The sequence below is a fragment of the Nostoc sp. genome, assembly GCF_036916735.1.
Lineage (GTDB): Bacteria > Cyanobacteriota > Cyanobacteriia > Cyanobacteriales > Nostocaceae > Nostoc.
In genome coordinates, this window is sequence record NZ_JBALFV010000108.1 from 173,015 (window position 1) to 268,792 (window position 95,778).

Genomic DNA, 95,778 nt, shown 5'->3' on the forward strand with positions numbered 1-95,778 from the left:
GAACTCCGAAATAACAAATGCGAACTCCAAAGTAACAAATGCGAACTCCGAAATAACAAATGCGAACTCCGAAGTAACAAATGCGATCACTCTACTGTTGCAAAACCCAACGGCAAAACAGTTTTACCATAATCCGCCAGCTTCCCTGAGTTCCCTCAATTTTCTTTTGTTTTTGCAAAACAAGTAGTTAATGCTAGTTCGTCAACATTGTGCCATATCTGCCCCTACTCGACTTCGCCTACAGTATCCATTGCTACTAATGGATGAGATCCCATTGTAAATTCACATTAAATACTTCGCAAAAGTTCATGTACGCTGGTCTCCCAAGTGCTCCAGTGTTTGCATCTAGGCAGTATCCTGTGGTTGCGGTTGAATATTGGAAAGCACCAACAATCAAATAGTGATACTGCCACTTCACGTTGGGATTTGAAGATTCACATTTATTGAGATAAACCTGCCTTCCCACCTGTCCTGTATTAGCATCTAAACATAATCCAGTGGTTCTAGTTTTTATAAAAAAAGGGAAGAACCATCATTAGCAGGAACAAAATCCCACAGTAGATTAGTATTCTTGTGATTGTCACAAGGGCGCATGTACGCTGGTCTCCCAAGTGCTCCGGTATTTGCATCTAAACAGTTGTTTCCAGTTCTTGACTTCAATTGTACGTTAGTATTGTCTGCCTTTGCTGGTAATACTGGGACTGAAACTAAGCACAGCCCGGCGATTGTAGCGAAAATGCTAAGTTTATGCAATCGCATCATTTAGACTCCTTAAATCCCCTTAATTAAAAATTGAATTGAGTATTTTGTGATACTTGCAAACAGCTACACCAATAGCATTTTTGAAAAAAGTTTAGATTTGTTTATCCAGTATCATTTTAATAGTAATCAGTAATCGGTCAGGGGGTGGTATTATCAAAATGTCAAACAACTTAATATCGAATTCGAGGATCTACATAAGCATTTAAAATATCAATCAAAATGCTGGCACTGACAACGATCGCACCAAAAAAGACTAGCACTCCCTGGACTGTGGGATAATCGCGATCGGCGATCGCTTGATACAGTCGATTAGCTAACCCAGGCCAAGAAAATGTTACCTCTGTCAAAATCGCTCCACCCAATAGAGAAGCAAAGGTTAATCCCAAGACTGTAATTACCGGAATTAACGCATTTTTTAAAGCATGGGAGGCTAAAATCTTATTTTCACCAATACCTCTGGCTCTAGCGGCTTCTACATAATCTGCTTGCAAGGTTTGCTTTAAATTCACTCGCACAATTCGCTCAAAAATCCCACTGAGCAAAAGTCCTAGTGTGAGACTCGGTAGGGCAAGATGGTGCAAAGATGTGAAAAATTGAGTGAAATTTCCACTAAGTAAGCTATCAATTGTATACAATCCAGTGACAGTAGTGGGAGCTGAAAGATTGGGCGGAAAACGGTTGGAATTGGGAAACCAGCCCAGTTGGACTGAGAAAATTAACTGTAAAAGCATTCCCGCCCAAAACATGGGGAGTGCGTAGGTGATGATCCCAAACAAGCGCCCACCGACATCGAAATATGTTCCAGGACGAGAAGCCGAAAGAGTCCCAACCGCAATTCCAACGATGAGTGCAACTGCCATACTAAATACTGCTAACTCCATCGTCGCTGGGAAATATTGTCCAATGATGTCCCAAACATTCTCTCCCCGACTCAACAAAGAACTTCCTAAATCAAAGCGCAATATGCTTCCCAAATAATTTAGGTATTGTAGCCACAGGGGAAGGTTTAAACCTAGTTGTTTTCGCAATTCTTCTTTAGCAGCTTCTGGCGCACGTCCGCCGAGAATCGCATCTGCTGGATCTCCCGGCGTTGCTCTTAGTAAAAGAAATACAATGGTGATAATCGTTAATAGCTGAAGTGGCGCGAGAAGCAACCGGGAAACTATGTAATATTGTAAAGCTTTAGAACGAGACATATTTATGTAGGACTTAAGAGTTAAAAGTACAGACGTGATTAATCGCATCTGTACAAGAGTTAAGAGTTAGGAGTCGATAATTTGCAGTTAGAAATTATGAATTAAGATAGACAGCTAGCTTGCAAAAGTTCTTTGATTACTATATTTAGTAAAGTTGAACATCTTTATTTTGCTCAGAATCACATTTATGATTTTTTGACTTTTGCAATAAGTCTAATTAAAAATTCCTAACTTGTGTACACACGCGATTAATCGCGTCTCTACTCCTAACTACTTTTTAATTGTCTGGTAAACGAGAATTTGGGTAGGGTTAAGTTCTACGCTGCTCAGACCTTTTTGGGCAAATACATAATCTTTGCTTTGCCATAAAGGAACATAAGGCACATCAGTAGCAACTTGCGTTTGAATTTCTGTAAAAATTTTCTGACGCGCTTCGGGATTTAGTTCTTTGCGTTGCTGATCAATCAGTTTATTGATGGCTTCACTATAGTAAAACGAACCCTGAGTTTGACTACCTCCATCTTCGCATCCTTTAGCAACTGAACCTTTGTCACAAGCCAAAAACGGCTGGACGTAATTATCTGGATCTAAAAAGTCTGGATACCAATCAAGTAAAGCTGCCGGATACAAACCCTTGGCAATATCTTTAAAGAAAGCAGCCGCTTCCGCTTGGGTAACTTCAAATTGCAGTATTCCATCCATTTTGACATCAACAAGGGATTTGAGCGTCTGTGCTGCCAAACTACGAGTAGGTGAACTAGAAGGATACCAAATTTGTACTTTTGCCGGATTCTCTTTAGAAAAACCAGCAGTAGCTAACAATTTTTTAGCTTGCTCAAAGTTAGCATCACCATATTTTTCTTTAAATAATGGCACAGAAACTTTCAACGTTGTCGGAATCATGCTGTAGAGCGGATCTGCTTGACCAAGTAACGCCCGTTCATTTAACAGTGGACGGTCAATTATTGACGCGATCGCTTGTCTTACCTCTAATTTATCTAAAGGTTTTTGATTCCGGTTTAATACCAGATAACTTACTACACTACCCTCAGCTGCGATCGCTTGCCAATCGCCTTTTTTACCACCTTCTGACAAGCTACGATTTTGATCTGGCTGTAGCGACAGATAAGCTACATCGATTGCGCCTGTACGGAAAGCATTAAACAAATTAACCGAACTAGTTTGAATTTGCAGGTTAACACCTTTGTTAACTGGTTTTTCTCCCCAATACTTATTAAATGCATCAAATCGAATTGAATCAGTACCATATTGGCCTAACTTATAAGGGCCAGTCCCCACAAAAATATTCGGCTTGAATTTACCAGCACCAAGTTCGTAAGCTTTTGGCGAAACTGCACACACCCCAGGAAACGCCAGCAATGAAGGAAACGCTGCAAAGGGCTTTTTCAACTTGATGGTTAACTCATACTCGCCTGTAGTTTTTACAGAATCTACTACATCAGCTAGTAAGAATGAAGGTTTCCCTTTATTTTGAATAAAGCGGTTAATGGTAAACGCCATTGCTTGAGCATTGAAGGGAGTCCCATCGTGAAAAACTACTCCCTGACGTAAGGGAATGGTATAAGTTAAGGCATCTTGGCTAACTTTGGGTAATGCTGTAGCTAGCTGGGGCTTAATTTCGGTGCTTCCTGGTTCGTAAGTGTAGAGGCGATCGCTCATATTAAAGACCAAACCTAAGGCTGCTAACTCATAAGTATCAGCCGGATCAAGGGTTCTCGGCTTTGCTGTTGTACCTATAGTAATACGACCATCACCTGTAGGGCTATTCACAGAACCCGATGGTGGGGTAGTTACCTGTGGACGAGGAGCGCAACTAACAACTAAAAATAAACATAAACAGAATAAAGATACGAATTGTGTAATTCGACCCCACCGTTTCACAGACAAGGAAAACCAGGTCATACAGTTAAATTTTTTATAGTGAGCGGTGAGTTATTATACAATATATTTGCTATTTTTATAGCATTTTTTACAATTATTTACTACTTTATCCATCTACATACTCTAGATTAAAAGAAGTTTTGCCTAAAGAAAAATGGATTGTAACAAAGGCCATAATGAATGATGATAAATGCACAAAATTTATAATCAACAGAAGTACCCTATCCAAAAAATAAATGGATACAAATAGAAAAATGCGAAGCTTTCTTCAATAAATTACTTCTAAAAGTATAGAACATCACCTCATGAACATTGATTATTTCTATAAAATAATTCAATTTTTTAAAACTAACTGTTTAGAATTTTGATAAGATTTTCTGTTTTTATTAACTACAAGCACATAAATATTTATTGTCAAATGGTAGGAAAATAAAATTTTAGCTTATAATAAAATATTGTAATATTATTTAATGAAATAAATGATATAAATAAATATTTTTCCTATTAAAAAGTAGAAAATAATCATTTAATTAACTTAATTTAAAATATCATGAGTGATACATTATTAACAAATAATATACGATATTGTAAACAGCAGATTGAAAGTCTAATAGTGAGACTAAGAGCGTGAAGTATTTCTTTCTATCTGAGGGATGGGCAGTTGCTAGAGTCTGGGCATCTGATGGACTCTGGCAAATAACCGCATGGCGACGCCAACCAGATATTCAGCGAATGAATATTTGTTTAGTAGAACAAAATGAATTGCTATGGCTTTATCGAGTTGAAGAAGCCGTTTTAACCGTAGAAGTCAAGCCAACAACAGCAGTAATTGCCAATCAGACCATAGGCCAAGTAGTACTCAAGCGTCTGATCAGTGCTGAACAGGTAATTGAACGCCTGGGTACGGCTGAGACGAAATGTCAACTGCAAAACATCCAATTGGTGGTTCAGTAGATAGTAAGGCATGGGGCATGGGGAAAGAGGAGGCAGTTCTTGTTGAAGGCAGAAGTTCTTTAATGCGTGAATTTTGAATTGATTTCTCCCCCTACTCCCCATTCCTCTCGTAAAGAAAAGATAAGCAAATTTAATCCCGGACAGCGATTGGTAGCGAAAAAACTTGGACATGCTACGCGATCGCATCAATTTACACGCTTGCAAACAATTCCATCAATAGTTACACTTTTTAAAACATTCTCATTTTTGCTTAGTGATGGCTACCCTACAGGGTAAATCTCAAGGGAGCGAGTAAGCATTGCCAAAGCACCCACACTGTCTAACTTATAGGACTAAGCTGTGGTAAGGTTCTGGCTGTGGCAATAACAAAAAACAACAAAGAGTTTTCTGAGTGGCGATTTTCGTTTATTCAGAATCTTAGTAAGAAAATTGCTTTGTAAACTAACTCATTGAGGAGGAGCGTAGTCGATGGGACTACCCTGGTACCGAGTACATACAGTCGTTCTGAATGATCCAGGGCGGCTGATTTCTGTACACCTAATGCACACAGCCTTAGTAGCAGGCTGGGCTGGTTCGATGGCACTCTACGAACTGGCTATTTTTGACCCTAGCGATCCTGTTCTCAATCCGATGTGGCGTCAAGGGATGTTTGTCCTACCCTTTATGTCACGTTTGGGCGTTACCCAATCTTGGGGTGGTTGGAACGTTACTGGTGGGCCAGCAACCGATCCTGGCTTCTGGTCATTTGAAGGCGTTGCTGCGGCTCACATCGTTCTTTCCGGTCTTTTGTTCTTAGCTGCCGTTTGGCACTGGGTTTACTGGGATTTGGAACTCTTTAGAGATCCCCGCACTGGTGAACCAGCCTTAGACTTGCCAAAAATGTTTGGCATTCACCTGTTCTTATCTGGTCTACTTTGTTTTGGATTTGGTGCTTTTCACCTCACTGGACTATTTGGCCCAGGCATGTGGGTTTCTGACCCCTACGGTATAACTGGAGCCGCGCAAGCAGTCGCACCAGAATGGGGCCCAGATGGTTTTAACCCATATAATCCAGGTGGCATTGTGGCTCACCACATTGCTGCTGGCGTTGTTGGTATTATTGCAGGCTTATTCCACCTCACAGTAAGACCCCCCGAACGGCTATACAAAGCCCTACGGATGGGGAACATTGAAACAGTACTTTCTAGCAGTATTGCAGCAGTTTTCTTTGCTGCTTTCGTTGTTGCTGGTACTATGTGGTACGGTAACGCTGCCACTCCCATCGAATTGTTTGGTCCAACCCGCTATCAATGGGATCAGAGCTACTTCCGTCAAGAAATTCAGCGTCGCGTCCAAACAAACGTTGCCCAAGGTGCAACCCTTGAGCAAGCTTGGTCGCAGATTCCTGAAAAATTAGCTTTCTATGATTATGTCGGTAATAGCCCTGCTAAAGGCGGTCTATTCCGTACAGGGCCGATGGTCAAGGGTGATGGTATTGCTCAGTCTTGGCAAGGTCACGCCGTATTCAAAGATTCTGAAGGCCGGGAATTGACCGTGCGTCGTCTCCCCAACTTCTTCGAAACCTTCCCAGTGATTTTGACCGATGCAGATGGAATTGTCCGCGCTGACATTCCCTTCCGTCGGGCAGAATCTAAGTATAGCTTCGAGCAATCTGGTGTCACCGTCAGCTTCTATGGTGGCAATCTGAATGGTCAGACCTTTACAGAACCAGCTGATGTGAAGAAGTATGCCCGAAAAGCTCAAGGTGGTGAAATCTTTGAATTTGACCGAGAAACTTTGAATTCTGATGGTGTATTCCGCACCAGTCCTAGAGGTTGGTTTACCTTCGGACATGCAGTATTTGCTCTCTTGTTCTTCTTTGGTCACCTCTGGCATGGCGCTCGGACAATTTACCGAGACGTATTTGCTGGTGTTGATGCTGATCTAGAAGAGCAAGTTGAGTGGGGTCTATTCCAGAAAGTGGGTGACAAGTCAACCCGCCGCAAGGAAGCTCTCTAATTTCAGTGCTGAGTTATGAGTGCTGAGTTCCAGGTTAAGGCTTTAACTCACCACTCAAGCGACTTGGCACCAAAAACTTTCATTACTGGCTCGATAGGCAGGAAATCGTAATATGGAAAGCGTTGCGTACATCTTGATTTTTACTTTGTGTATAGGTACTCTCTTCTTTGCGATCGCATTTCGCGAACCCCCTCGCTTTGAGAAACCAAAAGATAAGTAGCTCCTATATACCAGACCTTTAAGCGGATTTAATGTTAGTATCCGTTGCTACAGTTATTAGTAGCAACGGATATTATTGTATTTGTCCTTTATCCTTCGTCTCGTTTCTCACTATTGACCAATGACTAATGACTATTTGTTGTGATATAATTTCCAATCTTGGGAGTAGATATGTGTTAATACTAGCTTTTGTGCGCTAGGATGAGAATGGATGTTAATGTAAGCTGCCATAAAACTGTTTGCATAACACATCACGCTTGTCGCACAACCTTTACGGAGACTAAAACCAGGAACAAATCAGCATGGTCAATCAGAATTTAACCGCTACAGAAATTGGATTCACTCACGAAGATTTCGCTGCTCTACTTGACAAATACGACTATCATTTTAGCCCTGGTGATGTTGTCCCAGGAACAGTTTTCAGTATAGAGCCGCGCGGCGCTCTGATTGACATTGGTGCTAAAACCGCAGCATATATTCCTATACAAGAAATGTCTATTAACCGGGTAGATAGCCCGGAAGAAGTCTTACAGTCAAACGAAACGCGGGAATTTTTCATCCTTACCGATGAAAACGAAGATGGTCAATTAACCCTTTCTATTCGCCGTATTGAGTATATGCGGGCTTGGGAGCGCGTGCGACAGCTACAAGCAGAAGATGCTACTGTTCGTTCTGGCGTATTTGCAACCAATCGCGGTGGAGCATTGGTACGGATTGAGGGATTACGTGGGTTTATCCCAGGTTCCCATATCAGTACCCGCAAACCTAAAGAAGAATTGGTAGGCGAAGATTTGCCATTGAAATTCCTAGAGGTGGATGAAGAACGTAACCGCTTAGTTCTATCTCATCGGCGGGCGCTGGTTGAACGTAAGATGAACCGCCTAGAAGTCGGCGAAGTAGTAATTGGTACAGTTCGTGGCATCAAACCTTACGGTGCTTTCATTGACATTGGCGGCGTCAGTGGTCTACTACACATTTCTGAAATTTCCCACGAACATATTGATACACCTCATAGCGTGTTCAATGTCAATGATGAAGTGAAAGTTATGATCATTGACTTGGATGCAGAGAGGGGTCGAATTTCTCTATCTACCAAGCAGCTAGAACCTGAACCCGGAGACATGATTAAAAACCGGGATTTGGTCTACGATAAAGCAGAAGAAATGGCTGCTAAGTATCGCGAACAGCTCTTAGCCAAGCAACAAGGTGCTACTGCGGCTCCAGCAGCAGAACTTGAAGAAGATATTCCACCAGCAACGGAAACTGAAGAAGATATTCCACCAGCAACAGAAACTGAAGAAGATATTCCACCAGCGACGGAAACTGAAGAGGGAATTCCAGCAGCTATTGAAGAATAATACATTTATAGTTTTACTTATTTTTAAGTAAGAGTATTAAATCATTGTATAAAGAGGGTTTTCCCCTCTTTTTTTATGTAGAGAATTGCTAACAGTTAGGAGTTATGCATAAAAACTTATAACTTTGCACTTTGAACTAAATTTTAATTAAATAAATGGAATGAAATATTATGGCAACTATTAAATGTAGAAACATCACTTTTGATAATATCCAGGCAATTTTGTTTGACAAAAACGGTACTCTAGAAGATTCAGAAACGTATTTGCGATCGCTTGCACAAAGAGCAGCCAGGTTGATAGACGCTCAAATTCCCGGTATTGGGGAACCGCTATTAATGGCATTTGGCATCAATGGGAATATCCTAGATCCAGCCGGTTTGATATCAGTCGCGAGTCGCGGTGAAACAGAAGTTGCGGCTGCGGCATATATTGCTGAAACAGGAAGAGGATGGTTTCAATCCTTAAAAATAGCCCGTCAAGCTTTGGATGAAGCGGAAAAATACATTGAAAAAACTCCTTCACCCCTGTTTGTAGGTAGCTTAGATTTATTGAAATACCTACGAAAAGAGGGTTTGAAACTCGGTATCCTCTCAGCTGCAACAGGCGAAGAAGTACATAACTTTGTAAAAAATCACCAATTAAATGATTATATCGAGTTAGAAATGGGAGTAGATGAGGGGCCAAGTAAACCAGACCCAGTGCTATTTTTGCAAGCTTGCCAAGCTATGGGAGTCCAACCAGGCGTTACATTGATGGTGGGTGATTCTGTTGGTGATATGCAAATGGCGCGTGATGCTAAAGCCGCAGGTTGTATTGGTATCACTTGGGTAGGCAAGTCGGATAACGTCCGAGGTGCAGATGTAGTGATTAATCAACTTGATGAAATCCAGATTTTAAAAGATTAGTTTACTTTTAGCAATGCCAAATAGCTGTTGAGAGTATCTTGGCTAACAGCGATGTCTAATGACAAGCACCGATGCTCGTAAGCTTTGCGTTAGCAACGTAAGAGCGTCTGCTCGCTACCGAGTTCGCAGTTGCCTGACGCCACTTCTACAACGAGGGCAACCTCTAGAACCTCCTGCCTTCTCCACTTGGGTTCTCCGTAAGTGAAGTAAGTGGAGCAAGTAGCTCTTGAAGGAAGCCCTAGCAAGAGCACTATCTCACCGCTACCTACCTACGTACTTTCCCGTAATAATTTGTGATAATTTACATTATCTATGTCTTTAGATAGATATAAAATATTTTTCAGATGACTTATTATTTCTTTCGAGGCTTGTTGAAAGGGCAATTCTCAATAAAAAATTCAGAAATCAGAATTCAGGAGTCAAAATGAATTAGTGGGAGATTGAGACCCGCATATTTGTAGTTAACCACTAAATTTTCTCCTTTGGAGACTCTACGTGAGCAATCTAGTCGCCGTCTTAAACCATTTATTCATCTGCTCGTAGTAGACTCACCCTAAGCGTTCGCGTAGCGTCTCGTAGAGAAGCCATGGGGTTGGCGAAGCCTCTCTTAGAGAAGACTTTACGCCGCGCTATACGCCAGCTGTACAGAATTAAATTCTCAATTTTTTTAACTCCTGAATTCTTGTCTGATAACTAAAATAAGCTGAGAAATAATTTCACAGCTAGAAATTGATTGTTTTAGCCTATTTCTGTGTGCCTTAACAGACCGTATTGCACGCATTTAAGAACTGCTAAAAATTCCCAAACCCTAAACAGGCTGCTGGGTAAAGTTCCTTTGTGTACTTGTGTAGAAGTATCTTAGGAGTTTTAAGTTGCAGCTAATGTCCACAGGAAATTACACATTTTTGCGGAGTCCAAAAATTATGAAAATTTTAACTGGTCTGATTTCCACCTTGACGCTAGTAAGTTTAAATGTTGTAGGTTTATCTCAGGTACAGGCTCAAACACCAACAGGATTTACATTTCAAAAAGTTCCAGTAACTCTTTTTGGAAATGGTTGTCCACAGGGAACAGCAGAAGGAATTTTGAATGGAGATACTCTTTCAATAACATTTTCAGAATTTGAAGCTAAAGCTGAACCTCCTAAGGTTGTATCAGCATCTTGTAATCTGCGGATCGGTCTGAATGTGCCTTCTGGAATAAACGTTCAGCCGATTAACGTCAAGTATCTTGGCTTTGCAGATGTGCCTACAGGAGGCAGTGCAAACCTGAATGTTAGAATACTATTTCAAGGTCAAATAGTTTCAACTACCAGTAATCCAAACGCAACATTTAACGCTGGCTTCTCAGATGTTTGGAACAAAGATGTAGGTATTACATTAGGCACAATAAATGCATGCAAGAATCCAGTGAGTTCGATTTTTGGTATCAATACAAATCTGACGGCAAGAGCTACAAATGTATCAACTAAACCTAAAGGTCTAGAAACCCAAGTCCGAATTGATACAATCGACACAACAATCGGCCCTGTATTATTCCAAATCAAATTTGGTTTTACTCCTTGTTAGGTTTTTTAAATGCATAATCTGCATCTAATTTTTTACAAAAGCTGATGCCTCTAAGAGGATGTTTTAAAAGTCCCGGAAGGTATAATTTTACTATTCTGGCTTAGGTCAACTGAGACAAAAAAATAAGGTTTCAGCCATGTACTAAGATAATTCACCGTGCTTTATCATGAGAGCAAAACACCCTTTTAAAACATCCTCTCAAGTTGCTTTACTAAACTTATCCAAAGATTTCTTCCAATCGCTTTAAAGGAATCTTTGGCTATCTGTTTTGAAAAATAGTGTTGGCAACAAAATGGCAATTATTAAGTAAATGAAATACGCTGATAAATAATTTCAAAGGCAGAAATTGATTGTTTTATCCTATTTCTGTCTGCTTGAGCCAGAGCGTATTGCAGACAATTAAGGGCTACTATAAGTCCCCAAACACCAAAGAGGCTGGTGGTTAAAATTGTTTTGTGTAGAAGGATCTTAGGTAATTTTAAGTTGCAGCTAATTTGTACAGAAAATTACACGTTTTCGCGGAGTCTAACAATATGAAAATTTTAACTGGCATTATTTCTAGCTTGACCCTACTGAGTTTAAATGTTGTGGGTTTATCTCAGGTACAGGCTCAAACAGAAGGATTTACGTTTCAAAATGTTCCAGTAAGTCTTTCGGGAAATGGTTGCCCAAAGGGAACAGCACAGGGAGTTTTGAATGGAGACACCCTTTCAATAACATTTTCTGAATTTGAAGCTTTAGCTTCACGTCCTAATGTTGTATCAAAATCTTGCAATCTGCGGATCGGTCTGAATGTACCTTCTGGATTTAACGTTCAGCCGATTAACGTCAAGTATCTTGGTTTTGCAGATGTGCCTACAGGAGGCAGTGCTGACCTGAACGTGAAACTACTTTTTCAAGGTCAAATAATTCCAACCGACGATAATCCAAACCGAACGTTTCCGGCTAGCTTCTCAGATGTTTGGAACAAAGATGTAGGTGTTACATTAGGCACAATAAATGCATGTAATAACCCAGTGAGTTCAGTTTTTGGTATTAATTCAACTCTGACGGCAAGAGCTTCAGGTGTACCAAGTAAACCTAAAGGTCTAGAAACCCAAATCCGAATTGATACAATCGACACAACAATTGGGCCTGTATTGTTCCAAATCAAGTTTGCTTTTAATCCTTGTTAGGTTTTTAAATGCATAGTTAGTTTTGCATTTAATTTTCCTAAAAGCTACTCACTCTAAAGCTGCTTTACCAATTTCTCGAAAGATTTATTCTAATCTCTCTGAATAAATCTTTGACTCTCTGTCTTAATAGATAGTTAAGTCAAGTCAAAGTAGCTGATAAATCTAACTAAATCACAATTTGCAAAACATCTGTCTTTGGATAGGTAAAATATATTTGTCTGTGATTTATATTGTTCTCAAAACTTATCGTAAGGGCAATTCTCAATTGAAGAAGAATTCAGAAGTAAGAATTCAGAAGTAAGAATTCAGGAGTCAGAATCAATCAGTGGGAGGTTCAGTCCCATTATTATATTCTTGAACACTAAATCGAACGCGAGTGCATTTAAAAAGGAGAAGATTCAGTGGGGGTCTTAAACCAATTTATTCATCCCCTTGTAGACTCGCTACCGTTGCGCTATCCGCTAGTCGTACAGAATTCAATTCTGAATTCTAAGTCCTGACTCCTAAATTATTTTCTGATAAGTGAAATCCTCTGATAAATAAATTCTGAGTCAGAAGTTGATTGTTTTATCCTATTTCTGTCTCCCTGAACCAGAGCGTATTACATACATTTTATGGCTGCTATAAATCCCCAAACCCCAAAAAGGCTGCCTGGTAAAATTTTTTTGTCTAGAAGTATTTTAGGAGTTTTACATTCCATGTAATATTTATAGGAGATAGAAGTTCCAATTATTGATAATCCAAACGCAACGTTTGGGCCTGGATTCTCAGCTACTTCGCTCAAAGATGTAAGTATTGTATTAGGCAGAATAAATGCATGTGAAAACCCAGTAAGTTCGATTTTTGGTATCAATACAAATCTGACAACAATAGCTAAAGGTATACCTGCAAATCAAGAAACCAAAATTCGAATTGATAAAATCAACACAGCAATCGGTCCTGTATTGTTCCAAATAAAGTTTGCTTTTAATAGTTGTTAGGTTTTTTAAATGCATATTCAGTTTTGCATTTAATTTTCCACAAAAACTGAACTCTCTAAAGCTGCTTTATCAAGTTATAGAAATATTTCTTCCAATCGCTCTGAAGAATTTTTTACTCTGTGTCTTGAGACATAAGTATTGACAACAAACCTGATAAGCTCTCCTTATTTGAGATGAAAGATATGAAAGTTTTAACTGCTCTTATTTCCAGTTTGACGCTAATGAGTTTAAATATTGTGGGTTTATCTCAGGCACAGGCTCAAACACAAGGATTTAAGTTTGAAAGCGTTCCAGTAACTGTTTTCGGAAATGGCTGCCCGTCGGGAAATGCCCAAGTAAGTTTGGTAGGAAATACTCTGTCTGTAACTTTCCCTCGATTCCAGGCTGTAGCTGTATCTCCTAAAGTTGTATCACAATCTTGCAGTCTCAGAATTGGGCTTAATGTGCCTACTAAAGGCTACAAAATTACACCTATTAACCTCAGGTATTCTGGTTTTGCAAATGTGCCTCAGGGGGGTAGTGCTGGTCTAAGGGTTATACCAGTGTTTCAAGGGAAAGTAATTTCATCTAATGATTTAAACGCAAACTTTGGGGCTGGCTTTTCAAATGGATGGCTAAAAGATGTAGCTATTACAGGAGATACAATAAATACGTGTGCTAACCCAGTGAATTCAGTTTTCGGCATCAACACAACTTTGATAGCGCGTGCTACAAATGTAGCTGCGGGGCAACAAACTCAAATTGGATTCAATGGGATTTATAGAATTAGGTTTAATTTGACTCCTTGTTAGTAGGGCACATATAGCTGTGCTATGTATAAGTCGAATGTTAGAGGATTAATTTAATCCTCTAAATCAGTGAAAAGCCAGCGCACCAGCTTCAATATGATACTGATCTGGTACTTTTCTTTTATATATCTTTGTGTAATCAGAGATAGATTACACAAAGATATAAAGCAGTAAGTATAAATATTTCTACATTGCCAACTAAATTGAATAAGACAAAGGAAAGGACTTGGCATCCTTTGGCTTCACATACACTCGCTCTTGAGGTTCTAACTCTAATTGGTTAAAGCGATCGCGTGTTAAATGTGCTGTCAATACTTGCCCATCATCGAAAGTTAATTCCACCTGAATTTCCCAACCCAAATGTATCAAACGGCTTACTGTTGCAGGTGTAGTAGCACCGTTAGCAACCTTTTCTAAAATCACATCTTGCGGACGCAAAAACACTTGTGGGTGTGGCGCATCAAATCCACTACTTTGAAAAATCTTTGAGGTGCTAGGTAACACATTTACTGGACCAATAAAGCTCATTACAAATGCAGTGGCAGGATTATCGTAAATTTCTGCTGGTGTCCCTACCTGTTCTACACGCCCTTTATTCATGACCACAACTTCATCGGAGACTTCCATTGCTTCTTCTTGGTCGTGGGTAACAAAAACTGTAGTAACATGAACTTCATCATGGAGGCGGCGTAACCATGCCCGTAAGTCTTTACGGACTTTCGCATCGAGTGCGCCAAAGGGTTCATCTAGCAGTAATACTTCGGGTTCTACTGCCAGTGCCCTTGCTAATGCTACCCGTTGTCTTTGACCACCAGAAAGTTGTGATGGATAGCGATCGCCTAATCCACTCAATTGCACCAATTCGAGTAACTGTTCTACTCGCCCCTTAATTTTCTTTGGCTGTGCCTTACGAATTTCTAAACCAAAGGCAATATTCTGCCTGACAGTCAGATGCTTAAATAGGGCATAGTGCTGAAACACAAAACCAATATTGCGCTGTTGCACGCTTTGGTATGTAGCATCCTTACCGATAAGCAGGATTTTGCCGCTATCTGGCATTTCTAAACCTGAAATTAACCGTAGTAGCGTAGATTTACCCGATCCCGATGGGCCGAGCAACGCAACTAGCGAACCACTCTTAATTTCCAGGCTGACCTGATCGACTGCCTTGAAACTCCCGAATTGTTTGGAGACGTTCTCAACTACTATACCCACTGCTGCTATACCTCTGCAACTAATCTACAGTTCCCTGCTAGGATTACCGTGTCTTATATATACCATACATAGTTATTTTTAAATGAATAAGATTTAGCTACTACAACTGGCTTAATCAAGGAAGCTACAATCAGAAGCAAAGTGTGAGGAACTTTGGGGTTGAAGATATTCCCTAACCTGTTTCTCAAAGACTCGCCAAGAATCATCCAAAGATCGCGGCTTGTTCTTAAGCAAGGAAAATGGCAAGAGGTTAGATACCAATACGCTTGGGTTAAGGCTAAAACTCTGTTACAAAGTCAACAGTTCGACTTCTCTACGAGACGCTACGCGAACGCTCACTGTTGACCCTGAGCCACTTGTGCCAAGCGTTGCCAAGGTAAGCCGAAGGGTCAATTTTTTTACGTAGACGCTGCATCGGTGAAGCAGCGCGGTCTTCTCCCAAGGGGAGACGCCAAAGGCGATGGGGGTTTCCCCCATGAGCGACTGCACCAAGCCCTCCGGCTTGGTGCAGGCTACCGCCAAGGCGCAGAGGACGCAGAGAGAAGAAAGAAATGCTTAACCCAAGCGTATTGGGTTAGATACAAAAGCGAATAACGCACTGCATCAGGAGTCTATAATTTTACTGTCATTCTAGAAGGAATAGTGTTTATTAGTAGAGCCAGCGCTAGGGTTGCAGATAGAGCATTTGGTCATATAGATTTACCAAAGCGAGAGGATGTAAAATACGTTGGTCGGCTTTACTTTTCAGGACGCACTAATAGAGGTATCCTCCGCAAGTGGACTAATAAATCTGGACATTATCGACCTGACGCTGAATCCATGAGTAACGCAGATTTTGCATAAGGAAAAACAGATGTTAGGTGAAGAGTACAAAGCTGTTAAGACTTCAGGGCAAGTTTACAAGTTAATTTTAATAATCAAGAGTACAGGTGAATATGCAGTTTTTGGTGGATATCAATTGGGTAGTCATGGTTCTAAAATAATTGTTGAAATTCTCAATCCAAAAGACTTATTTCCAACTGGTGGATTAAGGGAAATACCACCTGGTGATATAGAGATTCTCGATCCACAACCTTACAACGATTAATATTTTGGGTGGTAATTGAGTTGGTTTACAAAAATTATACATTAACCAAGTTCCTAATTTTCAATCTCGTTTTTGTATCGAAACATTAAGGAATATTGCATTTAAGCAGAAACCTGAAGGTAAAGCGCCAAATCATTAGAAAGACCGTGGTAGTATGCTCTCGGTAAATGTGAAGATTGGGAGAAAGACCTTTGACACTACGGGTTGCTGTTATTGGGTCAGGCCCTGCTGGTTCATCTGCCGCAGAAACACTGGCAGCCTCTGGGATTGAAACCTACCTGTTTGAGCGGAAGCTAGACAATGCAAAGCCTTGTGGGGGTGCAATTCCTCTATGTATGGTGAGTGAATTTGATTTACCACCAGAGATTATCGATCGCCGGGTACGGAAGATGAAAATGATTTCGCCTTCCAATCGTGAGGTTGATATTAATCTGATAAATGAAGATGAATATATAGGAATGTGCCGCCGGGAAGTGCTGGATGGGTTTTTGCGCGATCGCGCGGCAAAACTAGGCGCAAATTTAATTAATGCCACTGTTCATAAAATTGATATACCAGGAAACAATACCGATCCCTATACCATTCATTACGTTGACCATACAGAAGGGATATCACAGGGTATTGCCAAAACTCTGAAAGTGGATCTAATTATTGGGGCGGATGGAGCTAATTCTCGCGTTGCCAAAGAAATGGACGCTGGGGATTACAATTATGCGATCGCTTTCCAAGAGCGAATTCGCTTACCCGAAGACAAAATGGCCTACTATAACGACCTCGCCGAAATGTATGTTGGTGATGACGTTTCTACCGATTTCTACGCTTGGGTTTTCCCCAAATATGACCACGTAGCTGTCGGTACTGGTACGATGCAAATCAATAAAGCCAGCATCAAACAGTTACAAGCTGGTATCCGCGCCCGTGCTTCCGAGAAATTGGCAGGCGGTAAAATCATCAAAGTCGAAGCCCACCCCATTCCCGAACATCCCCGTCCCCGTCGTGTTGTCGGTCGCATCGCTTTGGTGGGAGATGCTGCTGGTTACGTTACCAAGTCTTCTGGTGAAGGTATTTATTTTGCGGCTAAATCTGGGCGGATGTGTGCGGAAACTATTGTAGAAGCATCTAATAATGGTAGCCGTATTCCGACAGAAGGCGACCTGAAGGTTTACCTGAAGCGTTGGGATAAAAGATACGGACTCACTTACAAGGTGTTGGACATTCTGCAAACCGTATTCTATCGTTCCGACGCCACCCGCGAAGCGTTTGTGGAAATGTGCGATGACCTCGATGTACAACGGCTAACATTCGATAGCTATTTGTATAAGACGGTTGTCCCAGCTAATCCCATCACCCAACTGAAAATTACTGCCAAAACTATTGGTAGTCTAATTCGGGGTAATGCCCTTGCACCTTAATTGCGTGCAAAGGACTGGAAATTACAAAAAATACATTACTCAATTTTGTGGGGTGGACATCCTGCACGCTCATGAATCAGGGCGCGTAAGATGCCTACCCCACAATGTATATAGCAGGGGGCAGGGGCCAGTAGGAGGTAGAACTATTACTATTTTTAATATTCACGCTTGTCATTATGTCCTAATCTATTTGACTACGGCTATATCAAGAGTTACAGTGTCCAAAAATTGCATGTAGGCGCGATAGCTTAATACAGCTTTGCGTAAAATCGTAGCGTTTTTAATGCAAGGGGATACATTGGCATTGTTAGTCGATGCATTGGCATTGTCAGCCGATGCATTGGCATTGTCAGTCGATGCATTGGCATTGTCAGCTGATGCGTTGGCATTGCTGGGTATTGCCTTTCTTTAATTTGCGACGAATTAATGAAATGCTGTACTTAGTAAATAAAGTCAGGTGAGCAACAGGTCTGGCGTTGGCATAGCCCGCACTTCGGCAAGCTCAGTGACCATCGTAGACATCGCTCTCAGAACAATTTAGGTATGCTGTATTCTTAACTTCAGCGATAAATTGCTTTTTGAATAAATGCTTAATCTTATTTCCTATTTGTTTTTGGCTCAAGCATTGCCTTCTCCTCCACCTCCACCACAGGAAATCTTCGTTCCCCAACAAACAAGACCTTTAACAGGACATCTTGACGAAGTACCAGTATTTAACAGTAATAACCCAGAAGTAGTTAAGAGTGAAGGAATTCTGCTGTCTACATTTCCTCCTCAAGGCAAAAGAGTGCCCAGCGCCCACCTGAACTTTCCATTTCAGGGACGATTTGATTTATTTTCTCACCATATTGCTAGAGCGATTGAGACTCCAAATGATTTACGGACTCTTTATTTGGGGGTAATTGTTTACAATCCCAGCGATCGCCCTGCAACTGTCAATATATTGCAAGCAGCTAGTTATCTTAGTCAACCTGATGCACCTTTTATCAAACTTCCCGCCATGCAGTCAAATAATTCGGGAAATATTTATGCTGGGCCGGGCGATCGCGTGATGAATGATGTGCTGCGAGTCAGACGGCAGTTAGGATGGCCAGCGCAGTTGGTAATTCCACCAAAACAAAGCCGGATGTTAATGAATCATCCCATTCCAGTGCGGACTTTAACACCGCCATTGAATGGACGTTCTACTCTGTTGCATTTATATAGTGATAGTCCAGTTTATCTAGCGAACTTGGCCATGTTTGCCAAACCCAATCCCGATGGTAGTGAACGAGCGCCCACTTTAGAAGAATGGGAGAACTTGTTAGAAAATGGTGATTTTGCAGGACCCCGTGAACGTGCCCCCAGTCCTCCAGATAAGCTTGCAGGGGCAGCAGAAATTTACGGACGGGTAGCAGGGGTAGCTATTGGCTCTCGTTGGCAAGCACAAGTTACCGACTCTAATAGTTCATACTTGACAATTCCCGAATCAGGACAAGCTTTTTCCTACGGTTTAAGTACCCTTTTGGCAGGCAAAATGGGTACTGGACAAAACCAAACTGCTAAACTAGTAGCGCGTTATCCTGGTACTGCTTACGAAGCTCACGGTAACTACGGCATTGAATACAACATTTCTCTACCATTATTCAACAATACGGATAAGCCGCAAACTATAAAGGTGCTTTTCCAAACGCCGATCAAAGAAGATGAGTTAATTAAACCAGGGCTGCGCTTTTTTTCACCACCCCAACCATCTGTCTTTTTTCGAGGTACAGTTCGTATTCGCTACAATGACGATAATGGCTTACCCAGAACCCAATATTGGCATTTAGTTCAACAACGGGGACAGATGGGAGAACCGCTTGCTCAATTAAAAATGCTACCCGGCCAGCGACAACTGGTAGAAGTGGATTTTCTCTACCCACCTGATGCTACGCCTCCTCAAATGCTGACAATTCAAACTGTAGGCCAAACTTAACAATTCAAAATTCAAAATTAAAGACATTACATAAGAGGATTTAAACCTCGACTGAAACTGCTATATGTAACGCTTCTCAGTCCTATGGAATACAGGTCTTTGGTTTAGTGCAATTTCTGATAAAACAGATGTTGAACTGAATCTGCTGGGGCAAAATAGAAAACATGACAATTGAATCCAATTCCTCTAATCTACCAACCCCAGAACCAGCACCCGAAAACGATTTGCAACCGGATGACTTTGACGGGAGTCCAACTGAGAAAAACCTAAGCTCAGAAGTACTAGCTACACAACAAGCTCTAGCGGCGATCGCATCTTTGAAATCTCCGCAATATACCACTGCTCTACAACAAACCCGTTCTGATCTCAACCAACCTATTACTAAGGAATTTATAGTTAAGCCGAGAGCATTGTTAATTACTTTAATCGCGATCGCCATCACCTTCACTGGAGTTATTCTCAATAACTGGATTATCGGCATTATCGGAACGTTGATAACCTTGCTCTTATCCCTAGCGATATTATTACCTTGGTTCCAAGAAGTTTTAGACAAGTGGTTTTCACCCCAAGAACGCACGCTGTTTGTGGCATTTTTAGGATTACTAGTAGCTATTGTCGGCTTGATTCGGTTTACAGGTGTAGGCGATCGCTTGCTTGTTTTAGGACACCAGATTGACTGGGACATTGCTGGAACCCTAGCAGACTGGTTTGGCGCTTTGGGGCAAATTTTGATCGCTGTCATCGCCGTTTACGTGGCGTGGCGACAATATGTCATTTCCAAAGACTTGACAATTCAGCAAAACCTGCTCACAGTTCAGCAAAACATTATTACCCAGCAACAGACAATTGATTCCTATTTTCAAGGCGTTTCAGACTTAGTATTAGATCAAGAAGGATTATTAGAAGATTGGCCCCAAGAAAGAGCGATCGCCGAAGGACGTACTGCGGCAATTTTAAGTAGTGTAGATGGCAGTGGTAAAGCGAAAATTCTTCGCTTTCTCTCACGTTCCAAGTTACTCTCACCCTTACAACGCGATCGGCTATTAGGTCGAGCCATTCTCGACGGAAGTGGCGGATATGCAGAAGACCGCCTAGAAGGTGTGCGTGTCATCGATTTAGGCGTAACCCTAGCAGGAGCAGACCTTTCTGGTACTGATTTACGTTGGACTGATTTGAGCGAAGCTAATCTTGTCCGCGCTAATCTGAGCGGTTGTGATTTAGTCAAAGCCAACCTCTCCCGCACAATTTTATATAGTGCTAATCTCAGTGGTGCCGACATCAACGGGATTCGCCTATTCTATGGTGTAGTGGATAAAGCATCACCCCGTAGTCGTACTCAACCACCAAATTATCAAACTGGCGAACACACTGGCGCTGTGGTGGAAAATGCCGATTTCACCAATGCACAGCGCATGTCTGAGTCTGCACGTAACTACTGTTGCACTTGGGGTGGTGAAAAAACTAGAGGTACTATCCCTAGTGGTTGTGAAGGCATTCCCAATAAGTTGGGAAGATAATTACTCCCGGTTCGCCCATTTTTTCTGAAGTTAGAAGAATTTTACTCAAGGGTTAAAGATTGACCATCAAGTTAACGTGAGTTCGACGAATAGAAAAGCCCAAAAAGCCTGTTAGATATGAATTTGCTTAACTGGACAGACACAAGTGATTGCTAAGATTAACCTGAGTTCGACGGCGATCGCAGAACCAAAAAGCTTGCCATGAAAGGAACAAAAACAATTGGGTACAACGATGACAAAGAATTATTGAGAATAGACTCTAACTGAGTCGCTTCTATATTTGGCGTTACTGAATTGAAGTATGAAGCCGGATGTAGAGACGTAGCAGTGCTACGTCTCTACACTGCTACGTCTCTACAAGGATTTTGGTATTATGCAAAATCATTTTCATACATGGAATCAGCAACCTCTCTTCTTCAACCTCTCACATTTGAATTTTGAATTTTTCAATCCAAAATTTAAAATTTAAAATCTAAAATTCGAGGATTGAATAGCATTAATACTGCTTACAAATTTGCTTTCGAGATTTTTTCAATTTGCCCAGCAAAGTATGCTTCCTCATATTTGAGTTGTTGCGCTAATTCTAACCCTTTTTGAAAAGCTGTTAGTGCTTGAGGAAAATCTTTGCGTTCTAGATACAATTGCCCAATTTGGTCATAAGCTTGCATCAGCCCGTAAAAATTGGCGGCTTGCGTCTGTGTCTCCACAAGAATTTGGCTAGCCTGCAAAGCCTCGTTTGTTTGTCCTTGAGAACGGTACAGCGCAATTAACTTCTGCAAAGCTTCACCAGCACGAACGTATTCCTTTAATTGCCAAGCAGTGGTATAAGCTTCTTGATAATTTTTAAAAGCTTCTAGTAGTAAGTTAGGATCTTTCTTTGCTAGAGATTCGTAATGCGGCGCGATCGCTAGCTTTAATTCTGGTATTTTAGTAAGATTATTTTCACTAAGGTAAATTTCTACTAGCTTATTAAGTACATTCAATGACTGCTGCGGTTTGTTTGTTTGGTCGTAAATTTCAGCCAGTTGTTGCAGATATGTTACCTGGTTTACACGTTCTCCTTGGGAAGTAGCTAAACTCAACAATTCCTCGTAGATTGGCGCAGCTTTGGCATAATCAAACCAACTCAAATGCACTTCTCCAATTGTCTTGAGGGTTTCTACTAGTGCTGTTGTATTTTTTTGCTGTCGCACCACTAACAAAACTTGGTTGTAAGCTTCCACAGCAAGTTTAGGCGATCGCACATTTTGATCAGCTTGACCCAGCGATCGCCACAATTCTAGATCAATTGGGGCAGTTGTTTTCTGAGATTGCGCCTGTTTTTGAATTGCTTGCAATCGCTGTGTAATATATTGTACTTCCTGCCCATCATTTTGCTTCCAAGCGATCGCTCCAACTCGTGATAGTGCTTGCACCTCTGCTAATAAACCTAAAAAGCGCCGCAAACGAAGTTCCCGGTTCCAAATTTCAAACGCCGCTACCTGATCTCCTGCTTGCAGTTTCGCTGCTGCTTCTTGATTTAACGCATCCAATGCTAGTTCTAACTTTTGCTGTTCTTGGAGAGTTAACGGCTGTTTATCCTTGGGTAAATGTGGTAGCAGTGGATCGGGCGTGGTAATTTCTAGAGGATTAGGGGGAAATTTATCCGGTGGTTTGGGATTTTTAGTCTGTGCCAGCGTCAAAGAACTGCTAAAAAGTATCGCAGCAGTAACAATCACAATTAAGCGCCTGACCATGTGTACTTTACCTTGCCTTGAGTTAGTTGCATGAGTTAATTATCCCCATGCCCTATTATTTTGACTTTATTTCAGCAATTGCGAAGCGTCACTGACATTGCTTTATGTCTCTATCTAATCTACGTATTTAATTAATCAAGCTAATATCAAGCTAATTTTAACTAAACTTTTTAAGTGTAATTGCTGAATTTAATTACCATATTTATATAATTTTTACAAGCGAGAATCTCTTGAAAATGGCTGTGGGATCTAATGAATAATTTAAAAAAATTTATTATTTGTTTTCCTAATGAGTCAGGAAATATACGCTCCCAATAATTAATTAATATAGATATCCTTTATTAAAGCTATTAAAGCTAATTTGCTCTAGAAGTTAAGAAAATTGGTATCATTTAGCACAATTATGACGAATAGTACTGTGAAAAACTTTTGGCATTACTGATTTAGAGTATGAATCAAGAGTTAGAGACGCGATATATCGCGTCTCTATATCGGTTTTCTTATTCAGCAAGCCAATTTTTTCATAGGTCTTGTTTGGTGGAACGAAGATATAGCCGCTTGGACTGGGACTGCTAGTCACCCTTCTGCTTCTGTGCGGTACGCTATGCGAACAAAAACGCTAAGGCGTGCTTGCTTAGAGGCAGGGATAGGAGCTTTCTAAGGTCGCTAACGCTGCACTAATTGTTACCCGTCTACAGAGCTAGCTCACCGTTTTTACCAATTTAGTCACGAGCTACTTTTTCAACTAGGAAGGTAAAAAATGGAATGGGCTATTTATAAAAAGAATACGGGCAGTTTTATAATAGCAGTCGCAATTATGACTGGTGTTGGCGTAGTCTCGTATCTTAGTTTCCTTCAGTATAGAGAAAACGCTCAATGGGTAACACATACACGCGAGGTGCTGGAAAAGACTGAAGAAGTAATGTCACAGATCAAAGATGCAGAAACTGGACAACGGGGCTATCTTCTCACGGGCAAAGAACGGTATCTAGAACCCTATCGCACTGCAACTGGCGAGATTCCTCAAAAGCTTAAGGATCTGCGCCAATTGACTGCGGATAACCCCAATCAACAACGGCGGCTTGATCGCCTTGAACCCCTGATTGCCAAAAAACTAGTTTTGATGGAACAGGCGATTAATGCCAGGAGCAAAAATTTAGAGTCAGCGCTGGAAATAATTCAGACAGATCAGGGTCAGCAGACTATGGAGGACATCCGAATGCTGACTACAGCGATGGAGAAGGAAGAGAATCAGTTGTTGAAACAGCGGTCAATAAAGGCGAACACCAGCGCTCATCAAACAACTTTCTTGACTATTTTTGGTAGCGTTATCGCTTCTGCGATCGTCGGTTTAGCAGCGATAATTACCAATCAGGAACTTGTAAAACGCAAGCGGATGGAAAATTTTCTGCAAAAAGCTCGTGATGAGTTAGAAATAGAGATTAGCAAACGGACTGCCGAACTGAGAAACACTAACGAAGAATTGCAAACTGAAATTAATGAGCGCAAAAGAGCGGAGTCAGAGATTCTGCGGTTGAACGTCCAGCTTGAGCAGCGAGTTGCAGAACGCACAGCACAACTCGAAGCCACTAATAAAGAGATGGAAGCATTTAGTTATTCTGTGTCTCACGATCTGCGGGCCCCCTTGCGGAGCATCGACGGCTTTAGCCAAGCGCTACTAGAAGATTATAGTGATAACCTCGACGCACTAGGTCAAAACTACCTCCAGCGAGTGCGTGCAGCCACCCAGCGAATGGCACAACTGATCGACGATTTACTGAATCTGTCACGACTGACGCGTAGTGAGATGCGTTATGAAAATGTGGATCTGAGCGCACTGGTGGAGGCGATCGCTACAGAGTTGCACAAAACACAACCAGAACGCCAAGTAGAGTTTGTCATCACACCAGAATTGGTTGCCAATGGTGATGCTCATCTATTAAGGATTGTGCTAGAAAACCTGCTGGGTAATGCGTGGAAGTTTACAGGAAAAAATCCAAAAGCACGCATAGAATTTGGACTTTTGCAGCAACATGACACCTGTGTGTATTTTGTCCGTGATGATGGCACAGGCTTTGATATGGCCTATATTGACAAACTCTTCGGTGCTTTTCAGCGCCTGCACGCCATGACTGAGTTTGAAGGTACTGGCATCGGACTAGCTACTGTGCAGCGCATTATTCACCGTCATGGTGGCCGTGTTTGGGCTGAGAGTGCAGTAGAGCATGGCGCAACATTTTACTTCACCCTTTAACTATAGGAGAACATACAACATGATTTTACTTGTAGAAGATAATCCTGACGATGAAGCACTAACCCTACGCGCACTCAAGAAAAACAATATTATGAACGAAGTAATAGTGGCGCGCGATGGGGTAGAAGCCCTAGATTATCTCTTTGGGAAAGGTGTGTACGCTGATCGCGACATGAGCGTTATGCCTCATATCATCCTCTTGGATTTGAAGTTGCCTAAAATGGATGGTCTGGAAGTTTTGCGACACCTGCGGGCCGACGACAGAACAAGAATCCTTCCCGTCGTCATTCTCACCTCGTCCAAGGAGGAGCAAGACTTAATTAATGGTTACAGCTTGGGTGCCAACAGCTATGTTCGCAAACCAGTAGACTTTTCCCAATTCAGTGAAGCAGTCCGACAACTAGGGTTGTACTGGTTTGTCTTAAACGAATCACCACCAAGGGTATAGCTTACCAAAGGGGGCAGGGGGCAGGGAGCAGCAGGAAAGAAGTATGAATAAAAACTTTAGTTCTGGGTCATTACCCAGTTTAAAAAAGAATTGTATCGATAGCACAGCGTAAAGCCTTCTCTTCTCCTATCGGAGACGCTGCGCGAACGAGAGGCTTTGCCTTAAGCGTAGCTATGCCGCAGGCTTTACGGCATAGCTTCTCGAAGAGACGCTACGCGAACGCTTAGAGCGAGTCATCGAGCGTCGCACAAGTGCCACGAGATACAAACCGTCCAAGATCAATCCGACGTTTTTAAAAGTGGGTTCCAACTGAACCTCTTGCCTCCAAAATATAGATGCATTGCTGACTTTCTTAATTACGAATTACATGGGTATACCACTGCGCGTATTACTTGTTGAGGATTCAGAAGATGACGCTTTGTTGGTGCTGCGTGAACTGCAACGTGGTGGCTATCAAGTAACCTTTGAACGGATTGATACACCCACAGCCATGAAAGCTGCGATCGCAGGGCAAACATGGGATATCGTCATCTGCGATTATTCCATGCCCACCTTTAGCGCCCCTGCTGCATTGAAACAAGTCAACGAAAGTGGACTTGACTTGCCATTTATTATTGTCTCAGGCACTATTGGTGAAGATACCGCAGTAGCTGCCATGAAAGCTGGTGCCCATGACTACATTATTAAAGGCAATTTAGCACGACTTATCCCTGCTGTTGCCCGCGAGTTGCGTGAGGCACTAGTGAGACGGGAGCGTAAACAAGCAGAGGAGCAGATTAAAGCATCCCTTCAAGAAAAAGAGGTGCTATTAAAAGAAATTCATCACCGGGTAAAAAATAATTTGCAGATTATTTCTAGTCTGCTCAATCTGCAAGCAGAGTATCTCAAGGACAATCAAGCCCTTGAGGTATTCAAAGATAGCCAGAACCGGATTGAATCAATGGCTTTGATCCACGAGAAACTATATCAATCTCAAGACTTGGCAAAAATTAATTTTGCTGACTATATCCAAGATTTAGTAACTAATTTATTTTATTCATACAACGTTAATTCCAGCGCTATTTCCTTAAAAATGAACGTTGAGGAGGTTTTTCTAGTCATTGATGCAGCTATTCCTTGCGGTTTGATTATCAATGAACTTATTTCAAATTCTTTAAAGTATGCCTTTAGCCAAAGAGAATCTGGAGAAATTTGTATTAATTTTTGCTCTATACAAACGAATTTATTTAGACTTACTATCAGTGATAATGGTGTCGGGTTTGCCCAAGATTTTGACTTTCAAGCTACAGAATCATTAGGTTTGCGGTTAGTCAAAGGTCTAACACAGCAGCTACAAGGTAATATCGATTTGATCAGTTCTAACGGAGTAGAGTATAAAATTATATTTTTGACTAAAACTTTATAAAATTATAAGGTTAACAAAATCATGAATTCAGTAAATATATTAATTGTTGAAGATGAAATCATCGTAGCAATGGATATACAAAGTCGGCTAAGGAAATTTGGATACACTGTTCTGGGACTTGCCGATTCTGGAGAAGAAGCAATTAAAAAGGTAGCAGATGATTCTATAGATTTAGTTCTAATGGATATTCACCTCAAAGGAATGATGGACGGTGTGGAAGCAGCTCAGATAATTCATAATATTTTTAAAATTCCAGTCATATATCTTACTGCTAATGCAGATGAATCAACATTGAACCGAGCAAAGGAAACAGAGCCGTTTGGCTACATTCTCAAGCCTTTTAAAGAAAAGGAATTAAAGTTTACCATTGAAATTACGCTTGACAAACATCGAACAGAAAAAAAATTAAAAAATAATGAACAATGGTTGACTGCTGTACTTAAAAGTATTGGAGATGCTGTGATTACTAGTGATAAATCTGGCTCTATAACTTTTATGAACCCTATTGCAGAGAAATTGACGGGTTGGAATTATTCAGATGCGTTTGGTAAAGAAACAACAGAAATATTCAATATAGCTCATGAAGAAACTCGGATAATCATTGAAAGTCCCATTAGACAAGTTCTTCAGTCTGGCGTTTCTATAGGTCTACCAAAACAGACGATACTAATTGCTAAAAACGGTGTTGAAATCCCAATTGATGATAGTATTGCAGCAATTAAAGATGACAACGGTAACATCACAGGTGCAGTTTGCGTTTTTCAGGATATCACTGAGCGTAAGCAAATATTGAAGGCACTAGCGCGTCGCCAGCAAGAATTCAAAGCACTAGTTGAAAATGCGCCTGATATTATTTCCAGATTTAACACTCAATTGTGCTACGTTTACGTTAATCCAGTTATTGAAAAAGTTACAGGAATATCAGCCGAAACATTTATCGGCAAAACAAACGCAGAGTTAAATCTGCCAGAAGAATTTTACCGGATATGTGATCGCAAACTTCAGCAAGTTTTTCAAACTAAGCAAGAAACGGAGTTTGAATGTAGTTTAGCGATCGCTCAAGAAACAAAATATTACCATACCCGTCTTGTACCTGAATTGGCTAGCGACGGCTCAGTATATTTTGTTTTAAGTATTTCTCGGAACATTACTGCTCTAAAACTTGCAGAGGCACAATTAATTCATGATGCCTTTCACGATATACTAACCGGTCTGCCAAACCGCGCCTTATTTATGGAAAGGTTAGAACGGGCGCTAACGCTGACAAAACGGCGTACGGACTATACATTTGCTGTTCTCTTTCTAGACCTTGATCGCTTCAAAGTTGTCAACGACAGTCTCGGCCACATGATTGGCGATCAACTACTAACTGCCCTTGCTCGCAGACTGGAGAACTGCTTGCGGGCTGGAGACACAGTTGCCCGTCTAGGAGGAGATGAGTTTACAATTTTGCTTGAGGATCTCAAAAACACCAATGATGTAATAAGCGTAGTGGAGCGGATACACGAAACTCTAACATCTCCATTCCAACTCAGCGGATATGAGGTATTTACCACCGTCAGCATTGGCATTGCCTTGAGCAAAGCTAATTACAACCTACCAGAGGAACTCTTGCGCGATGCTGACATTGCAATGTATCGCGCAAAGGCATTGGGTAAGGCACGCCATGAGATATTTGATTCAACCATGTACAAACAAGTAACGAAGTTATTAGAGTTAGAGATGGATCTACGGCGGGCAGTTGAACACCAAGAGTTTCAGGTTTACTACCAGCCAATTGTGTTGTTAGAAACTTACAAAATTATTGGTTTTGAGGCTCTCATTCGCTGGCAGCACCCACAACAGGGATTAATTTCTCCAGACAACTTTATTCCACTAGCAGAAGAAACTGGGTTGATTATCCCTATTGGTTATTGGGTACTGGGCGAAGCTTGTCGGCAGATGCGTGCTTGGCAAATACAATTTCCTAGTGACCCACCCTTAACAATTAGTGTAAATCTTTCTACTAAACAGTTTTCCCAGCCCAGGCTAATTGAGCAAATTACCCAAATTATGCAAGAGACTGGTCTGGAAGGCAACAATTTAAAGCTGGAGATTACCGAAAGCGTACTGATGGAAAATATTCAATCAGCAGCTTTTATGCTTTTGCAACTGCAACAGATGAATATCCAATTACACTTGGATGATTTTGGTATAGGCTATTCATCCTTGAGTTACCTGCACCGCTTTCCAAGTAATGCCTTGAAGATTGATCGTTCTTTTATTAGTAAGATTGGTGTTAACGGAGAAAACTTGGAGATTGTCCAAGCGATCATCACCCTAGCCCAGAGTCTAAATATAGATGTAATAGCAGAGGGCGTAGAAACTGTAGAGCAACTGGCACTACTTAAAGCCATGAAATGCAAGTACGCACAGGGATATTTGTTCTCCAAACCTCTAGATAGCAAATCAATAGAGATATTAATTTCATCTGGCATTCAGCCGATACAAGGATAGCGTTATACCAATTCACAATACTTCTCTTCTTAGGCTACGCCTTAAGCGTAGCTATGCCGTAGGCTTTACGGCTACGCTCAGTACAAGTTCGCAATGGGCTTCGCCCCGCTATCTAACGCAATACTTCTCTTCTTAGGCTACGCCCTAAGCGTAGCTATGCCGCAGGCTTTACGGCTACGCTCAGTACAAGTTCGCAATTAAAAAACTTAAATGCAGCAAAGCTTTCAGAGTTTGCATCTGTATTAGATTTTTCGTGAAATGGTATTAGGGACTTGCAAGTAAAAAAAATCCCATCCCTGCGGGACGCTACGCGTAGCTTGCTTCCCCGTAGGGGTACGCTTTTAGGGCAGGGGGCAGGGCGAGAAAAAGCCGTTTTGATTCCAAAAATTGGATAATTTATTTTTTGGAGTTTATACCATAGCGTTAAAGGAGAGAGGTTTTTAGTATGCTCACGACTTTCACAACATCCTCAAAGTTTCTAAATCTGTGATAGTCATTGTTTTGCCATCAGACGCAACACTGACAATAATTTTGCTGTTGGGGCTGAGTACAGTATTACGAACTAGTTCATGAATATCTGTAATGTCTTTATTATTTATCCAATCCCAAAAATGGGCTTTACAACAACTATCAAAAATAATTGTTTTAGCATGGGGACTGAGAATTAATTTATATATTGATCTAGAATCTCTTTGTAATGTTTTTAACAGTTTTAATGTCTGAGCATTTCAAACTTTTATCATCCAAATATTGCTGATAATCCCACTTTGACTTATTGGGCTATCTGTTCCACCACTTACTAATAATTTGCCATGTTTACTAACAGCGACCGCATCAATTTCACGAGAATGTTAGCTAATTTTTATACAAATAATTGACGCTCTAAAGTGTAATTAAGTTTCTAGCTCTCTGCTGGTAAGTTTAAGAGGTATTCGATTAGTCAGTTGGAGAATTTTTAATTCAAACGGTAGTCTATTGCGATTAACTGGTGTAAAACTCAATTCACTATAAAACTGCCTATTTTGATGTGGGCAATTGAAGTATAAAGGTAGTGCTATTTGGTGGCTGAGACGAGCTAAGAACAACTTACTAAAATTGTCTAGCGGCTCCTGTGGTTCAACATACAAATTGTATAGTATAGAACACTCTGCTTGTTGAGAAAAGTGAATGTAGCTGATCGCATGACCATCCTGTTCAATAATCCACTCTTGCCATCTGGCAGAAAACCAGATCAAAATATCAGTTCTAAATACAACCAGGCAGCTATGGTAATTCCTAAAAATTGAATACCTAAAAAATAAAAATCAAAGTTAGCTAACCATGTTAAGCCAAATATTGCTCTGAGACTGCCAAAAGTTACGCTGAATAAAACAAAAGCACTGCTTGATACAAAGGCGATTAAGCTAATATCGAGAACCGCAATTACACTGAAAACAAAGTTTTAGTCGTTGGGCAATAAGTAGCTCAACCTCATGTAGCAGTCCTAAATCATTTGTGAACAACAAGAACCCTGGTTTATTAAAGAAACCGAGGTTTAGGCAGGTCATTGACTTTCTTTTTCTCCTTTGGCTCGTTCGCGTGTCAAGCTATCAATAGCATCACCTAAAGCAGTAGTAAGGCTATTGCGGGTTTGAGCGTGGTTATCCTGCTCAGTTTTCAAAGCTTGCAAGAGGCGATCGCGTTCTTTGATTACAGCGATGAGTTTAGCTTGCAATTCCTCCACAGATTTTAGTTGTTCTATTTCTTGTTGGATCGCTGTTACTGGTGTTTCAGCAGGCAGTATCTCCATCTCAAGACCCTGGAGTTTATGCAAATCTGCCTTGAGGGATGCGATCGCCTGTTGGGACAATTGGGCATCTGTGCGGCGTTGTTCTGCTTCTGTATTGTAAAGCTGACGCCATTTTTGGGCACTTTCCCAAGCCGTATCGCGATCGCCCTGAAGTCCCGTCATTTGCTCTTTGAGTGTCTGGATTTCTGTCAACCACTGTTGTGTTAAATCTTGATTCATAAATAAATAGTCATTTGTCATTTGTCATTGGGCATCAATCAATAATTCTTCTTCACCCTGCCTCCCCTGCCCCTTGCCCCTGCCCTCTAAATTATTGCGGTAAAAAGATAAATGCGATTGCTACGCAAAATTTGGCACAGTAGTTAATAAAGTCAACCAGTTTTAACTCTAAGTCATGCCAAAGCCTCGTTTTTTACGCTTCTTTCGCCACCTCAATTGGCGCACGCTCAAAAAAACTTTTGCCAGGACAATCGAAAGACGACTTTTCGGACTTGCCTCGGAAATTGCCTTCAATGCTATGTTATCGCTGTTTCCTGCAATTCTTGCGATCGTCACAGCCATTGGCTTATTGGCAGAATCTTTACAAGCTACCTTTAAACAGCTGGCAACACAACTAAGTCAAGTCTTACCAGAACAAGCTCTCGACATAATACGTGATTTTGCTACTACAGAAATTACTAACTCCAAAAACACTGGTTTATTTTCTCTAAGCTTTGTATTAGCAATTTGGACTGCTTCTGGGGCGGTGAGTACCGCGATGACTGCTTTCGACCAAATCCATCAAATTCCTTCAGAAAAAATCCGTCCCTTTTGGAAAGCCAAGCTCGTCTCTCTAGGATTAACAGTCGGTACTATGTTGCTTTTAGTGTTGGCTTCTTTCTTAGTATTTACCAGCGATTTGCTGCTGGGAATGGTAGTGCGCGGAAATAGTTCTTTGATTATCTTGTTGCATCTTTGGCAGCTTTTACGTTGGCCTTTAGCTTTAAGTATTGTTGCTGTCGCCTTTAGCTTTATCTACCGCTATGGCCCAAGCCAGTGGAACTCAGGCACCCCAATGATGCCTGGAGCAATTTTAGCAGCTGTTTTCTGGGCGATATTGTCTGCTTTATTTCGGCTTTATGTGGCGAATTTTGGCAATTATAATAAAGTCTATGGTGCAGTAGGGGCTGTAATAGTTTTAATGCTTTGGCTGTCGATGAGTGCTGCAGTTCTGTTAATTGGCGATCAGTTGAACGTGACTGTCGGCGAAGATATGCGCCAAAAGCACAGTCAGAATCTCATAAAAAATATTAAATTGTAAATATCGTTATAAATCCCTGATAAAATTTTTGCAAAAGTTCAGTAGGGGAGTAAAATGTCTAACGATTCAAGACAAACTTAGCGATCGCCTTCATGCCTGATTCTTCTTTTCGATTTTCGATGATTGAACCTGAAGCCAAAGCACCCACCTTGAAGCGCCTGCGTCAGTTAAGTCGGCTGCTAGATAATGTTATTAGCATTCCTGGTACGCAGATTGGTGTTGGTCTAGATCCAATTTTAGGGCTTATACCTATTGGTGGTGATTTTTTGGGAATCATGTTTTCTAGCTACATCATCCTAGAAGCAGCGCGGCTGGGTGTATCTAGAGCCACTTTAGGCAAAATGGTTTTAAATGTAATCATTGATGGCTTGGTAGGCGCTGTCCCAGTTTTGGGAGACTTTTTTGATTTTGCCTGGCGAGCTAACACTAATAATATCAAGCTATTGGAAGATTACTTAAAGTTTCCTAGCCAGCAAAAGAGTGCGGACAGGTGGTTTATCTTTGGCGTTTTGGTGGGATTGTTGCTGATTGCCATTGTTTTAGTAGCATTACCAGTGATACTAGTTAGAATGCTGTGGAACGCCTTAACTGGTGGTTAAATTATTTATTGATAATGGAATGAAAGATTGGTGGCAAGCTACTTTCCCTAAAGGGCGGCAAAGTCTAATTATTACTGATGCAAAAGGGTATCCTATACAAATTGCTTATGGCGAAAAAGGTAAAGGGAAACCGCTAATTTTATTACATGGCATGGGTAGTTGGAGCTATAATTGGCGTCATAGTATAGCTCCATTATCTAAATATTTTCGGGTAATTTGTTTTGATGCCAAATGTTTTGGTTTTTCCGAAAAACCATTGTCGCGTAGAGAACACAACGGTCATCAAGTTATTGAGTTTAAAAGAGTTATTGAGGCATTATGTGATCAACCCGCAGTGATTGTGGCTGAATCTCTGGGGGGATTGGTTAGCCTTGCCCTTGCTCAAGAAAATCCGCAGTTAGTCGGGCGGCTTGTAGTCGTAAACGTACCTATTTTTGCCGAACGTCTACCCCATTGGGCTATGTGGTTACTTGCCCAAACGCCCCTAGAAATAATACAAACAATTGATTCTTTACGTCTTGCATATTTGTTTGCACCTCTATTTAGAGAAGTTATGGCTATAGAAAGACGTAGAGTATTATTTGATCCATCAATTTTGACACAAGAAGATGTCTATTGGATAACTTACCCGTTTATTGAGCTACCTGGTACAGTTGCAAAAGTTGCCGAGGAGTTACAAATAGCAGCGCAAGAAATTAAGAATTTGCAAGAAAATAAGCCTAATATGCTTACCAAAATTCAAAATAACCTAAGTGCAATTAAGTGTCCTACACTAGTTTTGTGGGGTGAGCAAGATAGTTGGTTTCCTGTTAGTCATGGTGAAAAATTGCATCAATATATCCCCAATTCTAAATTAAAAATTTTGTCTAACTGCTATCATGATGCCTCAACTGGTGCTTTTGAAGTGTTGAATGCAGCGATTATAGAATTTTTACAGGATACTCATTTTTAATGATAGTTTATGTTTTGATGAGAGCATCTCAAATATGTAAAAATACCTCACAATTACCCGCGAGTGTTTCAACAATAATTACAAATTACGAATTAAATAAAAAGAGAGTGGGAGGAAGCATATCAGTCAGCTTCCAAACTCCCACTCAGCTATTTGCCACTGAAGTGAACAGGAATGTATACAGACGTTGCCCATTATTTGAGGGCTAATGCGTACTTCAACAACAACGCCCGCACGCATTTAATATTCCTGTTGCAGCAAATGCCAAACCTGATTATTGATATTTATCTGCCCAGAAAATACTCTGCAAATAATTGGTCAAGATAGTTTTTTATTTTTGCAAATCACTTAGTAAATAGTGTTTTACAAAATGAATTTGCTTACGTGGTAGCCCCTGATAACAAAACCTTTGAAGTCGTTTATCTTTGTACAATTTAACTTGGTTAATTAGAATCAGGTTGCCATTTTGGCAGGTTTTTAAATTTACGAATTGTTCACCTGTTGCAGCACCATCCCCTTTTCTTGCTTTTCTAGTGGATAACCATATTACAGTTGCAAATTCAGCCACCTCTGGCCTGACATCAAGTTCCAAACTTCTGATGTCATCACCCAAAGTATAATTGAAAACTTAGAAGTTAAATTATAAAATAACGCTGTGTAAATATACCCAGATGAAGATGACAGAGATTAAATTGACTGGGAATTTCTGAAAAACTACTCTTGGGCGATAGTATAACTGTAGATTCTTTTAATTCTCTCACCTACCATGCCAAAACAGTCTATAGGTCTTGATAACCAAGTATATAATTACCTTTTATCCGTTTCGCTGCGGGAACCGGAGATTCTTTTGAAGTTGCGCCAAGAAACCGCCAGCCATCCCCGAAGTGGAATGCAGATTTCACCAGAACAAGGGCAGTTTATGAGACTTTTGGTGCAGCTTATTGGAGCCAAGAAAACCCTGGAAGTTGGAGTATTTACAGGTTATAGCTCACTTTCTGTAGCTTTGGCGCTACCGAGTGATGGGAAGATAATCGCTGCTGATGTAAGTGAAGAATTTACTGCGATCGCTCGTCGATATTGGCAAGAAGCCGGGGTTGCCGATAAAATCGATTTGCGATTAGCACCAGCTTTAGAAACTTTAGATCAGCTGTTGGCAACTGGGCAAGCCGAGACATTTGATTTTGCTTTTATTGATGCTGATAAAGAAAATTATGATGGATATTATGAGCGATCGCTGCAATTACTCCGTCCAGGTGGATTGATTGCTATTGATAATGTTTTATGGTCAGGACAAGTTGCTGATCCGCAAAATAAAGATGAAAGTACCCAAGCTATTCGGGCACTTAACGAGAAATTACATAATGATGAACGGGTAACGCTCTCTGTTGTCCCCATCGCTGATGGGCTTACTTTAGCCATCAAGCGACCTTAATACAGTTTGATTTAAGCCTGGTATTATAGCTGTTTTCAATTTGTTTGAATACACTAGGGTAGCACATCTGTGCTACCCTACCGCCTGTTCTACTTCTATTTACTTAGAAGTTGTAGCCAACTCCAAATAGTAACCCTACATCAGTGTCATCCAGAAAAGCAGCATTTACAGCACCTGTTACCGTAAATCGAGAACCAACAGGAAGGTCTACACCACCAGTTAGCAGTAATCCAACATCAGTATTAGCATTAGCTTCAATAGCAACACCAGCACCTACATAAGGAGATATATTAAAGGTTCTTGTCCCCACCGACCCTGCTGTGCGGGGAGCAAAATCCAAAGTCAAGGGAACCATAAACAGTGTATCATCTCCAAATATCACCGCTGGTCGCACTGATATATTGCGTGTTAAACCAACTTTGCTGATCGCTGCAAAGTTACCATCGCTCAGAGCTGTATCGTCACCACTCAAACCAATGTTACCAGCAACTCCGACATAGCTAGGACCACCAAGAGTAGTTCTACCTGGCCTCACCTCAGGCGTTGTCCCATTTGCGTTTCCTGTTGGCGGTTGATTTAACTTACTGATGTTAACATCAGGCGGGATGAGGACTTGATTAATTGCATGGATAACACCATTGCTAGCTTTCACGTCTGCCTGGATAACTGTGGCATTATTCACCGAGACTTGATTGTTAGCAGAATCGATTTTAATATTTACAGGGCTTTGTTCAGAGGTTTTCAGTTCTCCAGCCGAGAGTTGACTAGAAGTTACTGCACCAGGAACTACATGGTATGACAAAATCTTGATCAATGCATCTCTGTTTTCTGGTTGCTGTAACTGCTGTAAAGTAGCAGCAGGTAAAGCAGCAAATGCTTGATCAGTGGGAGCGAAGACTGTATAAGGTCCAGGCTGTTGAAGAATATCTGCTAAACCTGATGTCCTTAATAAAGAAGTCAGAGTTGTCAAAGAATTACTGGATGCAGCAAGAGAAACAATATCATTACCGGTTTGAGTTGCACCGACAATATATTGACTAGCGGGAAGATTGCTCGCAATGGGTTGCACCCTTCCTTGTTTAGCCAAAGCTTGATATAAGAGTGCCGCAGCTTCAGCACGAGTTAAGGGCTGTTGCGGATTAAGTTGTTTTACATCTGGATAATTAACAACAATATTAGATTGTGTTGCTGTTGTCACACTAGCAATAGCATAGTTCGGGATAGCTGAGGCGTCGTTATAGTAGGTGCTGAGGTCACTACTGGTTCCAGTGCTGCTAGCAGTTAAACCCAAACCATTGGTTACAGCAACGATCGCCTGAACCTTCTGTATTTGTTCGTTTGGTCTAAATACGTTCCCAGGATAACCTGCTAAAAATCCAGTTTCGTAGGCGTTCTGAATTGCAGAAGCCGCCCAATAGCCAGCAGGAACATCACTAAATCCACCTGCGCTTAATTGCCGAACTCGATTTTGGTTAGGGAAAGCTTTTTGAATTAGGGCGGCAAACTCTGCACGAGTCACACCTTGATTTGGCCTAAAGCTGCCATCAGGAAACCCACTAATCACGTTATTGTCTGCCAGGGCTTGAATGAAGGGACGCGCCCAATAATCTGAGGAAACATCAGACAAGTTTACTGTGGAAGTAGGCGATGGTGTCGCAGGTGATTGTGTATCAGGTGATGGTGTCGTAGATGGAACAGTACTTTGAGATGAGGCTGGGGTAGAAATTACTATGGGAGTTATTGTAGCAGTTGTCATTCCCAGAACTACTAAAGCAACCCTTGCTGATGGCCAACGAAAGGAACTAGACATGGAAACATCCTCTATTATCTAAATTTTCACCACACTTAGTACAAAATTTCTATTTGGTTTTTGAAAAACCGCATATAACACTAATGGGCATAAGCAATGATATTGTGGTATACGATATGCTGCAAAAATAAAGATTATGATAATATGCAAGGAGGCGATTTTATCAGTTCTAAAATCGCAGCCAAGCACTAGAATAATTAGCTTTTAATAGCCATCTCTTTATAATTGCAGAAGATGGTTAATGGCGTCAAGCTACATGGATCATGATCTTTAGCAACATTTAAGAAATAAAATTTGTCTTGGCGATATCCTGTATTATTGATCTTTGAGTAAAATTATACAACTAACTATTGGCTGGATTTCAAGGAACAACTTTCACTCTTTAGATAGTTGTCTGTGATGGTAAATTTTCAAATAGTAGACTGAAAATTAGCGATCGCAATCAAAAATGTTGGGCATGATTGCGCCAAGATTTTCGGCTAGCTAGGAATTATTTTTTTATAAAATACAATTTTTTAAAAATGAACCGAGGATAAATTAGGGTTTTTTAAGTGTATATTATGTAATCTTTTTTGCTCATAATTCCTCTGAGTAGGATAATCAATCCAGTTTTACTCCATTATTGAACCCAGTATTTTCACATAAATGTAACGTATTATTGGGTTTTAAGCTACTGTGAAGCATTATTATAAAAAAGTTTGGCGTTGCTTGCTGATTGCGGTATGAAAACGATTGTGCGTTATGGTGAAAATCCTTGTAGAGACGTAAAATTTTACGTCTCTAGATCCAAGTTCATACCTCGATTCAGCGACGCCAAAAGTTTTAGTTATATCTTTGCACTAGCAAATCTGCAATTGAGGTTAGTAATGTCAGTTGATTGTACTAGTTTGGCTTGGAGTTTCCAGAGGATTTGTCATTTTTTGCTGGTTCCTATACTTTAGCGCTTCACGAGTTGCCAAAAACTGTTCACCCAAATCTGTAACATGAAAATATTGAGTCAAATCGATTGATTTGTTACCATAATTACTTGCTTGAACCACATGACTGATATGACCAGAGTTCGTCTGAATTAATTTAAAATCTCGTAACCGCCTTAACTCATCACCTACATTGTTTGATACATAAAAGTCATAACTCGTCTTTGCTTTAGAGTGTTTATAAAGTTGATCAATCTTTTCATAATCCTTCTTGGCAAGCAAAAAACCAAACATAAAAGCTTGTGTTTGTTCTAAATTTTTTTGCTGTTTTTCTAGTTGTTCTAGCTGTTGTGCTTGAAGCTCATCGATTTGTTTTTTCTGTTTATCGACCTCTTGCTTCTGTTTATTAACCTCTTGCTTTAATTCCTTAAACTTAGCTGTAAAGCCGCCATCCTTAGAAATAGCAAAATCTTCTAGTCTATTGAGCAAACCAGAGTTAAATAATAAAACAATGGCAATGATGATAATGTCAGGAGTTTCTATCTTTCTTGGTTGTTGCCCTTCTTTGAGAAATATTGGGCTAATTAGGCTAAAAATCAAATAGCTTACTGCTAAAATTGAAACAATTTCAATCCACCAATTTCTGTAATTTTTATCTTCTTCTTTGCGAGAAGAACTGGCTGGCAATTGCTCGTCTATTTTCTTCTGATTGTTTTCTTCAATCATATATCTAAAAACTCATCACCCAAGTTATAATGTAATCTTTGAGACTATAATTGTCAACGTTATTAAGTATATATTTTTCATTTTCTAACTGGATATTAAACACCAAAGCACGGATTTTTTGCCGCAGTTCTGTATTTTCTTATCTTTTACAACCCCATAACCGTCTGATAATGAGGCTCGATTTGCGCGACAGTTTCAGACTTGCATTTTGTCTCCCATTGACTGCACTTAAATAATTCTTGCCACAATTCATCAATGTTAATTGTGTAACTTTGCCATCAGCAACAATTTGCTTGCCATTTACCCAAGCACTATTAACAACATTGATAGGACGACCTAAGACTAATAAGCTAATAGGATCTGTACGAGGTAGTAATGATAAATTGGTGAGGTCATAAAGTACCAAATCGGCTTGTTTACCGACAGTTAAAGAACTGAGTTTATCTCCTATATTCAGTCCCTTTGCACCTCCCAAGGATGCCATTTATACAGCTTGTCTAGGTGTAATCCAATGTTGATAATCTGAGTCTGTAACATTATGTAAGATAGAACCAATTTTAATTGCTTCTAGCAAATCTTGAGAGTCATTACTAGAAGCACCATCACAACCAAAAGTTACATTTACTCTAGCTTGGCGATATTTTAAAATTGGGGCAATGCCACTGCCTAAACGCAAATTACTTAAAGGATTATGAACAACTGTAGATTGAGTTTCGGCGAGAATGGCGATATCAGCATCATATAACCAAACGCAATGGGCAAGTGTTGTCCGATCGCTCAAATATCCGATTCTTTTCAAATCTTATACAGCAGTACAACCGTACTTTTATTGGGCGAGTTTATCCTGTGCCCTGGTTTCAAGTAAATGGGAGTGACGACAAAGATTATAGCGATCGTTTAACTCAGTACATCCCTGAAATAAAGCATCAGTACACAATTGAATCCCTGTTGGTGCAACTAAAATATTTATACCCTTATCCGGGCGATGAAACTATCTCACCGCTTCTTCGATAATTTCTAATGTTGTCGCAGTTGAGCGAAAATAAGGTTCATGCTTTTGGGCTGATTCCCCAGATGGAATACCTGCGGTGAGGGATTCATCTTGAATTAAAGGGGCGATAAAGGCACGAATTCCTACTTCTGTGTAAGCGCGAGTTGCAATGGCGATCATTTCTAATTCAAGTCCCGGAATTAACACCAAATGATCTACTACACTCGTCCCGCCGGAAAGTAGGGTTTCTACCACAGTACCTAAAGCGCTGAGATAAACCTGTTTGGGATCGAGGGGGGCATAATCATACAGTTTTGCCAACCATAATTCTAAAGGGAAAACCGACATGATTCCTCGCTGCCACATCTCTGATGAGTGAGTGTGGGCGTTGAAAAAACCAGGTAGCAGCAGCTTATTTTTGCCATCTATAGACAGTGCCGATTACCTATAGATTGGGGGCAATGGCTGCGATGGCACCATCTACAATCTGTACATCTACCGTTGCATAATCATCACTAACAGCAATCAAAACATTCTGGATGGTGAAGCTTATCATATTTAACCTTAATTAAGTAATTGTCTTTTCAACTAAGTTTCAAGTTACAAAATAGAAAATGGCGTTGGGTATTACAATTTTATGAATTTACCATTACGGACATTGGGAGTTCCACCAAATGCGTGGACAGTAAATGATGCGATCGCAGATATCACTCGTCCTCAAAAGGCCCCACAACCGATTATTTTATCAACAGAAACTAAAAACCTGCGTCTAGACTTGGCAAAAGCTGCTATCCTCGTCATTGATATGCAAAACGACTTCTGTCACCCTGATGGGTGGTTAGCGCATATCGGCGTGGACGTAACTCCGGCGCGTCAGCCTATTGAACCTTTGAACAACTTACTTCCAGAACTGCGTGAAGTTGGTGTTCCAGTCATTTGGATAAATTGGGGAAATCGTCCTGACTTACTCAATATTAGTGCTGGTTCGCGTCACGTCTATAATCCCACAGGGGAGGGTGTGGGATTGGGCGATCCACTGCCGAGCAATGGTGCTAGAGTACTCATGGCAGGTAGTTGGGCCGCAGCAATAGTAGACGAACTAGAACAGATTCCTGAAGATATTCGTGTGGACAAATATCGCATGAGTGGGTTTTGGGATACACCTTTAGATAGCATCTTGCGGAATCTGGGAAAGACAACATTATTTTTTGCTGGTGTTAATACCGATCAATGTGTCCTAACTACGTTATGTGATGCCAGCTTCTTAGGATATGACTGCGTGTTAGTTAAAGACTGTACCGCTACTACTTCTCCTGAATATTGTTGGCTGGCGACATTGTACAATGTTAAACAATGCTTCGGTTTTGTCACTGACTCCCAACGGATTTTAACAGCGCTGCAAAAGAGTGAGGAGTGAATCAATTTTAGATTTTAGATTTTAGATTTTAGATTTTAGATTGATTCCATCCATGAATGTTCTTTCTGCAATCAAGAATTTTAGATTTGTTCTCGCCTTTAAATTCGCTTACTCTGGTATCTTGTTAAATTTTAGACTTCGGCGTGAGCGCTCAATGCAAAATCCCAAATTTAAAATCTAAAATTTTGTGATTCAGAACTCGGATTTTAGAAATTTTCATGCCCATCGATAACTTCAGAGGGGATAAATAAATGTACGCTACTCGTTGTGTAATTCCGGTTATCAAATCTAGCAAAGATTACCAAGTCTTTCGCATAAGTCCCGACGCTTCTAATCGATTAGCAATTATCTTCGATTCGACAAATGCTAATACTTCCTTGACTTGCTGCATAGAAATTTTCGATGTTGCTGGACAAACACCCCCAAATCGCCATCAATGGGCGGTGGAAATGTTTTTCGTCCTCAAAGGGGAAGGGATCGCTATCTGTGACGGCAAGAGTGCCACAATCAAAGCTGGAGATAGTTTATTAATACCTCCTACTGGTACTCATTTGATTAAAAATACTGGTTTTACTCGCTTATACACATTGACTGTTATGGTTCCTAATGAAGACTTTTCGGAATTGATTCGCAGTGGGATTCCGGTGGAATTAGATGCAGAAGATATGGCAGTACTAGGGAGATTGGATGCTTGGATGCCCTATTCAAATAATTCGTAATGCTCGTCTTTGGCGAAAAGCAAGTTACGTAATGACGCTCCTAGTTGCTCTAAGCATAGCTATGCCGTAGGCTTTAGGCTGTGCTAACGTAATTCGTAGTTTAATTTGTTGGGGATTCCTTGTTTTCATGTGAAACACGGGAATGAGGGCAATACTGTTCGGTTAAGCCTAAGAAATAACTCCAATGTAGGTTGGGGAGCCACTGCGTTGGACGGGTTCCCCGGCTTGTTCGCTCTTAGCGTTCCCGTTCGCGAACAGCGTCTTTGTTAGGAGAAGGGTAGCAAGTGGCGTTTGAGGAACGTAGCAAGATCCCGCAGGGTAACCCAACCTATAAGAGGGGTTTGTTGGGTAACACTAAAGTTCAACCCAACCTATGAGGAAGTAACTTCATGGCGGCGCGGCGATCACCAACAAAGTTATCATCAACAAAATATACTGCCCCCAGATTGCCAGATTGTCGCATTGCATCTAACTTTACAACCACTTGCTCTAGTGTTTTGATCCGGGGACTGTTGCTATAGAGTTCTGGAATCTCACAAAACTCGCAGCTATAAGGGCAACCACTAGAAAACTGCACATTTGCCACGAAATAATCATTGATATTCAGCAAATGATAAGCTGGTGTGGGAAACTGTGTCATCTCTCTTTTGTCACTTTCAGCAGAGAATAATCTGTAACCCTTGCCCAGATGGATTTTAACTGTAAAGCTTTGTTTGAAGGTTTCTATTAGCTTGCAATCACTAATCTTATCACTAAATCTATATTTTATCATTTAGCCCCAATTTTTATTTTCCCAGAGTGACAAAAGAGGGATTAGGGGTAAGCACTCCTTTGTTTCAAAGCGAATTTGCGCTTGGGACAAAGCAGCTAACTTAACAATTTATTGACACAATCATCAGTTATAATTTAAACTAGCTTACCGTGATATTTCAGAAGTTTTTAAGTTTAAAAGAGAAAACTTACTTACCATACGCTCATTTATGAGCATATAAGCTATATATAAGTGATTGCTAGCAAATATTTAGCTAATAGCTAACCTTTGTTCTTTTTTAAGCATTTTCCGATAAAGTTGGTTAAATATTGGTATTGCTGCTAGGATTTTACCTAGAATCAATTTTCGCAAAAAACCTATATTGCGGCTTTTCTATGAAAAGAAGACAAATTTTTGGCTTTCTAGGTGTAGCAGTTGCAGGCTTGCTCCTGGCAATTGTTTTACCATTGGTTACTCCTTCTCCTGGAATAGCACAATCAAGCACCAGAATAACCGTGTCCGCAGCTGCTAGCTTAAAAGATGCGCTAGAAAAAATTAAGCCTTTATACCAACAAAGTAAATCAAATATTAACATTAGTTATAACTTTGGGGCTTCTGGTGCTTTACAGCAACAGATTGAGCAAGGTGCGCCTGCGGATATCTTTATTTCTGCTGGCAAAAAGCAAGTGGATGCCTTAGAACAAAAAGGACTGTTGCTATCAGGTAGCCGTAGTAACCTGGCAAATAACAGTCTAGTGTTAATTGTGGCTCAGGATGTTGTTGGTATCAATAGTTTCTCCAATTTAATAGATACCAAGATTAGGAAAATTGCGATCGGTGAACCCAGGAGTGTACCCGCAGGGCAATATGGAGAGGAAGTCTTAAAGAATTTGAAGCTTTACGATCAGCTTAAATCAAAATTTGTCTTTGGTAACAATGTGCGTCAAGTTTTGGTCGCAGTAGAAAGTGGTAATGCCCAAGCAGGCATAGTTTATGCAACTGATGCCAAAACTTCCAATAAGGTAAAAGTTGTAGTCACTGCTGACGAAAAGCTTCACTCACCAATTGTCTACCCAGTGGCAATAATTAAAAGCAGTAAAAATATTTCTGCTGCCAAACAATTTGTCCAGTTTTTATCTGGCAGTCAAGCTAAGACTGTATTGAGAAAATATGGGTTTATTGTCTGAATATCTAATTAGTAGTTGTTTGCAAGTAAGTTGAAAAAACATCTACCAGCAGCCATTCCTTTGTGATAGAAAAAAGCCTTGCTACGGTTCACAAAGGCATTTTCCTGATGCTAAACGAATAATTGTGGAATGTCAGCTAATTAAAACTCTCTGTCTCTAAAGAGGCGAGGAGTTTCAATGGCTGGCTTTCGTGTACATAAGCATCTACAGTTAGTAGAGATTCAACCCTTATATCATGTCCGCCTAATTAGTTATAATTCCCGCATCTGTGCCATTCGCGCAAAAGCCTCTTTCCCCCAGCTAAGTCCCCCCAGCTAAGTGCCCCCTGCGGTCTAAATGAGAAGTCTTTAACCGGACATGATATTACTCAAGGAGTGTGAGTTTCTTCAGCGTAGAAGGGCTTGAATCTTTACATATTTGGGTATTTTTTGCCCACCTACTTACTCCATTAATTCCTTAGGTGGCAATCCGCCCCAGTGAGCCACAGATTGCGGAGTATCCTTCCATACCTTCGGTTTTTGAGGAAAATCTTCGTGCCAGGGTCGGGGTTCAAAATATCCTAAATCTTCGTTGAGCATGATATCTATTTCAGTAAATACCTCGACTATGTTTTTATCGGGATCTTGATGATACGTCGCGATGTTATGTCCTATCCCGTGACGTACTGGTCCCCAAAGAGGCGTAATGTTGTGCTTTACCAAAAAATCACAAGCAGTTTGCATATGTGCCCAGTCTCGTAATTGAAAGGCAATGTGGAACATTTTTTGCTGTTTAGACTGCAAAAAATTCATAGTATGGTGATCCGGATTGCATCGCATGAAGACAAAGCTATCTTCGAGCCAGTCAGAGACGCGGAAGCCTAACATGTTTTGATAAAAATCAACACATTTATGGACATCATGCACATACATGGCGACGTGCCCTAATTTTTCAGGGACGATGCCTGTTTCTCGAAACCCATGACTGACTTGTTGAATGGCTGAATATAGCTGGAGAGTATGTCCTTCAGGATCGCAAAACTGAAGCAGTTCCGGTATTCCTGGTTGGGCATCTGTTTTTTGCTCTACCTGGATGCCTGCGTCACGCAGTTGTTTCGCTGCCTCTTTCAATGTCTGACTGCCATTAATCTGAAAAGCAAAGTGATTATGACCGCTTTCTGTCGACGGATAGAGAATGATTGTATGATGATCTACTGCACAGCTTAAATAGACAGCTCCATCAGAGCCTCGGTCGCTCACAGCAAACCCCAGAATTTCTGTATAGTATGCCAGCATAGCTTCTACGTCTGGCGTTTTAAATCCAGCATGACCTATCTTTGCAACTTGTACCATTTTTTCTCCTTTGCGTCTTGAATTGATTAGACATTCAGTAGACCGAAAAGTTCTGTGATCCCAACTCTTGGAGACGCTTTGCGTAGCTTGCTTCTACCAAGTGGTACAGCGAGCGTAGCCATCGCCAAAAAAAGTAGTCTATGATCCCATTTTTTGGAAAAAGTCCAAAAAATGATTGCCTCAGAGGGATGATAAACTTACCTTATAAATTAGCGTACTACTTAACATCTTTAATACTTAAATTATCTCTGCCAACATATAATTGTGCAAAATAATCTGTAATTTTAACTATAAAATTAGATTGCGCCTACCCTGTAGCTCTATTGTTAATTTTTGGGACTATTAGGTGAAACAATTGCTTATACTCAAGATAAGTTAGCAGCTACAGCCATTGAACACTGCGGTTTGATTTGGGCGATTGATGGTTTCCAACCAGAGGGTCATGTTAAAAAATCAAACGAGAAGTGCTGATTTTTTCATTGCTTCTTAACCTTGGTTGCGATCAAGAGTAACTATATCTACGGTCGCCCTGGATTATCCTAACAGTAATTTCTAATAATTAGTAGAGATGGTTAATTGAATAATTACTATAAATTTAAATTTTCACTGTCCTATCAAATAAAAATGCTTTTATTATAAAACATGATAACAACTCTAAATGAGACTTATGGCATAAATCTTCTGATAGAGGGACGATAGCAAGATGAAATTGTATTCTGTTAACAATGTCATTTTTAGGAAAGTGCTTGTAAAAAAGAGTGGGTTTTTATAAAGAATTGAAGTCAAGAGAATTACTCAATATTATTACCAACAAAAAAAGAATGGAGTAAACAGATGAGGTTTGCCCTAAGACGCCGCAAATTGGGTCAATTGATGATTGTCAGTACAGTAGCGGCTACGATCGCTAATTTTGTAGAGAAAGGTGTAGCACAAACTCAAATCAAAAAAACTACTCCAACGCTGAAAACTTCGACAGCTGAGACTATGAAGGTGACGCTGCAAGTGAATGGAACAGCACATAGTTTGCAGATTGAACCGCGTGTTACCTTACTTGATGCACTTCGGGAATACATCGGGCTGACTGGTACTAAAAAAGGTTGCGACCACGGGCAGTGCGGTGCTTGCACGGTACTAGTTGATGGGCGGCGTGTTAACTCGTGCTTGACATTTGCCGTTATGCACACCGATGCAAAAATCACAACTATTGAAGGACTGGAACAAGGAAATAATCTGCATCCGATGCAAGCTGCCTTTGTTGCCCACGATGCGTTTCAGTGCGGTTATTGCACACCAGGACAGATTTGTTCGGCGGTGGGTTTGGTGAACGAAGGACACGCTAAGTCAGATGCCGACATTCGGGAACTGATGAGCGGCAATATCTGCCGTTGCGGTGCTTATCCAAATATTGTGGCTGCTGTTCGAGATGTCTTAGAGGGAAAAAAAGATGCAGCCATTTAACTATAAGAAAGCAGGACAAGCAGAGAATGCCGTGGCGTTGGTGACTCCAGATGCCCAAGCCTCGTACCTAGCAGGTGGTACCAGCCTGATCGATTTGATGAAGCTGAATGTCCAGACACCAACAGAGTTGGTTGACATTAACCCATTACCGCTCACCAAGATAGAAATGCAGGGTAACGGGGTGCGGATTGGCGCAATGGCACGCAATAGCGATGTTGCTTATAATGCGATGATTCAGGAGCGTTACCCTGTCTTATCGGAGGCATTGTTGTCTGGAGCATCGCCACAATTGCGAAACATGGCAAGTGTGGGCGGGAATTTGCTGCAACGTACCCGTTGTTACTACTTCCGCGACACTTCGATGCCATGTAATAAGCGCGTTCCAGGTTCAGGTTGTCCGGCAATTGAGGGCTACAATCGGATTCACGCAATTCTTGGCGGTAGCGATCGCTGTATTGCCACCCATCCTTCTGATATGGCTGTGGCAATGGTGGCACTCGATGCAGTTGTGCAAACACGCGGGCCGAACGGAGAGCGCAGTATTCCCCTTGTAGATTTTCATCTCGTACCAGGCAATACGCCGGAACGGGAAACAGTTCTACAACACGGAGAGTTAATCGTTGCTGTTGATTTGCCTGCTTCAAACCTTGCTAGGCGATCGCACTATTTAAAAGTCCGCGATCGCGCCTCTTATGCCTTTGCAATGGCATCGGTTGCAACTGCATTAGATATTCAAAATGGCATCATTCGCGCGGCACGTATTGCCCTTGGAGGCGTAGGAACAAAGCCTTGGCGTGCTTACGAAGCTGAAAAAGCCCTGTTGAATAAACCGGCAAACCAGGCAACATTTCAAGCAGCAGCGTCTGTAGCTGTCGCCGGGGCTAAACCTCAAAAATACAACGGGTTTAAGGTCGAACTGGCTAAACGTACAATTGTTAAGGCCCTGGCAACAGTGGGAGGGATGGCATGAATACAGGCGATACAAATACAGTTATCGGCAAACCCCTAAATCGAGTTGATGGACACTTGAAGGTAACGGGTGGCGCACGCTATGCGGCAGAGTTTCCGGTAGCAAAAATGACTTATGGAGTGACGATTCAAAGCACGATCGCCAAAGGTAAAATAGCCAAAATCGATACAAAGGCAGCAGAGCAAGTACCGGGTGTATTGGCAGTAATTACCCACCTGAACGCGCCCAAAGCTTCTGGAGAAAAGGGCGGTGGTCGCAAGCTGCAAGTGCTGCAAGATAACGTTGTCCTGTATAGCGGTCAGCACATTGGTATCGTGGTTGCCGATACCTTTGAACGAGCTATGTACGCTGCTTCCCTCGTCAAAGTTCGTTATGACGAAGAAAAGCCGACCATCAATATGCCGGAGAACCTCGCTAAAGCATACTTGCCTAAAGGTAAAATCCCTAGAGAAGAGTCGCCTGATTCAGCTCACGGTAATGTCAACCAAGGACTAAGGGCTGCTGCTGTGCGTGTCGAGCAAACCTATACTACACCGATTGAAAATCACAATCCGATGGAGCCTCATGCCACAACAGCAGTTTGGCAGGGCGATCAACTGCTATTGTATGACGCAACTCAGGGAATCTTTCAGGCTCAACAAAAAGTGGCAGGGGTATTGGGGATTGAGCCAGAGAAAGTCCGGGTGATGTCTTACTTTGTCGGCGGTGGCTTCGGTTGCAAAGGGTCGGCTTGGTCGCATGTGCCTCTAGCTGCGATGGCAGCACGGCAGGTTAATCGCCCAGTTAAACTGGTACTGGGTCGGATACAGATGTATGGGCCTGTTGGCTTCCGACCAGAGACAATTCAACAGGTTGCTCTAGGTGCAACCCGCGAGGGCAAATTAACCGCTCTGCGACACGCTGGCATTTCCCAGACTTCAACTTTCGATGAATTTATCGAACCAGTTGGTAAAAGCGCCCGGATGATTTACGCTAGCCCGAATATCGAAACCAGCCACCGTCTGGTGCAGCTCGATGAAGGTACACCAACTTTCATGCGCGCGCCAGGAGAATCTTCTGGATCGTTTGCCCTAGAATCGGCAATGGACGAACTGGCTTATGCACTCAACATCGACCCCATCGAGCTGCGTCTGCGTAACCATGCTGATGTCGATCCTAGTAAAGGACTGCCTTGGTCGAGCAAGTCACTCATCCAGTGCTATAGATTAGGAGCAGAAAAGTTTGGTTGGCAAAAGCGCAATCCCAAGCCCCGTTCGATGCGAGACGGCAATTATTTGATTGGCTGGGGTATGGCGACAGCTACTTATCCTACCAACCGTTCTCCAGCATCAGCGATCGCTCGAATTATGGCGGACGGTACAGCTGTTGTAGAAAGCGGTTCGCAAGATATTGGTACGGGAACTTATACTGTAATGACTCAAGTTGCAGCTGAGGCACTCGGTTTACCAGTTGACAAAGTTCGCTTTGAACTAGGCGATACTAAGATGCCAGAAACCCCCGTTTCCGGTGGTTCGCAAACTGCCGCTAGTGTTAGCTCGTCCGTGCATTTAGCCGGAAATCAAGCTCGCAGTCAGCTTTTGCAACTAGCACTTGCCGATCGCAAATCGCCGCTTTATAGTTCAAACGCTGAGGATGTGATTGCCGAAAATGGCAGCTTTTTCTTAAAAAATAAATCGTCCGCAACCGAAACTTATGAAGCAATATTGGCACGGCATGGAATGAAAATGATCGAAGCGCGTGCAGATGCCAAGCTGGGAGAGGAACAAAAGAAGTTCTCAATGCACGCCTTTGGAGCGCAATTTGCCGAAGTTCGTGTTGAGCCTGATTTGGGCGAAGTGCGAATATCGCGCTGGGTGGGAACTTTTGGTGTGGGACGCATTCTTAACGCAAAAACAGCAAACAGTCAGCTGATCGGTGGGATTATCTATGGTATCGGTATGGCACTGATGGAACATACGGTAACAGACCCGAATCTAGGACGCGTTGTCAACCATGATCTAGCTGAGTACCACGTCCCAGTGAACGCAGACGTTCCCGATATTCAGGTGTTGTTTGTTGACGAACGCGATCCATATATCAACCCGCTTGGTGTCAAGGGAATTGGCGAAATTGGGATTACCGGCACTGCCGCAGCGATCGCTAACGCTGTCTATCATGCTACAGGTAAGCGCGTCCGCGATTTGCCAATTACATTAGACAAGCTGCTGTAGATATTGCGCTCGCCGAAACGATGAAAGCTCAATCATCTGATTGGCGATCGCTAGATTACCAGTATGAGCAAGAAGTTCATACGCGGCAATGATATCCTGTAGTAAATATTCAGATAAGCCCAAAATCCTGACGTAGAGACGCGATTTATCGCGTCTTGAGCATATTGATCCTGTCGTTTCTTTTGCCAATCAGTAGAAGTCTCAGGGCTGATGACGATTAAAGTCAAATTTGGTACTGTTAGCTCGGAATCACTGTAGTAACATCCGTGACCGAGATGAGTAGTCGATCAGCCCGCTCCTACGCTTTCTTGTCGATTGCAGCAGCAATCGTCACTATTGCTCTAAAGTTTGGCGCTTACCTGCTAACCGGGTCAGTAGGTTTGCTTTCAGATGCTATTGAGTCAATTGTAAATCTCGTAGCTGCATTGGTCGCTCTGTGGGCATTGACTTATGCTGCTAAACCAGCCGATACCGAACACGCCTTTGGGCATTCTAAAGCTGAATACTTCTCCAGTGGTGCAGAAGGTGCGTTGATTGTAGTTGCAGCCATCAGCATTGCTGTTGAAGCTTGGGGAAGGTTGTTGCATCCAGAACCGTTAACACAGCTTGGATTGGGGTTAGCACTCTCCCTATTTGCAACCGCAATCAACGGCGTTGTTGCCTTTATCTTGCTAGGGGCAGGGCGACGGTTGCGTTCCATTACACTGAGGGCTGATGCTCACCACCTGTTTACCGATGTGGTGACTTCGGGTGGTGTGGTAGTTGGAATCTTCCTTGTCAAAGTAACAGGCGCTCTCGTGCTCGATCCAATTGTCGCCCTGATAGTAGCAGCAAATATTACTTGGACAGGATTTCGTTTGCTGCGGGAAACCAGTAGCGCACTACTGGATGCAGCTTTACCTAAAAAAGAAATTGACGCAATCAAGAGCATCCTTAACGAGTACAAACATCAAGACATCCAGTTCCATGCCTTGCGAACCCGCACTGCTGGAACCCGTCGCTTTGTTTCCTTTCATGTTCTTGTGCCTGGAGCTTGGACAGTGCAACAAGGGCATGATTTATGCGAGGGAATTGAGCTTGCTATTCTTCGGGCGCTACCTTCAACTCACGTTACAACTCACCTGGAACCTGTAGAAGATCCAGTTTCTTGGGAAGATTTGGAGTTGGAGCGTCCGAGCAATCAGCAAATGCAAGATATGAAATAAGAGATTAATTGCTGCCATTGAGCTTTAAGGAATCGCGCGATCGCCCTAACGATGAAAACTCAATCACACGATTAGCGATCGCACTCATTTTTCGGTCTACTGAAGGTGACTTAAGAGGGCAATCGACTACTTTAAAGTTTTTGTGAAGCAGTAAAGAAGACAATAAAAAGCTTAGTGAATCTATTATGATACTAGTGATTTTTAAGGATGCTGCGGTGAGAGTAAATCAGTAGGAAAACCATAGATATCTAGTTATCTCTAGAAAATCAATTTGGTTTTCTTAAGCGATGGCTCAGTTTTCCAGCTGCGTTGAGTAGCAAATTTTGTGCTGATGACCGCCAATTAAATCCCTGCCTTCCATCCTGTGCATCTTCAAGTTCAATTGGCTAGCTTTGATGATTGTAGTTCTAATTAGGAGTCTATTCAAACATCGTGAAAACAGAAAAGTTCGCACTCTCGACTATTGTAGCACTAGCTACCTTAGCTATCACTGCAACGGCTGCACAAGCAGTCTCGCTCGTCAATCAAGCCTTAGACGTTTTCTCAGCGCCTCCCTCCGGTGAACCAGTCTTCACTTTCACCCAGCTAGGAGCTACGTCCCTGCCATATGTTAGTCCTACTCTGACGACGGGATCGGGGCCTGCACTAAGAATTAACAATAACTTGAATAACTTGGATGTCTCTGTCGGTGATATTGTCTATCGTCTGTTAAGCCCTGATGCTCAGTTTGGCACTGTTACTTCAAACCTTTACAAGGTGACGCTATCTGAAAACAACTCCGTTGCAACATTTACAGGCGCGCGCGTCAACCCTGGTGAAGTGTTCCGCATTCAGCGCACGGTCAGCGATGGTTCGCCTGTCGATTTTAGCTTGAGATTATCTACCGCAAATGAAACGAACACGGCTACTGTTCCTGAACCGACGACAATTGCAGGTCTAGCGCTTGCAGGTGTCGCTTCTGCCTACATGCGTCGGCGCAAACACCAAGCCGCAAAGTAAACAGTGAAACAAAGTCAGAATTGTGAATGCATCGACTTACATTGTGAATGCATCGACTTGCATTGCGAATGTATCGGCTTGCATTGTGAATGCATTGACTTGCATTGCGAATGCATCGACTTGCATTGTGAATGCATTGACTTGCATTGCGAATGGATCGACTTGCATTCACAGTTAAATCAGTTTTAAACCACCAAGAGCATTAAAATTTATAACACTCCAAAGCTCAAGTGTCATTAGTGGGAATACAATCACAAAATTATACAGTTTTGTTTGTAGAGACTACAGTGGAAAATAGCGGAGGTTAAAGTAATGGATGGGCGTGATCGGTATTTACGAATCGCTCTGGTTATTATTGGAATAGCTTTTCTACTTATCTATCCGCTAACTCAGGTCTGGGCATCAGGCTGGTTGTGGCAACCAGGCCAGCACGAATACGAACAGATGATTATTGGTGTTTATGCAACGCTTGGTATATTTTTGCTGTTAGCTTCAAGGCAACCAGAAGCTTACCTCAGTTTAATCTGGTTCACTGTCTGGTCAAGTTTAGTCCACGGGCTGATCATGGCGGTACATGCAGTAATTGACCCTGCGGAACATGGACACCTGTTTGGTGATGTTCCAGCATTGTTTTTGGTAACAATTGTCCTTGGCTTTTTAGCGCCGCGCAAAGTGGTGTCAAGTACATTAACGGGCATGGAATGACTGTACATCTGCTGTAATTTAAGAGATAAACAACTGCCTGCCGATCTATCTAATAAGAGTTACAGTGTTGCAGAAGCGAGAGTATGAAGCAGTACAGAATCTGAATCTTCGCCTGTAGCTAGCGATCGCAAGAAAATAACATCAGCAAATAACACATCTGCAACACCTGGAAAAACTCCTGCCTCAAAAAGCAGCACTTCCCGAAGCACTGGAACTGTGAAAAACTCAGGAGATTGGGTCATGCTGAATGATAAATTTTTCCAAACTAAATCGAGTGCTACTCAACCAGATCGAAGCATCATTCTTCGACTGTCACCAAAGAATATGGAACAGATTGCTGAGTTGAAGTTTCTTCATCCAGGAGAGTTCCACAATAAAAAGCAGATTACTTATGCTGATCAGCACGATGCTGGCATTATGGAAGTTTCATCTGTGTTATCTGAGTCCTTGGCGGGGAAAACCAGCTTTAACATTACGCTTAAACCAATTCAGCGATCGCAGAATAGTAGCTTTATATTCGAGGCGAATTCTAATGTCTTCACCCAATGCCACGATAGAGATTAAAATAGGCGACCTTTTTGATGAACCTGGGCACTTAGTAATCGGGGCTAACGATGTTTTCGATACGGAATTGGGGGAGGTCATCAAACCCTCAAGTGTCCAAGGGCAATTCCTCACGGGAGTGTATCATGGCGACCAAAAACGCTTGGATGCTGAGATCGATATTGCTTTAGAGCCTTTCAAGGCCGACAAAAAGAGGGAAGCGAATAAAAAAAAGGGAAAATTTTGGCGATATCCAATCGGTACAACTCTTGTGTTGGGGCCAGATAGACAATTCTTCTTAAATGCCTATGGTTTTATGGGGAATGATTTGAAAGTCAAAGCAACTGCTGATGATATCTGGTATTCGTTAAGTTGCCTTTGGGAAAAGGTGCGGCTAAAAGGTCATGGATTAGAGGTTACTATCCCGATAATTGGTTCCGATCTTGCTCGGACGAATCTTCCCCGCATGACTTTAACGAAACTGATTGTTATTTCCTTCATTGCTGCGTCAAAGAAAGACTTTGTGACAAAGAAATTAACAGTAGTCATCCATCCCAAAGACCTCGATTCGGTAGATTTGTATGCATTAGAAGACTTTTTGGACTCAATGTGCTTTTGAGCCAAAATCATCTTTGACTAGACATAAAATAGCAAAGTGGATTGATCGGATTGAACAATAAGAAGTCAATTGCAAGCTAACAAGGGCGTTGCAGCACGGATGCAAGCCCCCAGTCCGAAGTTAAAAGATATTTACTAGGGTGGATCTTTAACTTAGCGCGATCGCATCTCTAATAAACTGCAACGCCGAAACGATGAAAACTCAATCATCCGATTAGCGATCGCTAATTCCTAAACTCAATCAAGTTGATTAACTGGCGATCGCAACTGGCTTTTTGCGGGAAGGACGCTTGCGGTCTGATTTTTTCTTCAGTCCCACCGCTTGAGCTTGATCGCTGTCTGAACCATATTGCCCACGCACAACTTCTTTCATCGCTAATACAGCATTATGAAATTCCCACTCTGCTAATCGGGCAGCATCAGAAGCAGCACGGTATAAAGCTTGTTTCTCAGTTTCGGTTTGTTGAGAAATCAACATTGCCTGATAAACTTCTTGTAACTTTGCAACTGAGGCATCAGCACGAGTTGTGTTGTACGTGCTGACAGTTTGCCAACCGTGGAATGAGTCAATATCTTGACTGATGGTTTGAGGGCGTAAACGGCGTGTTGTATCTTGGATAGTCATAGATGTATACAGTGGTCTAGTGTATATTTAATGTACCCATTACAACAAAAAAACTATCAGTAAAAGAAAGTTTTTAAATCGGGCAAGCTTAAAACAAGGGTAAGCTTTTGCAATGCATTGACTTGCATTGTGAATGCATCGACTTGCATTGTGAATGCATCGACTTGCATTGTGAATGCATCGACTTGCGTTGTGAATACATCGACTTGCATTGCGAATACATCGGCTTGCATTGTGAATGCATCGGCTTGCACTCACATTTGAATCAGTTTTAAACCATCTGACTTTTTTACGTTATATGGAAAAGTCCATCAAAAACCTAACCCCCTAACCCCCTTCCCGATGCAGGAAAAGGGAAATTCAAAGTCTCTCTCCTAAAAAGAGAGAGATTTAAAGAGAGGTTTTCCAGATGCAGTGAAAAGTCAGTTTAAACCACCAAGAGCATTAAAATTTATAGCACTCCAAAGCTGAAGTGTTACGCACAATCCTATTTGGTGTTTTACCCAGCCAGTTTTGCGCTTTGGGCAAGAACTATTCAGCGACATTCTAATTCGTTCAAGGGGCGTTTCGCAACATATCTAAACAGGTTTAAGATGGGCGAAAATTACCTGGGGTTCTCCGTCTTGCCATTCATACTTACCCCAGCCTTTACGAATAATTTCAGGCGACAGATTTTGAATGGGGTTATTTTTTAGGACAAGCGTTGTGAGATGGGTGAGTTGTGTGATCGCATCCGGCACAATTGCGATTTGGTTGTTATTGAGGTCAAGCCTTGTAAGATGAGTAAGTTGTGCAATTGCATCCGGCACAACAGCGATTTGGTTGTTACTGAGGTCGAGTCTTGTGAGATGAATGAGTTGTGAGATCATGTCCGGCACAACTGCTATTTGATTATAAGAGAGGACAAGCTCTGTGAGATTAGTGAGTTGTGTGATCGCATCTGGCACAACGGCGAATTGGTTGCCAGAGAGGTAAAGCCTTGTGAGATTAGTGAGTTGTGCGATCGCGTCCGGCATAAAGGCAATTTGGTTGCTAGAGAGGTGGAGCTTTGTGAGATTAGTGAGCTGTGCAATCGCATCCGGCACAACGGCGATTTGGTTAGCATAGAGGACAAGCTCTGTGAGATTGGTGAGTTGTGCAATTGCATCCGGTACAACGGCGATTTGGTTTTCAAAGAGGCGAAGCGTCGTAAGATTAGTGAGTTGTGCAATTGCATCCGGTACAACGGCGATTTGGTTGTCAGAGAGGGAAAGCCTTGTGAGATTAGTGAGTTGTGCGATCGCATCCGGCACAATTTCGATATCGCAACTATCGACACGAAGCGTTGTGAGATTAGTGAGTTGTGTGATTGCCTCTGGAATCAATCGAATTGGGTTGAAAGAGAGGTCAAGCGTTTCTAATTGGGTCAACCGCCCAATCTCTGGTGGGACTTCTGCAAGTTCCTTCCCCAATAGGTCAAGCGCTTTCCAGTTTTCGGTGTAGGCGCGATCAATAAGAGCAGTGTGCTTTTGGGAATCACTCATGGATCGAACTTCTAAATAATGCTGACAAGAAAATCCATTCATATACTACTAAGAGTAACGATATACTTTGCCTAGTCCTTGATCAAGTACTCTTTTTGTCTTGGCGACTATGATAAGTTCCTTGCAGCACGCTGAAGACACGGGCAACATACTAACGACGCATTTTTTAGAGAGATGCAAGTCAATGCATTCATAATGCCAGGACTTACATTGTGAATACATCTTGGGGAATATGTTTCAAAACACACTTTAGTTAGAGTTTCTGCGCCAGATTGCCGTGATACTATACGGCTCTATTCCTATTTTTGCTTGTAGGAGAAAATTATGGAAATCAGTAGACGCAGCTTGTTAAAAACTGCTTCTGCTTCGGGATTAGTTGCAGCAGGACTTGCGGTTTCAGAAGGATTTTTGCAACCGCTCCTCGCTCAAACAAAACCCGTTGATGAAAATACTCAACTGCTAGCCCAAAAATCATCCGCTTCAACTCGACGTGGCGAGATGTTATATCGTACCCTTGGACGCACCAAAGAACAAGTATCTGTGATTGGCTTGGGGGGATATCACATTGGAAAAATTGAAGAAGAGCAAGAAAGTATCAAGTTAATCCGTAGTGCCATTGATCGTGGCATTAACTTTATGGATAACTCTTGGGACTATAACAACGGACGTAGCCACCGTTGGATGGGAAATGCTCTTAAAAATGGTTATCGTCAAAAGGTCTTCTTAATGACGAAAATCGATGGTCGCACCAAAGCTGCTGCCCAAATGCAGATTGATGAATCGCTCAAAGATTTGCAGGTCGATCACATTGACTTAGTGCAGCATCATGAAATACTGCGCTTTGAAGACCCTGATCGCGTCTTTGCTCCTGGCGGCTCAATGGAGGCAGTCGTTGAGGCGCAGAAAGCGGGCAAAATTCGCTATATTGGTTTTACAGGACATAAGAATCCCCTGATTCATCTCCAGATGCTGGAAACTGCTGCACAAAATGGTTTCCGCTTCGACACTGTGCAGATGCCATTAAATGTTATGGATGCCCATTTCAGAAGTTTTGAAAATCAGGTTCTACCTGTGTTGGTAAAAAACAACATTGGTGTGCTGGGAATGAAATCAATTGGAGAGTCCTACATTCTTAGAAGCAACACGGTTAGTGCGATTGAGTGTCTGCACTACGCAATGAATTTGCCTACCTCAGTCGTAATTACGGGCATCGATAGCATGAGAATTTTAGACCAAGCCTTTGAGGCAGTCCGCACGTTTGAGCCAATGGATCGGGCACGAGTGGCAGCACTGTTAGCGCGTACCCGTGAAGCAGCAGCTAAAGGGCAATACGAACGATATAAGACCACAACCCAAAATGATAGTACAGCCATGAATCCAGCTTGGCTGGGGTAAATATTAATACTATTAACTGTTTTATTTACGTCAACAGTGATGGCAATTTTGCAGGTGTAAGTTATACACATCCTCTCAAAAGAAATTCTTGTGTCACTTAACTCAATGCATTTTCAAAAAAGCCAGTGGATTCACTTCTATATAAGTGTTTATTGCTGTTGAGTCTATCGACTGGAAGATGTATTTATCCTCAAAGCCTTAATGTCACTGTACGACTGGCTTTGCCATTACCCTTTTGATAATCACACTCATTTCTAATTCTGCGTTACCAGATACAGTTTTATCCAAGGAGAACATTGATTATGTCTAACTTTAAAATTTTCTCTAGTGGTCTAGTGGCGATCGCCTTATCTTTGGCAAGTGGTTGCACACCAACTACTCCTCATGACCAAACTACATCGGAAGTTCCATCTGCTCAATCTGTGCGAACGACAGAAACTCCATCTGCAACTATATCCCCAACTGCATCACCAACTACATCACCAACTACATCACCAACTACATCACCAACTGCATCACCAACTACATCATCAAATACATCAGGGCAAAATAGCCTCAGTTCTTCAGACAGAGAGTTTATGACTAAAGCTGCTCAAGGTGGTTTAACAGAAGTCCAACTAGGAGAACTAGCATCAAAACGCGGAACTAGCAAAGCGGTAAAACGGTATGGACAGCGCATGGTTAAAGATCACACCCCGGTGAACAATCAACTTAAACAGTTGGCGGCTAAAAAAGGTGTAACGCTGCCAACTAGTCTCGACACGACAAATCAGCAAGTCAAGCAAAGTTTATCCGAACTTTCTGGTGCTGCCTTTAACCGCGAATATTTGAATCAGATGCTTAAAGATCATCAAAATGATGTCTCCGCCTTTCAAACTGAAGCTCAACAGGGACAAGATCCAGATGTGAAAGCATTTGCGGCTCAAACGCTACCAACCATCCAAAAACACCTGCAACAGGTTAGTTACCTTATTAATCATGCAAGTTCAACTGGCACCACAACTCCAACCAGTACCCCGTAAGGTAATACAATTTAGTTGAGTATTTCTTTGTTCTGTTTGCAAATTCAACCAATAGCGCTACCTCTCCTTTAAATCCTTCTGATGTGTTCGTTGCAAATAAGCAAACTTCGCGTAGTGTTTTAATTGCAGGGAACGCATTAGGATTGTCAGCCGACGCATTAGGATTGTCAACCGATGCATTGGCATTGTTTGCCGATGCATTAGCATTGTTTGCCGACGCATTAGGATTGTCAACCGATACATTGGCATTGTCAGCCAATGCATTAGCATTGCAGAGTATTGCCTTTATTTAATTCGCTACAACAAATTAATCAAATGCTGTACTAAGTCCAAAATTTCATCATTAAGGAACCACAATATCTAAATTGTTTAAAGGATAATTTTAAAAAACTACGATGGCTAAATTGTTTAAAGGAAAATTTTCTCGTCGTCAGATTATGACTACTGCTGGGTTAGGAGCCATTTCAGCTACTGCAATTGGTAGTATGAGTGAACAGGTTGCTGCCCAGCAGCCGACTCAGGAAGCCACCCCACATGGAGGAACTCTGCCGCCTCAAATTCAGTTTCCGCCCATCTCGGAAAAGACTGAAGTTGAGACAGGGGGGCCACCGACTGCATTGTCCCCAGAGCGACGCTTGGGATTTGCGATCGTTGGACTTGGAAGACTGGCATTAGAAGAAATCATGCCTGCGTTTGCAGAATGTAAACTAGCAAAGCCAACTGCATTAGTTAGTGGCGATGCTGCTAAAGCCAATCAAGTTGCCCAGCAGTATGGTATCAAATCGCAGAACGTTTACAATTATCAGAATTACGATAATCTCCGTAACAATCCAGACGTTGATGTAATTTACATCGTACTGCCCAACAGTATGCACCGAGAATATACGGTGCGTGGTGCTAAAGCCGGAAAGCACATTCTGTGTGAGAAGCCGATGGCAACCACAGTTGAAGATGCTCAACAGATGATCGATGCGTGCAAACAAGCCAATCGCAAGCTGATGATTGCTTATCGCTGCCAATATGAGCCGCACCATCGCGCCATGATTCAGATAATCCGCAGCAAAGAATTAGGAACTGTAAAGGTGATTCAGGCAGATAACGGCCAAAACCAAGGAGGTGACTTAAATCAGTGGCGGTTGAAACGTGCCTTAGCTGGAGGTGGCTCTTTACCAGATGTGGGAGTTTATTGCTTGAATGCAACTCGCTATTTGACTGGAGAAGAACCCATCGCAATTAGCGCCCAAATCTTCAGCACTCCTGGCGATCCGCGCTTTAAAGAAGTAGAAGAAAGTGTTACCTTCCAATTGCGGTTTCCCAGTGGGATACTAGGAATTTGCTCCACCAGCTACGGCTTTCACGAAGCGCGGCGGTTTCGCGTCTTCGGCTCTGATGCCTGGGGACAACTCGATCCGGCGTTCTCCTACAACGGTTTGCGGATGATGATTTCGCGCAAATCACCAACGAACAGCATGGCAGAAAACATTAGTGAAGTGCGAATAGGTGAGAAGAACCAGTTCGCTTTAGAAATTGATCACATGGCGGATTGTGTGATTCAAAATAAGCAACCCCATACCCCTGGTGAAGAAGGTTTGCAAGACCAAAAACTGATCGCGTTGATTTACGAAGCAGCACAAACAGGCAAGACAATTACCTTACCTCGTGTGTCAGGATTGGATACCACTCGTGGCCCCGCTCCTCGAATGCTGAAGTAATATGTGCATAGCGCAGTTATGACCAAATAATTACTAATTCGTAATTCGTAATTCGTAATTTGTAATTACTTGGTGTCATAGCCCCCGCCAAATCAGAGATTTTGGTGGTTTAAAATCAGTGGAAGGTATAATCCTGAACTGATTGCAACTACGAATTACGAATTATCAATTACGAATTACTTTGACAACCTCTGCTTGGAGTCCGCTCCGTAAATCTTTGTTTCGCGATCGCTGGATTGCCTCAATTGTCTCCAACATTGGCGGTTGGATGGAGGACACAGCGGGAGCTTGGTTAATGACTTCTCTCACCACCTCTCCTTTGTTGGTGGCACTGATGCAAACAGCCGCAACTTTGCCAGTGCTGCTGTTAGGATTACCAGCCGGAGCAACGGCAGATATTTTTGATCGCCGTCGGTTACTGCTGTTTTGGCAAGTCTGGATGCTGGTTGCTGCCCTCATATTGAGTGGATTGATTTTTGCAGGTACGATTACACCGTGGTCACTGTTGGCGTTGACGTTTTTGCTCAATTTGGGAGCGGCAATGAATGGCCCAGCTTGGCAGGCAATTGTACCAGAATTAGTACCGCGATCGGAACTCATGGCAGCGATCGCTTTAAATAGTGCTGGGTTTAACATTGCCCGAGCAGTTGGGCCTGCGATCGCAGGTTTTATACTGGTGGCGGCAAATGCGGGAGTCGTCTTTTTAATTAATGCCCTTTCCTTTATCGGAGTGATTTTCATCCTTTATCGTTGGCAGCGCCAACCGCTTTATAAAAGCGCCCTACCCGCAGAGCGAGTATTGGGTTCTATGCGGGCTGGTATTCGCTATGTCCGTTTTTCTCCCGCCCTGCAAGCCGTGTTAATTCGAGCCATTGTTTTAACCAGTTGCACCAGTGCTTTGTTAGCATTGTTGCCTTTGGTAGCACAACAGGATTTGCAACAAGGAGCAGGTGGGTATGGTTTACTACTCGGTTGCTTTGGATTTGGGGCGATTCTTGGTGCAATTTTGATGCCACGAGTGCGTCAACATCTCACAGCCGATGGAGTTGTGATTGCCGGAACTCTGGTGTTTGCGGTTGCGACATTAATTCTGGCATTCATTCACAACGTACCTTTGGTGTTGCTGGCTTTACTGGCAGCTGGAATTGCCTGGACAAGTATGACATCTAGCTTGAATATTACAGTGCAGCTTGCGGTTCCGGCTTGGGTGCAGGCGCGGGCGCTAGGAACTTATCAGATGGTATTTCAAGGAGGTTCAGCAATTGGTAGTATTGTTTGGGGTGCAGCAGCACAACATTGGGGTATGCGGACTGCCTTATTCCTTGCTGCGATCGGCTTAGTAGGGGGAACCTTCACAGCGCGGCGTTATCGCTTACTATCAGGAAAACTGGATTTAGGCCCAGCACTACGGCGGGCGGAACCGCTAGTAGTAATTGAATTACAACCAGAAGAAGGGCCGGTTTTAGTCACACTTGAATATTATATTGACCCAGATCAAGCAAAGGAATTCATTGCGGCAATTAATGCCCTGCGAGTGGTGCGGCTACGAGATGGTGCGATTCGCTGGGGTATCTTTCATGATACAGCAGTACCAAATCGTTATTTAGAGACGTTTATCGCCGAGTCTTGGGTGGATCATTTACGTCAGCATGAACGGTTTACAGTAGAAGATCGAGAGATTCGTGAAAGGGTTTTTGCCTTTCATCAAGGCGATAAACCCCCGGTTATTTCTCACATGATTTATGCTCACTAATCCCAGAAAGCACAACCTTATACCAATTCAAAATTCAAAATTCACACATTCAAAATTAAGAAAGCCAGACAGAACAAAGGTATGTCCCTATGCATCTGTCGCATTCTTTTTTCAAATTGGTATTAGAAAAGACTGAAAATGAGTCAAGGGTGAATTTTATAAGCTACAACAAACCTACGCACAACCCCTGTCAATTAACATCTGATCATACCTTTGGAGTTGTCATCTCAAATAGTTGCCCAATCTTTGTATACTCAGCTGGCCCACCTAAGCGCGTAATCGGCTGCATCCTTACAGTATCAACTAACCCCAAATTTTGGCGGTATAGGTCTTCACGCACATGAAATCTTAACACCCGACCCAATACCATCACATTATTGGTTCCTTCCACTGGAACTATTTGTGTGACTTTACACTCCATTGCCACTGGTGAGTTTTCAATCCGCAACGGTCGGACATCTGTAGCAGGAATAGCTTTTAAGTTTGCTTTTTCAAACTCATTAACTCCATAAGGAAATTCTGTTCCTGTTTGAACCATTGCCTGAGACAGTGTTTCATCCACCACATGACACACAAATTCATCAACTTCATGAATATTGCGTAACGTGTCTTTTTCTTTTGGCTCATGTCTACGATATGCGACTGAGAACATAATAGTTGGTGGAAAACCTGCTACTGCATTGAAAAAGGAATACGGGGCGAGATTGGAAATTCCAGAGGCACTAATTGTAGATACCCAGGCAATTGGGCGAGGAGCAACGATGCTTGTCAATAGATGGTAAGGAGCAGGGTCTTTCATTTCCTGCGGCACAAATGATAACATAAAATTCTGTGTTTTTATAGGGTGATTCAGCTATTAACCACAAAAAATAGTATCGCGGTTGAATTTGTATTTATGCCTGGTTTTTGTTCAAACTAAATTCAGCCTGTAGATAGATATTTTAACTAAATATAATAGACTGTTGATGAAAATAAAGAGTCTCAAATTAAGAATTTTGTATAAGTTTAAAGTAGTTTGCCAAAACTGTAAGTTATAAAAAATCAGTATTTCGTGCTAACTATTATGATATATAAATAATTAAAGTTAGCAACTATCTTGCGGCGCATGATTTCAGTGGTGTTTTCGCTTATCTTGGATAGCAGAACACTGCGATGCCTGCGGCGGTAAACAAGGCAGTTGAATATAAAATATATACTGTAATCTTTGATGGGCAGCAAATCGAAGGAGTGTTTGACATTGGCTGCAATATACAATGGCACAGTCATCACATTGTTTTCATGAAGACTGCCTACTTAAGTTTATAAACTGCTAAAAACAGAAAAATCAGCAATCAAATGAACGAATTACAAGCAATTTTAGAAGGCTTCGAGTCAAGTCAAAAAAATGGTAAAATCACTTTCCTTGCCACTGTAGTCAAAACTCAAGGTTCAACCTATCGCCGACCAGGTGCCAAAATGTTGATGACAAATACAGGTGAGATGATCGGAACAATCAGCGCTGGTTGTTTGGAGAACGACGTATTTGAGCATACTCAACAGCGAATGTCAGACGGCGAACCAATTGTTGTTACTTACGATAACACTGCTTCTGAAGATATTCTTTGGGGCTTTGGTCTGGGATGCAATGGGATAGTGCAAGTTCTCATCGAACGTCTTGAGAGAGAAAACACGCCGAATGCGATCGCTTTTACACAGGAGTGCTTTAATAAAAAACATTTGGGTATTATTGCTACAGTCTTTGCTTTTGAAGGCGCAGTAAAGGTCAAACTTGGGTCGCGCTTACTGCTGTATCCAGATGGTAAAATTATCACTGACATCAAAGAGCCAAATTTAATTCAATCTCTGCTTGCAGATACTCAAGCAGCTTTTGCTAATCAAAAGTCAAGAGTAAATAACTATCAGTTACCTTTAGGTAGTGTAGAAGTTTTCATTGAAGTCATCCAACCACCTACACCTTTAGTAATATTTGGTGCAGGTTATGATGCTGTACCTGTAGCACAGTTTGCTCAATCATTAGGTTGGGACGTTACTGTAGTCGATTGTCGAGCTAATGAGGCAACTAAAGCGCGATTTACTATGCCTTGTGATGTGATTCTTACTCGGCGAGAAATTGTACAAAAACAGATATTTATAGATTCTTATACAATTGCTGTAGTAATGACGCATAATTACCTTGACGATCTAGAAATTTTGAAAATGTTGCTGCCATCTTCTGCACGCTACATAGGGGTTTTAGGTCCAAAGCCGCGTACTGAAAGATTGCTCGAAGATTTACGTTCGCAAGGAATAGTTTATAGTACTGAACAATTAAAAAGATTGCATGGGCCTATTGGGATTGATATCGGAGCAGATACACCTGAAGAAATAGCGATCGCCATTATTGCTGAAATTCAAGCAGTCCTAACAAATCGCAGTGGTAATTTTTTAAGAAATCGCAATCAACCAATTCACCAATCCTATGAAAGCAACTCAAACTTGCTACTTCCCACATAGTTTTTATCTGTTATGGTATTTAACACTGAGCAAATAGACAATGAAAAATCAACTATAGCCATTATGATTCTTGCTGCTGGTGCATCTACTCGGATGGGTACACCTAAACAACTATTGCTTTACCAAGGACGTAGTTTTTTGCAATACATTACAGAAATGGCGATCGCTTCAGTTTGTCAACCTGTGGTAGTAGTACTTGGAGCAAATGCAGAACAGATTTATCCACAACTTAAGCAACTTCCCGTTACAGTAGTTAAGAACTTGGATTGGGCTTGTGGAATGAGTGCTTCAATCAAGATCGGTATTGAATTGTTAAATAATCTTCCTCAAAAAATAGAAGCAGTAGTTATTACACTTTGCGACCAGCCATTTGTTTCTCACCAAATTATTAATCAACTTGTTGATGCATATTATTCGACAAAAAAACCGATTATAGCTTGTGAATATGCGGGAACATTAGGTGTACCTGCTCTATTTAGTCAGAAATTTTTTTCAGAACTTGCTGCTCTGAAAGAAACTTCAGGAGCAAAAAGAGTTATTAACAAAAACCTCAATGAAGTGTTTTCTATTCCGTTTCCATTAGGGTATATCGATATTGATACACCAAAGGATTACGAACAATTGATATCAATTGCCAAAGCGCAGAACTAACTTATTCTACTGCTATGATATCCCTGGCTTACCGCCAGTTGAAGAATTCCGAAGACGCTTTGCCAAGGCGTCAGAACAAGACGGTAGGGGATTCAAACCCCTCACTGTCTTACTCAAGAACTTCGTACTGTACTTGAGTCTCAAACTCCTAAATACTAGACCTCTTGCAAGAGTCCTTAACACTCCATCCCCAACCCCTCCCCGATGCTTTGGGGAGGGGAGCGTTTGTAATACGATGCTTCAGGCAAGGAGGCAAATCCCTAACTTAGACTAATCGTTTAAGAAGCTGTGGACTGTAATTTTTCTAATCGTGCCAGCACTTCTGAACTATGAATGTTTGGGTTGACTTTGACAAAAGTCTCGCGCAAAACGCCCTGAGGATCGATGATAAAACTGTGGCGCATAGATAAGAAGCCAAGCCACGAACCGTAAGCTTTACTCACTGAACCATCAGTGTCTGCCAACAGTGGGAATTTTAGTCCCTCTGAATCACAAAATTCGGTGTGAGAATCAACATCATCAGCACTTACGCCAATAATCTGAGCATTTTTTTCAAGGTATTGGGGTAAGTCTTGCTGAAAACGGCGAGCTTCTATAGTACAACCAGAGGTGAAGTCTTTGGGATAAAAGTAGAGGACTAGCCACTTACCACGCAAGTCAGAGAGGGAAATTTTGCCATTACCTGTATTGGTTGGCAAAGTAAACTCTGGTGCGGGTTGATTAATTGCAGGAAGTTTACCACCAAGAGCGTTAGCAGCAGGGGTAAAATTCAGCCAGTTGATCAGAGAAATACAACTGGCAAATAATATGCTTAAAAAAGTGCGGCGGGAAATCATGGTGCAAACCAGAATTACAACTTTACACAAGTTTACAATTATTGGTTGCTGCTAATCTCACTCTAAATGAGATTCGGGTGGGGTATCTGTGCTTTCGATGTATTGGCTATCTAAGAGAAAGGCTCCCCTAGTAAAGCGAATACCCCAATATCCACCGGGCCTGCGGTCAATGACTATACCCTCTTCGCCAATGTGAATTACATCGGGGGGGCGCAGCATGGGCATGGGTTCAGCAGTTTTAACGTAGGGCGGTAGTGCCACAACCCGGACTTTACTACCAATTGCGAATTCTTTAGACATCTTAATCAAACTAGGAGTTTTGAATTAACTCATAACTCATAACTAGCTTGAAAGTCTACTAAATTGGGCATGAGAATAAATAGGGAAAGGGAAAGGGAAAAATTTCATCCCCTTTCCGCATCTTCTGCAAGAAGTCTATTAATTTTTGACTATGGGAAACAATGCCTGGACATCAGTCAAGGGTAAGTGCCAGAGTAATTCTGGTTGCCAAGTATCTGGGTCTAGGTGAGAGTTGATTGAGTATTTTTTGAAATATTGGGAATTATCCGGGATTTCTTTGTTGATGATTTTGACGGAATTGCTCTAATTTTTGGCGTTGTTCTGGGGTGAACACTGCTTGAATCTGTTGTTTTTCAGACTGCCGAATTTGTTTTATTTGGTTTTTCTGTATTTCACTCAGATTTAAGTCAGCAAAATCACCTTTTTTGCGACCATGATACTGTCCTGGTTGTCGTTGACCTTGACCTGTTTGTCCCTGAGCCTTACGCGCTTGCCACTCAGCCCGACGTGCTTGTTTCGCCGCCTCTAACTTGGCTTTTTGTTCAGGGGTCAAAACAGCCTCCATTTTGGTGCGGCTATCGCGGCGAATTGCCTGAATTTGGGTTTTTTGGGCATCTGTTAGACCTAATTCTTTCCAAGGGCCTCTTTCTTTTTGTAGAGTTTGTGCAAGTAACACGGGTGAAGGTGAGGCTGTTTGGGCATCAACAGCAAAAGAGGTTGCAGTTAAAGTTAAGGCGATCGCTCCAGCGACTAGCGATAATGCTTTGAGTTTCATTACTTATCTCGTGGGTTTTTCCTGGTTGGATGCCACTATCATAAAAACTTATCTTTAGTAATCACATGAGGAGAAAGTCATGGTTTTACCCATGACTTTAGTCATGATTGAATTTTGACAAATATGATTGACAATAAATAGTTAGAAGTTAGAAAAAATGAAAAATTTTATTATGATTAATTTATAAATACTTTTTGAGCTAATTACATAATTTTTATACTATCCACTGTACTTACTTTTAATTATTAAGTCCAACGAAAATCTGAAATGGCACAGGCTACCGCTACAATATCCAAAAATCCTAACTCCTAATTCCTAACTTATAAATTCCTAACTCATTCATAACTGGAGCAAAGCGGCTGATGAGTCGTCCAATTCAAATTAAGAAACATCCTTTTTTGTCTCTGCTTTATCTAGAGTGGACATTACTGGCGATCACGGCATTGACAGCCGTTATACCACCTCCGTCACGGCATTTTCGTCCTAAGCCTCCAGAACTATCAATTTGTAGTGCATTTCCAGACTTGTCAGTTTGTAGCATATTGCCAGAGCTATCAGTTTATAGTCTGATAATTTTTGCGGCGATGGGCTTAATATTGCCCAGTAAAAACCAGACAACTAAAGTAATATACACATGTATTGAAATTGTATTGATTTTAATGATTGGGCTTTTTGGGGAGAGATTTGCTCGGTTGTTTCCCTTTCTGTACATAATTTTAGTGACTCGGAGTTGTTTGATTTTTCAGTTAAATGGACGTTTGTTCGTTACAAGTTTGTCATTTGCTTTATTTTTAGTTACTACACAACTAAAATATCAGTTATTCAATTTTCAAGCATCGCCACAGGCACAAGAGCGATATCGATTTTTGATTTTGAATTCGTCACTGGTATTTGGCTTAAGTTTGGTTTTTGTTTTGTTGATGATGAATGCAGTATTGTCTGAACGTCAAAGTCGACAAAAGCTAGCGATCGCTAATGAAAAACTGCGTCAATATGCCATGCAAATTGAAAATCAAGCTACTTTAGAAGAACGTAACCGTATTGCTCGTGAAATCCATGATTCATTAGGACATTCTCTAACTGCTTTAAATCTGCAATTAGAAACCGCTTTAAAACTATGGCAATCTAACCCAGGAAAGGCTGAAACATTTCTAGCCACAGCAAAGGAATTAGGTTCAAAAGCGCTAAAAGATGTCCGCGAATCTGTTTCTACTATGCGTTTAAATCCCTTACAAGAACAATCTTTAGAACGGGCGATCGCTAGTCTTTCAGAAAACTTTCATCGCTCAAATGGGATTTTACCAATTTCTCAAATCAACCTGCAATATCCTCTACCACCTGAAATAAATACCGCTATTTACCGGATTACTCAAGAATCTTTGACAAATATATCTAAATATGCTTATGCCACAGAGGTTAAACTGGAACTCGCTACGACTAAAGGCAATTTGCGATTGATAATTCAAGATAATGGTAAAGGTTTTGATTTAGGGCAAAATACTACAGGTTTTGGACTTCATAGTATGCGTGATCGCACTTTAGCACTTGGAGGTGAGTTTAATATTAATAGCGCTCCTGGTTCTGGTTGCAAAATTACAGTTAATATTCCCTTAACGAGGTTGACATAATGATTAAAGTGCTGCTGGTAGATGACCAAGGTTTAATTCGTCAAGGATTAAGAGCGTTATTAGAATTAGAACCAGATTTAGAGATAGTGGGAGAAGCAGAAAATGGTGAGCAGGCGATTAATTTAGTTGCTGAATTTAAGCCAGATGTAGTATTGCTGGATATCAGAATGCCCATTATGGATGGAGTTGCAGCGACGCGAGAAATTCAAAAACGCTTTGGCAAAACTAAAATTTTAGTGCTGACGACTTTTGATGATAATGAATATGTGTCAACAGCGTTGCAAAATGGAGCAATGGGTTATTTATTGAAAGATACACCTTCAGAAGAATTAGCTGTTGCTATTCGTGCTGTTTATAAAGGATATACTCAATTAGGCCCAGGTATAGTTAAAAAGCTGTTAACTCAATTTTCTAATGGTATACCAACCCAGTCCCCGCCTCTACCGTCTACTTTAGCTGAACTTACTCCTAGAGAAAAAGAGGTTTTGCGGTTAATAGCTACAGGTGCTAGTAACCGAGAAATTGCTCAGGAACTCTACATTTCTGAAGGAACAGTAAAAAATCATGTTACGAATATTTTAAACAGATTAAACTTGCGCGATCGCACTCAAGCTGCGATTTGGGCAAATACGTATTTATTCTATTTAAATGAGCCTAATTAAAATAATTCACAATGGGCAACTCTTGAAGACGCTATTGTGTTAAGCGTTGGCGCAGCCTCTCGTAGAGAAGCTATGCCAAAGGCTTTACGCCTCGCTACGTTCGCAAACTGTATTGTAGAGAAGAGAGCAATTACGTTTTGTGGCAGTGATTTAGATTTAGGCGTTTAATTCGCGCTGCTTGATAGCTGGTTTTTACTTAAACCCCTAAACTTTGTTAAATAATCTTTATCGAAGTAAGGTACATCACAACAAGCTTCTCGCTTCTTTTTAGGGGGTTGTTAAAGGAGTTAAGTACCTACTTAAGCGAGAACCGCTACAACTAATTATTATGAAGTCAGTTATTTTGCCCTAAATGATAACTTTAATATTTTCGTCCAAAATATTCAGCTTGCAACAAGATAACTCCCAAAATCTACTGAGTCAATATTTATAAAAAATAAAAATATCCGTAATCATGCGGTTTAGGATCAATATTTATTTAAGCATAATCAAAGTAATAACGAAACTTATTGATACAAAACTATTTAAAGTTTCACTAATGTCTATAAAGTTAACTATGCAAAGTAAATAATTTTGTAGTAATAACTTTAGTCCTTGGTTTAATAACTCTTCGTGCTTACTAGGCAACAGGCTTTGGTTCGTTGGATGTGCTACTAAGATTTAAAGATTGTTTACCATACTTTATTTATTAAAAAAATATGCCAGATTTATTCCGAAAAGAACTAGGTGATTTTAATAGTGTTAAGTGTTTTAAAGCAGCCATTGTAGGCATGGAAGAAACACTAGGAGAAAAAGCTACAGCCATTGCCCTAACCTCAGCAGGCCGCGCACGGGGTAAAAAACTAGCCGAAGATTTGGGTTTAGTGGAAGCGTCAATTTCCTTAGACGATGCAGCACAAAAATTGGGGCAAGCTTTGGGTAAAGAAGGCACACGGTTGTGCATAATTGAGAAAATTATTACTGATGGTGATGTAATTAAAGTTTACACTAGTGAAACTATATGTTCTTCGGGTGAAGCGCCAAATTCAGAGCGTAAGTGTACATTTACAATGGGTGCGGTTTGGGGAGCTTTGGAGCAAGTACTCGACAAGCGCTTGAGAGGGGTACATACCGAATCGGTGCTTCGGGGTGGCACTCACGACGTATTTGAATTTACTCCTTTGTAGTAACAGATATATTAAGTCAATCAAACATGAATTTTTAATTTAGGATTTAAGAAATCCCAAACTCAGATTTAGCTAAATTAAAATAACAGAGAATACTTCAATGGCAATTAATACAGATAAACTTGGCAGTATTTTACAAAACTTTGTTACTGGTACAATTGGCGTTCAGGGAGCAGCACTTGTTACTCCCGACGGTCTACCTTTGGCGGCTAGCTTACCTGGTGGAATGGACGACGAACGGGTATCGGCAATGTCTGCTTCCATGCTTTCTTTAGGCGAACGTATTGGGATTGAGCTATCTAGAGGTAGTGTTGACCGTATTTATGTTGAAGGTGACAAAGGCTTTAGTATTCTCACTAGCTGCGGCCAAGATGCAGTTTTACTCGTGTTAGCTAGTGAGACTGTTAAGCAAGGATTACTGATGTTAGAAATCAAGCGTCTCCTCACAGAACTAAAGCTGGTTGTGATGTAATTGATAGTTGGGTTAAATTAAACATCAAAGCTAACTAAAACAAAAGGTCTTTTGTAGACAAATACTTAGTACAGCACTTCACAAGTTCGTAGCGTTATTAAATCTCGCATTTTTGCGCCCACTGTACTAGCAGTTTGTCAAGCTAGTTTTGAGGGTTTGTAGTAAGCATTTTAGTGCTTATGAATATGAATTAAATAACATCCAAATATGGTTTTTAACCTCACACCACCTTTGATTTTTGTCAAAGTCTTTCCTCTCCTTAGTAAGGTTAAGGGTGAGGTTTTGTACTTAATTAAATCTGCGTTTATTAGAAAATAAGGACTAAAGTCCTTACTACAAGCTTGCTTACTCATCAATTTAAACTTGACAGACCACTAATATAAATAAAAGTAAAAAAGAATGTCTAGACGTAGCAGTGCTCAGTTGATGCAAGGGTTTTAAATAACGTATATTTCATTTCGGTAAGTGTCTAGGACATTAATATATTTAAGTTCATCTCAATAATTTTAAACATTCGTTTTTTAAAATACCTTTTGTTACTTTGATGTTTCTAAATGACTTAGCGCTCACTTCTTCGCAAGATATATTAATTTGTGATTGATTTACGAGATTAAATCTTGAATTGAAGCACCATATACAATTTATGCTACACCACTCCAAAACAAGCAGTTGCACACATCGGACAAGGTTCGCCAGTTGTATATATGCTATAACTTTCAAAAGAAGGGTTTTTAAGTTTAGCTGTTAAACTACGAAGAACGTTGATTTGAGCATGGGCTGATGGCTCGTTGTCTCTGTTAACAGTGTTCTGAGCTATGGCAACGATTTCGTTATCTTTAACAATCACAGCACCATAAGGCGCATCTCCTTCTTTTGCTTCTGCCAAAGCTAAATGCATAAAATCTTCTGGGTTCATATAAGCTGAGGTTAACATAAAGATAATGATTAATAATATTCTATTTCTAATGCTATAAGTAGGAATTAAGATTAGTTAATGGTCGAATATGTTACTGAGCAGACAAGAAACAGAATTCTACTTAAAAGACCTGGAAACACCAATAGGTAAAGCGATTAATTTAACACTTGCTGCTATGGTGCTAGTATCATCAGGAATTTTTGTGGCAGAAACTTATAATATTCCTGATTCTGTGCGGTTTCAATTGCATTTATTCGATACTGCGATCGTCATCATCTTCGGGGTAGAATATTCACTGCGTCTGTGGAGTGCAGAAAATAAAATTAAGTATATTTTTAGTTTTTATTCGATTATTGACTTAATAGCGATCTTACCATTCTTTCTAGGAATGGTGGATATTAGCTTTATCCGCTTACTGCGATGGTTTCGGATTTTACGATTAATCAGATTGATAGATAGAAAATTTCTATTCGCCACTATTAGCACCGAAGATGGGGTGATTTTTACACGAATATTATTTACATTATTTGCAATTGTTTTTATTTATTCTGGTTTAATTTATCAAGTCGAACATTCGGTTAATCCTCAAAATTACAGTACGTTTTTGGATGCATTCTATTTCTCTGTTGTCACAATGACAACTGTAGGATTTGGCGATGTTATTCCAATTTCTGAATTAGGGCGCTTGCTAACAGTCTTGATGATTTTTACAGGGATTGCCTTGATTCCTTGGCAAGTGGGAGATTTAATTAAGCGAGTTGTGAAAACTGCTAATCAGGTAGAAACAGTTTGTTCAGGTTGTGGTTTGGCTTTCCATGACGTAGAAGCTGGGTTTTGTAAAAGGTGCGGGACTAAGTTACCTAGTCGTAGGGTTGATTGAGAGAGTTAAGTAGTAGCGCTAAGGAAGCATAAGGAACTTCCAACAAAACAAGATCCTATCGGTGTGTAAACAGAGGAACACTTAGCTCTTAGTTGGGGGAGAAAGAAGAATATTATCTGAGTGAATTGGATCGGCTATGATGTCCATGACTTTTTGCAATAATTACCGTGCGATCGCATCGTACAATTACATTTTGTTGGTGGACATTGGCATGATGATGTATTAATTGACAGCAATTCACAATTTACACCAGTAGAAGTATGGCAACTGATAGAGGAAGTTGTTGCCCGTGTTGCAGTTAAAGGAATTATTCTAGAACGATATAAAACTTGCAATGAATCGCCAAGCAACGATTGCAATTTGGTTTCGATTCTTCAAGCAATTGCAATTGCGGCATCTTGTGCAATCACTATAGCATGTTAATTACAAGGTAGTTCACGGTAAAATAATCTTTCTGTGGCGATCGCTCAAGGATTGAAGATACAACCAATGTCTAACCTCAATCTCCTTTACGAATATAAAAGCTTTGGTGGCAAACTCGGCTTTTATAGTCATTCTTCCTCAACCTGTAACGGTGAAATGCGCTTTGCTGTCTATCAACCACCACAAGCAACTAAAAAACCTGTGCCGATTCTCTATTTTCTCTCTGGGTTAAGTTCCACAGAAGAAAATTTTATGGTTAAGGCGGGAGTGCAGCGCTTGGCGGCTGAGTATGGTTTAATATTAGTTGCACCAGATACGAGTCCGCGTAATACTGGCATTGCAGGTGAGGATGATGACTGGGATTTTGGCACAGGTGCGGGCTTTTATGTCGATGCTACAGAAGAACCGTGGTGTAAAAACTATCAAATGTATAGTTATGTCGTTCAGGAATTACCTGCTTTAATCACTGCAAACTTCCCCACGCAACCTGAAAAACAAGGTATTTTCGGTCATTCGATGGGGGGACATGGGGCGCTTGTCTGTGCGATGAGAAACCCAGAACTTTACAAATCAGTATCAGCTTTTGCACCTATCACTGCACCTATACATTGTCCTTGGGGGCAAAAGGCTTTTAGTGGCTATCTTGGCAATAATCAAGAAAGTTGGCGTGCTTATGATGCTAGTGAATTAGTCAAAAAAGTAGGATATCACAGTTCGATTTTAATTGACCAAGGAACTGCTGATAAATTTTTAGCTGAACAATTAATGCCTGAAGTGTTTGAGCAAGCTTGTGCAGATGTTAACCAACCGCTAAACTTGCGTTATCAAGAAGGCTATGACCACAGTTATTATTTTATTGCCAGTTTTATTGAAGATCATATTCGCCATCATGCGTTAGCGTAGCTTACCGTAGGTATCGCTTTATTGATTACAACAGTTTTCATCTATTTAAACCTCACGTTTCTATTTTGATTTTTGAACAAGACTACCAGAAAATACAGTAGGTGTACAAGCATAACAGGAAACAATACTAAGTCAGTATTTTACAAACTACCAAACGGCAGCGATTGTGTTTAAAGGAGCCGATACCCAGTGCTGGAATCCTTTTTGTTTTCTCTGGCGCTGGCGATCATTAGTGAAATGGCGATACATGAGAGATATATAATTGGTTAAACTTTCTTCTTGAGCAAGTAAATATGAGTGATTTTGACCATTCTCAGCATCGAAAAAATTATATCATCCTCTTCATAATTTGGTTGATAGCATTAGCTATAGATAGAGCTTGGTTTTTCTTAGATGAATCGATTCCAGCTTACGATCAAAGCGCACATTTAACCACAGCATTACATCATTATAGAATTTTTCAAAACTTCAATATATTCTCAGGAAATTGGTGGTTATCTCTGTGGGAATTAACTCCAAGTTATCGCGCTCCTTTTGTATATATTTGCACTGTCCCATTTTTGATGTTGTTTGGACGTGGATATGACCAAGCAAGTTTGGTCAACTTATTGTATACTGCGATGATTATAGTTTCAGTATATCATTTAGGTGAATTTTTATTTAAAAATCGAAAAATTAGCATAACTGCCAGCATATTTTGTCTGTTATTTCCTGTTTTGGGAATCATTCGAACAGATTATTTAATAGATTATGGTTTGACAGCAATTGTTATAGTAACTTTTACAGTTTTGACAATTTGGAAAGATAGTTATATTGGATTTTTATCATGGGGATTAACTATCATTTGGGGCGGAGGAATAGGTTTAATCTTGTTGTCTAAACCTACAGGTTTTATTTTTATTTTAGTTCCTAGTATTTGGACATTAATTAGTTTTATTAGAAAACGCAAGTTTATCAAGCTAATTCAAGCTTGCTTATCTTTGATGATAGCTTGGTTAATTTGTAGTTTTTGGTATGGCTTAAATTGGTTAACAATTATTACATCGGCATTAAACGCTAATCAAGTCGGAAAAAGTGAGGGCGATCCCTCTGCTACAACTATTGCTGGATGGTTATACTATCCACAGATGATTCCAGAAAGCGTTGGGTTACCAATATTAGCTGTCAGTATTGGCATTTTATTGGTTTACCTGATTAAATATCGATTTTCTACTGATTTAATTTCAGTCAATCTCCATAAATCGGCTCGAATTTGGTTATTAGTTACCTTAGTAAGTAGCTATATAATTTGCTCTTTGGGTACAAATAAAGACATTAGATTTATTCTCCCATGTTTTCCGATAATTAGTTTAATCTTGGCTGATTTATTCAACTTAATTGAAAATACATATTTTGATAGACTGAGATTAGCGACTCTGATATTAAGTAGCATAGTTTTACTAAATAATTTGTTTCCATTACCCCTAATTCAAGCATGGGGTGGTAAACATTTACCTAATAATGATGCTCAAAAATATCCTTTAGAGAAACTGATAGATAAAATTAACGAAACAAATTTATATTTAAGGTCGAATTTAGGAGTAATTCCTGTTTCTACACCTCAGATAAATGAATTTACTTTAAATTATTTTGGTGCATTAGCAGATTTTCGCGTATCCGGCAGAAAATTAACAACTAAATTATCTCAGGTAGAGCAAGATTTACAATACTTTTGTTGGTATATTACTAGAGATAATGAACCATATAGACCTGGAGAAAGTGGAGAGACTAAACGAAAATTAAAATCTTTAGTCGAATCTTCTAGTGATTTAAAATTACAGGGCGATTGGATATTACCTCATGAAGAGAAAATGCGATTATATAACTGCAAAAATCCTCCTGTAACTGTTGAAAAAATAAATAACACTGAATCTGTAATTAATCTAGAAAAAGTAGTAATTTCTCAGCAATTAATTTTAGATAAAAAAAATCCTGTTAACTATGAAATAACAGGTTTATGGGATGATTTACAAAATGGTATCTTACTGTTAAGATGGCAAAATAGCCAATCATCTTGGTATCACGATCATGCCATTGGCTTAGGTAATTTATACTGTGGCCTAAAATGTCATCCCAAAGGAACTTTCCGAGTCAAGGAAGCCTTATCTACATTTATTCCTAAAATACTACCACTAGGAAAATATCAGCTATCAGCACTATATTTGGATAGAAGAAACAACAAAACCACATCTTTAAATATTCCAAATATTACCGTAAATGTGACAGATGTAGGAACAGTAGAAAAATCGCCAGCTTTAGATTTAGTTACCCGAACTTCACAGCTAGCACAAGAGTTACAACAAGGTAAATTAAATAATATATTTGTACAGATAGCTCATTTCAATCAATACGATCCTACTCAAGATTATTTAAAACAAATTGATTTTGCGGCTAATTATTATCTGCAAACAGAGCCAAATAACTTAAATTGGCGTTACACTTTAGTCTTATCACAACTTTTACAGCGCCAAGTTCCAGAACTAATCCAAAATTTAAAAGAATTAACTAAATATGATGCTCAAAATCCTTACACATGGGTTTATTTAGCTTTTGTTTATTTATATAATTTTCAACCTGCACAAGCTGAACAAAAATTAGCGATCGCAGAAAAATTAAAACCAGATATACCAGAATTAAAAACCTTAAAAACTGTAACAAATATTATGAAATTTTTGCCACTACAATGGTTTACTACTAAGGAATAGGATAAATCGCGTACGCTAGCACATTTTGCCACTTTATCACCGACAGACTGATATAGCCTTCATACCGTCTTAGAAGCGATAAGATCAAAAATAAATTCATATTGTGTTTATGGCAACCCAACTCAGTGAAGCCAAATCCCAAACTGAACTGGTAATTTCTTGGTCAGCCTTGCCCAAGGATTTTAAACTAGAGGATGAACCAGTGGAGAATACAAGTCAGCCACTTTTGGCTGGTGCTTTGCGTGAAAGCTTAGAAATCAGTGGATTCATCCAACCCCAAATGTTGATAGCTTCCAACTTTGGTCTTTGTGCTACAATCAACGGCCAATTTATTGCCAAAGCACCTGACTGGGTTTATGTGCCATCGGTTAATCAAGTTGTGGGTAATCGCAAAAGTTATACACCCAATTTAGAAGGAGATATCCCAGCGATCGCTATCGAATTTCTATCGGATACTGAAGGTGGAGAATATTCGGTAAAGCGAGCTTATCCACCAGGAAAATGGTTTTTCTATGAGCAAATTTTGCAAATTCCCATCTACATAGTTTTTGAACCAGATGGCGGTTTATTAGAATATTATCAACTGGAAAATAAACGTTATGAGTTAAAACAACCTGACGAAAATGGTCGTCATTGGATTGATGTAATGGGCTTATTTTTGGGAACTTGGCAAGGAACAAAAGAAGCGCGAACTGGTTATTGGTTACGCTGGTGGGATCAAGCTAGTAATTTATTACCGTGGTCTGTGGAACAGATTGAACAAGAACGCCAACGTGCTGAACAAGAACGCCAACGCACCGAACAAGAACGCCAACGCGCCGAACAAGAACACCAACAAAAAGAACGCCTGATTGCTTATTTGCAATCTCAGGGTATTGACCCGAATAATTTGCCTCCGTTCGAGTAGAAACTAAAAACCACCTTTTTGAAATTAAGTATGAATTTGTGTCTATAATTTAGAACCCTTTTTGTAGAGGTAATTAATCAATTACCCCTACAAAAATCATGCAATTTTGCAAAATAAATTATTTTATCAATTAAGCAACAATATAAGGCGATTCAATTGCAGCTACACGACCAGCATCCACCAAAGCTTGGTATACCATCACCGTTACCTCAGCGCGTGTAGCATCGCGGGTAGGATTGAGTTGTCTGAGGTTCGGGTAATTGACGATAATCCCCTTGTTTATAGCTTTTACTACCTCATCCTTAGCATATTCAGGAATCTTTGCTTGGTCATCAAAAGTTTTGGTAACGGTTGGACTATCAGCAGATAACCCTAATCCATTCACTAGGGAGACAATCACTTGCACGCGCTGGATATTTTTATTGGGGGCAAAGGTATTGTCAGGAAAACCAGAGAGAAATGAACCTTGATATGCCTGTTGAATTACCTTGGATGCCCAGAAGTCTGCTGGTACATCTTTGAATTTGATCGCAGGACGGTTTGACGGTGGGTTGAAAGCTTTTACCAGTAATGCGGCATATTGCGCCCGTGTCATTGTAGCATCCGGTTTAAATGTGCGATCGGGAAAACCATTAACTATCCCCAATTTGACTAATTCCCGAATAAACCCACCTGCCCAATGATTCGCAATATCGGTTAATTCTATAGTGGGCGTAGGTGTTGGTGTGGTAGGGGAAGTAGGTGTTGGTGTGGTAGAGGAAATAGGTGTTGGTGTGGTAGAGGAAATAGGTGTTGGTGTGGTAGAGGAAATAGGTGTTGGTGTGGTAGGGGAAGTAGGTGTTGGTGTGGTAGGGGAAGTAGGTGTTGGTGTGGTAGGGGAAGTAGGTGTTGCAACCGAACTATCTGCAAACTCTACATTTCCTGCGACTTTAGACGTATCTATTTTATTTCCCACAGAAACCAACTTGTTAGAACTGGCATTTTGCAAATTAAATTTACCATTATTGCGTAGAGTATTGCCTCCTAAGTTCTTGGCACTGCCGATATCCGGTAGGGCAGTTCCGATTACTGTGATACCATCGTCAGTGTTATTTTCGCAGACATTGTTACGCAAGACAGGACGAGCGCTGCCAGAGATGACAATTCCAGAACGGTTTTCAGAAGTTTTGTTATCTCGAAGGGTGGGTGATGCAGTATCACTAATGGCAATGCCAAAACCTGTTTTTAAGCAGGTATTATCTAGAATTTGACCTTTGGAATTTTTAGCGATCGCAATTCCATTGGCTGCATTCTCACTGAACACATTACCTTGAATAACTGGATTAGCTTCGCCTGTAGTAAATACCCCCTCTCGCTTACACTTGGTGAAGGTACTATTAGCAACAGTAGGGGCAGTTGATTCAATCCAGACACCACTACCACGACTTGCTAAATTTGTTACAGTCACTCCCCGCACTTCAGCTTTATCCATTAGCACAAATGTGACATTCTGAGCAGCAAAAGTACGGCTCAAATAGCTACCACTCCCTTCAATCAAAATACCATTGCCTTTATTGGTTTCATTACCCACCACAGTTACACCAGACGGAACTGTTAGCGGAAAGATTTCACCGCTAGCAGCATTGTAATTACCTTCTGCTAGTTGAATCTTGGTGTTATCTGTAGATACCTTAAGGGCTTGCGTAATGGTTTTGAAGGAGGCTTGTTGAGTACCTGGGTTGGTATCTTTGCCTGATACTGGATTTACATAAAAATTCTGAGCCATATTTATACTTCCAAAAAATACATAGCTATCTTAGCGCTAACCATGAAAATGGGTAGCGTTTGGTGGATTAAGTAACTTAAAGTACTTTTTACTGCAAGGTTAAAAATTTATGCAAATGCTTTTAGGGGTCACTATTACTCGACTAATTCAAAAGGCTGTGAAGTGGGAAGTAAGGAATGGGGAGTTGAGAGTTAGGAGTTTGAAGTTCTGAGGTGGATGAACGGAGTTCAAAGGTGGATTAACGGAGTTCTGAGGTGGATGAATCCAGTTCAAAGGTGGATTAACGGAGTTCTGAGGTGGATGAATCCAGTTCAAAGGTGGATTAACGGAGTTCAAAGGTGGATGAATCCAGTTCAAAGGTGGATGAACGCAGTTCAAAGGTGGATGAATCCAGTTCAAAGGTGGATTAACGGAGTTCAAAGGTGGATTAACGGAGTTCTGAGGTGGATGAATCCAGTTCAAAGGTGGATTAACGGAGTTCAAAGGTGGATTAACGGAGTTCAAAGGTGGATGAATCCAGTTCAAAGGTGGATGAATCCAGTTCAAAGGTGGATGAACGCAGTTCAAAGGTGGATGAATCCAGTTCAAAGGTGGATGAACGCAGTTCAAAGGTGGATGAACGCAGTTCAAAGGTGGATGAACGCAGTTCAAAGGTGGATTAACGCAGTTCTGAGGTGGATGGACAAGATTTTAACTTTCCCTTTATTCATGAACGGGCTACCTCAATAGATAAATTCCCTTAACCTTAGCGTATTGCTCTATATAAGAATTACAGTATAAAAATAAACAAGACGGCTTATGTGAGTTGAAGACTGAAACAACGCAATCTCGCTTATAAGGCTAGAGTTTACAATTGAAGCTAAGGCTGAAACCTTTGATATTACTTGAGACTTTTTAATTCACATAAGGCGTACAAAACAAATGTACAAGACAAGGGAGAAAATTTTACCTTATCTCCCTTGTCTCTGTTATCTCCTTTTAATAGGGCCACTTCCAATCACGAATTTCTGGCATATCGTCGCCGTATTTCTCAATGTAGTGCTTGTGTTCGATTAGCTTATCTTGCAGATGCTGCTTAACATAAGCTGCCCTATATCCTAATTTGGGTACGCGATCAATTACGTCCATTACTAGGTGAAAGCGATCAAGCTCATTAAGAACAACCATATCAAAGGGCGTGGTGGTAGTTCCCTCTTCTTTGTAGCCACGCACATGCATCTGATCGTGGTTGGTGTGGCGATAGGTTAAGCGATGAATCAACCAAGGATAGCCATGAAAGGCAAAGATAATGTGTTTATCTGTAGTGAAAATCGTGTCAAAGTCTTTTTCGCTCAAACCGTGGGGATGTTCGCTTTTTGGCTGTAGTGTCATTAAATCGACTACATTTACCACCCGCACCTTTAAATCTGGGAAGTGTTGGCGCAGGATGTCTACAGCCGCTAAGGTTTCTAAGGTGGGAACATCTCCAGCACAAGCCATCACTACATCTGGATCGCCGTCTTGGTCGTTGCTTGCCCATTCCCAAATGCCGATGCCTTTGGTGCAGTGCTTGATAGCAGCATCCATGTCGAGATATTGCAATGCTGGTTGCTTTCCAGCAACGATGACGTTGACATAGTTACGGCTTCTTAAACAATGGTCAGTTACTGATAGCAGAGTGTTGGCATCGGGGGGCAAATACACGCGAACTATTTCTGCTTTTTTATTAACCACATGGTCAATAAAACCAGGGTCTTGGTGAGAGAAACCGTTGTGGTCTTGTCGCCAAACGTGAGAGGTGAGTAGGTAATTGAGGGAAGCAATTGGTTTACGCCAGGGAATATGTTTGGTCGTTTTCAACCATTTGGCGTGTTGATTGAACATTGAGTCAATGATGTGGATGAAGGCCTCGTAGCAAGAGAAAAACCCGTGGCGTCCTGTGAGGAGGTAGCCTTCTAACCATCCTTGACAACAAGTTTCGCTGAGAATTTCCATCACCCGACCGTCGGGGGAAAGGTGGTCATCTTCTGGGAGAATCTGGGCTACCCAATCTCGGTCTGTGACTTCTAACACAGAGCTTAAGCGATTCGATACCGTTTCATCGGGGCCGAGAATGCGGAAGTTGCGGGTTTCCTGGTTAAGTTGCATGATATCCCGCAGGAAAGTTCCGGCAACTTGGGTAGCCTCTGCGATCGCTTGCCCTGGTTTGAGAACATTTACGGCATAGTCTTGAAAGTTGGGCATCTTCAGGTCACACAGCAAAAGACCGCCGTTAGCGTGGGGATTATCACCCATGCGTCGATGCCCTTTGGGAGGCAATTCTGCTAGTTCGGGAATTAGTGTGCCGTTAGCGTCGAAGAGTTCTTCTGGGTTGTAACTCTTCATCCAATCTTCTAGGAGTTTGAGATGTTCTGGCTGTTTGGCTATGTTGCCAAAGGGAACTTGGTGCGATCGCCAAGAACCTTCAGTTTTTTTGCCATCTACTTCCTTTGGCCCTGTCCAACCTTTGGGGGTTTTCATGACAATCATTGGCCATTGGGGACGTTCGGTGAAACCATGTACGCGGGCTTCCCTTTGGATGCTTTGAATTTCGGCGATCGCTATATCTAGAGTCGCCGCCATCTGCTGATGGACATCTGCGGGATCGTCACCTTCTACAAAGTACGGCTTGTAGCCGTAGCCTACAAATAAGCTTTCTAATTCCTCATGACTGATTCGTGCCAGTACTGTTGGGTTAGCAATTTTATACCCATTCAAGTGGAGGATTGGAAGTACAGCCCCATCATGCACGGGGTTAAGAAACTTGTTGGAATGCCAGCTAGTTGCTAAAGCACCTGTTTCGGCTTCGCCGTCACCCACGACAGCAGCAACGATCAAGTCAGGGTTATCAAAGGCAGCACCAAAAGCGTGGACGAGAGCATAACCTAATTCCCCCCCTTCGTGGATGGAACCAGGAGTTTCCGGTGCAACGTGGCTGGGAATACCACCAGGGAAAGAGAATTGTTTGAAGAGTTTCTTCATTCCCTCAGCATCCTGGGAGATGTTGTGATAGTACTTTGTGTAAGTACCTTCTAGGTAAGTATTGGCTACCAGTCCAGGGCCTCCATGACCAGGGCCAGCAATATATATTGTGTTGAGGTCATATTTTTTAATCACCCGATTCAGGTGAACATAGATAAAGTTCAGTCCTGGTGTAGTTCCCCAGTGACCCAACAGCCTGGGTTTGATGTGTTCCAGCTTTAGCGGTTCTCTCAATAGCGGATTGTCGAGTAGATATATCTGCCCAACCGAAAGGTAGTTAGCTGCACGCCAGTAGGCGTTTATCTTATGTAATTCTTCATCTGTTAAAGGCTTTGTTTGTGGAGGACTGGCTAATGTCATTTCGACACTCCATTACAAAAGGATTTTGACGGATTCACCAGTATGTAATTTTACTTATTTTCAAGATGATGTCATCTAACCCATGATGAATTTTTCTAGCCTTTGTAACTGAATTCCTTAGCTCATGGCATAGGATCAGGGCGAACGCATCTTAATTTATTAATAAAAACTAAGGAACATTTCAAAATGACATAGATAACTTCAATGCTACTGATAAAATAACGAGTTTCCACTGTTGTTTTACCATCAATGCCCCATTGCTTATTCTTCATTCCACACGCGATCGCTGCCTTTATCCCTCATTTAGTATACACGTACTATATTTATATGTTAGATGTGTTTGCCCTGCACAACTACCCCACCATACATCGTTAGTTAATATATCAACAACTGTTTCAATTCCTAATAGGGATTAAGAGAAATTGCAATACATCGCTTTCTGAAGGCAACAACGTTTACTATGTTTCAATCCTTGATAGAGATTAAGAGAAATTGCAACGTTTTTCTTTGACCAGAGCCACCCCGCTCCCAAGCTATGCAGAAATGCGCTTGGGGGAAGAAGGCAAGGAATGGCTCAAATACTGTTCAAAGGCAACTTTCCACGATTCGTATTAATTCGCACATACGTTAGTTTCTAGTTCCGTCATCGCAGGTATAGTATACTTTTTGAGAGAAATTACTAAAAAATAAGAAAACATGCAGAACATTATTAATTTTCATCAGGACTTCAACAGATTTGTGGAAGATAGCTGTTGTATTCTTCCAGAAATGCAGTTGCCAATCTCACCTCTTCAATATGTCTTGCAGGAGAAGCTTGTTAATCAAGATGGTCTTTGGTTAGAGTTTGGTGTTGGTAGCGGACACACCCTCAATCTAATCTGTGAGTATCGGTTACAAGGAACTGTTTATGGGTTTGACAGTTTTGAGGGATTACCATTTGATTGGCGTCCTGGATTACCTAAAGGAGCTTTCAAGCAACAAGAATTACCCCAGGTAAAAAGCAATGCGACTCTCATAAAAGGTCTTTTTGAAGATACTATTCCTCAGTTTATTGCTGCTCACACCCAGCAGTATATATCTTTGTTACATATTGATTGCGATCTTTATTCATCAACTAAAACTATCTTCTCTTATTTAGGAGAAAAACTCACAGAAGGTTCAATAATCGTTTTCGACGAGCTGATCGGATATCCTGGATTTGAGGAACATGAGTTAAAAGCGTTTTACGAATTTGCTCTGGCTTGCGAGAAAAAATTTCAATGGATTGGAATCAATGGAACTCAAGAAACTCAAGAACTATTTGAATACGCCCAATACGGACCAATGGGTGAACCCTGGTTTACTCAAAATGTTCCACTCAAGGAGCGTGTTGCCGTTAGAGTCCTTTCTTAGAGGATGTCTGAAAAGTGTATGAAAGGTGTAATTTGTCATTCTGAGCATAACGAAGTGAAACGAAAAATCGCAATTTATCGTGGGTTGATGAAATGCAACACTTGGCTATCGCTCCCAGCATGACATTTTTAACTTCTCAAACATCCTCTAAACTGCCTGCACCTGAAAGTGTGACAAATTATAAGAAAACGGCGTAAATAATTAAAGGTTTGTACTAAAAACTTTAGTCTTAATGTATTAACTTTCCCCAAGCAATTAGAATGATAGCGGCAATTTCATCGGCTTCGCAAGCGAGTACAAGTACCCAAACTATTTTTCTCTACATACCAGTATTTGATAAGTTAGTACATAATCTGAAACAATAACAGTTAATACAAAGAGGGGATTACGTGAGTCACAATCCAGATGCCATAGCCCCACACGGTGGACAGTTGGTTAACCGTATCGCCACACCAGAACAAAGAGCAGAGTTTCTCTCAAAAGCTGACTTTTTGCCGCGAGTGCAACTAGATGATCGCGCCGTTTCTGATCTAGAAATGATTGCGATCGGTGCTTTTAGTCCACTCACGGGTTTTATGAACCAAGAAGACTATGATCGCACTGTTAGAGAAATGCGATTAGCCAACGGTCTTGTGTGGTCAATCCCGATTACACTATCGGTAAGCGAAGAAGTAGCTTCCCCGTTGCCAGAAGGCGGCTTAATCCGTCTGGATAACTTCAGAGGTGAATTTATTGGGGTTTTACAACTTAGCCAAAAATATAACTACGACAAAACCCGCGAAGCAATAAATGTCTACCGCACTGATGATGTTAAACATCCAGGCGTGCAGGTACTCTATAACCAAGGTACTGTACATCTGGCGGGCGATATTTGGTTGTTGCAACGCGAACCTCATCCCCAGTTTCCCACTTATCAAATTGATCCAGCTGCTTCACGGCAACTATTTAGAGACAAGGGTTGGAAAACCATCGTTGGTTTTCAAACTCGCAACCCCATCCATCGCGCTCATGAATATATTCAAAAGTGCGGCTTAGAAATCGTTGATGGTCTATTTTTGCACCCATTAGTCGGGGCGACAAAAGAAGACGATATTGCTGCTGATGTGCGGATGCGTTGCTATGAAATTTTGCTGGAACACTACTACCCTTTAGACCGGGTAATTTTGGCAATTAATCCAGCTGCAATGCGCTATGCTGGGCCTCGTGAGGCTATATTCCATGCTTTAGTCCGTAAAAACTATGGCTGTACTCACTTTATCGTCGGACGGGATCATGCTGGCGTTGGTGACTATTATGGCACTTACGATGCTCAATACATCTTTGATGAATTTGCCCCAAGTGAATTGGGCATTGTGCCCATGAAATTTGAACACGCTTTCTACTGCACGCGCACTAAGCAGATGGCAACGTCTAAAACTAGTCCCAGCAAGCCAGAAGAACGCATCCATCTATCGGGGACAAAAGTCCGAGAAATGCTGCGGCGCGGTGAATTACCTCCACCAGAATTTTCCCGTCCAGAGGTGGCGGCAGAGTTGGCACGGGCAATGCGGATAGAAGTATCAGTTTAAGGCATCGGGCATTGGGCATGGGGATTAGGGGAAAGGTGACAGGTGACAGGTTATAGGGAATAATCTGTACCCTATTTCCTTCTTTACTCCCTGCTCCCCTGATCTGCCCCACTCCCCACAATTTTATAACTTTACAATACAGAGTTCAGCCCTGTAAGCTGCTAACTGATGGCTGAGGGCTGATAGCTAATTATGGAACGGCGCACGTTTTTACATAGAATTGGCTCAATATTCGCGGTATTGGGAGTAACTGAAGCTGAGTGGTTGACTTTGGGAAATCGCTATTATCAGGCTTTGGCACAACCCAGTCCGCGCAAGTTGGCATTGTTAATAGGTATTAACCAATACCCACAAATTCCAGCCCTCAGTGGTTGTCTGACAGATGTGGAATTACAAAGGGAACTTTTGATTCACCGCTTTGGTTTCCAAGGATCAGATATTTTAACCTTAACTGAGGAACAAGCTAGCAGGGAATTCATTGAGGCAGCTTTTTTGGATCACTTGGGCAAGCAAGCTAAACCGGATGATCTTGTCGTCTTCCACTTTAGCGGCTATGGCAGCCGTGTCAAATTGGAAACATCACCAGATACAATGCAAAATGCTCTGGTGCCAGCTAATGTGGCTCAGAAAACAGAAAATGAAAAAATAGTCAACTATATATTAGAAGAAACTCTATTGCTATTATTGCGATCGCTCCCCACAGACCGAGTAACAGCAGTATTGGATACTAGCTATTATGCTCCTAGCACAGTCTTAGGATTTAAAATTCGCGCCCTTGACGAATCAGTAGCAAAGCTAGCAGCAGAGGAACTGGACTTTCTCAAACAACTTAAAACTCAGAAGTTAGCTAGCACTCCGATTGTTTTAGCAGCTACCTCAGAAGCAAACCAGCCAGCAAGAGAAAGACTCTTTTCTGGTTTTAGTGCCGGGTTATTTACCTACGCCTTGACACAGTATTTGTGGGAATTCACCCCACCTACCAAAATTCAAGTCGCCCTCTGGTATATAGAAAGTTCTCTATACAAATTGGGTAGTAAACAGCAACCAGAGAATCTGGAAAACCTCTCTCCTCAAAGGAAAGAGGCTTTGAATTCTCCCCCTTCCCTTGTAGGGAAGGAGGCTGGGGGGTTAAGTTTGGCGTTAGCTTTTCCAGACAATATTATTGGTGCAGAAGGCGTGGTGAGTGCTATTGAAGAAGATGGTAAAACAGTTTATCTGTGGTTGGCAGGATTACCTCCACAAGTGCTGCTATACTACGGAGTTAATTCTCGATTCACCTTAGCAACAACAGAGCAATTAGTATTGCGATCGCGCACTGGATTAACAGCAAAAGCGCAAATTACCAAAATTGAAGGTGCAAATCCCCTACAAGTCGGACAACTCGTCCAAGAAGCAGTCCGGGTTTTACCGCGAAATATTAATTTAACAATAGCTTTGGATACTCGATTAGAAAGAATTGAGCGGGTAGATGCGACAAGTGCTTTTGCTGGATTTTCCCATGTTTCCACCGTAACAGCAGGAGAAAAACCAGCTGATTATCTATTTGCCAAGCTCCAGGAAATTCCTAGTCGTTATGGTCTATTTTCTCTTGGTGGCGAGCTAATTCCCAATACCGCCGGGGAAGTAGGAGAAGCAGTAAAATTAACAGCCCAAAGATTAGCACCTAAATTATCAACCCTGTTTGCAGCCAAGTTATGGCGACTTACAGAAAATGAAGGTTCTTCCCGCTTGCCTCTCAAGGCCACCTTAGAAATAATTAGCGGTATATCGCCACAGGTGGTGATGCAGCGTCAAACAATACGAACTTTCAAACCTGAAACTTCGACAAAAAAATTACTACATACGCGATTAATCGCGTCTCTCCCCAGTGCCATTGTGCCTATCGGTAGCCGAATGCAATATCGAATAGAAAACCAGAGCGATCGCTCAGTATATTTAATCTTACTGGGATTAAACAATAATCATACAGCAGTTGCTTTCTACTCTTGGGAAACCGCTCAACAAGCAAACACTGCTGACACCAAGCCCCTGCTCAAACAAATCGTCATCCCCCCAGGTGAAACCCTTACCCTACCCCAAACTAATAGTGCTTCCGAATGGCTGATTTCAGGGCCAACTTGCTTTTACGAACAACAACTAATTTTTAGTACCGCCCCTTTTAACGAAACTCTCGCCGCCTTAAGTACTGTTAAGTATTCCACAGCCGAAGAACAGCCGATTGGTGCATTGTTGAATCCCTTAGACGTTGCACAAGCCTTGCTACAAGACTTGCATAACGCCAGCGCCCTCAAACCGGAGATGAACGGTACAGCAGCCGACTCATATATCTTGGATGTGAATAATTGGGCAAGTCTTAGCTTTAGTTTTCAGGTTGTGTGAACAATGATATGATCCAATATCTTTGAGTTTAGGCTTGTCATTGCCCACATTTTTTAGCAACAAAACGAAAGATTTATTTAATGTTGGGGCGTTGCATAGTTGCGGGATGATTTAGCAACTTCCAAAATTCTCCCCTTGTCTCCCCTGCAACGTCAGCTTGCCCCAAGGCATCTCACTGTTCTGCAACGCCGATGTTGGTAATGATAAGTCTCAAAAAGGGAGGTTGGAGGGATCTTAAAAAGATTAAAACGTTAACTTAATTCTATTCAAGCATTTTTACTAACACTTTTTTCTACCTGCATGATACATAGCTTTTTATCACTTTAGTTATACTCCTATTGATTACCTGGAATCCAATACTGTTAGGTTAAGACTAAAAAATAACTCCAATGTAGGTTGGGTTAAGAACGTAGCGAGATCCCGCAGGGGAACCCAGTATTGTTAGGCAGTATTGACCCGGAGTGTTTAACTTAATGTTTAACTCATAAAGTATGAACTATGTAACTATAAACTATAAAATATCTTACTTGTAATTCAGTCGCCAGCAGGAGGAAACTGACCAGAATCTTTTTTATACTACAAAACAAACCTTTTAAATAAACTGGAAAAAGCGTATGCCTCTTCACAAACTTGAACATTTTGACCCTAACTATCGAGAAACTTTTGGCGGAGACGACGTTAAAGCTCTGGTTCTTTACACTGAAGGAGGAGACAGAGTTGGCTCAGTGGCAGATGTTTTAGTTGATGACCATGGTCATTTCCGGTATTTAGTTATTGAGACAAGCTCAGATTTTTTGGGTAAAAAAATCTTACTACCAATTGGTCTTTCCCGGATAGACTATCCTGCAAAACGTGTCTATGTTGATGGATTAAGCAAACACCAAGTAGAAGGTTTAGTCGAGTACAGAGAAAACATGGTCGTTGATCATGATTACGAAGAAAATGTTCGTAGTGTATTTCGTTCTCCAAGTAGCGGTGTAACTTATGATCGCAATACATATAATTACGAAGCAGAACCAGCTTTATACGGGTTGAATAATCAAGATAATCAAACTTTTAAACTCTATGAAGAACGATTAATTGCCAGCAAAAACCGCATCAAAACTGGAGAAGTAACAGTTGGTAAACATATTGAAACAGAAACTGCAAGCGTTACAGTACCTATTCAAAAAGAACGAGTGATAATTGAGCGACTTGTGCCAACAGAAGCAGGCAATACCTTAGATTCCAATGAACTTAAGTTTCAAGAAGGGGAAGTAGCACGCATAGAAGTCTACGAAGAAAAGCCTGAGATACGTAAAGAAGCTTTTGTGCGTGAAGAAGTCAGAGTTAAGAAAGTAGTAGAACAGGACACTGTAGAAGCACAAGAAACTATTCGTCGAGAAGAATTAGATGTTGATACTGAAGGTAATTTACATGTGCAGGAACATGGTACAACTACACATGAACATATTTAAGTAGCTGGTCAAGAACTTTGTTTGGTAGATTTATCTGAAATAATCATGCAGGCAAAGTTAATTTTTATCTCTGCCAGGGTTTTTTATTAAAAACAAGATTCTCGACTTCTTAGAGAAATCGGGAATCTAACGCTTTAAAAAAGGTTACATTTCATAAATAATTATATAAAAATGTGAAATTTGTTTACTCTGTAAGCATAAAAAAATATCTATAACTTTTGATAATTGAACTTTTGAAATAATTCATTCGCCAGAAAGAGGTAAAAAATTAATTAAATGTCATAACCTAGTCAATAGGAGATGCAGAGAAAATTTTTGAGGAAAATATTATGGTTCTTTACAAATTACAAGATTTTGAGCCTAACTACCGCGATACATTTGAAGGTCACGATATTAATGGACTTGGGGTTTATACACAAGGAACGGATGAAAAAGTTGGTACAGTCAGCGATGTTTTAGTGGATGAAGAAGGTCATTTCCGCTATCTAGTTGTTGATTTAGGCTTCTGGATTTTTGGTAAAAAAGTGTTACTACCAATTGGTCGTGCCCGTATCGACTATAACGTTGATCGCGTCTACACAATTGGCTTGACTAGAGAACAAGCAGAAGATTTACCTGAATTCAATGAGCGTCAAACGCTTGATTATGATTATGAAGAAAGGGTACGTGGGGTATATCGCCAACCCGCCGACTACGTTCAACCTGTAGATCCATTATTAACAGTAGATCCATTATTACCATTAGAAGCGACACCACTAATAGATACAACCTATCAGCAGCCGGTTACACCAACTTATAATCGTGATAGCTACAATTACGAACAAGAGCCTTCTTTATTTGGATTAAATGAGCAAGATAATCAAACTCTGAGATTGTATGAAGAACGGCTGATTGCTAGTAAACGCCGCCAAAAAACTGGAGAAGTAACCATTGGTAAGCACGTTGAGACTGATACTGCACGGGTTGCAGTGCCAATAGAAAGAGAGCGAGTTGTGATTGAGCGTGTAACTCCAGCCGATGCAGGTACTGCAGTTTCTGGGCGTGAAGCAGACTTCCGTGAAGGCGAAGTTGCTCGTATAGAAATCCATGAAGAAACTCCTGAAATTCGCAAAGAAGCATTTTTGCGTGAAGAAGTCAGAGTTAGAAAAGTAGTTGATCAAGACACAGTTGAAACTCAAGAAACTGTGCGTCGCGAAGAATTAGATATTAATTCTGGTAATCTTCCCGTTGAAGAACGTTAAATAACAGAGTCATTAGTTAACAACTAATGACTAATAATTAATTCGACACAGTTACAAACAGTACAGGTGAGGCTATAAAATTAGCTTTACCTGTGCTTCAAATAACTAATATAACTTTAGATTTTGGATTGCGAATATTTCTCTGAATATGAGTTAAATAAATACATCTATCGCAAACATTATTCTAAATGGTATTTAGATAATTGATGCATTTAATTTAGTTAACTAAAAAACAGTTCATAAATTTTGCACTATGAATAGCCAACCGATGACAAAAAACATTGGACAGGCAAAATCTGACTCTCAAACTAGCACCTCATTAAAAGATTTAAAAAAGAAGGTGAAAGACTTTACTGTATTCGATCAGCAAGGTCAGCTAGTAGGAATAGTTTATGATTTAATTGTGGATGCTAATCGTCGATTAAACCTAGTTATATCTAACCAGGTGAATCAAGAAACTTTAGAATATGGTCAGCAGTTAGCTAAAAAACATCCTTATTTATTTCGGTTGCAGAGCCAGAGAATAAAAAAAATAGATAAGCCGACTAAATCTGTTTTCATAGACTTAAATCAATCAGAAATCGAATATATGCCTGAATATTTAGAAACAGAAACACCAGGCGATGCCTATCGGCAAGCTGCTACGAATCTACGCACACTATCAGAAAACTCAACTGAGCAATTAGTGAATCAAACTACAAATAGCCCAGTTGAGCCAGTAAATTTAGATGAGGCTACTGAAGAACAGATTATTAGTTTACTAGAAGAACGACTAGTTGTTGAAAGCAGTAAGCGGAAAGTTGGTGAGGTGATTGTTCGCAAAGAAATCGTAACCCGGATGATACAAGTTCCTGTCCGGTGTGAAAAGTTGATTGTGGAACAAATTAGCCCAGAACATAAACAACTTGCAGAAATTCATTTAGGAGAAGATGAAATTTCTGGCATTGACTTAACCGAAGTAGAAAGACCTGAAGTTCCGCATTTTGGCAGTGGTTTAATGGTAAGTGGTGAATTTAGCTCACCTAAAACTGCTAGTTTATTGTTGAATGCGATCGCACTAGAGCAAGATCACGGTTGTCAGCAGGTGCGAGTGACCATTGCTGTTGAAGATGAGTCACACCAAAAAAAATATCAGGAGTGGTTTGACCGCTGTTCTAAAGCTCAGCAACTAAACCCTGAAAAATAAGTTAGTTTCTCGCTGATTGTTAGGGTGGGCATTGCACACCCTATTTTTTTGCTAATTTAAGAAAAGAAAGTTGAAATTTCCGTTCCCTTGCGGGTAAGTAGAATGTCAAAATACTAAGCAGTTGCCGTTCTTTTGGCTACTTGCAATGAAATTTCGACTCAAGAGACTTTTACCGAAGAAAAAACAGCGTCTGATTCCACCTATTCGGATTAAAGTTCGAGATGGAAAGTTCGAGATTATGGGTATGGGTGCATGGCATTCTTATTGGCGCGATCCTTACCATTTGCTGCTAACGATTCCCTGGACTGGCTTTCTGATCCTGATCTGTACTTTCTATGTAACTATTAATGCTCTATTTGCCTTAGCTTACTTGATAGGAGGAGATTGTATTGCCAACGCCCGACCTGGCTCTTTTTTAGATGTCTTTTTCTTTAGCGTGCAAACCCTAGCATCCATCGGCTATGGGGCAATGTATCCTAAAACAACTTACGCCAACATTATTGTCACCATCGAAGCAATGATTGGTTTGGTGGGAATTGCTGTGATGACGGGACTAGCTTTTGCTCGATTTTCCCGACCTACAGCCCGTGTGCTTTTTAGTCGGGTAGCAGTGATTACACCTCATAATGCAATGCCGACTCTCATATTTCGCAGCGCTAATCAGCGTCGTAATACGATTCTGGAGGCGCAGATGCGAGTCTACTTAATGCGCGACGATGTAACCTCAGAAGGGCAATTCATGCGTCGGTTCTACGACCTCCAACTCGTAAGCAACCAAACACCTAGCTTTACGTTAAGCTGGTCAATAATGCATGTCATTGATGAGTTTAGTCCTTTATATGGGATGACACCAGAATCGTTAACGCAGACAAATACTACAATGATTGTCTCTTTGAGTGGCATTGATGAAACGGTTGCACAGGTTGTTCATGCCCGTCATACTTATGGTGCTAATGAGATTTTGTGGAATAATCGATTTGTCGATATCTTTCATCACACACCTAGTGGAGATCGCTACATTGATTACAACCGCTTCCACGATGTTTTACCTTTAGATGAAAACAGTTGAAATGCCTGAAAGTTACTCCACAGTGTGATTGACAGGAGCTTGTAAGGGTTTAACGACAACCCGACCATTTTCAACTACAGTGCAACTTTTAACCATGCTCTTGCTTGAGTTAACTGGCACATCCTGGCACTGGTTTTGGTGAGAGATATTTTGCTCTTGTTGTTGATTGAGGACGACAACACAACAGGGGCTGGAGGAGAAGGACATATAAAATATTTTGATCTCTATATATATTATCGCCCTATTTATGCTATTTTGCTGAAAAATTTGTTACTTATGTGTTTGTTATTTGTCATTGGTCATCGGTACATACCTCGCTTTGAAAGTAGGGATTTAGGGACTTCCAAATAAAAAAATATCCTATCGTTTTAGAAGCAGGGGGCAGGGGGAGGGAAAATCGTAGTGAAGTTCAGAAATTGGATAATTTATTTTTTGGAGTTCCCTTAAAGCGTATATGAGAAACTAGGGTTGTAAATACTTGCTTTCTTGTGCTTATAAGCTGTTTGATATATCTAAACCAAGTAAACAGGAAAGCGGTTATAGATCCCGCCCCGCTTTCCTCCCTGCTTAAACTTGTCTGGCAGGGTTAGACAGTGGGTTTTTCTAATGAAAAAATTTCTAAGATACCTGGGTTTAGGTTTTCTATCTACGTTTTTGACTGCAACCCCTGGATTGGGAGCTGAACGCATTAGCTTTTATTACCCTCCCTTTGGCGAATTCTACTTGTCTGTGGACTCACTGGAGACTTTTGCTAAAAAAGGCAAAATCGATCAAGATTTTTCATTTTATGCTAGCCGTGCTACGCCCCAACAACTCGCTCAACTGCGGGATCTGCTTCAGCAAAGGTTCAATGTCACTCCTACATTAGTATCTCAAGTTACTTACTCACCTATAGGCGAAGAAGTAGTGAAACAGCTGGGAGAATTACTCCTCACTGAGTCTCGACAGAATGGCTTCTTTGCCATACGTGCCTCTTTGATTTTGGCTGCTGCTGATCGAGAAGGTTTAACGGTTGTGAATTTGCTGCGGAAATTTCCGAGCAATACTGTGCGGGTGAATTTTACAGGGGGGTTAAAGATAGTTGATGACTTGTCACAATTGCTCAAAAAAAGGGATGAAGTTGTTGCCTCTCTCCAAAAAGAAGCGATCGCTCAAGCAGCGAATTCCAAAATTGACTTCTCAAAACAGCCAGATTTGCGATCACCAGGAAAATTTCGCTGGCAGAAAAAAACCTTCGAGCTAAATGACTTTTCTCGCTCACGCCGTCTCCCCGTGGATATCTATCTGCCGGAAGGCAGTTCACAAAGCACTAAAGAACTGTCTTCGCCTCCCTTTCCCCTAATTGTAATTTCTCATGGCATTGCCTCAGACCGCTCTACCTTTGTCTATCTGGCTGAACATCTAGCATCCTATGGTTTTGCTGTTGCTGTACTGGAACACCCTGGTAGTAATGCCGAACGCTTTCAACAATATTTTGCGGGTTTAGCAGGGCCGCCAGGCCCAGCAGAATTTATCAACCGACCTTTGGATATCAAATATCTCCTCAATGAACTCGAACGTCTGAACAAATCCGATCCCACTCTCCAAGGAAAACTCAATTTTCAGCAAGTTGGCGCGATCGGTCAGTCCCTTGGTGGTTATACTGTCTTGGCTCTAGCAGGAGCAAATATTAACTTTAACCAACTGAGGCAAAACTGTAATCCTAATTATTCATACTTTAATTTGTCGCTCTTGTTGCAGTGTGAAGCAAAGAAATTACCCTTAAGAAATTACGAACTCAAAGATGATCGCATCAAGGTAATCATGGCGATTAATCCAATTGATAGCTTAGTTTTGGGTCAAAGCGGAGTGAGCCAAATTAAAATTCCGGTAATGCTTGTAGCAGGTAGTCAAGATATTTTTGCTCCACCTGTATCTGAGCAGATTCGCCCCTTTACCTGGCTTTCTAACTCTAATAAGTACCTAGCTTTGATCGAAAACGCTACCCACTTTTCGGCGATCGGAGAAACTACTTCTGGAAGTGATGTCTTACCTGTGCCATCTGCCTTGCTGGGCCCCGATGATCGTGCCCCTGTTTATTCTTATCTCAACGCCCTCAGCGTAGCTTTTTTGGAAACCCATCTTCTTAACCGCCCTGAATACCGTTCTTATTTGCAGCCTTCCTATGCCACATTTATCAGTAAAGAGCCATTTAATCTCAGTATTTTACAGTCTTTGTCACCAGATCAATTCAATCAAATTTGGAATGACTCAACTGCCCAGTCAGCCAAATCATTAAATATCCCGTAGTTTTTGCCATCGCTTGTCTGCACCACGCACTTGTGAACGTCGTTCCTCCTCTGTACCACACGCACTCGCGTTCACAATGACAGGCTTCCAAAGCAATTCAACAGCTTAGAGCTAGACAACAAAACCAAGTGTGATACCAATTCCAGAAAAAAATGAAACAGATGCATAGATTGGGTTGAACTTTAGTGTTACCCAACAATTACAAGACTTTGAGATGTTGGGTTTAGTCCCTCAACCCAACCTACTAGCGCGGCAAGCTTAATTTGCTGGGTTAGGGTAGAGAGAACGCAACTTGACTCTCGCATCCTGTGTTGTAAAGCGCCAG

81 protein-coding genes and 3 pseudogenes are annotated in these 95,778 nt (G+C 41.1%); 57 read left to right on the plus strand and 27 right to left on the minus strand.

What is annotated here, in order from left to right; translation table 11 throughout:
* Nucleotides 1-256 precede the first annotated feature (256 nt).
* The 3 genes from V7L20_RS32885 to V7L20_RS27115 form a co-directional block, all read right to left on the minus strand.
* Nucleotides 257-514: a ricin-type beta-trefoil lectin domain protein gene (locus V7L20_RS32885; protein ID WP_442943648.1), complete on the minus strand. Its 258-nt coding sequence runs from the start codon at nucleotides 512-514 to the stop codon at nucleotides 257-259.
* A gap of 418 nt (nucleotides 515-932) precedes the next feature.
* Nucleotides 933-1,958 (minus strand): ABC transporter permease, encoded by a 1,026-nt coding sequence (locus V7L20_RS27110; RefSeq protein ID WP_334747038.1) that lies wholly within the window; start codon nucleotides 1,956-1,958, stop codon nucleotides 933-935.
* Between the two features lie 270 nt (nucleotides 1,959-2,228).
* A complete protein-coding gene (locus V7L20_RS27115; RefSeq protein ID WP_334747039.1) occupies nucleotides 2,229-3,881 on the minus strand; it encodes an ABC transporter substrate-binding protein in 1,653 nt (550 codons plus the stop codon).
* Nucleotides 3,882-4,487: 606 nt separating this feature from the next.
* Between V7L20_RS27115 and V7L20_RS27120 the strand changes: the two genes are divergently transcribed.
* From V7L20_RS27120 to V7L20_RS27155, 8 genes are all read left to right on the plus strand, one after another.
* The gene (locus tag V7L20_RS27120; protein WP_334747040.1) at nucleotides 4,488-4,814 is read left to right on the plus strand and encodes a hypothetical protein; all 327 of its coding nucleotides are present in this window, start codon (nucleotides 4,488-4,490) and stop codon (nucleotides 4,812-4,814) included.
* A gap of 468 nt (nucleotides 4,815-5,282) precedes the next feature.
* Nucleotides 5,283-6,812: a photosystem II chlorophyll-binding protein CP47 gene (gene psbB, locus V7L20_RS27125; protein WP_334747041.1), complete on the plus strand. Its 1,530-nt coding sequence runs from the start codon at nucleotides 5,283-5,285 to the stop codon at nucleotides 6,810-6,812.
* 112 nt (nucleotides 6,813-6,924) lie between these two features.
* Entirely contained in the window at nucleotides 6,925-7,032 is a 108-nt protein-coding gene (locus V7L20_RS27130) for a photosystem II reaction center protein T (protein WP_084227385.1), read from the plus strand.
* A 301-nt stretch (nucleotides 7,033-7,333) separates the two neighbouring features.
* Nucleotides 7,334-8,389 (plus strand): 30S ribosomal protein S1, encoded by a 1,056-nt coding sequence (locus V7L20_RS27135; protein ID WP_334747042.1) that lies wholly within the window; start codon nucleotides 7,334-7,336, stop codon nucleotides 8,387-8,389.
* A gap of 170 nt (nucleotides 8,390-8,559) precedes the next feature.
* Nucleotides 8,560-9,294: an HAD family hydrolase gene (locus V7L20_RS27140; RefSeq protein WP_334747043.1), complete on the plus strand. Its 735-nt coding sequence runs from the start codon at nucleotides 8,560-8,562 to the stop codon at nucleotides 9,292-9,294.
* Between the two features lie 923 nt (nucleotides 9,295-10,217).
* Nucleotides 10,218-10,862 (plus strand): DUF4360 domain-containing protein, encoded by a 645-nt coding sequence (locus V7L20_RS27145; protein ID WP_334747044.1) that lies wholly within the window; start codon nucleotides 10,218-10,220, stop codon nucleotides 10,860-10,862.
* A gap of 533 nt (nucleotides 10,863-11,395) precedes the next feature.
* Entirely contained in the window at nucleotides 11,396-12,037 is a 642-nt protein-coding gene (locus V7L20_RS27150; protein WP_334747045.1) for a DUF4360 domain-containing protein, read from the plus strand.
* A 1,162-nt stretch (nucleotides 12,038-13,199) separates the two neighbouring features.
* The gene (locus tag V7L20_RS27155; RefSeq protein ID WP_334747046.1) at nucleotides 13,200-13,808 is read left to right on the plus strand and encodes a DUF4360 domain-containing protein; all 609 of its coding nucleotides are present in this window, start codon (nucleotides 13,200-13,202) and stop codon (nucleotides 13,806-13,808) included.
* 195 nt (nucleotides 13,809-14,003) lie between these two features.
* Here the strand turns inward: V7L20_RS27155 and V7L20_RS27160 are convergent, their stop codons facing one another.
* A complete protein-coding gene (locus tag V7L20_RS27160) occupies nucleotides 14,004-15,020 on the minus strand; it encodes a sulfate/molybdate ABC transporter ATP-binding protein (RefSeq protein ID WP_334747047.1) in 1,017 nt (338 codons plus the stop codon).
* Between the two features lie 642 nt (nucleotides 15,021-15,662).
* On the opposite strand from V7L20_RS27160, the gene V7L20_RS27165 reads away from it, so the two are divergent.
* The 6 genes from V7L20_RS27165 to V7L20_RS27190 all read left to right on the plus strand — a co-directional run bounded on the left by V7L20_RS27165 (nucleotide 15,663) and on the right by V7L20_RS27190 (nucleotide 20,993).
* The gene (locus V7L20_RS27165; RefSeq protein WP_334747048.1) at nucleotides 15,663-15,863 is read left to right on the plus strand and encodes a hypothetical protein; all 201 of its coding nucleotides are present in this window, start codon (nucleotides 15,663-15,665) and stop codon (nucleotides 15,861-15,863) included.
* Between the two features lie 10 nt (nucleotides 15,864-15,873).
* Nucleotides 15,874-16,107, plus strand: a complete 234-nt coding sequence (locus V7L20_RS27170; RefSeq protein ID WP_334747049.1) for a hypothetical protein — start codon at nucleotides 15,874-15,876, stop codon at nucleotides 16,105-16,107.
* A 191-nt stretch (nucleotides 16,108-16,298) separates the two neighbouring features.
* On the plus strand, nucleotides 16,299-17,519 hold the full coding sequence (gene chlP, locus V7L20_RS27175; RefSeq protein ID WP_334747050.1) for a geranylgeranyl reductase: 1,221 nt from the start codon (nucleotides 16,299-16,301) through the stop codon (nucleotides 17,517-17,519).
* Between the two features lie 283 nt (nucleotides 17,520-17,802).
* On the plus strand, nucleotides 17,803-17,931 hold the full coding sequence (locus tag V7L20_RS27180; RefSeq protein ID WP_334747051.1) for a hypothetical protein: 129 nt from the start codon (nucleotides 17,803-17,805) through the stop codon (nucleotides 17,929-17,931).
* A gap of 174 nt (nucleotides 17,932-18,105) precedes the next feature.
* Nucleotides 18,106-19,476 carry a DUF3370 domain-containing protein gene (locus V7L20_RS27185; protein ID WP_334747052.1) on the plus strand — a complete coding sequence of 457 codons (1,371 nt, stop codon included), beginning with the start codon at nucleotides 18,106-18,108 and terminating at the stop codon, nucleotides 19,474-19,476.
* Between the two features lie 164 nt (nucleotides 19,477-19,640).
* Nucleotides 19,641-20,993: a pentapeptide repeat-containing protein gene (locus tag V7L20_RS27190; protein WP_334747053.1), complete on the plus strand. Its 1,353-nt coding sequence runs from the start codon at nucleotides 19,641-19,643 to the stop codon at nucleotides 20,991-20,993.
* A 506-nt stretch (nucleotides 20,994-21,499) separates the two neighbouring features.
* On the opposite strand, the gene V7L20_RS27195 is transcribed toward V7L20_RS27190, so the two are convergent.
* Nucleotides 21,500-22,729: a tetratricopeptide repeat protein gene (locus V7L20_RS27195; protein WP_334747054.1), complete on the minus strand. Its 1,230-nt coding sequence runs from the start codon at nucleotides 22,727-22,729 to the stop codon at nucleotides 21,500-21,502.
* Nucleotides 22,730-23,489: 760 nt separating this feature from the next.
* Between V7L20_RS27195 and V7L20_RS27200 the strand changes: the two genes are divergently transcribed.
* The 4 genes from V7L20_RS27200 to V7L20_RS27215 all read left to right on the plus strand — a co-directional run bounded on the left by V7L20_RS27200 (nucleotide 23,490) and on the right by V7L20_RS27215 (nucleotide 29,332).
* Nucleotides 23,490-24,983 carry a sensor histidine kinase gene (locus tag V7L20_RS27200; RefSeq protein WP_334747055.1) on the plus strand — a complete coding sequence of 498 codons (1,494 nt, stop codon included), beginning with the start codon at nucleotides 23,490-23,492 and terminating at the stop codon, nucleotides 24,981-24,983.
* 19 nt (nucleotides 24,984-25,002) lie between these two features.
* Nucleotides 25,003-25,431: a response regulator gene (locus V7L20_RS27205; protein ID WP_334747056.1), complete on the plus strand. Its 429-nt coding sequence runs from the start codon at nucleotides 25,003-25,005 to the stop codon at nucleotides 25,429-25,431.
* Between the two features lie 367 nt (nucleotides 25,432-25,798).
* On the plus strand, nucleotides 25,799-26,836 hold the full coding sequence (locus V7L20_RS27210; protein ID WP_334747057.1) for a sensor histidine kinase: 1,038 nt from the start codon (nucleotides 25,799-25,801) through the stop codon (nucleotides 26,834-26,836).
* A gap of 21 nt (nucleotides 26,837-26,857) precedes the next feature.
* Nucleotides 26,858-29,332 (plus strand): GGDEF domain-containing response regulator, encoded by a 2,475-nt coding sequence (locus tag V7L20_RS27215; protein ID WP_334747058.1) that lies wholly within the window; start codon nucleotides 26,858-26,860, stop codon nucleotides 29,330-29,332.
* Between the two features lie 893 nt (nucleotides 29,333-30,225).
* On the opposite strand, the gene V7L20_RS27220 is transcribed toward V7L20_RS27215, so the two are convergent.
* Nucleotides 30,226-30,567, minus strand: a complete 342-nt coding sequence (locus V7L20_RS27220; RefSeq protein WP_334747059.1) for a hypothetical protein — start codon at nucleotides 30,565-30,567, stop codon at nucleotides 30,226-30,228.
* 308 nt (nucleotides 30,568-30,875) lie between these two features.
* Nucleotides 30,876-31,340 carry a hypothetical protein gene (locus tag V7L20_RS27225; RefSeq protein WP_334747060.1) on the minus strand — a complete coding sequence of 155 codons (465 nt, stop codon included), beginning with the start codon at nucleotides 31,338-31,340 and terminating at the stop codon, nucleotides 30,876-30,878.
* 175 nt (nucleotides 31,341-31,515) lie between these two features.
* On the opposite strand from V7L20_RS27225, the gene V7L20_RS27230 reads away from it, so the two are divergent.
* The 3 genes from V7L20_RS27230 (at nucleotide 31,516) to V7L20_RS27240 (ending at nucleotide 33,972) form a co-directional block, all read left to right on the plus strand.
* Nucleotides 31,516-32,421 (plus strand): YihY/virulence factor BrkB family protein, encoded by a 906-nt coding sequence (locus V7L20_RS27230; protein ID WP_334747061.1) that lies wholly within the window; start codon nucleotides 31,516-31,518, stop codon nucleotides 32,419-32,421.
* 92 nt (nucleotides 32,422-32,513) lie between these two features.
* Nucleotides 32,514-33,020 carry a DUF4112 domain-containing protein gene (locus tag V7L20_RS27235; protein ID WP_334747062.1) on the plus strand — a complete coding sequence of 169 codons (507 nt, stop codon included), beginning with the start codon at nucleotides 32,514-32,516 and terminating at the stop codon, nucleotides 33,018-33,020.
* A gap of 19 nt (nucleotides 33,021-33,039) precedes the next feature.
* On the plus strand, nucleotides 33,040-33,972 hold the full coding sequence (locus V7L20_RS27240) for an alpha/beta fold hydrolase (RefSeq protein ID WP_334747120.1): 933 nt from the start codon (nucleotides 33,040-33,042) through the stop codon (nucleotides 33,970-33,972).
* 331 nt (nucleotides 33,973-34,303) lie between these two features.
* On the opposite strand, the gene V7L20_RS27245 is transcribed toward V7L20_RS27240, so the two are convergent.
* A complete protein-coding gene (locus V7L20_RS27245; RefSeq protein ID WP_334747063.1) occupies nucleotides 34,304-34,585 on the minus strand; it encodes a hypothetical protein in 282 nt (93 codons plus the stop codon).
* 153 nt (nucleotides 34,586-34,738) lie between these two features.
* On the opposite strand from V7L20_RS27245, the gene V7L20_RS27250 reads away from it, so the two are divergent.
* The gene (locus V7L20_RS27250; RefSeq protein ID WP_334747064.1) at nucleotides 34,739-35,404 is read left to right on the plus strand and encodes an O-methyltransferase; all 666 of its coding nucleotides are present in this window, start codon (nucleotides 34,739-34,741) and stop codon (nucleotides 35,402-35,404) included.
* Between the two features lie 103 nt (nucleotides 35,405-35,507).
* Here V7L20_RS27250 and V7L20_RS27255 read toward each other — a convergent pair whose 3' ends face one another.
* The 3 genes and pseudogenes from V7L20_RS27255 to V7L20_RS27265 form a co-directional block, all read right to left on the minus strand.
* Nucleotides 35,508-37,214 carry a fasciclin domain-containing protein gene (locus tag V7L20_RS27255; protein ID WP_334747065.1) on the minus strand — a complete coding sequence of 569 codons (1,707 nt, stop codon included), beginning with the start codon at nucleotides 37,212-37,214 and terminating at the stop codon, nucleotides 35,508-35,510.
* 869 nt (nucleotides 37,215-38,083) lie between these two features.
* Entirely contained in the window at nucleotides 38,084-38,857 is a 774-nt protein-coding gene (locus V7L20_RS27260) for a hypothetical protein (RefSeq protein ID WP_334747066.1), read from the minus strand.
* Nucleotides 38,858-39,003: 146 nt separating this feature from the next.
* Nucleotides 39,004-40,401 (minus strand): annotated as a pseudogene (locus V7L20_RS27265) (amidohydrolase).
* 84 nt (nucleotides 40,402-40,485) lie between these two features.
* Here V7L20_RS27265 and V7L20_RS27270 point away from each other — a divergent pair.
* A complete protein-coding gene (locus tag V7L20_RS27270) occupies nucleotides 40,486-41,265 on the plus strand; it encodes a cysteine hydrolase family protein (RefSeq protein WP_334747067.1) in 780 nt (259 codons plus the stop codon).
* A 251-nt stretch (nucleotides 41,266-41,516) separates the two neighbouring features.
* Entirely contained in the window at nucleotides 41,517-41,984 is a 468-nt protein-coding gene (locus V7L20_RS27275) for a cupin domain-containing protein (RefSeq protein WP_334747068.1), read from the plus strand.
* Between the two features lie 361 nt (nucleotides 41,985-42,345).
* Here V7L20_RS27275 and V7L20_RS27280 read toward each other — a convergent pair whose 3' ends face one another.
* Nucleotides 42,346-42,624 carry a hypothetical protein gene (locus V7L20_RS27280; protein ID WP_334747069.1) on the minus strand — a complete coding sequence of 93 codons (279 nt, stop codon included), beginning with the start codon at nucleotides 42,622-42,624 and terminating at the stop codon, nucleotides 42,346-42,348.
* A gap of 506 nt (nucleotides 42,625-43,130) precedes the next feature.
* On the opposite strand from V7L20_RS27280, the gene modA reads away from it, so the two are divergent.
* Nucleotides 43,131-43,922, plus strand: a complete 792-nt coding sequence (modA, locus tag V7L20_RS27285; protein WP_334747070.1) for a molybdate ABC transporter substrate-binding protein — start codon at nucleotides 43,131-43,133, stop codon at nucleotides 43,920-43,922.
* A 440-nt stretch (nucleotides 43,923-44,362) separates the two neighbouring features.
* Here modA and V7L20_RS27290 read toward each other — a convergent pair whose 3' ends face one another.
* Nucleotides 44,363-45,253 (minus strand): VOC family protein, encoded by an 891-nt coding sequence (locus tag V7L20_RS27290; protein ID WP_334747071.1) that lies wholly within the window; start codon nucleotides 45,251-45,253, stop codon nucleotides 44,363-44,365.
* Between the two features lie 834 nt (nucleotides 45,254-46,087).
* On the opposite strand from V7L20_RS27290, the gene V7L20_RS27295 reads away from it, so the two are divergent.
* From V7L20_RS27295 to V7L20_RS27305, 3 genes are read left to right on the plus strand one after another with little or no spacing between them, the layout of a single operon-like run.
* Nucleotides 46,088-46,711, plus strand: a complete 624-nt coding sequence (locus tag V7L20_RS27295; protein ID WP_334747072.1) for a (2Fe-2S)-binding protein — start codon at nucleotides 46,088-46,090, stop codon at nucleotides 46,709-46,711.
* On the plus strand, nucleotides 46,698-47,681 hold the full coding sequence (locus tag V7L20_RS27300) for an FAD binding domain-containing protein (protein WP_334747073.1): 984 nt from the start codon (nucleotides 46,698-46,700) through the stop codon (nucleotides 47,679-47,681). The genes V7L20_RS27295 and V7L20_RS27300 overlap by 14 nt, the downstream gene beginning before the upstream one ends.
* Nucleotides 47,678-49,891 carry a xanthine dehydrogenase family protein molybdopterin-binding subunit gene (locus V7L20_RS27305; protein ID WP_334747074.1) on the plus strand — a complete coding sequence of 738 codons (2,214 nt, stop codon included), beginning with the start codon at nucleotides 47,678-47,680 and terminating at the stop codon, nucleotides 49,889-49,891. Before V7L20_RS27300 ends, V7L20_RS27305 begins: the two co-directional genes overlap by 4 nt.
* On the opposite strand, the gene V7L20_RS27310 is transcribed toward V7L20_RS27305, so the two are convergent.
* On the minus strand, nucleotides 49,874-50,080 hold the full coding sequence (locus V7L20_RS27310) for a hypothetical protein (RefSeq protein WP_334747075.1): 207 nt from the start codon (nucleotides 50,078-50,080) through the stop codon (nucleotides 49,874-49,876). The genes V7L20_RS27305 and V7L20_RS27310 overlap by 18 nt on opposite strands.
* Before the next feature lie 86 nt (nucleotides 50,081-50,166).
* Between V7L20_RS27310 and V7L20_RS27315 the strand changes: the two genes are divergently transcribed.
* On the plus strand, nucleotides 50,167-51,096 hold the full coding sequence (locus V7L20_RS27315; RefSeq protein WP_334747076.1) for a cation diffusion facilitator family transporter: 930 nt from the start codon (nucleotides 50,167-50,169) through the stop codon (nucleotides 51,094-51,096).
* A gap of 4 nt (nucleotides 51,097-51,100) precedes the next feature.
* Here V7L20_RS27315 and V7L20_RS27320 read toward each other — a convergent pair whose 3' ends face one another.
* Nucleotides 51,101-51,259, minus strand: a complete 159-nt coding sequence (locus V7L20_RS27320) for a hypothetical protein (RefSeq protein WP_334747077.1) — start codon at nucleotides 51,257-51,259, stop codon at nucleotides 51,101-51,103.
* Between the two features lie 500 nt (nucleotides 51,260-51,759).
* On the opposite strand from V7L20_RS27320, the gene V7L20_RS27325 reads away from it, so the two are divergent.
* A complete protein-coding gene (locus V7L20_RS27325) occupies nucleotides 51,760-52,095 on the plus strand; it encodes a PEP-CTERM sorting domain-containing protein (RefSeq protein ID WP_334747078.1) in 336 nt (111 codons plus the stop codon).
* A 312-nt stretch (nucleotides 52,096-52,407) separates the two neighbouring features.
* Complete coding sequence (locus V7L20_RS27330; protein WP_334747079.1) at nucleotides 52,408-52,800, plus strand: DUF6632 domain-containing protein; 393 nt, start codon at nucleotides 52,408-52,410, stop codon at nucleotides 52,798-52,800.
* Between the two features lie 59 nt (nucleotides 52,801-52,859).
* Here the strand turns inward: V7L20_RS27330 and V7L20_RS27335 are convergent, their stop codons facing one another.
* Nucleotides 52,860-53,042, minus strand: coding sequence for a hypothetical protein (locus V7L20_RS27335; RefSeq protein WP_334747080.1), 183 nt, complete (start codon nucleotides 53,040-53,042; stop codon nucleotides 52,860-52,862).
* Here V7L20_RS27335 and V7L20_RS27340 point away from each other — a divergent pair.
* Both V7L20_RS27340 and V7L20_RS27345 read left to right on the plus strand, forming a co-directional pair.
* Nucleotides 53,041-53,364 carry a hypothetical protein gene (locus V7L20_RS27340; RefSeq protein WP_334747081.1) on the plus strand — a complete coding sequence of 108 codons (324 nt, stop codon included), beginning with the start codon at nucleotides 53,041-53,043 and terminating at the stop codon, nucleotides 53,362-53,364. The two genes, V7L20_RS27335 and V7L20_RS27340, sit on opposite strands and share 2 nt — an antisense overlap.
* On the plus strand, nucleotides 53,333-53,962 hold the full coding sequence (locus V7L20_RS27345) for a macro domain-containing protein (protein WP_334747082.1): 630 nt from the start codon (nucleotides 53,333-53,335) through the stop codon (nucleotides 53,960-53,962). The genes V7L20_RS27340 and V7L20_RS27345 overlap by 32 nt, the downstream gene beginning before the upstream one ends.
* 249 nt (nucleotides 53,963-54,211) lie before the next feature.
* Here V7L20_RS27345 and V7L20_RS27350 read toward each other — a convergent pair whose 3' ends face one another.
* Both V7L20_RS27350 and V7L20_RS27355 read right to left on the minus strand, forming a co-directional pair.
* Nucleotides 54,212-54,586: a hypothetical protein gene (locus tag V7L20_RS27350; protein WP_334747083.1), complete on the minus strand. Its 375-nt coding sequence runs from the start codon at nucleotides 54,584-54,586 to the stop codon at nucleotides 54,212-54,214.
* Between the two features lie 578 nt (nucleotides 54,587-55,164).
* Complete coding sequence (locus V7L20_RS27355) at nucleotides 55,165-56,109, minus strand: leucine-rich repeat domain-containing protein (RefSeq protein ID WP_334747084.1); 945 nt, start codon at nucleotides 56,107-56,109, stop codon at nucleotides 55,165-55,167.
* A gap of 324 nt (nucleotides 56,110-56,433) precedes the next feature.
* Between V7L20_RS27355 and V7L20_RS27360 the strand changes: the two genes are divergently transcribed.
* The 5 genes from V7L20_RS27360 (at nucleotide 56,434) to V7L20_RS27380 (ending at nucleotide 61,991) form a co-directional block, all read left to right on the plus strand.
* Nucleotides 56,434-57,504 (plus strand): aldo/keto reductase, encoded by a 1,071-nt coding sequence (locus V7L20_RS27360; protein ID WP_334747085.1) that lies wholly within the window; start codon nucleotides 56,434-56,436, stop codon nucleotides 57,502-57,504.
* A gap of 302 nt (nucleotides 57,505-57,806) precedes the next feature.
* Nucleotides 57,807-58,526, plus strand: coding sequence for a DUF4142 domain-containing protein (locus tag V7L20_RS27365; protein ID WP_334747086.1), 720 nt, complete (start codon nucleotides 57,807-57,809; stop codon nucleotides 58,524-58,526).
* A gap of 83 nt (nucleotides 58,527-58,609) precedes the next feature.
* A complete protein-coding gene (locus tag V7L20_RS27370; protein WP_334747087.1) occupies nucleotides 58,610-58,819 on the plus strand; it encodes a hypothetical protein in 210 nt (69 codons plus the stop codon).
* 102 nt (nucleotides 58,820-58,921) lie between these two features.
* On the plus strand, nucleotides 58,922-60,238 hold the full coding sequence (locus tag V7L20_RS27375; RefSeq protein WP_334747088.1) for a Gfo/Idh/MocA family protein: 1,317 nt from the start codon (nucleotides 58,922-58,924) through the stop codon (nucleotides 60,236-60,238).
* Nucleotides 60,239-60,419: 181 nt separating this feature from the next.
* Nucleotides 60,420-61,991 (plus strand): MFS transporter, encoded by a 1,572-nt coding sequence (locus V7L20_RS27380; protein WP_334747089.1) that lies wholly within the window; start codon nucleotides 60,420-60,422, stop codon nucleotides 61,989-61,991.
* A 205-nt stretch (nucleotides 61,992-62,196) separates the two neighbouring features.
* Here V7L20_RS27380 and V7L20_RS27385 read toward each other — a convergent pair whose 3' ends face one another.
* The gene (locus tag V7L20_RS27385) at nucleotides 62,197-62,814 is read right to left on the minus strand and encodes a flavin reductase family protein (protein WP_334747090.1); all 618 of its coding nucleotides are present in this window, start codon (nucleotides 62,812-62,814) and stop codon (nucleotides 62,197-62,199) included.
* A 512-nt stretch (nucleotides 62,815-63,326) separates the two neighbouring features.
* Between V7L20_RS27385 and V7L20_RS27390 the strand changes: the two genes are divergently transcribed.
* Nucleotides 63,327-64,484 (plus strand): XdhC family protein, encoded by a 1,158-nt coding sequence (locus tag V7L20_RS27390; RefSeq protein ID WP_334747091.1) that lies wholly within the window; start codon nucleotides 63,327-63,329, stop codon nucleotides 64,482-64,484.
* Nucleotides 64,485-64,496: 12 nt separating this feature from the next.
* On the plus strand, nucleotides 64,497-65,135 hold the full coding sequence (locus tag V7L20_RS27395; protein WP_334747092.1) for a nucleotidyltransferase family protein: 639 nt from the start codon (nucleotides 64,497-64,499) through the stop codon (nucleotides 65,133-65,135).
* Nucleotides 65,136-65,413: 278 nt separating this feature from the next.
* Here the strand turns inward: V7L20_RS27395 and V7L20_RS27400 are convergent, their stop codons facing one another.
* The 3 genes from V7L20_RS27400 to V7L20_RS27410 all read right to left on the minus strand — a co-directional run bounded on the left by V7L20_RS27400 (nucleotide 65,414) and on the right by V7L20_RS27410 (nucleotide 67,046).
* Nucleotides 65,414-65,971 carry a peroxiredoxin gene (locus V7L20_RS27400; protein WP_334747093.1) on the minus strand — a complete coding sequence of 186 codons (558 nt, stop codon included), beginning with the start codon at nucleotides 65,969-65,971 and terminating at the stop codon, nucleotides 65,414-65,416.
* Nucleotides 65,972-66,028: 57 nt separating this feature from the next.
* On the minus strand, nucleotides 66,029-66,271 hold the full coding sequence (gene sipA / locus V7L20_RS27405; RefSeq protein ID WP_100900296.1) for a regulatory protein SipA: 243 nt from the start codon (nucleotides 66,269-66,271) through the stop codon (nucleotides 66,029-66,031).
* Between the two features lie 262 nt (nucleotides 66,272-66,533).
* Nucleotides 66,534-67,046 carry a Spy/CpxP family protein refolding chaperone gene (locus V7L20_RS27410; RefSeq protein ID WP_334747094.1) on the minus strand — a complete coding sequence of 171 codons (513 nt, stop codon included), beginning with the start codon at nucleotides 67,044-67,046 and terminating at the stop codon, nucleotides 66,534-66,536.
* Between the two features lie 362 nt (nucleotides 67,047-67,408).
* Between V7L20_RS27410 and V7L20_RS27415 the strand changes: the two genes are divergently transcribed.
* The 4 genes from V7L20_RS27415 (at nucleotide 67,409) to V7L20_RS27430 (ending at nucleotide 70,974) form a co-directional block, all read left to right on the plus strand.
* Entirely contained in the window at nucleotides 67,409-68,674 is a 1,266-nt protein-coding gene (locus V7L20_RS27415) for a sensor histidine kinase (protein ID WP_334747095.1), read from the plus strand.
* Nucleotides 68,674-69,336: a response regulator transcription factor gene (locus V7L20_RS27420; RefSeq protein ID WP_334747096.1), complete on the plus strand. Its 663-nt coding sequence runs from the start codon at nucleotides 68,674-68,676 to the stop codon at nucleotides 69,334-69,336. Before V7L20_RS27415 ends, V7L20_RS27420 begins: the two co-directional genes overlap by 1 nt.
* A gap of 698 nt (nucleotides 69,337-70,034) precedes the next feature.
* Complete coding sequence (locus V7L20_RS27425; protein WP_334747097.1) at nucleotides 70,035-70,502, plus strand: hydrocarbon-binding protein; 468 nt, start codon at nucleotides 70,035-70,037, stop codon at nucleotides 70,500-70,502.
* A 100-nt stretch (nucleotides 70,503-70,602) separates the two neighbouring features.
* Nucleotides 70,603-70,974 (plus strand): roadblock/LC7 domain-containing protein, encoded by a 372-nt coding sequence (locus V7L20_RS27430; RefSeq protein WP_334747098.1) that lies wholly within the window; start codon nucleotides 70,603-70,605, stop codon nucleotides 70,972-70,974.
* A 492-nt stretch (nucleotides 70,975-71,466) separates the two neighbouring features.
* On the opposite strand, the pseudogene V7L20_RS27435 reads toward V7L20_RS27430, so the two are convergent.
* Nucleotides 71,467-71,890: pseudogene (locus tag V7L20_RS27435) on the minus strand (nucleoside deaminase).
* An 88-nt stretch (nucleotides 71,891-71,978) separates the two neighbouring features.
* Between V7L20_RS27435 and V7L20_RS27440 the strand changes: the two are divergent.
* The 5 genes and pseudogenes from V7L20_RS27440 (at nucleotide 71,979) to V7L20_RS27460 (ending at nucleotide 77,747) form a co-directional block, all read left to right on the plus strand.
* Nucleotides 71,979-72,770, plus strand: a complete 792-nt coding sequence (locus tag V7L20_RS27440; protein WP_334747099.1) for an ion transporter — start codon at nucleotides 71,979-71,981, stop codon at nucleotides 72,768-72,770.
* Nucleotides 72,771-72,944: 174 nt separating this feature from the next.
* Nucleotides 72,945-73,193, plus strand: a pseudogene (locus V7L20_RS27445) (multinuclear nonheme iron-dependent oxidase); the annotation flags it as partial.
* Between the two features lie 66 nt (nucleotides 73,194-73,259).
* Nucleotides 73,260-74,096 (plus strand): S-formylglutathione hydrolase, encoded by an 837-nt coding sequence (gene fghA / locus V7L20_RS27450; RefSeq protein ID WP_334747100.1) that lies wholly within the window; start codon nucleotides 73,260-73,262, stop codon nucleotides 74,094-74,096.
* Between the two features lie 293 nt (nucleotides 74,097-74,389).
* The gene (locus V7L20_RS27455; protein ID WP_334747101.1) at nucleotides 74,390-76,840 is read left to right on the plus strand and encodes a hypothetical protein; all 2,451 of its coding nucleotides are present in this window, start codon (nucleotides 74,390-74,392) and stop codon (nucleotides 76,838-76,840) included.
* 109 nt (nucleotides 76,841-76,949) lie between these two features.
* A complete protein-coding gene (locus V7L20_RS27460) occupies nucleotides 76,950-77,747 on the plus strand; it encodes a Uma2 family endonuclease (protein ID WP_334747102.1) in 798 nt (265 codons plus the stop codon).
* A gap of 130 nt (nucleotides 77,748-77,877) precedes the next feature.
* Here the strand turns inward: V7L20_RS27460 and V7L20_RS27465 are convergent, their stop codons facing one another.
* The 3 genes from V7L20_RS27465 to V7L20_RS27475 form a co-directional block, all read right to left on the minus strand.
* A complete protein-coding gene (locus tag V7L20_RS27465; RefSeq protein ID WP_334747103.1) occupies nucleotides 77,878-79,512 on the minus strand; it encodes a DUF1565 domain-containing protein in 1,635 nt (544 codons plus the stop codon).
* A gap of 147 nt (nucleotides 79,513-79,659) precedes the next feature.
* Nucleotides 79,660-80,163: a hypothetical protein gene (locus V7L20_RS27470; protein ID WP_334747104.1), complete on the minus strand. Its 504-nt coding sequence runs from the start codon at nucleotides 80,161-80,163 to the stop codon at nucleotides 79,660-79,662.
* A 327-nt stretch (nucleotides 80,164-80,490) separates the two neighbouring features.
* Nucleotides 80,491-82,872 carry a phosphoketolase family protein gene (locus V7L20_RS27475; protein WP_334747105.1) on the minus strand — a complete coding sequence of 794 codons (2,382 nt, stop codon included), beginning with the start codon at nucleotides 82,870-82,872 and terminating at the stop codon, nucleotides 80,491-80,493.
* A 696-nt stretch (nucleotides 82,873-83,568) separates the two neighbouring features.
* Between V7L20_RS27475 and V7L20_RS27480 the strand changes: the two genes are divergently transcribed.
* From V7L20_RS27480 to V7L20_RS27510, 7 genes are all read left to right on the plus strand, one after another.
* On the plus strand, nucleotides 83,569-84,264 hold the full coding sequence (locus tag V7L20_RS27480; RefSeq protein WP_334747106.1) for a class I SAM-dependent methyltransferase: 696 nt from the start codon (nucleotides 83,569-83,571) through the stop codon (nucleotides 84,262-84,264).
* A gap of 389 nt (nucleotides 84,265-84,653) precedes the next feature.
* The gene (gene sat, locus V7L20_RS27485; protein ID WP_334747107.1) at nucleotides 84,654-85,832 is read left to right on the plus strand and encodes a sulfate adenylyltransferase; all 1,179 of its coding nucleotides are present in this window, start codon (nucleotides 84,654-84,656) and stop codon (nucleotides 85,830-85,832) included.
* 192 nt (nucleotides 85,833-86,024) lie between these two features.
* Nucleotides 86,025-88,211 carry a caspase family protein gene (locus V7L20_RS27490; RefSeq protein WP_334747108.1) on the plus strand — a complete coding sequence of 729 codons (2,187 nt, stop codon included), beginning with the start codon at nucleotides 86,025-86,027 and terminating at the stop codon, nucleotides 88,209-88,211.
* 614 nt (nucleotides 88,212-88,825) lie between these two features.
* On the plus strand, nucleotides 88,826-89,668 hold the full coding sequence (locus V7L20_RS27495; RefSeq protein WP_334747109.1) for a DUF2382 domain-containing protein: 843 nt from the start codon (nucleotides 88,826-88,828) through the stop codon (nucleotides 89,666-89,668).
* Between the two features lie 329 nt (nucleotides 89,669-89,997).
* A complete protein-coding gene (locus V7L20_RS27500) occupies nucleotides 89,998-90,909 on the plus strand; it encodes a DUF2382 domain-containing protein (RefSeq protein WP_334747110.1) in 912 nt (303 codons plus the stop codon).
* 268 nt (nucleotides 90,910-91,177) lie between these two features.
* A complete protein-coding gene (locus V7L20_RS27505; RefSeq protein ID WP_334747111.1) occupies nucleotides 91,178-92,095 on the plus strand; it encodes a YsnF/AvaK domain-containing protein in 918 nt (305 codons plus the stop codon).
* 145 nt (nucleotides 92,096-92,240) lie between these two features.
* Nucleotides 92,241-93,164, plus strand: coding sequence for an ion channel (locus V7L20_RS27510; RefSeq protein ID WP_334747112.1), 924 nt, complete (start codon nucleotides 92,241-92,243; stop codon nucleotides 93,162-93,164).
* 12 nt (nucleotides 93,165-93,176) lie between these two features.
* Here V7L20_RS27510 and V7L20_RS27515 read toward each other — a convergent pair whose 3' ends face one another.
* Entirely contained in the window at nucleotides 93,177-93,371 is a 195-nt protein-coding gene (locus V7L20_RS27515) for a hypothetical protein (protein WP_334747113.1), read from the minus strand.
* A gap of 399 nt (nucleotides 93,372-93,770) precedes the next feature.
* Here V7L20_RS27515 and V7L20_RS27520 point away from each other — a divergent pair, with 399 nt between their 5' ends.
* The gene (locus V7L20_RS27520) at nucleotides 93,771-95,453 is read left to right on the plus strand and encodes an alpha/beta hydrolase (RefSeq protein ID WP_334747114.1); all 1,683 of its coding nucleotides are present in this window, start codon (nucleotides 93,771-93,773) and stop codon (nucleotides 95,451-95,453) included.
* Nucleotides 95,454-95,778 lie beyond the last annotated feature (325 nt).

Coding starts and splice junctions, on each gene's coding strand:
- V7L20_RS27110 (WP_334747038.1), bottom strand. CDS start 1,958: ATGTCTCGTTCTAAAGCTTTACAATATTACATAGTTTCCCGGTTGCTT.
- V7L20_RS27115 (WP_334747039.1), bottom strand. CDS start 3,881: ATGACCTGGTTTTCCTTGTCTGTGAAACGGTGGGGTCGAATTACACAA.
- psbB (WP_334747041.1), top strand. CDS start 5,283: ATGGGACTACCCTGGTACCGAGTACATACAGTCGTTCTGAATGATCCA.
- V7L20_RS27130 (WP_084227385.1), top strand. CDS start 6,925: ATGGAAAGCGTTGCGTACATCTTGATTTTTACTTTGTGTATAGGTACT.
- V7L20_RS27135 (WP_334747042.1), top strand. CDS start 7,334: ATGGTCAATCAGAATTTAACCGCTACAGAAATTGGATTCACTCACGAA.
- V7L20_RS27140 (WP_334747043.1), top strand. CDS start 8,560: ATGGCAACTATTAAATGTAGAAACATCACTTTTGATAATATCCAGGCA.
- V7L20_RS27145 (WP_334747044.1), top strand. CDS start 10,218: ATGAAAATTTTAACTGGTCTGATTTCCACCTTGACGCTAGTAAGTTTA.
- V7L20_RS27150 (WP_334747045.1), top strand. CDS start 11,396: ATGAAAATTTTAACTGGCATTATTTCTAGCTTGACCCTACTGAGTTTA.
- V7L20_RS27155 (WP_334747046.1), top strand. CDS start 13,200: ATGAAAGTTTTAACTGCTCTTATTTCCAGTTTGACGCTAATGAGTTTA.
- V7L20_RS27170 (WP_334747049.1), top strand. CDS start 15,874: ATGTTAGGTGAAGAGTACAAAGCTGTTAAGACTTCAGGGCAAGTTTAC.
- V7L20_RS27180 (WP_334747051.1), top strand. CDS start 17,803: ATGCAAGGGGATACATTGGCATTGTTAGTCGATGCATTGGCATTGTCA.
- V7L20_RS27185 (WP_334747052.1), top strand. CDS start 18,106: ATGCTTAATCTTATTTCCTATTTGTTTTTGGCTCAAGCATTGCCTTCT.
- V7L20_RS27190 (WP_334747053.1), top strand. CDS start 19,641: ATGACAATTGAATCCAATTCCTCTAATCTACCAACCCCAGAACCAGCA.
- V7L20_RS27195 (WP_334747054.1), bottom strand. CDS start 22,729: ATGGTCAGGCGCTTAATTGTGATTGTTACTGCTGCGATACTTTTTAGC.
- V7L20_RS27200 (WP_334747055.1), top strand. CDS start 23,490: ATGGAATGGGCTATTTATAAAAAGAATACGGGCAGTTTTATAATAGCA.
- V7L20_RS27205 (WP_334747056.1), top strand. CDS start 25,003: ATGATTTTACTTGTAGAAGATAATCCTGACGATGAAGCACTAACCCTA.
- V7L20_RS27210 (WP_334747057.1), top strand. CDS start 25,799: ATGGGTATACCACTGCGCGTATTACTTGTTGAGGATTCAGAAGATGAC.
- V7L20_RS27215 (WP_334747058.1), top strand. CDS start 26,858: ATGAATTCAGTAAATATATTAATTGTTGAAGATGAAATCATCGTAGCA.
- V7L20_RS27225 (WP_334747060.1), bottom strand. CDS start 31,340: ATGAATCAAGATTTAACACAACAGTGGTTGACAGAAATCCAGACACTC.
- V7L20_RS27230 (WP_334747061.1), top strand. CDS start 31,516: ATGCCAAAGCCTCGTTTTTTACGCTTCTTTCGCCACCTCAATTGGCGC.
- V7L20_RS27235 (WP_334747062.1), top strand. CDS start 32,514: ATGCCTGATTCTTCTTTTCGATTTTCGATGATTGAACCTGAAGCCAAA.
- V7L20_RS27240 (WP_334747120.1), top strand. CDS start 33,040: ATGAAAGATTGGTGGCAAGCTACTTTCCCTAAAGGGCGGCAAAGTCTA.
- V7L20_RS27250 (WP_334747064.1), top strand. CDS start 34,739: ATGCCAAAACAGTCTATAGGTCTTGATAACCAAGTATATAATTACCTT.
- V7L20_RS27255 (WP_334747065.1), bottom strand. CDS start 37,214: ATGTCTAGTTCCTTTCGTTGGCCATCAGCAAGGGTTGCTTTAGTAGTT.
- V7L20_RS27260 (WP_334747066.1), bottom strand. CDS start 38,857: ATGATTGAAGAAAACAATCAGAAGAAAATAGACGAGCAATTGCCAGCC.
- V7L20_RS27270 (WP_334747067.1), top strand. CDS start 40,486: ATGAATTTACCATTACGGACATTGGGAGTTCCACCAAATGCGTGGACA.
- V7L20_RS27275 (WP_334747068.1), top strand. CDS start 41,517: ATGTACGCTACTCGTTGTGTAATTCCGGTTATCAAATCTAGCAAAGAT.
- V7L20_RS27280 (WP_334747069.1), bottom strand. CDS start 42,624: ATGACACAGTTTCCCACACCAGCTTATCATTTGCTGAATATCAATGAT.
- modA (WP_334747070.1), top strand. CDS start 43,131: ATGAAAAGAAGACAAATTTTTGGCTTTCTAGGTGTAGCAGTTGCAGGC.
- V7L20_RS27290 (WP_334747071.1), bottom strand. CDS start 45,253: ATGGTACAAGTTGCAAAGATAGGTCATGCTGGATTTAAAACGCCAGAC.
- V7L20_RS27295 (WP_334747072.1), top strand. CDS start 46,088: ATGAGGTTTGCCCTAAGACGCCGCAAATTGGGTCAATTGATGATTGTC.
- V7L20_RS27300 (WP_334747073.1), top strand. CDS start 46,698: ATGCAGCCATTTAACTATAAGAAAGCAGGACAAGCAGAGAATGCCGTG.
- V7L20_RS27305 (WP_334747074.1), top strand. CDS start 47,678: ATGAATACAGGCGATACAAATACAGTTATCGGCAAACCCCTAAATCGA.
- V7L20_RS27315 (WP_334747076.1), top strand. CDS start 50,167: ATGAGTAGTCGATCAGCCCGCTCCTACGCTTTCTTGTCGATTGCAGCA.
- V7L20_RS27330 (WP_334747079.1), top strand. CDS start 52,408: ATGGATGGGCGTGATCGGTATTTACGAATCGCTCTGGTTATTATTGGA.
- V7L20_RS27340 (WP_334747081.1), top strand. CDS start 53,041: ATGCTGAATGATAAATTTTTCCAAACTAAATCGAGTGCTACTCAACCA.
- V7L20_RS27335 (WP_334747080.1), bottom strand. CDS start 53,042: ATGACCCAATCTCCTGAGTTTTTCACAGTTCCAGTGCTTCGGGAAGTG.
- V7L20_RS27345 (WP_334747082.1), top strand. CDS start 53,333: ATGTCTTCACCCAATGCCACGATAGAGATTAAAATAGGCGACCTTTTT.
- V7L20_RS27350 (WP_334747083.1), bottom strand. CDS start 54,586: ATGACTATCCAAGATACAACACGCCGTTTACGCCCTCAAACCATCAGT.
- V7L20_RS27355 (WP_334747084.1), bottom strand. CDS start 56,109: ATGAGTGATTCCCAAAAGCACACTGCTCTTATTGATCGCGCCTACACC.
- V7L20_RS27360 (WP_334747085.1), top strand. CDS start 56,434: ATGGAAATCAGTAGACGCAGCTTGTTAAAAACTGCTTCTGCTTCGGGA.
- V7L20_RS27365 (WP_334747086.1), top strand. CDS start 57,807: ATGTCTAACTTTAAAATTTTCTCTAGTGGTCTAGTGGCGATCGCCTTA.
- V7L20_RS27375 (WP_334747088.1), top strand. CDS start 58,922: ATGGCTAAATTGTTTAAAGGAAAATTTTCTCGTCGTCAGATTATGACT.
- V7L20_RS27385 (WP_334747090.1), bottom strand. CDS start 62,814: ATGTTATCATTTGTGCCGCAGGAAATGAAAGACCCTGCTCCTTACCAT.
- V7L20_RS27390 (WP_334747091.1), top strand. CDS start 63,327: ATGAACGAATTACAAGCAATTTTAGAAGGCTTCGAGTCAAGTCAAAAA.
- V7L20_RS27395 (WP_334747092.1), top strand. CDS start 64,497: ATGGTATTTAACACTGAGCAAATAGACAATGAAAAATCAACTATAGCC.
- V7L20_RS27400 (WP_334747093.1), bottom strand. CDS start 65,971: ATGATTTCCCGCCGCACTTTTTTAAGCATATTATTTGCCAGTTGTATT.
- sipA (WP_100900296.1), bottom strand. CDS start 66,271: ATGTCTAAAGAATTCGCAATTGGTAGTAAAGTCCGGGTTGTGGCACTA.
- V7L20_RS27410 (WP_334747094.1), bottom strand. CDS start 67,046: ATGAAACTCAAAGCATTATCGCTAGTCGCTGGAGCGATCGCCTTAACT.
- V7L20_RS27415 (WP_334747095.1), top strand. CDS start 67,409: ATGAGTCGTCCAATTCAAATTAAGAAACATCCTTTTTTGTCTCTGCTT.
- V7L20_RS27420 (WP_334747096.1), top strand. CDS start 68,674: ATGATTAAAGTGCTGCTGGTAGATGACCAAGGTTTAATTCGTCAAGGA.
- V7L20_RS27425 (WP_334747097.1), top strand. CDS start 70,035: ATGCCAGATTTATTCCGAAAAGAACTAGGTGATTTTAATAGTGTTAAG.
- V7L20_RS27430 (WP_334747098.1), top strand. CDS start 70,603: ATGGCAATTAATACAGATAAACTTGGCAGTATTTTACAAAACTTTGTT.
- V7L20_RS27440 (WP_334747099.1), top strand. CDS start 71,979: ATGTTACTGAGCAGACAAGAAACAGAATTCTACTTAAAAGACCTGGAA.
- fghA (WP_334747100.1), top strand. CDS start 73,260: ATGTCTAACCTCAATCTCCTTTACGAATATAAAAGCTTTGGTGGCAAA.
- V7L20_RS27455 (WP_334747101.1), top strand. CDS start 74,390: ATGAGTGATTTTGACCATTCTCAGCATCGAAAAAATTATATCATCCTC.
- V7L20_RS27460 (WP_334747102.1), top strand. CDS start 76,950: ATGGCAACCCAACTCAGTGAAGCCAAATCCCAAACTGAACTGGTAATT.
- V7L20_RS27465 (WP_334747103.1), bottom strand. CDS start 79,512: ATGGCTCAGAATTTTTATGTAAATCCAGTATCAGGCAAAGATACCAAC.
- V7L20_RS27475 (WP_334747105.1), bottom strand. CDS start 82,872: ATGACATTAGCCAGTCCTCCACAAACAAAGCCTTTAACAGATGAAGAA.
- V7L20_RS27480 (WP_334747106.1), top strand. CDS start 83,569: ATGCAGAACATTATTAATTTTCATCAGGACTTCAACAGATTTGTGGAA.
- V7L20_RS27490 (WP_334747108.1), top strand. CDS start 86,025: ATGGAACGGCGCACGTTTTTACATAGAATTGGCTCAATATTCGCGGTA.
- V7L20_RS27495 (WP_334747109.1), top strand. CDS start 88,826: ATGCCTCTTCACAAACTTGAACATTTTGACCCTAACTATCGAGAAACT.
- V7L20_RS27500 (WP_334747110.1), top strand. CDS start 89,998: ATGGTTCTTTACAAATTACAAGATTTTGAGCCTAACTACCGCGATACA.
- V7L20_RS27505 (WP_334747111.1), top strand. CDS start 91,178: ATGACAAAAAACATTGGACAGGCAAAATCTGACTCTCAAACTAGCACC.
- V7L20_RS27510 (WP_334747112.1), top strand. CDS start 92,241: ATGAAATTTCGACTCAAGAGACTTTTACCGAAGAAAAAACAGCGTCTG.
- V7L20_RS27515 (WP_334747113.1), bottom strand. CDS start 93,371: ATGTCCTTCTCCTCCAGCCCCTGTTGTGTTGTCGTCCTCAATCAACAA.
- V7L20_RS27520 (WP_334747114.1), top strand. CDS start 93,771: ATGAAAAAATTTCTAAGATACCTGGGTTTAGGTTTTCTATCTACGTTT.